The sequence below is a fragment of the Caldicellulosiruptor morganii genome (genome assembly GCF_026810225.1).
Lineage (GTDB): Bacteria > Bacillota > Thermoanaerobacteria > Caldicellulosiruptorales > Caldicellulosiruptoraceae > Caldicellulosiruptor > Caldicellulosiruptor morganii.
The window spans coordinates 1-115,343 of record NZ_CP113865.1; the positions used below are offsets into that span (position 1 = coordinate 1).

At 36.9% G+C, this 115,343-nt stretch carries 107 protein-coding genes, 3 pseudogenes and 6 CRISPR repeat arrays (1 of these 116 running past the window's edge); of the genes and pseudogenes, 75 read left to right on the forward strand and 35 right to left on the reverse strand.

From position 1 onward, the window contains the following. From dnaA to OTK00_RS00045, 9 genes and pseudogenes are all read left to right on the forward strand, one after another. Entirely contained in the window at nucleotides 1-1,365 is a 1,365-nt protein-coding gene (gene dnaA / locus OTK00_RS00005; protein WP_045168622.1) for a chromosomal replication initiator protein DnaA, read from the forward strand. Between the two features lie 216 nt (nucleotides 1,366-1,581). Then, entirely contained in the window at nucleotides 1,582-2,685 is a 1,104-nt protein-coding gene (gene dnaN / locus OTK00_RS00010) for a DNA polymerase III subunit beta (protein WP_045168621.1), read from the forward strand. 30 nt (nucleotides 2,686-2,715) lie between these two features. After that, complete coding sequence (recF, locus tag OTK00_RS00015) at nucleotides 2,716-3,762, forward strand: DNA replication/repair protein RecF (protein WP_045168620.1); 1,047 nt, start codon at nucleotides 2,716-2,718, stop codon at nucleotides 3,760-3,762. Between the two features lie 42 nt (nucleotides 3,763-3,804). Continuing rightward, nucleotides 3,805-4,089: an extracellular matrix regulator RemB gene (gene remB, locus OTK00_RS00020; protein WP_045168619.1), complete on the forward strand. Its 285-nt coding sequence runs from the start codon at nucleotides 3,805-3,807 to the stop codon at nucleotides 4,087-4,089. Between the two features lie 36 nt (nucleotides 4,090-4,125). Then, nucleotides 4,126-6,057, forward strand: a complete 1,932-nt coding sequence (gene gyrB / locus OTK00_RS00025) for a DNA topoisomerase (ATP-hydrolyzing) subunit B (protein WP_045170045.1) — start codon at nucleotides 4,126-4,128, stop codon at nucleotides 6,055-6,057. Between the two features lie 18 nt (nucleotides 6,058-6,075). Next, a complete protein-coding gene (locus OTK00_RS00030) occupies nucleotides 6,076-6,252 on the forward strand; it encodes a hypothetical protein (RefSeq protein WP_198525717.1) in 177 nt (58 codons plus the stop codon). A gap of 33 nt (nucleotides 6,253-6,285) precedes the next feature. Continuing rightward, nucleotides 6,286-8,709, forward strand: coding sequence for a DNA gyrase subunit A (gene gyrA / locus OTK00_RS00035; protein WP_045168618.1), 2,424 nt, complete (start codon nucleotides 6,286-6,288; stop codon nucleotides 8,707-8,709). 310 nt (nucleotides 8,710-9,019) lie between these two features. After that, a complete protein-coding gene (locus OTK00_RS00040; RefSeq protein ID WP_045168617.1) occupies nucleotides 9,020-9,748 on the forward strand; it encodes a rhomboid family intramembrane serine protease in 729 nt (242 codons plus the stop codon). Next, nucleotides 9,733-10,154 (forward strand): annotated as a pseudogene (locus OTK00_RS00045) (SDH family Clp fold serine proteinase); the annotation flags it as partial. The gene OTK00_RS00040 and the pseudogene OTK00_RS00045, both read left to right, overlap by 16 nt. A gap of 230 nt (nucleotides 10,155-10,384) precedes the next feature. Here the strand turns inward: OTK00_RS00045 and OTK00_RS00050 are convergent. Beyond that, nucleotides 10,385-10,525, reverse strand: coding sequence for a hypothetical protein (locus OTK00_RS00050; RefSeq protein ID WP_268760795.1), 141 nt, complete (start codon nucleotides 10,523-10,525; stop codon nucleotides 10,385-10,387). A gap of 584 nt (nucleotides 10,526-11,109) precedes the next feature. Here OTK00_RS00050 and OTK00_RS00055 point away from each other — a divergent pair. From OTK00_RS00055 to OTK00_RS00070, 4 genes are all read left to right on the forward strand, one after another. Beyond that, nucleotides 11,110-11,916, forward strand: a complete 807-nt coding sequence (locus OTK00_RS00055) for a TPM domain-containing protein (RefSeq protein ID WP_045168616.1) — start codon at nucleotides 11,110-11,112, stop codon at nucleotides 11,914-11,916. Nucleotides 11,917-12,015: 99 nt separating this feature from the next. Then, nucleotides 12,016-12,210 carry a YgaP family membrane protein gene (locus tag OTK00_RS00060; protein WP_045168615.1) on the forward strand — a complete coding sequence of 65 codons (195 nt, stop codon included), beginning with the start codon at nucleotides 12,016-12,018 and terminating at the stop codon, nucleotides 12,208-12,210. Between the two features lie 165 nt (nucleotides 12,211-12,375). Then, entirely contained in the window at nucleotides 12,376-13,689 is a 1,314-nt protein-coding gene (locus OTK00_RS00065; protein ID WP_045168614.1) for a helix-turn-helix transcriptional regulator, read from the forward strand. Further along, entirely contained in the window at nucleotides 13,673-14,674 is a 1,002-nt protein-coding gene (locus OTK00_RS00070) for a WYL domain-containing protein (protein ID WP_045168613.1), read from the forward strand. Before OTK00_RS00065 ends, OTK00_RS00070 begins: the two co-directional genes overlap by 17 nt. 88 nt (nucleotides 14,675-14,762) lie before the next feature. On the opposite strand, the gene OTK00_RS00075 is transcribed toward OTK00_RS00070, so the two are convergent. Then, nucleotides 14,763-15,710 (reverse strand): ISNCY family transposase, encoded by a 948-nt coding sequence (locus OTK00_RS00075; protein WP_045168612.1) that lies wholly within the window; start codon nucleotides 15,708-15,710, stop codon nucleotides 14,763-14,765. A gap of 237 nt (nucleotides 15,711-15,947) precedes the next feature. Between OTK00_RS00075 and OTK00_RS00080 the strand changes: the two genes are divergently transcribed. Next, the gene (locus OTK00_RS00080) at nucleotides 15,948-18,995 is read left to right on the forward strand and encodes an EAL domain-containing protein (RefSeq protein WP_045168611.1); all 3,048 of its coding nucleotides are present in this window, start codon (nucleotides 15,948-15,950) and stop codon (nucleotides 18,993-18,995) included. A 188-nt stretch (nucleotides 18,996-19,183) separates the two neighbouring features. Then, nucleotides 19,184-19,579 (forward strand): hypothetical protein, encoded by a 396-nt coding sequence (locus OTK00_RS00085; protein ID WP_045168610.1) that lies wholly within the window; start codon nucleotides 19,184-19,186, stop codon nucleotides 19,577-19,579. A gap of 75 nt (nucleotides 19,580-19,654) precedes the next feature. Here OTK00_RS00085 and OTK00_RS00090 read toward each other — a convergent pair whose 3' ends face one another. Continuing rightward, complete coding sequence (locus OTK00_RS00090; protein ID WP_013404418.1) at nucleotides 19,655-19,915, reverse strand: stage V sporulation protein S; 261 nt, start codon at nucleotides 19,913-19,915, stop codon at nucleotides 19,655-19,657. A gap of 233 nt (nucleotides 19,916-20,148) precedes the next feature. On the opposite strand from OTK00_RS00090, the gene OTK00_RS00095 reads away from it, so the two are divergent. The 3 genes from OTK00_RS00095 to OTK00_RS00105 all read left to right on the forward strand — a co-directional run bounded on the left by OTK00_RS00095 (nucleotide 20,149) and on the right by OTK00_RS00105 (nucleotide 22,189). Then, nucleotides 20,149-20,799, forward strand: a complete 651-nt coding sequence (locus OTK00_RS00095) for a hypothetical protein (RefSeq protein ID WP_268760796.1) — start codon at nucleotides 20,149-20,151, stop codon at nucleotides 20,797-20,799. A gap of 116 nt (nucleotides 20,800-20,915) precedes the next feature. Then, nucleotides 20,916-21,341, forward strand: a complete 426-nt coding sequence (locus tag OTK00_RS00100; RefSeq protein WP_045168609.1) for a hypothetical protein — start codon at nucleotides 20,916-20,918, stop codon at nucleotides 21,339-21,341. Next, nucleotides 21,320-22,189 carry a hypothetical protein gene (locus OTK00_RS00105; RefSeq protein WP_241765425.1) on the forward strand — a complete coding sequence of 290 codons (870 nt, stop codon included), beginning with the start codon at nucleotides 21,320-21,322 and terminating at the stop codon, nucleotides 22,187-22,189. The genes OTK00_RS00100 and OTK00_RS00105 overlap by 22 nt, the downstream gene beginning before the upstream one ends. A gap of 322 nt (nucleotides 22,190-22,511) precedes the next feature. On the opposite strand, the gene OTK00_RS00110 is transcribed toward OTK00_RS00105, so the two are convergent. Further along, nucleotides 22,512-22,892, reverse strand: a complete 381-nt coding sequence (locus OTK00_RS00110; RefSeq protein ID WP_045168608.1) for a hypothetical protein — start codon at nucleotides 22,890-22,892, stop codon at nucleotides 22,512-22,514. A gap of 567 nt (nucleotides 22,893-23,459) precedes the next feature. Here OTK00_RS00110 and OTK00_RS00115 point away from each other — a divergent pair. After that, complete coding sequence (locus OTK00_RS00115) at nucleotides 23,460-23,630, forward strand: hypothetical protein (RefSeq protein ID WP_198525716.1); 171 nt, start codon at nucleotides 23,460-23,462, stop codon at nucleotides 23,628-23,630. A gap of 34 nt (nucleotides 23,631-23,664) precedes the next feature. Here the strand turns inward: OTK00_RS00115 and OTK00_RS00120 are convergent, their stop codons facing one another. Continuing rightward, entirely contained in the window at nucleotides 23,665-23,853 is a 189-nt protein-coding gene (locus OTK00_RS00120) for a hypothetical protein (RefSeq protein ID WP_045168607.1), read from the reverse strand. Between the two features lie 85 nt (nucleotides 23,854-23,938). Continuing rightward, nucleotides 23,939-24,970: direct repeats of the CRISPR family, unit length 30 nt; unit sequence GTTTCAATCCCCAAAGGGAAGGCTACAAAC. Between the two features lie 413 nt (nucleotides 24,971-25,383). Here OTK00_RS00120 and OTK00_RS00125 point away from each other — a divergent pair. From OTK00_RS00125 to csx1, 5 genes are all read left to right on the forward strand, one after another. Further along, on the forward strand, nucleotides 25,384-25,953 hold the full coding sequence (locus tag OTK00_RS00125; RefSeq protein WP_045168605.1) for a LemA family protein: 570 nt from the start codon (nucleotides 25,384-25,386) through the stop codon (nucleotides 25,951-25,953). A gap of 18 nt (nucleotides 25,954-25,971) precedes the next feature. After that, entirely contained in the window at nucleotides 25,972-26,355 is a 384-nt protein-coding gene (locus OTK00_RS00130; RefSeq protein WP_045168604.1) for a hypothetical protein, read from the forward strand. 142 nt (nucleotides 26,356-26,497) lie between these two features. Then, the gene (locus OTK00_RS00135; protein ID WP_045168603.1) at nucleotides 26,498-27,160 is read left to right on the forward strand and encodes a peroxiredoxin; all 663 of its coding nucleotides are present in this window, start codon (nucleotides 26,498-26,500) and stop codon (nucleotides 27,158-27,160) included. Nucleotides 27,161-27,398: 238 nt separating this feature from the next. Next, nucleotides 27,399-27,806 (forward strand): CRISPR-associated protein Csx20, encoded by a 408-nt coding sequence (csx20, locus tag OTK00_RS00140; RefSeq protein ID WP_045168602.1) that lies wholly within the window; start codon nucleotides 27,399-27,401, stop codon nucleotides 27,804-27,806. Nucleotides 27,807-27,854: 48 nt separating this feature from the next. Beyond that, complete coding sequence (gene csx1 / locus OTK00_RS00145) at nucleotides 27,855-29,276, forward strand: CRISPR-associated CARF protein Csx1 (RefSeq protein WP_045168601.1); 1,422 nt, start codon at nucleotides 27,855-27,857, stop codon at nucleotides 29,274-29,276. Nucleotides 29,277-29,545: 269 nt separating this feature from the next. Here csx1 and OTK00_RS00150 read toward each other — a convergent pair whose 3' ends face one another. Further along, nucleotides 29,546-29,845 carry an RpnC/YadD family protein gene (locus OTK00_RS00150; protein ID WP_045168600.1) on the reverse strand — a complete coding sequence of 100 codons (300 nt, stop codon included), beginning with the start codon at nucleotides 29,843-29,845 and terminating at the stop codon, nucleotides 29,546-29,548. A 122-nt stretch (nucleotides 29,846-29,967) separates the two neighbouring features. Continuing rightward, a CRISPR array of direct repeats spans nucleotides 29,968-31,130; the repeat unit is 30 nt; unit sequence GTTTCAATCCCCAAAGGGAAGGCTACAAAC. A gap of 660 nt (nucleotides 31,131-31,790) precedes the next feature. On the opposite strand from OTK00_RS00150, the gene cas10 reads away from it, so the two are divergent. Genes cas10 through OTK00_RS00180 form a run of 6 tightly spaced genes read left to right on the forward strand, consistent with a single transcriptional unit; the run spans nucleotide 31,791 to nucleotide 38,304 of the window. Further along, a complete protein-coding gene (gene cas10 / locus OTK00_RS00155) occupies nucleotides 31,791-34,241 on the forward strand; it encodes a type III-A CRISPR-associated protein Cas10/Csm1 (RefSeq protein ID WP_045168599.1) in 2,451 nt (816 codons plus the stop codon). A gap of 42 nt (nucleotides 34,242-34,283) precedes the next feature. Continuing rightward, nucleotides 34,284-34,685 carry a type III-A CRISPR-associated protein Csm2 gene (gene csm2, locus OTK00_RS00160; protein WP_045168598.1) on the forward strand — a complete coding sequence of 134 codons (402 nt, stop codon included), beginning with the start codon at nucleotides 34,284-34,286 and terminating at the stop codon, nucleotides 34,683-34,685. Between the two features lie 29 nt (nucleotides 34,686-34,714). Further along, on the forward strand, nucleotides 34,715-35,506 hold the full coding sequence (gene csm3 / locus OTK00_RS00165; protein WP_045168597.1) for a type III-A CRISPR-associated RAMP protein Csm3: 792 nt from the start codon (nucleotides 34,715-34,717) through the stop codon (nucleotides 35,504-35,506). Nucleotides 35,507-35,519: 13 nt separating this feature from the next. Continuing rightward, nucleotides 35,520-36,512, forward strand: a complete 993-nt coding sequence (gene csm4, locus OTK00_RS00170) for a type III-A CRISPR-associated RAMP protein Csm4 (protein ID WP_045168596.1) — start codon at nucleotides 35,520-35,522, stop codon at nucleotides 36,510-36,512. After that, on the forward strand, nucleotides 36,487-37,665 hold the full coding sequence (gene csm5 / locus OTK00_RS00175) for a type III-A CRISPR-associated RAMP protein Csm5 (RefSeq protein WP_045168595.1): 1,179 nt from the start codon (nucleotides 36,487-36,489) through the stop codon (nucleotides 37,663-37,665). Before csm4 ends, csm5 begins: the two co-directional genes overlap by 26 nt. 36 nt (nucleotides 37,666-37,701) lie before the next feature. Next, nucleotides 37,702-38,304: a hypothetical protein gene (locus OTK00_RS00180; protein ID WP_045168594.1), complete on the forward strand. Its 603-nt coding sequence runs from the start codon at nucleotides 37,702-37,704 to the stop codon at nucleotides 38,302-38,304. A gap of 151 nt (nucleotides 38,305-38,455) precedes the next feature. Here the strand turns inward: OTK00_RS00180 and OTK00_RS00185 are convergent, their stop codons facing one another. The 7 genes from OTK00_RS00185 to cas4 all read right to left on the reverse strand — a co-directional run bounded on the left by OTK00_RS00185 (nucleotide 38,456) and on the right by cas4 (nucleotide 46,485). Next, entirely contained in the window at nucleotides 38,456-40,939 is a 2,484-nt protein-coding gene (locus OTK00_RS00185) for a CRISPR-associated helicase/endonuclease Cas3 (RefSeq protein WP_045168593.1), read from the reverse strand. After that, nucleotides 40,914-41,642 (reverse strand): type I-B CRISPR-associated protein Cas5b, encoded by a 729-nt coding sequence (gene cas5b / locus OTK00_RS00190; RefSeq protein ID WP_045168592.1) that lies wholly within the window; start codon nucleotides 41,640-41,642, stop codon nucleotides 40,914-40,916. Before cas5b ends, OTK00_RS00185 begins: the two co-directional genes overlap by 26 nt. A 23-nt stretch (nucleotides 41,643-41,665) precedes the next feature. Next, on the reverse strand, nucleotides 41,666-42,646 hold the full coding sequence (cas7b, locus tag OTK00_RS00195) for a type I-B CRISPR-associated protein Cas7/Csh2 (RefSeq protein ID WP_082054582.1): 981 nt from the start codon (nucleotides 42,644-42,646) through the stop codon (nucleotides 41,666-41,668). Nucleotides 42,647-42,694: 48 nt separating this feature from the next. Further along, entirely contained in the window at nucleotides 42,695-44,629 is a 1,935-nt protein-coding gene (locus tag OTK00_RS00200) for a TIGR02556 family CRISPR-associated protein (RefSeq protein ID WP_045168591.1), read from the reverse strand. An 80-nt stretch (nucleotides 44,630-44,709) separates the two neighbouring features. Continuing rightward, a complete protein-coding gene (gene cas2 / locus OTK00_RS00205) occupies nucleotides 44,710-44,973 on the reverse strand; it encodes a CRISPR-associated endonuclease Cas2 (RefSeq protein ID WP_045168590.1) in 264 nt (87 codons plus the stop codon). Nucleotides 44,974-44,989: 16 nt separating this feature from the next. Continuing rightward, complete coding sequence (gene cas1b / locus OTK00_RS00210) at nucleotides 44,990-45,985, reverse strand: type I-B CRISPR-associated endonuclease Cas1b (protein WP_045168589.1); 996 nt, start codon at nucleotides 45,983-45,985, stop codon at nucleotides 44,990-44,992. Then, nucleotides 45,982-46,485, reverse strand: coding sequence for a CRISPR-associated protein Cas4 (cas4, locus tag OTK00_RS00215; protein WP_045168588.1), 504 nt, complete (start codon nucleotides 46,483-46,485; stop codon nucleotides 45,982-45,984). The genes cas1b and cas4 overlap by 4 nt, the downstream gene beginning before the upstream one ends. A gap of 137 nt (nucleotides 46,486-46,622) precedes the next feature. Beyond that, nucleotides 46,623-47,182: a CRISPR direct-repeat array (repeat unit 30 nt; unit sequence GTTTCAATCCCCAAAGGGGAGGCTACAAAC). 518 nt (nucleotides 47,183-47,700) lie between these two features. Between cas4 and OTK00_RS00220 the strand changes: the two genes are divergently transcribed. Together OTK00_RS00220 and OTK00_RS00225 are read left to right on the forward strand one after the other, a co-directional pair. After that, nucleotides 47,701-47,904, forward strand: a complete 204-nt coding sequence (locus OTK00_RS00220; protein ID WP_045168587.1) for a type II toxin-antitoxin system HicA family toxin — start codon at nucleotides 47,701-47,703, stop codon at nucleotides 47,902-47,904. A gap of 12 nt (nucleotides 47,905-47,916) precedes the next feature. Then, nucleotides 47,917-48,336 (forward strand): type II toxin-antitoxin system HicB family antitoxin, encoded by a 420-nt coding sequence (locus tag OTK00_RS00225; protein ID WP_045168586.1) that lies wholly within the window; start codon nucleotides 47,917-47,919, stop codon nucleotides 48,334-48,336. Nucleotides 48,337-48,465: 129 nt separating this feature from the next. Here OTK00_RS00225 and OTK00_RS00230 read toward each other — a convergent pair whose 3' ends face one another. The 5 genes from OTK00_RS00230 to OTK00_RS00250 form a co-directional block, all read right to left on the reverse strand. Then, nucleotides 48,466-48,591, reverse strand: coding sequence for a hypothetical protein (locus OTK00_RS00230; RefSeq protein ID WP_241765424.1), 126 nt, complete (start codon nucleotides 48,589-48,591; stop codon nucleotides 48,466-48,468). A 717-nt stretch (nucleotides 48,592-49,308) separates the two neighbouring features. Then, on the reverse strand, nucleotides 49,309-50,250 hold the full coding sequence (locus OTK00_RS00235; RefSeq protein ID WP_045168585.1) for an Rpn family recombination-promoting nuclease/putative transposase: 942 nt from the start codon (nucleotides 50,248-50,250) through the stop codon (nucleotides 49,309-49,311). Between the two features lie 125 nt (nucleotides 50,251-50,375). Next, a CRISPR array of direct repeats spans nucleotides 50,376-50,947; the repeat unit is 31 nt; unit sequence GTTTCAATCCCCAAAGGGAAGGCTACAAACC. Between the two features lie 949 nt (nucleotides 50,948-51,896). Further along, nucleotides 51,897-52,292: a PIN domain-containing protein gene (locus tag OTK00_RS00240; RefSeq protein WP_045168584.1), complete on the reverse strand. Its 396-nt coding sequence runs from the start codon at nucleotides 52,290-52,292 to the stop codon at nucleotides 51,897-51,899. Continuing rightward, entirely contained in the window at nucleotides 52,255-52,530 is a 276-nt protein-coding gene (locus tag OTK00_RS00245) for a hypothetical protein (RefSeq protein ID WP_045168583.1), read from the reverse strand. Before OTK00_RS00245 ends, OTK00_RS00240 begins: the two co-directional genes overlap by 38 nt. Nucleotides 52,531-52,673: 143 nt before the next feature. Beyond that, a CRISPR array of direct repeats spans nucleotides 52,674-53,302; the repeat unit is 30 nt; unit sequence GTTTCAATCCCCAAAGGGAAGGCTACAAAC. 40 nt (nucleotides 53,303-53,342) lie between these two features. After that, nucleotides 53,343-53,468, reverse strand: a complete 126-nt coding sequence (locus tag OTK00_RS00250; protein WP_268760797.1) for a hypothetical protein — start codon at nucleotides 53,466-53,468, stop codon at nucleotides 53,343-53,345. A gap of 594 nt (nucleotides 53,469-54,062) precedes the next feature. On the opposite strand from OTK00_RS00250, the gene OTK00_RS00255 reads away from it, so the two are divergent. Both OTK00_RS00255 and OTK00_RS00260 read left to right on the forward strand, forming a co-directional pair. Next, nucleotides 54,063-54,728, forward strand: coding sequence for a hypothetical protein (locus OTK00_RS00255; protein WP_052670784.1), 666 nt, complete (start codon nucleotides 54,063-54,065; stop codon nucleotides 54,726-54,728). A gap of 149 nt (nucleotides 54,729-54,877) precedes the next feature. Beyond that, nucleotides 54,878-55,444 carry a hypothetical protein gene (locus OTK00_RS00260; protein ID WP_045168579.1) on the forward strand — a complete coding sequence of 189 codons (567 nt, stop codon included), beginning with the start codon at nucleotides 54,878-54,880 and terminating at the stop codon, nucleotides 55,442-55,444. Between the two features lie 117 nt (nucleotides 55,445-55,561). On the opposite strand, the gene OTK00_RS00265 is transcribed toward OTK00_RS00260, so the two are convergent. Next, nucleotides 55,562-56,806 carry an IS110 family RNA-guided transposase gene (locus OTK00_RS00265; protein WP_045168518.1) on the reverse strand — a complete coding sequence of 415 codons (1,245 nt, stop codon included), beginning with the start codon at nucleotides 56,804-56,806 and terminating at the stop codon, nucleotides 55,562-55,564. A gap of 512 nt (nucleotides 56,807-57,318) precedes the next feature. Here OTK00_RS00265 and OTK00_RS00270 point away from each other — a divergent pair. The 3 genes from OTK00_RS00270 (at nucleotide 57,319) to OTK00_RS00280 (ending at nucleotide 58,958) form a co-directional block, all read left to right on the forward strand. Then, on the forward strand, nucleotides 57,319-57,717 hold the full coding sequence (locus OTK00_RS00270; RefSeq protein WP_045168578.1) for a hypothetical protein: 399 nt from the start codon (nucleotides 57,319-57,321) through the stop codon (nucleotides 57,715-57,717). Nucleotides 57,718-57,873: 156 nt separating this feature from the next. Then, complete coding sequence (locus tag OTK00_RS00275) at nucleotides 57,874-58,011, forward strand: hypothetical protein (RefSeq protein WP_198525715.1); 138 nt, start codon at nucleotides 57,874-57,876, stop codon at nucleotides 58,009-58,011. A gap of 59 nt (nucleotides 58,012-58,070) precedes the next feature. Next, the gene (locus OTK00_RS00280; protein ID WP_045168577.1) at nucleotides 58,071-58,958 is read left to right on the forward strand and encodes a hypothetical protein; all 888 of its coding nucleotides are present in this window, start codon (nucleotides 58,071-58,073) and stop codon (nucleotides 58,956-58,958) included. 175 nt (nucleotides 58,959-59,133) lie between these two features. On the opposite strand, the gene OTK00_RS00285 is transcribed toward OTK00_RS00280, so the two are convergent. From OTK00_RS00285 to OTK00_RS00295, 3 genes and pseudogenes are all read right to left on the reverse strand, one after another. Further along, a complete protein-coding gene (locus OTK00_RS00285) occupies nucleotides 59,134-60,225 on the reverse strand; it encodes a putative CRISPR-associated protein (RefSeq protein WP_157840996.1) in 1,092 nt (363 codons plus the stop codon). Nucleotides 60,226-60,387: 162 nt separating this feature from the next. Further along, a complete protein-coding gene (locus OTK00_RS00290) occupies nucleotides 60,388-61,866 on the reverse strand; it encodes an IS200/IS605 family accessory protein TnpB-related protein (protein ID WP_045168575.1) in 1,479 nt (492 codons plus the stop codon). Beyond that, nucleotides 61,847-62,437 (reverse strand): annotated as a pseudogene (locus tag OTK00_RS00295) (IS607 family transposase). Before OTK00_RS00295 ends, OTK00_RS00290 begins: the two are co-directional and overlap by 20 nt. A 334-nt stretch (nucleotides 62,438-62,771) precedes the next feature. On the opposite strand from OTK00_RS00295, the gene OTK00_RS00300 reads away from it, so the two are divergent. Together OTK00_RS00300 and OTK00_RS00305 are read left to right on the forward strand one after the other, a co-directional pair. Further along, nucleotides 62,772-63,038 carry a hypothetical protein gene (locus OTK00_RS00300; protein WP_045168574.1) on the forward strand — a complete coding sequence of 89 codons (267 nt, stop codon included), beginning with the start codon at nucleotides 62,772-62,774 and terminating at the stop codon, nucleotides 63,036-63,038. Between the two features lie 85 nt (nucleotides 63,039-63,123). Beyond that, on the forward strand, nucleotides 63,124-64,200 hold the full coding sequence (locus OTK00_RS00305) for a DUF1848 domain-containing protein (protein ID WP_045168573.1): 1,077 nt from the start codon (nucleotides 63,124-63,126) through the stop codon (nucleotides 64,198-64,200). A 318-nt stretch (nucleotides 64,201-64,518) separates the two neighbouring features. On the opposite strand, the gene OTK00_RS00310 is transcribed toward OTK00_RS00305, so the two are convergent. Beyond that, the gene (locus tag OTK00_RS00310; protein ID WP_045168572.1) at nucleotides 64,519-64,893 is read right to left on the reverse strand and encodes a RidA family protein; all 375 of its coding nucleotides are present in this window, start codon (nucleotides 64,891-64,893) and stop codon (nucleotides 64,519-64,521) included. 42 nt (nucleotides 64,894-64,935) lie between these two features. Continuing rightward, a complete protein-coding gene (locus OTK00_RS00315; protein ID WP_045168571.1) occupies nucleotides 64,936-65,337 on the reverse strand; it encodes a zinc ribbon domain-containing protein in 402 nt (133 codons plus the stop codon). A gap of 186 nt (nucleotides 65,338-65,523) precedes the next feature. Here OTK00_RS00315 and OTK00_RS00320 point away from each other — a divergent pair, with 186 nt between their 5' ends. After that, complete coding sequence (locus OTK00_RS00320) at nucleotides 65,524-65,718, forward strand: MoaD/ThiS family protein (protein WP_045168570.1); 195 nt, start codon at nucleotides 65,524-65,526, stop codon at nucleotides 65,716-65,718. A gap of 23 nt (nucleotides 65,719-65,741) precedes the next feature. Beyond that, complete coding sequence (locus tag OTK00_RS00325; protein WP_045168569.1) at nucleotides 65,742-66,650, forward strand: TIGR00269 family protein; 909 nt, start codon at nucleotides 65,742-65,744, stop codon at nucleotides 66,648-66,650. An 88-nt stretch (nucleotides 66,651-66,738) separates the two neighbouring features. Here the strand turns inward: OTK00_RS00325 and queE are convergent, their stop codons facing one another. Beyond that, nucleotides 66,739-67,392, reverse strand: a complete 654-nt coding sequence (queE, locus tag OTK00_RS00330) for a putative 7-carboxy-7-deazaguanine synthase QueE (RefSeq protein ID WP_045168568.1) — start codon at nucleotides 67,390-67,392, stop codon at nucleotides 66,739-66,741. Nucleotides 67,393-67,445: 53 nt separating this feature from the next. After that, a CRISPR array of direct repeats spans nucleotides 67,446-68,679; the repeat unit is 30 nt; unit sequence GTTTCAATCCCCAAAGGGAAGGCTACAAAC. A 483-nt stretch (nucleotides 68,680-69,162) separates the two neighbouring features. Between queE and OTK00_RS00335 the strand changes: the two genes are divergently transcribed. The 13 genes from OTK00_RS00335 (at nucleotide 69,163) to OTK00_RS00395 (ending at nucleotide 79,644) form a co-directional block, all read left to right on the forward strand. Beyond that, nucleotides 69,163-69,603 (forward strand): DUF1284 domain-containing protein, encoded by a 441-nt coding sequence (locus OTK00_RS00335; RefSeq protein ID WP_045168566.1) that lies wholly within the window; start codon nucleotides 69,163-69,165, stop codon nucleotides 69,601-69,603. 24 nt (nucleotides 69,604-69,627) lie between these two features. Continuing rightward, nucleotides 69,628-70,575, forward strand: a complete 948-nt coding sequence (locus OTK00_RS00340) for a biotin--[acetyl-CoA-carboxylase] ligase (protein ID WP_045168564.1) — start codon at nucleotides 69,628-69,630, stop codon at nucleotides 70,573-70,575. Nucleotides 70,576-70,582: 7 nt separating this feature from the next. Then, on the forward strand, nucleotides 70,583-71,710 hold the full coding sequence (gene folP, locus OTK00_RS00345; protein WP_082054581.1) for a dihydropteroate synthase: 1,128 nt from the start codon (nucleotides 70,583-70,585) through the stop codon (nucleotides 71,708-71,710). 17 nt (nucleotides 71,711-71,727) lie between these two features. Further along, on the forward strand, nucleotides 71,728-71,940 hold the full coding sequence (locus tag OTK00_RS00350; RefSeq protein ID WP_268760798.1) for a DUF3006 domain-containing protein: 213 nt from the start codon (nucleotides 71,728-71,730) through the stop codon (nucleotides 71,938-71,940). A 37-nt stretch (nucleotides 71,941-71,977) separates the two neighbouring features. Continuing rightward, a complete protein-coding gene (folK, locus tag OTK00_RS00355; protein ID WP_045168561.1) occupies nucleotides 71,978-72,445 on the forward strand; it encodes a 2-amino-4-hydroxy-6-hydroxymethyldihydropteridine diphosphokinase in 468 nt (155 codons plus the stop codon). A gap of 17 nt (nucleotides 72,446-72,462) precedes the next feature. After that, nucleotides 72,463-73,248 carry an SDR family oxidoreductase gene (locus OTK00_RS00360; RefSeq protein WP_045168559.1) on the forward strand — a complete coding sequence of 262 codons (786 nt, stop codon included), beginning with the start codon at nucleotides 72,463-72,465 and terminating at the stop codon, nucleotides 73,246-73,248. A gap of 140 nt (nucleotides 73,249-73,388) precedes the next feature. Beyond that, nucleotides 73,389-74,738 (forward strand): hypothetical protein, encoded by a 1,350-nt coding sequence (locus OTK00_RS00365; protein ID WP_052670782.1) that lies wholly within the window; start codon nucleotides 73,389-73,391, stop codon nucleotides 74,736-74,738. A 28-nt stretch (nucleotides 74,739-74,766) separates the two neighbouring features. Continuing rightward, nucleotides 74,767-75,435 (forward strand): PspA/IM30 family protein, encoded by a 669-nt coding sequence (locus tag OTK00_RS00370; protein ID WP_045168558.1) that lies wholly within the window; start codon nucleotides 74,767-74,769, stop codon nucleotides 75,433-75,435. A gap of 194 nt (nucleotides 75,436-75,629) precedes the next feature. Then, the gene (locus OTK00_RS00375; protein WP_268760799.1) at nucleotides 75,630-76,856 is read left to right on the forward strand and encodes a SpoIIE family protein phosphatase; all 1,227 of its coding nucleotides are present in this window, start codon (nucleotides 75,630-75,632) and stop codon (nucleotides 76,854-76,856) included. Beyond that, the gene (gene spoIID, locus OTK00_RS00380) at nucleotides 76,825-77,925 is read left to right on the forward strand and encodes a stage II sporulation protein D (RefSeq protein WP_045168557.1); all 1,101 of its coding nucleotides are present in this window, start codon (nucleotides 76,825-76,827) and stop codon (nucleotides 77,923-77,925) included. The genes OTK00_RS00375 and spoIID overlap by 32 nt, the downstream gene beginning before the upstream one ends. Before the next feature lie 29 nt (nucleotides 77,926-77,954). Further along, nucleotides 77,955-78,356, forward strand: a complete 402-nt coding sequence (locus OTK00_RS00385) for a hypothetical protein (RefSeq protein WP_045168556.1) — start codon at nucleotides 77,955-77,957, stop codon at nucleotides 78,354-78,356. Beyond that, nucleotides 78,325-78,510: a hypothetical protein gene (locus OTK00_RS00390; RefSeq protein WP_268760800.1), complete on the forward strand. Its 186-nt coding sequence runs from the start codon at nucleotides 78,325-78,327 to the stop codon at nucleotides 78,508-78,510. Before OTK00_RS00385 ends, OTK00_RS00390 begins: the two co-directional genes overlap by 32 nt. A gap of 198 nt (nucleotides 78,511-78,708) precedes the next feature. Next, nucleotides 78,709-79,644, forward strand: a complete 936-nt coding sequence (locus tag OTK00_RS00395) for a DUF4097 family beta strand repeat-containing protein (RefSeq protein WP_045168554.1) — start codon at nucleotides 78,709-78,711, stop codon at nucleotides 79,642-79,644. A gap of 80 nt (nucleotides 79,645-79,724) precedes the next feature. Here the strand turns inward: OTK00_RS00395 and OTK00_RS00400 are convergent, their stop codons facing one another. From OTK00_RS00400 to mntA, 3 genes are read right to left on the reverse strand one after another with little or no spacing between them, the layout of a single operon-like run. Further along, on the reverse strand, nucleotides 79,725-81,347 hold the full coding sequence (locus OTK00_RS00400; RefSeq protein WP_045168553.1) for an NAD+ synthase: 1,623 nt from the start codon (nucleotides 81,345-81,347) through the stop codon (nucleotides 79,725-79,727). A 19-nt stretch (nucleotides 81,348-81,366) separates the two neighbouring features. Further along, nucleotides 81,367-81,780: a type VII toxin-antitoxin system HepT family RNase toxin gene (gene hepT, locus OTK00_RS00405; protein WP_045168552.1), complete on the reverse strand. Its 414-nt coding sequence runs from the start codon at nucleotides 81,778-81,780 to the stop codon at nucleotides 81,367-81,369. A gap of 6 nt (nucleotides 81,781-81,786) precedes the next feature. Continuing rightward, nucleotides 81,787-82,218 carry a type VII toxin-antitoxin system MntA family adenylyltransferase antitoxin gene (gene mntA, locus OTK00_RS00410; protein WP_045170037.1) on the reverse strand — a complete coding sequence of 144 codons (432 nt, stop codon included), beginning with the start codon at nucleotides 82,216-82,218 and terminating at the stop codon, nucleotides 81,787-81,789. A 487-nt stretch (nucleotides 82,219-82,705) separates the two neighbouring features. Here mntA and OTK00_RS00415 point away from each other — a divergent pair, with 487 nt between their 5' ends. Beyond that, complete coding sequence (locus OTK00_RS00415) at nucleotides 82,706-83,263, forward strand: hypothetical protein (RefSeq protein ID WP_045168551.1); 558 nt, start codon at nucleotides 82,706-82,708, stop codon at nucleotides 83,261-83,263. 169 nt (nucleotides 83,264-83,432) lie between these two features. Here the strand turns inward: OTK00_RS00415 and OTK00_RS00420 are convergent, their stop codons facing one another. Both OTK00_RS00420 and OTK00_RS00425 read right to left on the reverse strand, forming a co-directional pair. Beyond that, the gene (locus OTK00_RS00420) at nucleotides 83,433-84,134 is read right to left on the reverse strand and encodes a SurA N-terminal domain-containing protein (RefSeq protein WP_045168550.1); all 702 of its coding nucleotides are present in this window, start codon (nucleotides 84,132-84,134) and stop codon (nucleotides 83,433-83,435) included. Nucleotides 84,135-84,155: 21 nt separating this feature from the next. Beyond that, nucleotides 84,156-84,686, reverse strand: coding sequence for a hypothetical protein (locus OTK00_RS00425; protein WP_045168549.1), 531 nt, complete (start codon nucleotides 84,684-84,686; stop codon nucleotides 84,156-84,158). A 297-nt stretch (nucleotides 84,687-84,983) separates the two neighbouring features. On the opposite strand from OTK00_RS00425, the gene OTK00_RS00430 reads away from it, so the two are divergent. Both OTK00_RS00430 and OTK00_RS00435 read left to right on the forward strand, forming a co-directional pair. Beyond that, on the forward strand, nucleotides 84,984-87,428 hold the full coding sequence (locus tag OTK00_RS00430; RefSeq protein ID WP_045168548.1) for a beta-mannosidase: 2,445 nt from the start codon (nucleotides 84,984-84,986) through the stop codon (nucleotides 87,426-87,428). A gap of 202 nt (nucleotides 87,429-87,630) precedes the next feature. Then, complete coding sequence (locus OTK00_RS00435) at nucleotides 87,631-89,466, forward strand: glycoside hydrolase family 15 protein (RefSeq protein ID WP_045168547.1); 1,836 nt, start codon at nucleotides 87,631-87,633, stop codon at nucleotides 89,464-89,466. 119 nt (nucleotides 89,467-89,585) lie between these two features. Here OTK00_RS00435 and OTK00_RS00440 read toward each other — a convergent pair whose 3' ends face one another. Continuing rightward, complete coding sequence (locus tag OTK00_RS00440; protein WP_045168546.1) at nucleotides 89,586-90,971, reverse strand: AAA family ATPase; 1,386 nt, start codon at nucleotides 90,969-90,971, stop codon at nucleotides 89,586-89,588. A 479-nt stretch (nucleotides 90,972-91,450) separates the two neighbouring features. Between OTK00_RS00440 and OTK00_RS00445 the strand changes: the two genes are divergently transcribed. From OTK00_RS00445 to OTK00_RS00505, 13 genes and pseudogenes are all read left to right on the forward strand, one after another. Then, complete coding sequence (locus tag OTK00_RS00445; protein ID WP_045168545.1) at nucleotides 91,451-92,653, forward strand: glycosyltransferase family 4 protein; 1,203 nt, start codon at nucleotides 91,451-91,453, stop codon at nucleotides 92,651-92,653. Nucleotides 92,654-92,694: 41 nt separating this feature from the next. Next, entirely contained in the window at nucleotides 92,695-94,827 is a 2,133-nt protein-coding gene (locus OTK00_RS00450) for a sugar phosphate nucleotidyltransferase (RefSeq protein ID WP_045168544.1), read from the forward strand. Nucleotides 94,828-94,916: 89 nt separating this feature from the next. Then, the gene (locus OTK00_RS00455; protein ID WP_082054580.1) at nucleotides 94,917-95,903 is read left to right on the forward strand and encodes a glycoside hydrolase family 5 protein; all 987 of its coding nucleotides are present in this window, start codon (nucleotides 94,917-94,919) and stop codon (nucleotides 95,901-95,903) included. Nucleotides 95,904-96,074: 171 nt separating this feature from the next. Continuing rightward, nucleotides 96,075-96,551 (forward strand): VanZ family protein, encoded by a 477-nt coding sequence (locus OTK00_RS00460; RefSeq protein WP_045170035.1) that lies wholly within the window; start codon nucleotides 96,075-96,077, stop codon nucleotides 96,549-96,551. Between the two features lie 185 nt (nucleotides 96,552-96,736). Continuing rightward, nucleotides 96,737-97,102 (forward strand): GntR family transcriptional regulator, encoded by a 366-nt coding sequence (locus OTK00_RS00465; protein WP_082054579.1) that lies wholly within the window; start codon nucleotides 96,737-96,739, stop codon nucleotides 97,100-97,102. Nucleotides 97,103-97,109: 7 nt separating this feature from the next. Beyond that, nucleotides 97,110-97,817 (forward strand): ATP-binding cassette domain-containing protein, encoded by a 708-nt coding sequence (locus OTK00_RS00470; RefSeq protein ID WP_045168543.1) that lies wholly within the window; start codon nucleotides 97,110-97,112, stop codon nucleotides 97,815-97,817. Between the two features lie 49 nt (nucleotides 97,818-97,866). Further along, nucleotides 97,867-98,556 (forward strand): hypothetical protein, encoded by a 690-nt coding sequence (locus tag OTK00_RS00475; protein ID WP_157840995.1) that lies wholly within the window; start codon nucleotides 97,867-97,869, stop codon nucleotides 98,554-98,556. Nucleotides 98,557-98,573: 17 nt separating this feature from the next. After that, complete coding sequence (locus tag OTK00_RS00480) at nucleotides 98,574-99,320, forward strand: hypothetical protein (protein WP_268760801.1); 747 nt, start codon at nucleotides 98,574-98,576, stop codon at nucleotides 99,318-99,320. 26 nt (nucleotides 99,321-99,346) lie between these two features. Then, complete coding sequence (locus tag OTK00_RS00485; protein WP_045168540.1) at nucleotides 99,347-99,781, forward strand: hypothetical protein; 435 nt, start codon at nucleotides 99,347-99,349, stop codon at nucleotides 99,779-99,781. Between the two features lie 78 nt (nucleotides 99,782-99,859). Then, the gene (locus OTK00_RS00490) at nucleotides 99,860-101,461 is read left to right on the forward strand and encodes an HlyD family efflux transporter periplasmic adaptor subunit (protein ID WP_045168539.1); all 1,602 of its coding nucleotides are present in this window, start codon (nucleotides 99,860-99,862) and stop codon (nucleotides 101,459-101,461) included. 21 nt (nucleotides 101,462-101,482) lie between these two features. Then, nucleotides 101,483-102,679, forward strand: a complete 1,197-nt coding sequence (locus OTK00_RS00495) for an ABC transporter permease (protein WP_045168538.1) — start codon at nucleotides 101,483-101,485, stop codon at nucleotides 102,677-102,679. 30 nt (nucleotides 102,680-102,709) lie between these two features. Further along, nucleotides 102,710-103,387, forward strand: a complete 678-nt coding sequence (locus OTK00_RS00500) for an ABC transporter ATP-binding protein (protein ID WP_045168537.1) — start codon at nucleotides 102,710-102,712, stop codon at nucleotides 103,385-103,387. Nucleotides 103,388-103,428: 41 nt separating this feature from the next. After that, nucleotides 103,429-106,599 (forward strand): annotated as a pseudogene (locus tag OTK00_RS00505) (S-layer homology domain-containing protein). Between the two features lie 55 nt (nucleotides 106,600-106,654). On the opposite strand, the gene OTK00_RS00510 reads toward OTK00_RS00505, so the two are convergent. The 4 genes from OTK00_RS00510 to OTK00_RS00525 all read right to left on the reverse strand — a co-directional run bounded on the left by OTK00_RS00510 (nucleotide 106,655) and on the right by OTK00_RS00525 (nucleotide 110,128). Next, nucleotides 106,655-107,149 carry a hypothetical protein gene (locus OTK00_RS00510; RefSeq protein WP_045168536.1) on the reverse strand — a complete coding sequence of 165 codons (495 nt, stop codon included), beginning with the start codon at nucleotides 107,147-107,149 and terminating at the stop codon, nucleotides 106,655-106,657. 8 nt (nucleotides 107,150-107,157) lie between these two features. Next, the gene (locus tag OTK00_RS00515; protein WP_045168535.1) at nucleotides 107,158-108,669 is read right to left on the reverse strand and encodes a TrkH family potassium uptake protein; all 1,512 of its coding nucleotides are present in this window, start codon (nucleotides 108,667-108,669) and stop codon (nucleotides 107,158-107,160) included. Nucleotides 108,670-108,845: 176 nt separating this feature from the next. Next, nucleotides 108,846-109,511 carry an NAD-binding protein gene (locus tag OTK00_RS00520; RefSeq protein ID WP_045168534.1) on the reverse strand — a complete coding sequence of 222 codons (666 nt, stop codon included), beginning with the start codon at nucleotides 109,509-109,511 and terminating at the stop codon, nucleotides 108,846-108,848. Further along, the gene (locus OTK00_RS00525; RefSeq protein ID WP_045168532.1) at nucleotides 109,508-110,128 is read right to left on the reverse strand and encodes a potassium channel family protein; all 621 of its coding nucleotides are present in this window, start codon (nucleotides 110,126-110,128) and stop codon (nucleotides 109,508-109,510) included. The genes OTK00_RS00520 and OTK00_RS00525 overlap by 4 nt, the downstream gene beginning before the upstream one ends. A gap of 151 nt (nucleotides 110,129-110,279) precedes the next feature. On the opposite strand from OTK00_RS00525, the gene OTK00_RS00530 reads away from it, so the two are divergent. The 5 genes from OTK00_RS00530 to OTK00_RS00550 form a co-directional block, all read left to right on the forward strand. After that, on the forward strand, nucleotides 110,280-112,016 hold the full coding sequence (locus OTK00_RS00530) for a SpoIID/LytB domain-containing protein (protein ID WP_045168530.1): 1,737 nt from the start codon (nucleotides 110,280-110,282) through the stop codon (nucleotides 112,014-112,016). Continuing rightward, nucleotides 112,013-113,053 (forward strand): tRNA preQ1(34) S-adenosylmethionine ribosyltransferase-isomerase QueA, encoded by a 1,041-nt coding sequence (gene queA / locus OTK00_RS00535; RefSeq protein WP_045168529.1) that lies wholly within the window; start codon nucleotides 112,013-112,015, stop codon nucleotides 113,051-113,053. The genes OTK00_RS00530 and queA overlap by 4 nt, the downstream gene beginning before the upstream one ends. 71 nt (nucleotides 113,054-113,124) lie before the next feature. After that, nucleotides 113,125-113,658: a coiled-coil domain-containing protein gene (locus tag OTK00_RS00540; RefSeq protein WP_045168528.1), complete on the forward strand. Its 534-nt coding sequence runs from the start codon at nucleotides 113,125-113,127 to the stop codon at nucleotides 113,656-113,658. A gap of 132 nt (nucleotides 113,659-113,790) precedes the next feature. Continuing rightward, on the forward strand, nucleotides 113,791-115,254 hold the full coding sequence (locus OTK00_RS00545; RefSeq protein WP_045168527.1) for a TIGR02677 family protein: 1,464 nt from the start codon (nucleotides 113,791-113,793) through the stop codon (nucleotides 115,252-115,254). Beyond that, a protein-coding gene (locus OTK00_RS00550; RefSeq protein WP_268760802.1) for a TIGR02678 family protein crosses the window boundary here: on the forward strand, nucleotides 115,235-115,343 show its 5' end (the start). 1,085 nt of this gene lie beyond the right edge of the window; 109 of the gene's 1,194 nt are visible here — the first part of the coding sequence; its start codon is at nucleotides 115,235-115,237; its stop codon lies off the right edge, out of view. The genes OTK00_RS00545 and OTK00_RS00550 overlap by 20 nt, the downstream gene beginning before the upstream one ends.

The following is a 115,343-nucleotide window of genomic DNA, read 5'->3' on the forward strand; positions in this document are numbered from 1 at the left end:
ATGGTAGATTACGATGTCAACAAGGTATGGGAAGATATCAAGGAGGTTATCAAAAAAGAACTGAATCCGAGCCCAACAGACATCTCATACAATACATGGGTTGAGACGCTTGTTCCCATTTGCTTTGACGACAGTGACACTTTAATCTTGAAGTCTTTTGCAGATTTCCACAGGGAGATAGTCATAAACAGATACTCTGTTTTGATACTGAATGCTTTAAAACAGCTTTACTCACCACATTTGAGCTTCAAAGTCATACTGCCAAACGAGGTTGACAAATACAAAAAGTACATAAAACAAAAACAAGAAGAAAAGCCCGAAATTGTAACAACACTCAATCCCAAATACACATTTGAGACATTTGTTGTTGGCAACAATAACAGGCTTGCCCATGCTGCAGCCCTGGCAGTTGCAGAAACCCCGCCCGGCGAAAAGACATACAACCCGCTTTTTATCTATGGTGGAGTTGGGCTTGGAAAGACACACCTTATGCACGCAATAGGCCATCATGTTCTGAAACTTTATCCTGACACAAAGGTTATGTATGTGACATCAGAAGTTTTTACAAACGAGCTGATTGCCGCAATCAGGGATGAGAAAACCGACGAGTTTAGAACAAAGTACAGAAATGTAGATGTACTTTTGATTGACGACATTCAGTTTCTGGGCGGAAAAGAAAGAACACAGGAGGAGTTTTTCCACACATTCAATACCCTGTATGAAGCCAACAAAAAGATAATTCTGTCATCAGACAGGCCACCAAAAGAAATAAACACACTGGAAGACAGGCTAAGGTCCCGCTTTGAATGGGGACTTATCACAGACATACAGCCGCCCGATTATGAAACGCGGATTGCAATCCTTAGCAAGAAATGCCAGCTTGAAGGAACACAGGTGCCGCAACACATTCTGGAGTTCATAGCTTCAAAGATAGAAACAAACATAAGAGAGCTTGAAGGTGCACTCAACAAAATCTTAGCATACTCAAAGCTAATGGCACCCGACAAGGAAATCACTTTAGAACTTGCCGAAAAGGCTCTGAAAGAATTTATAGAAACAAACTCCAGAAAAGAGCTCACAATTGAAGACATCCAGGCAGAGGTTGCAGGCTATTTTAACATAAAGATTGAAGATTTCAAATCATCAAGAAGGTCGCGAAACGTCGCATTCCCGCGCCAGATAGCAATGTACCTGGCAAGAGAGCTAACAAATGTGTCACTGCCCAAAATAGGCGAAGCGTTCGGCGGAAAGGACCATACAACTGTACTTCATGCCTGTGAAAAAATCAAAGAACTTATCAACAAGGATACCAACACAAGAAATACTGTTGAAAGCTTAAAAAAACGACTTATCAACAGAGAATAAACAGCTGTGGATAACTTCCTGTGAATTTGAATTTTCACATGTGAATCTGGTTGAAATCTGCTTTAATTATCCACAGCTTTTTTAACTTTATTTAAATCACATTTTTCAAGGCTTTGAACACTTTTTCAACTTATCCACATGCATTATTAGTACTACTACTGTCAGTTTTACTATAGCTTTCAAATTTGCGCACCCGAAAAAAAGGAGGGAAAAAATTTGAAATTTGTTGTGGACAAAGATATACTCCAGGACAATATTTCCAAGGTAATATTCTCTGCATCTTCAACAAAGGTTACATCAGTTCTGGAATGTGTGCTGATTGAGGCAGAGGACGTCATTGTGCTCACCACAAACAATATGAAGATGCAAATACAAACAGAATTCAATGGTGAAATTTTAGAAAAAGGTGCTGCACTTATCAAAGCAAAACTGCTTGCAGACATTGTAAAAAAGCTCCCATCCGGCGATGTTGAAATAATCAGGGAAGATAATGAAGTGAAGGTAAGGTGCCAGAAGATAGAGTTCAGACTTCCATCCTTAGATCCGCTCGATTTTCCAAAGATGGACAGAAAGCCAACTGACAGCTTCTGCGAATTTACAGCATCAGAGTTTGAAGATGCCATGGAAAAGGTTATATTCGCAACATCCAAAGATGAGACAAGACCGACATTTACAGGTGTGCTTTTTGAAAGAGAAGATGACTTTGTAAACCTTGTGGGAATGGACGGGCACAGACTTGCAATAAACAAGCTAAAACCAATTGATATGGATGGTGAATTTTCAAAGATTGTTCCTGCTGAAAACTTAGATGACATTACAAAGATAATAGACATTGAAGAGGCAGAAAAGGTGAGGGTTTCGTTTTTTGAAAGCCAGGCCTTGTTTGAAATAGGCTCAACAAGTGTAATTGTGACATTGATAGCCGGCAGGTTTTTTGATTACAAAAATGTCATTCCGTCCGAGTATTCAACAAAGGTTTCTATTCTGTCAGATGTTCTGGAAAGCACCCTTGAGAGAGCTTCGATTGTGTCAAAAGATGAAAAGACAAACGTGCAGGCTGTGATATTCGAGGTTTCGGGAATGCTGTTCAGAGCAATATCATACTCAGCAGACGGCAGGTTCGAAGAGGATGTTATGTGCGATGTTGAAGGCAAGGATATCAGAATAGGTTTTAACGTAAAGTACTTTCTGGATGTTTTGAAAGTGCTGGACGGCCAGATTGACCTTTATATAACATCAAGCACAAGTCCGTCAATTGTGCGTGCCCGTGATGACCAGAATTATATCTACCTTGTGCTGCCGGTAAAAATGCCAGAATAACAAAGCTTTATTGTTTTGGGGTTTTGAAAAATGATAATAAAAAGCATATATCTTGAGAACTTCAGAAATCACAGGGAGAGGTTTTTTGAGTTTAAAAATGGAATTAACTTGGTCTTAGGGAAAAACGCCTCAGGAAAGTCAAATCTTCTTGAGGCTATATATTTTTGCTTTTGCGGCAAGTCTTTTAAGGCAAAGGATGTAAATCTTATCAATTTTGAAAGTGAATATTTCAAGCTTGATGCTTCTGTCTTTGATAATGATTTTGAGCACAGGATACTCTGTTATGTGGACAGGTTTTTTCAGAAAAAGATAATGGTAAATGAGAAGAGAATAAGCAGATTATCCGAGCTTTTAGAAAAGTTCAGGTTTGTATATTTTGAACCCGACTCAACCGAGCTTGTAAAGCAGGACCCGAAAGTCAGGCGAAAGTTTCTGGATATGGAGATTTCAAAGATATATCCGTACATGATAAAAACCTATCAGGACTATCAAAAAGCATTGATGAGCAGAAATGCTTTTTTGAAAAGTTATGATAAAAAAGATATAATAGATGTGTACGATGTGGAGCTTGCAAAACTGGGGTATAAGATATATAAAAAGAGGGAAGAGATAGTAAAAAGGCTGTCTGAGTTTACAAAGCAGGTCTGGTACGATGTGTTTGAACACAGAAGCACAATTGATATTGTATACAGAGCATCAATAGAGTCATCAAGTCAGGAGGAGTATTATACAGAGCTCAAAAAGCGGTTTGAAAAGGACATCAAATTTGGCTTTACAACAGGTGGGGTTCACAGGGACGACTTTGATATTCTCATAAACAGTAAAAGTGCAAAGGAATATGCATCGGAAGGGCAGATCAAGCTTGCATGCATTGCAATATACCTTGCATCTGCAAAGCTATTTGAAAGACCAATTTTGCTTTTGGATGACATCTTTTCAGAGCTTGATGATGAGAGAAAAAAGAATGTTCTTGACCTTTGCAGGGATTACCAGGCAATCATAACCTCTGCAGAGGAAAAAGAGAATTTGATTGCCGCAGGCTTGATTGAAGGTGATATAAATGTTGTTCAATTGTAACATTTTTTATTTTCTTAAAAAAACTCACAGGGATGTGAAGATATGTTTGCTCATATAGGTGAGGATTATGTTATCAACAGCTCGGAGCTTCTTTTGATAATGAACTATGATATTTTTATGGGTTCTGAAGACAACCAGATGATTTTTGAGAGGCTGAAAGCCGAAGACAGAGTTGTTGTTATAAACGATGATCTAAAAAAATCTGTGCTTCTTCTTGAAATTGATGGAAGACTCTATGCAATTGTGTCGCCGGTATCTTCAACAACACTTGCAAAAAGATTTATAAATTTCAACTCATATGTGGACAACTACCTTGATGTGTCCTGAAAATTTTTGATTTTTTTGACTTCTCAAAATTTTTCAATGGAAGGTGATACAAAGTTGGACAATACAAAAAACTCCAATCAGGAATACACGGCAAGCGAGATACAGGTTTTAGAAGGGCTTGAGGCTGTCAGAAAGCGCCCGGGAATGTATATAGGCTCAACATCCCAGCGCGGTCTTCATCACCTTGTCTATGAGATTGTCGACAATGCGATTGACGAGGCAATGGCAGGATTCTGCAAAAATATTGATGTTGTCATACACAGTGATAATTCTGTGACTGTAACAGACGATGGACGTGGAATTCCGGTTGATATACATCCAAAGCTTCAAAAAAGCGGGGTTGAGGTGGTTTTTACTGTTCTTCATGCAGGCGGTAAGTTTGGCGAGAGTGTATACAAGGTATCGGGTGGTCTTCACGGTGTTGGTGCATCTGTTGTAAATGCACTTTCAAGATACTTAGAAGTTGAAGTGTACAGAAACGGCAAAATTTACTATCAAAGATATGAAAGAGGAAAGCCTGTATGTGAACTCAAAATCCTGGGTGAGACGGATAGAACAGGCACAAAGGTTACATTTTTGCCCGACGATGAGATATTTGAAACAATTGAATTTGACGCAGATGTGCTTTTGCAGCGTCTTCGAGAGCTTGCATTTTTGAACAAAGGAATCAGAATCACATTTACTGATGAGAGAGAGAAGAATCCAAAAACAGTTGAGCTCAAATACGATGGTGGTATTGCCGAGTTTGTGAAGTATTTGAACCGCAACAAAGAGGTTTTGCATAAAGATCCAATCTATATAGAGGGTGAGAAAAACCAGATTTTGATTGAGGTTGCAATTCAGTACACAGACGAGTTTGGTGAAAACATCTATTCGTTTGCAAACAACATTGCAACAATAGACGGTGGTACACACCTTGTTGGTTTCAAAGCGGCTGTGACAAAGGCGGTTAATGACTATGCAAGAAAATACAATTTTTTGAAGGCAGAAAACCAGCTTCTGGGCGAGGATATCAGGGATGGCATGACAGCTATTGTGTCTGTCAAGATTCATGAGCCTCAGTTTGAAGGGCAGACCAAGACAAAGCTTGGCAACAGCGAAGCACGCTGGGCGGTTGAAAACTTAGTTTCTGAAAAGCTTGCAGCATTTTTGGAAGAAAACCCCGATGTGTCAAAAAGGATAATAGAAAAGGCGCTCCTTGCGGCAAAGGTGCGCGAAGAGGCAAGAAAGGCAAGAGAGCTTGTTGTTAAAAGAAAGTCTGCGCTGGAAAGTTCAAACCTTCCCGGCAAGCTTGCAGACTGCTCAGAAAAGGACCCGGCTAAGTGCGAGATATTCATTGTTGAGGGTGATTCTGCAGGTGGGTCTGCAAAGCAGGGAAGAGACAGGCGCTATCAGGCAATACTTCCACTTTGGGGTAAGATGCTGAATGTTGAAAAGGCAAGTCCGGATAAGATTTATTCAAACGACAAGCTGCTTCCTTTGATTCAGGCGCTCGGGTGTGGTATTGGCAATGACATTGACCTTAAAAAACTCAGATATCACAGGGTAATAATCATGGCAGATGCCGATGTTGACGGGTCACATATAAGAACCCTGCTTTTGACATTCTTTTACAGATACATGAGACCGCTTATTGAAAATGGGCACATTTACATTGCCCAGCCGCCACTTTACAAGGTAACAAAAGGAAAACAGATAAGATATGCATACAACGACAGAGAGCTTCAGAAGATTTTGCAGGAGATGAAAGATGCGCAGGTTCAGCGCTTTAAGGGACTTGGTGAGATGAACGCCGAGGAGCTGTGGGAGACCACAATGGACCCCGCAAGAAGGATTCTTTTGAAGGTTGAACTTGAGGATGCTGTGATGGCAGAGGAGATTTTTACAATCCTTATGGGCGACAAGGTTGAGCCAAGAAGAGAGTTTATTGAGAAGAATGCCAGGTATGTAAGGAATCTGGATATATAAAAAAGAGGTGTTTTTAAAGTGGAAGTTGCAAAAAAGATTTATGAAGAAGTTATAAAACTACCTGAAGAGGCTCAGAAAGAGGTTCTGGATTTTATTGAATTTAAAATAATGAAATTAAAGAAAAATTTGGAGAAAGTAATTGATGAAGTAATTGAAGAAAATTATGATATACTGAAGGAGTTAGCTGATAGATGATAATGCTAAGTATAGAGGAGGCAAAATTAAAGCATGGAAGAGCTGGATTTCAGGATAATCCCTGTTGAGATACAGGAAGAGATGAAAAGAAGCTATATAGACTATGCGATGAGTGTAATTGTATCCCGTGCACTGCCTGATGTAAGAGACGGCTTAAAACCTGTCCACAGAAGAATCCTCTACGCCATGAACGAGATAGGGCTTACGCCCGACAAACCGTACAGAAAGTCAGCAACAGTTGTAGGGCATGTTCTGGCAAAATACCATCCGCACGGTGATGCTGCTGTTTATGAAAGCCTTGTCAGAATGGCGCAGGAGTTTTCCATGCGCCATCCGCTTGTTGACGGGCATGGAAACTTTGGATCTGTTGATGGTGACCCGCCGGCTGCTATGCGTTACACAGAGGCGCGTATGAGCAAAATAGCGGTTGAGATGCTTCGCGATATAGAAAAAGAGACAGTGGAATTTATGCCAAACTTTGATGAGTCTGCAAAAGAGCCAAAGGTTCTGCCATCGCGCTTTCCAAACCTTCTTGTAAACGGCAGCCAGGGCATTGCTGTTGGTATGGCAACAAACATCCCGCCTCACAACCTTGCAGAGGTAATAGATGCAATCGTGTACATGCTTGACCATGAAAATGCTACATTGGATGATATAATGAAGATAATAAAAGGGCCTGACTTTCCAACAGGCGGGTACATCATAGGCAAAAAGGGGATAAGGGATGCGTATTCAACAGGCAAAGGTAAGATAGTTGTCAGGGCAAAAGCTGAGATTGAACACACATCAAAGGGAAGGCAGAGAATTGTTGTTACAGAACTTCCGTACATGGTAAACAAGGCGCGGCTTATTGAAAAGATTGCCGAGCTTGTTCAGGAGAAGAAAATAGAAGGTATTTCGGACATAAGAGATGAATCTGACAAAGAGGGCTTGAGAATTGTAATAGAGGTCAAAAAGGATGCAGATGCAAATGTGGTTTTGAAGCAGCTGTACAAAAACACACAGCTTCAGGACACGTTTGGAATAATCATGCTTGCGCTTGTTGACAACCAGCCAAAGGTGCTCACACTTCTTGACATGCTAAGCTTTTATATTGAGCATCAAAAAGAAATAATTATCAGAAGAACAAGGTATGACCTTAAAAAAGCTGAAGAAAGAGCTCATATTCTGGAAGGGCTCAAAAAAGCCCTTGACCATATAGATGAGATTATTTCAATAATTCGCTCATCCAGAACTGTAAATGAGGCAAAAGAAAGGCTTATAGAAAGATTTTCATTTACTGACATACAGGCACAGGCAATACTTGATATGAGACTGCAAAGACTTACCGGGCTTGAGAGACAGAAGATTGAAGAAGAGCTTGCAGAACTTCTCAGGATGATAGAGTACTACAAAAATGTGCTTGCAAGCGAGGCAATGGTGAAGGAGATTATCAAAAAGGAAATTCTGGAGATAAAAGAAAAGTACAGAGATGAGAGAAGAACAAAGATCATACAGGAAGAACATGAGGATTTTGACGAAGAGGAGCTTATCCAGGAGCAGGATACTGTAATTACACTCACACACTTTGGATACATCAAAAGGCTTCCGCTTGACACATACAGGAGCCAGAAGCGGGGTGGAAAGGGCATAACAGGTATTTCTACCAGGGAAGAGGACTTTGTCGAAGAGGTGTTTGTCACAACAACTCATAACTACATCCTCTTTTTCACAGACAAAGGCAAGGTTTACAGGCTAAGAGCGTATGAAGTCCCCGAGGCATCAAGGCAGGCAAAAGGCATGGCGATAGTCAATCTCATACAGATCGAAAAGGATGAAAAAATCACAGCCTGTATGACAGTAAAGGATTTCAAAGAAGGATTCTTGATGATGTGTACAAAAAACGGAACAATCAAAAAGGTTTTACTTAGCGAATTTGAAAACACAACCAGGGCGGGTAAAAAAGCAATTACGCTTGCCGATGATGACTGCCTGATAGATGTAAAGCTGACATCCGGCAATGATGAAATGGTGCTTGTGTCAAGCAGTGGCTACTGTGTTGTGTTCAATGAAAATGATGTGAGGGTTATGGGAAGGTCTGCTAAAGGTATTAAAGGTATGACGCTTGAGGATGGAGATTTCATTGTGGGTATGGAAAAGGCAAGTGATGGAAAATATCTTCTGTGCGTTACAGAAAACGGATTTGGAAAAAGAAGCGACATAGAAGAATACCGCAGGACAAGACGCGGTGCAAAGGGCGTTTTGACATACAAAGTTACAGACAAGACAGGCAGGATTGTTGACATCAAGATGGTGGACGACCAGGATGAGATAATGCTGTGTTCAAGCAGCGGAATTTTTATAAGGCTTGAGGTGAGTCAGGTACCTGTTCAGGGAAGGTCAACACAGGGTGTTAAGCTCATGAGAATTGACGGGGATAATATAAGGGTTTCATCAATTGCAAGAATTAAAGATTGAAGAATAAGAAAGGAAGCTGACCCTAAAAAAACAGGGTACAGCTTCTTTTTTTGGAATCATTGTGTTACCTCATTAAAATTTTTTAGAATTTAATTGAAAGAAAATTCAGAGCTGGAGATTATGAAGTTTATAAACTGATTGAAAAGATGCAACCAATAGTATATTATCAAATATGAATATAAATTGTATTATAACATGACAACCTTTTATCAAAGTTTGTCAACAATCATCTGCCTAAAAGAGGCATCAAATTCAAAAAGTCACAATTGTTCAACTTCAACCATTGAGAGAACGAAAGGAGAGTAAGTTTATGATACCACTGAAAGATACCATTCCGAGCAGAGAAAAGCCATTCATGACATGGACAATAATAGCGGTTAATGTCTTTGTATTTTTGTATCAGGTTTCACTGCCGCATGAAGCAGCTTTGCAATTTGTTTACAGGTACAGCTTTGTCCCGGCAAGATTTACTTACTACCTTCAGCATGGCTTTTTGACAGCAATCACCGTTTCGATAGGTTCTATTCTCACAAGCATGTTCATGCACGGAAGCTGGATGCATCTTATTTCAAACATGTGGAGCCTGTGGCTTTTTGGCGACAATGTGGAAGACAGGGTGGGGCATTTTAGATTCTTGATATTTTACATCTTAAGCGGAATTTCAGCATCGCTTACACACTGGTTTTTCAATGCAGCATCGGATGTTCCAACAGTTGGAGCATCCGGTGCAATAGCAGGTGTGATGGGTGCATACTTTTTGATGTTTCCTCTGTCAAGGATTGTGACACTGATACCAGTTGGGTTTATTCCACTCTTTGTGGAAATACCGGCTCTTTTCTATCTTGGGATATGGTTTTTATCGCAGGTGTCATCCGGGATACTTGAGCTGTTTGGGCCTGTTTTTGGTGGCGGGATTGCCTGGTGGGCACACATAGGCGGATTTTTGTTTGGTGTGTTTACAATTAATTTGTTCAAAAAAAGATACAGAAGGTATAACAACTTCTTTGATGATGAGATTTTCTTTTACCGCTTAATATAATTCTTCACACACCGGGTGGACTTGTGCTGGCGTCGCTTCAGATTGCAAGGGCCATAAAAAGACACAGGGGCAAAGTGACAGTGCATGTTCCACACCATGCAATGTCCGGTGGGACTTTAATTGCCCTGGCAGCAGACGAGATTGTAATGGCACCGGATGCTGTTTTAGGTCCTGTTGATCCGCAGATTGGGGAGTTCCCGGCAGTGTCAATCTTAGAGGTTGTAAAGCAAAAGCCAATGGCAGAGATAGACGACAGAACTTTAATTTTAGCTGATGTTGCAAAAAAGGCTATAAGACAGACAAAAGACGCTGTTTTGGAGCTTTTGAGTGGAAACTATCCGCCTCTACCCCCCAGCCGGTTGTCAAAAGGTCGTCTGTTGAGTATTTGTGGTATCCAAGAAAATAAAGTGAAAAGATATTCTTCACTTTAAATTTATAAGAAACCTGAAAAGAACAAAAGCTAAAAAGCTTGGCAATGCAGGGCTGAAGAATATCAAGGCGCTTTTTGAAAAACTGCACATAAATACCAGGGTTCAGGGTTTCCCTTGAGAGGAGAGCCTATTCATGCGTTTTGGCTGCAATAAAATTTAAGCCATAGTCTCTTTTAATGTGTGAGGCTATGGCTTTTTTAATTTGCTAAACCTTGAATTTTTCCATTTTTGTTTCTAAGTTCTTTGCAACTTCCATTATCTCCTGTGCAGATGTTTCAATCTCCAAAGGGAAGGGTACAAACTCGGACGTGAAAAGGCAGAAAAGAACGGGCTTTATCAGTTTCAATCCCCAAAGGGAAGGCTACAAACCCTGTAAATCAAACCTAACCTTCATAAGCTCATCATAAGTTTCAATCCCCAAAGGGAAGGCTACAAACCGGTTAAAAAGCTTAATTTTATTATATCAACTTTATGCAAGCATGTCAATGTTTTTTTATCGATACATCTATGAAAAACTTACATAAACTCAGCACTATCAACAATTAAAAGAAGCCAGTCAGAGCCTTCCGTCGACCAGCAAATTACCAGAGATGCAAATAAAACCTTTCAATTTCTAAATGAAACCGAATACAAATTAAGCTCAAAAATTTTGCATGTGAGATCGACAGAAATGACTTTTGGTCAAACAGTATATTTTTGCAGCATAAAAAGAAAGTTTATTAAAAAATGTTTCAAAACAAAATACAGAATTCTTGGTTATAATATTTAGAACTATTCTGTTGTAATTTACATCAAAGAAGGGTATATATTAAATTGTTGCAAAAAATAATAAAAATAACAAGTGCAATGATCACTTTAAGGCACGGAAAAAATTATAGAAGATTTCAGAAGTGGATTATCCCAGAAAAGACCAATCAGGAGTGAGAAAAGATGAAAATATTTGAAAAGAAGCATCTGGCAGCATTTTTGATGCTTGTAATTGCAAGCTTTACTTTTCTTACCTGCATAGGCTTTGCAGATGTTTTGCCAAAGCCGCAGAAAAACATATATGTATTTGACTGTGCCAATTTGATAGATGATTCAGACGAAGAGGAAATGAGAGCTTTAGCAAAGGAGCTTGATCAAAAGACTCAAGCCCAGCTTGTGGCTGTGACGGTTGAAACACTTGGTGGAAAAACAATAGAAGAATATGCGCTTGAGCTTTTCAGAAAGTGGGGTATAGGTGATAAAGAGAAGAACAATGGTGTTTTGATTCTTGTAAACAGGGAAAATCTTTTAGCAGGCAAGAAGGGAAGAATAAGGATAGAAGTGGGATATGGGCTTGAAGGTGCAATAACAGATGGAAAAGCAGGAAGAATACTTGATGATTATGCAATTCCGGCATTTGAAAAAAAGGAGTATTCAAAGGGTATAAAGGACACCTTTTTTGCAGTTGCAGGCGAAATTGCAAAGGAGTACAACATTGAACTGGAAAATCTAAAAGGTTACACCGGGGTTCAGAACCAGCCGGATGAACCGTCATCTGCAGAAGATGATAACATAGAACTTCCAGATATAATTTTTATAATTGTATTTGTACTTGCGTATATATTTATAATATTGCAAAAAAGAGGAAACCGGGGTAGTGGCAGTTCATGGGGCGGCTTTGGCGGTGGTTCTGGTGGTGGCTTTGGCGGAGGCTCTTCTGGTGGCGGATTTGGTGGCGGTTCTTCGGGTGGTGGCGGTGCAAGCAGATAAATAAAGATTTGAGAATGAAAAAATCCACAAACCTTGTGACAGAATAAATATAAATGGGTATAAAAAATACAGTGAAAAAAATTATGAGGAGATGTATAAATGAAAAACGTAGGAAATGCTGACAGAACTATAAGAGTAATTATTGGCATTGTTTTGCTGAGTCTGCTTTTCATAGTAAAGAGCAATGCAAAGTACTGGGGCTTAATAGGACTTGTGCCACTTATAACAGGACTTATAGGATATTGCCCGCTTTACACCATATTTGGTATAAATACACTTAAGAAAAAAAGATAATTCACAGAAATACTTTCTTTTTAAAAAAGCAGGCAGGGGCTACTTTTGCATAAAGCCTTTTGCCTGCTTTAGTTTTTTAGTATAATTTTGTTATAGCAAGCAAAGAAATTTTTTCCTTTATGAAAAATAAGGATAAAAAACAGGTAGAAGGGAAGTTTTGAGAGTATGGCCGAGTTCAATCCTTTTATTAACCACTTTAACAAGCTCAGAAACTTTTCGCGGCTTGTATACCTTTATGGTTGCTATTCAAGAGAAGATGCAAAGCTTTTTCAGATAGGCAAAAGGACATTTGATGAAGAGCTCAGGCGCATGAGAGTGTTTTTAAAAGAAGATGAATACCTTTCGGTTGAAAAAGAGGGAAAAAAGGCTTTGCCCTGCGTTGTTGAGGATTTTTTCAGGGAAGTTGAAAATCCACTTATAAACATATATTTCTCAAAAACTTCCACATCACTTCAGACAACATTATTTTTCATGATTCTTCAGATTTTGAATTCTTCAAAAGACAAAAAAGCAACTACAAATGAAATAATGGATAAGATTTACTTTGCGCTTGATGAAAGAACAAAAGACAGAGCAGTTGATTCAAGCATAAAAAGGACATTGAAACAGATGCAAAGTATGGGTATTATCAGGTTTTTGAAAAAGGAAAAGGTTTATGTGCTGTCAAATACAATTGAAAGGCTTTTTAAAGGATTTTCGAGGGATGAGCTAAAAAATATATATCTATCTGTTTTATTTTTCATAAACACCAATGTGCCGAATGTCCCGGGCTGGTTCTTAAAAGAAAGCTTGGAGAAGTACCTTTTGAAAAACGGTGAAGAGGAATTTATAAAAGAGGCAAACCAGCTGTTCTGGTTTACATACATACCCCATCACTATGTTCTGGACGAAGAGATTGTTTGGAGGTTCTGGTATGCAGCATCTCTGGGGAATAAAGTAAAGATATGGTATTATCCGAGAAGTGGTTCTCAGAAGAAGGAGTATAGCTGCATACCTCTCAGAATCATTTACGATGTAAAGCTTGGCAGGTGGTATTTTATAATACTCGACGAAAAAGAGATTAATACACTTCCTGCTTCAAGGGTTGAAAAGATAGAAATTCTGGATGAGAAATTTGACAGAAGCCTTTTTGAAAAGTTTTGGCCGGTTATAGAAAAGTGCTTTTTTGTGTCAGTTCCACTGAAAGAAGAAGGATTTAAAAAGATAAGATTTAGATTTGTTCTTGATAAAGACACAAACTACAACTTTGTATTAAACAGGGTAAAAAGAGAGCTAAAAGGTGCACACATTGAGATGATAAGCCAGAATGAATTTGTGGTGGACTATGAGCTCAGCAACCTGAAAGAAATAAAACCATGGCTGAGAAGCTTTTCACACAGAGTGGTTGTTGAAGATGATAGCCCAGACTCTCAAAAGCTCAGGCAGGAAATGATGGATGAGTGGAGGGAGATTTTGAAGAACTATGGAGATATTCAATGAGGTTAAAAGCACATTTTATAAAGCCTTAGAGGAGATTATAAATACAGCATATAAAAATGGAAAAATTTCACAGAAAGAAATTCAGGAGATTTTGAAAAAATACAACTGTAATTTTCCAAGCCTTGAGAAGAAAGTTTTAGCCACAGACAATCAGGAAAGCAGGAATTTATATCTCTTAAAAAAGATTGATGATTCAAAGGAATATGCTTTAAGAATCAACGCACCAATTGACCCCTATGCAATTGATATAGAGATTCTGTGGCTTAAATTTATACTTGGTAGCCGTTATGTTCATCTTTTTTTGGAAGATGAGACAATTGAAAAGATTAAAAGAATAAAGGCAGGTGGCAATTTTTCGCTTTTGCCTGAGATTTTGCTACCCAAAAACTACTCAAAAGTGGTAAAAAGAGAGTCTGTAGTTGAGATTGACAAAAAGCTCAGAGTTTTGATTAAAGCAGCCTTAGAGAAAAGGGTTATTAACTACACATACATAGCGCGAAGCGGGCAGAAGTTTGTGGAAAGAGGGATTCCTGTTAAGATTCAGTACTCCTTAAAAGACGATTTGCTGTATGCAATTATTTACTCAATAAATTCTCACAGCTTTGCAAAGTGTGTTGTTCAAAATTTGAATGATATAAGTATAGGTTCTGAACAGGGAAATATCCAACAGATTTTGAAAGAATATGAGGAGTTTTTGAAAAGAAGCAGAGCAAAAGAGCCTATTGTCCTTGAAGTTGTGAACACAAGAAATGCATTGGAAAGAGCATTTTGCATTTTTGCACCGTTTGAAAAATCTGCAAGGTTTTTAAGAGATAAAAATAAACACCAGCTCACAATCCACTACTATGAATTTGAAGAAGCAGAGGTTTTGTCAAGGATTCTATATCTGGGGAAGGATGTTGTTGTGATATCGCCCGAGAGAATAAGAAATGAGATAATTTCGAGGGTGAAAAAGGCTCTGGAGATGTATGAGAAGAAAGCATAAAAATTTCACTAATTTTATTGTTTAAACTATATTTTTATTTTTTAAGTTGTTGAATAAATAATTCTACTATTAATGTAACTATATGGGACTATAAATTATTCCATGCATATTTAAAAGAAAATTTACAGTTTTCAATTTTTTGAATATAAAGCTCTATCAAATAAGTAACCATTATCCAGTCAACATGTCTCTTATATGTTCTAAAACCTCTTAGCCGTACTTGTTCTAAATTATATTCTCCTTTCAGCTTCCCAAATAATCTTTCAATTTTTATCCTTTGCTTATATACTCTTTGTCCTTCTTTACTTCTTAAAAATTCTATGTTTTGTGCTCTCAGAATATTTTTGACATTGTTAAAATCCTTAGTATTTCTCTTATTTATACCCGCTACAAACTTTATTCCAAGTCTATCAGCCACATCAAACCACTTTGTACAATCATAACCTGCATCTGCTAATATTACATCAGGTCCAAATATCTTAGCTTCATACAAAAGTTCTACCGCTTTACTATCATGAATATTTGCACATGTCAACCACCATACTATCGGTATGACCTCATCTTCAACTGTTGCTAGCACATGTAATTTATACCCATTGTAAAAACCTAAACTAACACATCTTCCTACTCCTGCTTCTCTATCACCCCTCGAGCTTCTCAAAGGTGTAGAATCTATAGCACAAACTCTTGTCTTGGGATCTATTTCTCTTACTAAAATTCTTGCTATTGCTTCTATATATTCTTCTTCAATCATTTTAGCCCATTTTGAAAAATATGAATGATCGGGGCTCTTTTCTATTCCTATGACCTTTCTAAATTCTTCATCTTCATTTATCTTGTACTCTAATTCCCTAAAGCTGTTTATCCTATTTTTGACTTTATAAACAAAACAAGCTATTATATGGCTCAGCTTAAATTTCTTCGGTCTTCCTCTTTTGTTGTTTTTTATCTTCAATCCTAAATCTTTTATTACTTTTTCAATTGTCATAAATATCTTTAAAAATTTTTGTTTTTGTGCTTTAATAAAATTAGTCATTGCCATCCTCCTTGCTTGGGTTTTTTAGTATTCTCTTCTTAAAATTTTATCTCAAGGAGGATGGTTTTTTCCATTTATAAATTTATTACTTTTATGTCAATATGTTTTATTCAACAAGCTATTTTATTTTTTAAAAGTTAACAAATTTTTATTTGGAATGATTTAAATTGCTTTAAAAAGGGTATAAATTTTGATAGAATATAAGCATATCTTTCTGTCACATAAAGGTTGATGCTTATGAAAAAGAGATTAAAACCTGCTCTGTTTGTTTTAATGTTTGCCGTTTTGCTATGGCAGGTTGCATTTTGCGCTCAAAAAACAATAAAGTTTCAGGTTGATAAAAAATATCCCCCTTTTTCTTATGAAGCAGATGGCAGAGTTTACGGCTTTACTGTTGACCTTGCAAATATGATTTTTGAACAGGATAGATACTTTTTGCAAATAAGCAGTGACACATGGGAAAATGTTTACAGAAGGCTTTTAAGCGGTGAGATTGACATAACAGGACCTGTTGTGATTTTGGAGGAGAGAAAGAAATATATTCTTTTCTCAAATCCTATTTTCACAAGACATGTGGGAATATATACTAAAAAAGGATTTAATAGAAAGATAGCTCTTGATAACTTATCCTCTTTTAAAATAGGTGTTTTAAAAGCAGACTACACAGAGAGCTTGCTTTCGAAAAAACTGGGTGTCAAAAAATATTTTGCATATCCGACAGTGGAAGATGTTTTAAAGGCGCTTCTGGCAGGAAAGATAGATGCAGCCTTTACAACACAGGAGGTTGCAAATTACTTCATAACAAGAAACAATTACACCGATGCACTGGAGCTGAAAGTCAAGGATATTTTTGAAGTCAAAAGTGCATTTGGCATTAGCAAAAAGCACCCTGAACTTGTAAGTTATGTAAATAGCAGGCTGAAACTTCTTATTAAAAATGGCACATTTGATCAGCTTTATAACAATTACTTTTCTGTCTATTCGCCCTATTACTATGAAAGACAGAAAAATCAAATTGTTCTTTCAATCCTGTATGTTTTAATTATGGTCTTTTTTGCCTCTTCTCTAACAGTGCTTGTAATGATAAGGCTAAACAGACGCCTTAGAACAGACAAAGAAGCTTTTGAAAAGTATGCACAGCTTCTGGCATCCAATGCAAATGTGATTGTTCTTACGCTGAACCTCAAAGGTGAGATAATATATTTCAATAAATTTGCAGAAGAGATAACAGGGTATAAAGCAGAGGAGGTTACAGGGAAGAGATGGGTTGATATATTCATACCAGAATACAAAAGAGAGTATATTCAAAAGTTGTTTTCTAAGATAGCAGCCGAAAAGGTTGTAAATGGTCATGAAAATGAGATAATAACAAAAAATGGAGATATTCGCTGGATACTCTGGAACAACACAGTGGTTGAACATTCATACCTGAATGAACCACTTATAATCTCAACAGGGCTTGACATAACTCAGCAAAAAAAGACACAGAGCCTTTTAGAAGAAAGCTACGAAGAGATAGAGCAGACAAATCAGGAGCTTGTAAATGCTCTTGAGATTTTGAACAGACAAACAGAGATTTTGAATGCCCAGCAGCAAAGATATAAATTCATAGTTGACAATATATCAGACAGCATAATGGAACTTGATTTTAAATCAAGAGAAATCAATTTCTATGGAAGGCAAAAAGATGAATTTGATGTTGAAAGCATCAATCTTAAGGAGGATCACATCTCCTGGCTCAATTTATATCATCCGGAAGACAGAGGCAAAGTGCTTGATAGAATTCAAAAAGCTCTGGAGCTGAAGGAAGAAAATGTGGAGTATGAAGCAAGAGTAAAAGACAGAAGCGGAAATTTCAGGTGGATATACACACGTCTTAAGATCTTTTACGATGCAAATGGAAAGCCCGAAAAGATAATTGGTGTTAATATAGACTATACGAACAAAAAGCTTTATGAGCAAAGGATGGAGCAGCTTGCATATTATGATTCGCTCACAGGGCTTGCCAACAGGAAACTTTTTGAGCAAAAACTTGATGATTTTATTGAAGAAGCTTTAAAAGCGGACAAAATGGGTGCTGTTATTTTAATTGACATAGACAACTTCAAAGACATAAATGACCTTTATGGACATGAAATGGGCGATGAGTACCTTGTCTCAATTTGCAAAAAGATAGATGAATATTTAAAAACCCTTTCGCAAAAGAGCTTTTTTGCAAGGGTGGGCGGCGATGAGTTTGCCATAATACTTGATGATCTGACAAGAAAAGATGATGTATTCATGGTGTGTTCTGATCTTAAGAAAATTTTTGAGCAGGAGATTTACCTTGAAAAGGCTGAAAGAGAGTTTTTCACAACCTGTAGCATGGGTATATCATTCTATCCCGAAGATGGGACAAGTACAAAAGAGATTTTGAGAAATGTGGACATGGCGCTGAGCCAGGCAAAGGAAAATGGGAAAAATGATTTTCAGATTTTTATGCCATATATGCTGACAAGGAATCTCAAAAAGATAGAGATAGAAAAGAGCCTGAGAAAAGCTATAGAAGATGACCAGTTTGTTTTGTACTACCAGCCGGTTGTTGACCTTGACACATTGCAGATCACAGGTGTTGAAGCGCTTTTGAGATGGATATCCCCTCAAAAAGGCATGATAAGTCCGCTTGACTTTATACCCGTTGCAGAAGAAAGTGGACTTATTGTGAAAATTGGTGAGCTTGTGATAGAAAAGGCACTAAAAGACATAAAAGTTTGGGAGCAAAAAGGTGCAGGTAATATAAGCGTTTCGATAAATCTTTCTGCACGTCAGCTTAGGGCAAAACATTTTGAGAGCAAAGTCTTAAGGCTTTTTGAAAAATACAGAATTGACCCTGGCAAAGTTATCTTTGAGATTACAGAAAGCGGTGCTGTTGAAAATTTTGATATTTCACTAAGAATTCTGAGCTTTTTGTGCCAGATGGGTATAAAATTTTTGATAGATGACTTTGGGACAGGCTATTCTTCTTTGATTTACCTGCGTAGACTTCCAATTGGTGGTGTTAAAATAGATAGAAGCTTTATATCTGACATAGCATATTCAAAAGAGAGCAGAAGCATAGTAGAGGGGATTATTCTGATGGCGCACAAGCTTGATTTAAAGGTTGTTGCAGAAGGAATTGAAACAAAAGAGGAGCTTGATGTGCTAAGGCAAATGGGCTGCGACTCTGGGCAGGGGTATTTGTTCAGCAAACCTGTTCCAAAGGATGAGATTGAAAAACTGATTCTACAGGGAAGGATTTTAATTTAAAAGCTCTACAAGACTTTTTTGATTATAAAGGCTGCAAAATCTTACTTTTTTGCATTTTTGCAGCTTTTTGTTTTTTTATATACCTTCTGGTTCGCAAAAAAATTGATTTTTAAGTGGCAGAAATGGGGTATAAAATTATATGTGTTTTGATTTAAATGCAAAAGAAAAACAAAAAGAAGGGAAAGTAGATGGGGCATGTAATTACAAGCATTCAGGAGATTTATGAGGCGGTTATAAAAAACATTACAATTCCTGATGCAGTAAAGAGTACAAAAATAGAGGGCAGCAGGGTAATACTAAAAGTTAAGCCGGTTTCTCTTTTTCCTGAAATTGAACTGAAGTTTGAAATAAAATCTGAGGGCAGCAGAATAATAGGATATTTTGATAAGCAAAAAAGAGTGTTGATTTATGGTTTTCTATCAGGTGCTATCAAAAGATATAACTTTGAAGGAATTGAGGTTTTCAAAGACAGAGTGGAGGCTGATCTGCAAAAGGTTATATTTAATAATGTAAAGGGAATAAAGGTAGAAAGTATCATGGTTGACGCAGAAGGAAACGTCAGAGTGGATTTCTGTGTAAGATAAAATTTTGATTCAAATTTAAAGCAAAATAGGCTGTTTGCAAATATTATCTTTGCAAACAGCCCCTTCCAATGTTTTTTATCTTGACTTTACAATAAACTTGATGGCTGTTTTCTTTTCGCCATCTATTACAATGTCTGCAAATGCAGGAATGACATAAAGGTCAATTCCGTTTGGAGCAACCTTTCCGCGAGCAATTGCAATGGCTTTAACCGCCTGGTTTACAGCTGATGCACCAACCGCCTGAAGTTCTGCTTCACCCTGCTCTTTTACAATAGCAGCAAGCGCATTTGCAACCTTCTGAGGCATTGATGTAGCAGCAACTTTTAAAACTTCCATACAACCACCCCTTTTGGATTCTTTTTTTTTTTGATAAAAGCAAAGATGATATTTAAAATATACTCCATTACAATATAAATTTTAATGGAAAAAGGTATATTTTTGCAAGAGCCAGATTTGAAAAATCATTTTTGGTTTGTATTTTTGAAAAAGATAATATAAAATAGAATTCAAAAGAATATTAAATATGAACCTTGCAGGGAGTGGGGAAGATTTTAACCTTTTCGGGATTTTTGAATACTTTAGTTCAGACAAACAGCTGGATATACACACAGGAATTTCTGGAAAAACTTAAAATACCCGTGCCTTCTGAAAAAGAGCTCAAAAGCTTTGATATAGCAAATGCATTCTACACGGAGTTTTTATATATAGCATATTCACAGGATTTGCTCTCAATGCTGAATTCACTTAAAATCTGGGCAGCCAATAACAATCTTGACATATTTGCAGATTTGACCCTTGACATGATACCTATTGTCTGGCTTGGAGAAGGGTATTATGGAATTGTGCAAAAGCAAAGCGATAGAATAATAATGCCATGTGCACTTTATCAGCACTTTGACGATTTGTATATAAACTTTCCCGTTTCGAATTATTCTGCGCTTGAGATTTGTGAAGCGTACAGGAAGCTTTTTGAAAACGAAGAAAATGTTGCAATGAATATAACATATGCAAAAACTCTTGATCAGCTGAAAAAAGAATTTGGCAAAAACTTTAGAGATTTTGACATAATCTTTAAAGGACCTGACTATTATGATCTTTATTTTAACCCTGTTTCAAAAAGGCATGTTGTGGCGCCAGTCGGTGAAATTTTAAAGACTATATTTGAGCAGCAGCTGATTTATTTTCATAAGCTTATTAGTATTCATGAGAAGCTTAAATAAAGGTGAAAAAAGAATTACAAAGGAGCTGAAAAGTTATTAGAAAGGTTACAATTACATTTTTCAGTCAGAGTGTTTTAGAAGCTTTCAAAGCCATCTTTGGTGATGTTGAAATTGGTATGTTTTCTGAAATATCCCCTGCAGTTGAGATTTTTATAGAAAATCTTGTGGAAGCTTTGAAATCAATCAATTTGAACATAAAAAAAGAGATGATTGATGAAGTAATAATAGAAATAAAACAGGTTCGGGCAAGATATATAGGTTCTGCAAAAGATGTAACAGAGATTTTGAAAGTACTTTCCTATCTTTCCCAGAGAGATTTTTTGGAATGCACAGTAAAGTGCAATGTATCTTTAAAAAGCAGATACAGCACAGCATTTTCTGTCAAAAACCTTGAGGTGAGATTTTCTCCGCGGCAGATGTATAACCCGAATGTAAAAAAACTGATAGAGGAAATTTCGCAGTATCTTCCGCTCAAAAGTATGCTGGAAAAGGATTTTGACTTCACAAAACAGGCGCTTGAGTGGATAGGAGAAGAGAATTGAGAAAAGAGGATGGTATTTTTATGAGAAAACAGAAAAACAAAGATAACAGCTTCATAAATTTTCCAAACAAAGAGAGCATTCTTGATTTTATTGAAAGAAAGCTCTCTGACAGTGCCAGCATAAGAGAGCTTATGAAAGATGATTTTATAAGGTTTTCAAGTCCGAGGGATTTTTTATATTTTAAATTCTGCCCGGGCTATTTTGGCATGTGCCCGAACGGAAAAAAGAATAAAGACAGCATGTGCAATGCAGCAAACTGCTGGGAAAAGAAGCTATCAACTTATTTCCCGGATGGCTTTAACAACGATTATATTTTCTTTTACAATCTTGTGAAGGACACAATAACTCCGGGTATCTGCTATAGCTGTGGTAGCAATGAACTTGTGCTTGAGTGGCAGGATGAAGGATACCTTGCCAAAATAGGGCTTATAAATTTTGCCGACATAGCATATGTGAAATGCAGCAAGTGCAAAAAGAGGTATATGTCACATGCAGATAATTTTGCGATAGAGTTTATTTTAAAACTTTACTTAGCAAAACCGGGCAAACGCCTGCCGGTAAAGCCGGGGCAGACGGTTGTGCTTGCAAAAGACAAGGTTGGGCTTGAGATATTTATAAGGCATCTTAACAAGCTTGAGGACATCAAAGAGGTTTTTGAAAAGCTTGACCCATTTTCGGTGGCAAAGGAGTTTGGAGAGCTTGATTTAAACCTTGCAGTTTCAGATTTTTTGGGTGACTATTATAATATCGACTACCTATCTGAAGAGGATTCTTTGCCTGATGAGGATTTCAAACAGAACTTTGAAGACATTGATATAAAAGATTTGTTTGATGACTTTGAAGATTAAGTAAAACAGGCGGCAAAAACTGTGCCGCCTGTTTTTTACAGGAAATGTTACATATTATTTAAAAATCTTGCTAAGACAGCAAAAAATGCTTTAATGGCAAGATTTGAAAAATAAACACTTTAAAAAGATAAGAAGCAAACTTTTAGAAAAACTAAAACTAAAAAACACTGTTCTTTTTTATGAGAGGCTGAGTCCTCTCTTTTTTTATGCTTTTCAATCCCCAAATGGAAGGCTACAAACCTTGTGGATGGAGGTTTTGTCCTGTCTGTTCTGTCAAAGTTTCAATACCCAAAAATTTCTCTTTTTATCAAAAATATTTGTTTTAATCATTCCATTCATAGTCAAATGCATCCCAAAAATCCGAGTCATTTACAATGTCATCCATTTCACTTGACATGTCATATTCGTCATAATAAAAATCTTCTACCCAATCCTCTGATTCTGTTTCATCTATAAACTCATCATGATAATCACCAGAATCAATAAGATCAGTTTGTGGATTTTTGTTATTGGTTGAACTATCTTTGTTTGCGAGTTCACTTCTTTCATTAAAATTAGACATGCAATACAGATAAAGAATTTCTTCAGGCTCTGTTGGAGCTGAAGTTTTTTGCTTTATATAAGCTTTAAACTGATTATATAACTCATATTCACGAACTATATCGTCGTAAATCTTTTTTGCAATTTTCTGAAGATAATCCATTTTATATTTTCACCCCTGCTAAGCTTTTGCTTTCAGTGTTTGTTCTAAGTTTTATTTTAAGGCTATGGAAAAAAAATTAAATTTCAAATTTTCTGCGAAGTTTTCGGGGGAAGCTTTAAGTTGTTGTTGATCCACAATATAAATTAAAACTACAAAACCTTAAAAACTGGGATTTTGGTTTTATGTGTGGTATAATAAAATTGTAAAATTCAAGCTGAACATGGAGAGGAGATTTGCACAGAATTGAAAAGATTGAAGATTTATCTTGACACATCTGTTATTAGCCATTTAGATCAGCAGGATAATCCTGAATATATGCATATAACAAAAAGCTTTGAGAAGAACTAAAAGAGGGTAAATACGAGATATTCATTCGAAGTTTTTCGACGACGCACTTCATATAGCAGCAGCCAGTGTTAACGAATATAATATTTTAGTGTCCTGGAATTTCAAGCATATAGTTAGATATAAAACTATAGAGGGCGTAAACGCAATTAACAGATTAATGGGTTATAGAGAAATTCAATTAGTGTCGCCTCTTATGATTTTGGAGGAGGAGTGATGAAGATGGTTGAAACAAATACGATGAGAGAAATACACAAAATACAGGAAGAGATTTATGAAGAAACAAAAAATATGACTGCAACAGAATTAATTAGATATTTTGAAGAAACTGCTAAAGAAATGGAAAACAAGTTGGAAGAGCTGAAGAAAATGAAAAAAGAGATTGTTCAATAAAAGATAACAGGATGCTTCTCACGAATATTGTGCATTATTTTCCTTCTAATTTTCCCTCATTGAATTTTTTCATTTGCACTTCATCAAGAAGCCTTGAGATGTTTGACATATACTTACCCATCTTGCCTGTACCTGCTTGTTTTACTTTCTCTATCAGCCTGTCAAACTCTTCTTTGTCTTCCTTTGTAAGCCTTGGCTTTATTACATTGCCCGCCCATATCAAAAATATTTATTCCATTCTTTTCCAATTCAATTTTATGTAAGGCTATAAACTGGATGGCTACGTTTGCCCCGAGACTGGATGGGGCGTTTCAATCCCCAAAGGGAAGGCTACAAACGCTTACAGAACATTTAAACTTGCTGCTCAAGCCCCGTTTCAATCCCCAAAGGGAAGGCTACAAACTATAAGTTGAAGTATATTTGCGTGCCTGAATTTCAGAAGTTTCAATCCCCAAAGGGAAGGCTACAAACAATAAAAAATCGGAATTACCTAAAAAAGTTGTATATTTGTTTCAATCCCCAAAGGGAAGGCTACAAACTATGATACAGTTTGGAGGTGGAGAAATGAAAAAGAAAAGTTTCAATCCCCAAAGGGAAGGCTACAAACAATAAAAAATGCAAAATTTGTGGAAGAACAATAAACGTTTCAATCCCCAAAGGGAAGGCTACAAACTTTGCCTTTGTGCCTAAGATGTCTTCAAAACGCTTTTGTTTCAATCCCCAAAGGGAAGGCTACAAACATGTTTTATGCCGGCGGAAACGATAAAGCAACGCAGGTTTCAATCCCCAAAGGGAAGGCTACAAACCGTGAATAGTTTTGTAAGCACCACTACGAATTGCAAGCGTTTCAATCCCCAAAGGGAAGGCTACAAACCGACACGCTAAAAGCACTTTAACATCTCACTATTTCGGTTTCAATCCCCAAAGGGAAGGCTACAAACAGAAAGCAGTTATTTTGGCATTGCAGAATTGTTAGGGTTTCAATCCCCAAAGGGAAGGCTACAAACAGAGATCTGGACAAGCTTTGATGTGATAGCAGAGGAGTTTCAATCCCCAAAGGGAAGGCTACAAACGGAGAAGACATAGTAGGTTTACCCGGAGTTCACGTGTTTCAATCCCCAAAGGGAAGGCTACAAACCTGGTGCATATGCTTTGTCACAGCTAGACCCGTCAAATGTTTCAATCCCCAAAGGGAAGGCTACAAACCAGTTGGGAGTTTGTCAGACATTTTCACACAAGACTTGTTTCAATCCCCAAAGGGAAGGCTACAAACCATATGCACCCACTTTGAAAAATATTAAAAATATTGCGTTTCAATCCCCAAAGGGAAGGCTACAAACCGGTAAAAAAGCTTGATTTTATTATATCAACTTTATTCAGCCATGTCAATGTTTTTTTATCGATACATCTATGGAAAACTTGCAGAAACTCAGCACTATCAACAATTAAAAGCCAGTCAGAACCTTCCGTCGACCAGCAAATTACCAGCAACGTGCAAAAAATCAAGCTAGGACTTAATGGAACCGAATACAAATCAAGCTCCAAAATTTTTGCACCGGACATCGACGGAAATGACTTTTGGTCAAACAGTATATCTTTGCAAAGCAAAAAGAATGTTTATTAACAAAGACATTTCAAAACAAAATACCAGCTTTTCCGTTATAATATTTGGAACTTTGCTGTTGTAATTTGCATCAAAACAGGGTATATATTAAATTGTTGCAAGAAAATAAAAAATAAGAGGTGAAATCAAATGAAGAAAAGGAGTCAGGTTTTGATAATAACAGGTGCTGTTATTGTGATATTTTTAATGTATCTTTTTTCTTTATACAACGGCCTTGTGAAAGCCGAGGAGAATGTGAGCAGCAAGTGGAGTCAGGTTGAAAATCAGCTTCAAAGAAGAGCAGATTTGATTCCCAATCTGGTAAACACAGTGAAAGGATACGCAAAGCATGAGAAAGAGATTTTAGAAAAGTTAGCAGAAGCAAGGTCAAAGCTTATAAACTCAAAAACTGTTGAAGACAAGGCAAAGGCAGATGAGGAGCTGTCAGGCTTACTGTCAAGGCTTCTTGTTATAGTTGAAAATTATCCAGATTTGAAAGCAGACAGAACTTTTACAATGCTTATGGATGAGCTGAGCGGTACAGAAAACCGAATAGCTGTTGCACGAAAAGACTACAACGATGCAGTTATGTCATACAACACCAGAATAAAAGTATTCCCAACTGTCGTAATTGCACGCTTGTTTGGCTTTGAACCAAAGCCATACTTCAGAGCACAGGAGAGCGCAAATCAGGTGCCCAAAGTGGACTTTTCCCAATAAAAATTGGAGGGGAAAGATATGAAAGACTTTAGAAAGGAGCTTTTTGCTGATTGCTTGATTCCTGTAATGATAGTTATTGCTATTTTTGTGCTAAGAAGATTTGCATATTTTTTTGATCTTTCCTCGCCTTTTTCAATAATATTATTTTTCATATTTTTCTTTACATTTTTCTTTGGGATTGTTGCTTTTGTTAAAAGAAGACTCGGCGGACATGATGGAGTTGAGATTGTTTGGACAAGAAAAAGTGGAAAATGGGAAAAAAGAGTATATACTTATGATAAAACAAAAGATTATAACATAAAATTTTCAATTGGATTTGGTGATAGCGACATGTTTGACAGCAATGACAGCTTCACAGGCTTTGGCGGCGGTTCTTCTGGCGGTGGAGGTGCAAGCAGGTAAAAATTGGCACTCCACCGTTTTTGTTTTTTTTCATGAGTGTAATTATTGCAAAATTAAAATAATTATAATTTTGTGTTTCAAAAAAATTTTTTAGGGGTAAATAATATAATGTAAAAAAATAAATTCGGAGGTTGAGTTGAATATGGAAAATACAGGCAGAATACCGCTTCTTGGCGAGAAGTTTCCGCAGATGACAGTGAAAACTACACATGGAGTAAAAACTCTTCCTGATGACTATGCAGGCAAATGGTTTGTGCTGTTTTCTCACCCGGGTGATTTCACACCTGTGTGCACAACAGAATTTGTTGCATTTTCCAAAAGGGCAGATGAGTTTAAAAAGCTCAATGCAGAGCTGATAGGGCTTTCGGTTGACCAGGTGTTTGCTCACATAAAATGGATTGAGTGGATAGAAGAAAAGCTTGGTGTGAAGGTTCCTTTCCCTGTAATTGCCGATGAGCTTGGCAATGTTGCAAAGACTCTTGGCATGATACATGACGCAAAAGGCACAAACACTGTAAGAGCAGTGTTTATAGTTGATGACAGGGGGATTGTAAGACTTATTATGTACTACCCTCAGGAAGTTGGCAGAAGCATTGATGAGATTTTAAGAGCACTGAAAGCTTTGCAGACAGCCGATGCAAACGGAGTAGCAACACCCGAAAACTGGCCAAACAATGGCTTGATTGGTGATAAAGTCATTGTGCCACCGGCATCAACACAGGCACTTGCACAGGAAAGGCTTGAGAAGGCAAAAGCGGGCGAAATAGAGTGCTTTGACTGGTGGTTCTGCTACAAAAAGCTGTAAAATCTCAAAAACTTTTAAAGTCACAGGGCACATAAGCAAACTGTGCGCCTGTGACTTTTTTATTTTTTGTCCTGTATCTTCGCAAGGTTTTTGACCTTAAAAATTCTTTTCTACAAAATGTATAATTAATCTGCTTAGTATAAAGACTATCAATGTTTTTTGAACCTGTTAGAAAATATTCTGTATTTAAATTTTCCATGATTTGTATTATAATCATAGATGAAGGAGTTGAAAGAGCTTGAGCAGACTATTTTTGATATTCAACCACACTTTAACAAAGGAGCAGGAACAAGAGGCAAGGGATGTGCTAAAGGTAGATGAGATAATTTCTTTGCCGGAGAACCTCCAGAATTTCTGGAGCAATATTCCGCCAGAGGTTGATCTTACAAAAGAGATGTTTGAGCCAATTCTGACATTTTTAAAAGATAATAAGTGCGATGGAGAAAATTACTGTCTTGTGCAGGGTGATTTTGGAGCAACTGTGTATATGGTGAGCTGGTGCTTTGAAAATAGCTTTATTCCGATTTATGCAACAACCAGAAGGGTTGCACAGGAAGTTACAAAGCCTGATGGTTCTGTTGAGCTGATAAAAGTATTCAAGCATGAGAGGTTCAGAAGGTATATTCTTTTTAACCAAAAAAGCTGATAAAGCTGGCAGATTTAATATTTTGCAAGGATGGTGTTTTTTAGGAAAATGAAAGTTATCTATCAGATAGGCAGATTGGATGACCCGAAGAAGACCACAAAGAAGTTTTTCATAGAAAGTTACAAAGACCAATCTGTGAATTTTTCAAAAGAGGCAGAGCTTTCAAGCTTTGTTTTGAAAGATTTTCTTCAGTCTCAAAACCTCAGTGTTCAGAGTGTTGTGATTTATCCTGTGAGTATTCTTCTGAACAAAAATCTTTTGAATATTATTTTGGATGAAGATTTAAAATCAGAGCTTGAAAAAGTTCTTTCAAACCCGGAGGAATATCTTGAAAAGCCTTTTGATTTAATAAACAGAATTGAACTTGAAAAGCAAAGGGATGATAGCCTTGTTATACATTCGATGGGAACATATCTTGGTTCTGTCAGGCTTGATGCAACCTATGATGACATTGTGCTTGAGATATTGTTTGACATGATAGAAAGGTATTTAAATCATGATGTGGATGAGTTTTACATTGACATCTCAAGCGGGCACAATATTTATATCTCAGCAATGATGGAAGCATCAAGGTATTTTGCAATTTTTGCAAATCTTATGAACTGGCTACATCAAGAAAAACAGCCCGGGATATATTTTACATTTTCCGATCCCATAATTGGCAGCAGTGCAGATGCTTTTGAGATACACATTCAGCCCCAGAAGCATAAAGCATTTTTCTCATCGCCCATAAAAAAGGAAGAAGCAAGTGACCACAACTTTTCATTTTTAAGAAGAATATACCAGGAGCCCAATGAAAACAGCAAAGGCAGTGACATGGTTTTGCAAAAACAGAGTATTCGACAAAAGCGAAAAGCTTTGAAAGAAAAGATTGAGATGTTTGTTTTGCTGTTTTCAGCAATCAAGAACAATGCTCCGCTTTATCTTTACTGTCATTCATATCACAGCCAGGATGAGATAAAGCAGGAGCTCAAAAACCTGATAGAACATGCTAAAAGTCAGCTTGTTGCCACATTCAAATCATCACCCGGGCTTGACAGAAAAGCATACCTTGATGCAATTTTAAGCCTTGGATTTTACATGGGAATTGTGGAGGTGCTTGAAAGTCAAAACATAACAATGTTTTGTCCTTATACAGGGCTTGATTTAGAAGAACTTGGCAGAACATTTGCATATATTTACTCAATCTTTGGAATCCCAATGAACTATACAATGCTTGGCAATGAAATCTCAAACAACCTTGATAAGATCCAGCAATTTGGTGAAATACCTGAGTGGATGCGTTTAAGACGCATTGTGGACCCATCAAAGCCGGTTGAAAACAGGGCTGACGAGAGAAACTTCTTTGCCCACTCCGGGCTTGAGGGGAACATAACTGAAGTTAGGTATGACGGTGAAAAGGTTTATGTGAGATACATAGATGGGCTTGCCATGGGTGATATAGATGACTGGCTAAAGAAGCGTTTGTGAGATGGCAGATATTGACGGCGGAGAAGGTGGCAGGTGGGAGATTATAGAAGACGACGAGAAAGGAACTTTGAAAAAGGCAATATATGGATAAAAAGCACTCTCAAAAATGGAGAGTGCTTTTTTTATTTCTGACGGGATTTTGCTTTTTCAAAAACCAGATCCTGTAAACCCCTAAAGAAAAGGCTACAAACAAAATTAAAAAAACAAACAGACAAAGCCTATAGCCCTGCCTGCTTAAAAACGTAATCTTTTGATGACGCTTTGATGTTTTAATTTATCAACTCTTTTCTAAGCTTTTTTATTCTTTCTATATCAAAATCTGTAAGCTCTGCAATATCTTCATCGCTAAATCCTCTATTTATCAGTTTCCTTGCTACCTCTTCTTTTCCTTCAATTTTCCCTTCGTTAAATTTTTTCATTTGTACTTCATCAAGAAGCCTTGAAACATTTGACACAAACTCACCCATCTTGCCTGCACCCCCTTGTTTTACTCTCTCTACCAGCCTGTCAAACTCTTCTTTGTCTTCCTTTGTAAGCCTTGGTCTTATTACATTGCCCGCCCATATCAAAAATATTTATTCCATTCTTTTTCAAACCCATTGTATGTAACAATAGGAATAATTGCAGGAAGCTTTTCTGATCCTTTTTTGCAAAAAACAAAACCACAGCCTTTTGGCTGTGGCACCAGGCTGCTCCAATCCCCAAAGGGAAGGCTACAAACACAAAATGTTGGCGACGTACCAATTCCATATGTGACGCTCCAATCCCCAAAGGGAAGGCTACAAACGCTGTTCAGGAAGGACTAATTAAAATAATAACAGAAGTTTCAATCCCCAAAGGGAAGGCTACAAACACTAAAAAAAGGAACATACAGAATTCATTTTACAAAGTTTCAATCCCCAAAGGGAAGGCTACAAACCAGCGTTGAAAAGGCCCTTGAGACAGCAGGTTTATCAGCGTTTCAATCCCCAAAGGGAAGGCTACAAACTAATGCAGAATGATACAGATTGGACAGCGTATCTGTGGTTTCAATCCCCAAAGGGAAGGCTACAAACGTATAGAGTTGTTTGTATTATTTGAGAAATTTAGGTTTCAATCCCCAAAGGGAAGGCTACAAACATTTACTGTTGCATCAGTTACATTCAAAAGTTTTGCGTTTCAATCCCCAAAGGGAAGGCTACAAACGCTCACTTATCATTAATTATGATATAGCTGAAAACAGTTTCAATCCCCAAAGGGAAGGCTACAAACTATCAGCCCAACCGCAACAAGCAAAAACAAAATTTGTGTTTCAATCCCCAAAGGGAAGGCTACAAACACAGGTGATTTAATACAGGTAGAGGACAAAGGTCGGCGGTTTCAATCCCCAAAGGGAAGGCTACAAACGAATCGTCGTTGTTATTGAACCAGAAGGACTAACGCAGTTTCAATCCCCAAAGGGAAGGCTACAAACTAAGATGTTTACAGAGAAGGATTACTCGTCTGATCGAGTTTCAATCCCCAAAGGGAAGGCTACAAACGTGGTTAGCGAGTATAAACCCTGCAAAAGTAAAGCCGTTTCAATCCCCAAAGGGAAGGCTACAAACTTTGCGGACGCTGTGAAGGGCTTACACCTGTATGGTGGTTTCAATCCCCAAAGGGAAGGCTACAAACGGATTAAAAGTTTCAAACGTGCGGTTTTTGAAACGTGTTTCAATCCCCAAAGGGAAGGCTACAAACATCTCACAGTTTGGTGACTATATCCAGCCTTACACAGTGTTTCAATCCCCAAAGGGAAGGCTACAAACTTGAAGATGGCACTAATCAAAGTAACATTGGATAGAAGTTTCAATCCCCAAAGGGAAGGCTACAAACCGGTAAAAAAGCTTGATTTTATTATATCAACTTTATTCAGCCATGTCAATGTTTTTTTATCGATACATCTATGAAAAACTCGCAGAAACTCAGCACTATCAACAATTAAAAGCCAGTCAGAACCTTCCGTCGACCAGCAATTTACCAGTAGCACAAAAAAAGCCAATCAAAATCTTAATGAAACCGAATACAAATAAAGCTCCAAAATTTTTGCACCGGACATCGACGGATATGACTTTTAGTCAAAATGAATTAATTATCCTTTAACAATTTAAAAATATTCATGCCGTTAAAGTCAAATGTCAGAACCTGCAGAAAATTAATTTAAATTATCAACCCGGAGACTTGAAAAATCCAAAAATTCACAGGTTAGTGATCAACTTCGCAAAATTTTTGCTCTTCAAAAACTGATCATTCTGATTTATAAATAGTAAATGCTAAAAAGATTTACTGAATTCTCAAGGGAGTGTATCTTGTTTGTTAAACTGCACAATTTTGTAAAGAAAAAATTGGTGTTTACTCTTAATATATGTTAATGGTATAATGAGGTAAAGAGCAAATATTTTTAGCCAAATTTTAAAAAACTTCTTAATTTTCAAATCCAGCATTGTCAAACGTCCACTTTAGCTTTAAAAACCTCAAGAGAAGGTGATTTGCAAGATGGTATTTTACAACACCGGTTTATCAAAGGCGGACAGGGAATCTGACTATCAGCTTTTTTTGGGCTCAATTTTGCACGATATAGGAAAATTTTACATGAGAACAGCAAACAAAGATGCTAAAGAGACAATAAAGAAGGAATACGAGACTTTGTACAAAGAAGAGGGTGCAGATTTACCGCGGCATCAGGAATGGGGTGCTTTTTTTGCTGAAAATACTGTTCCATCATTCTTCCAGGTAACATCACATATTCGCAACCATCACAGACCATCAAATTATAAAGAGCTTTTAATTGCTGTTGCAGACAGAATTTCATCGGCAACTGATAGAGAAGAAATTGAAGAAGAAAGTCCAAAAGTCAAGCAAATGATTTCAATTTTTTCAAATATCAGTCTCAGCTCTAATGAAAGTGCTGCAGAAGCTCAAAACATTACATACAAGCATCTGACAAAGAAGTATAAAATAACATTTCCAGAAGATATGCCCAAAAGTGATGTCTCAAATGATTATGGGAAGCTTTGGCAGGAATTTGCTGAAAAGATGAAAAAGCTAAAGGATGATTTTGAAAAAGGCTTGATTGATGTCGAAGAGTATCTCACAGCTGTTTACAATCTTATGCAGCAGTATACATACAACATCCCCTCGGCTTTTTACTACAGTAAGCCTGATATTTCTCTTTGGGCGCATAGCAAATCAACCGCTGCAATTGCATTTTGTCTTGACAGAGAGTTAAAAGCAAGGTTTAACGGCGATCAGGGCAGGATAACAAGAGAGCTTGAATCTTTGCTCACAAAAATAAAGAATAAAAGCTCGATTAAAAAAGGTGATGGTGAGCTTTTCTGCCTTGTAAAAGGTGATGTTTCAGGCATTCAGGATTTTGTTTTTGACACCAAAATAGATGGTGCGCTCAAAGCTCTAAAAGGGAAGTCATTTTATATATCTTTTCTGCTTGACACAATTGCAAAATTTATCTTAAAAGAAGAAAATATGCCAGTTTGCAATCTCATCTACAATGGTGGTGGACATTTTTACCTTCTTTTACCCAGATCTTTTGAAGAAAGGCTATCTCATTATCAAAGTTTGATTGACAGCATCATGTTCAAAGCACACAAAGGCGCACTTAATGTTTTTATTGAAAGCAGCAGCATAGACCTTTTTACTTTTATGAATGACAGGATTGGTGAAAAATTTGATGAGGTTGCAAGAAAAATTCAGGTAAAAAAGACAAAGAAGTTTAAAGATATTCTAAAAAACAATCAAATGAAGTTCTTTGAACCATATGACGATTACAATGAAAAATGTCCGCACTGCGGGAATCAGGTTAGTATAAATTCAGAAGGAAAAGAGGTTTGCTCTTTTTGTGAAAGCTTTGTTGAACTTGGTGAAAGACTTATAAAAAGCTTATATGTAATTGAGAAATGGGACATAAAACCGGCAAAAGAGAATCTCAATAACATATACAACATATTGAATGCATTTGGAAGAGAAATTAAATTTTCTCAGCAGCATGGAAGGATTTCAGATACAATAATAATTGATATGTTAAAGATTGAGGAGATGAATAAGGAAGGCAATTTTGATCCAGAATTTTACGAAGCGCTTGATATATCAACCTATGCTCCAATTGAAGAAGAAAAAGACGGGCAGGAGCATATAAAGCTTTTGGATGATATAGTAAATGAATCTAAAGGGATTAAGACATGGGGAATAGTCAGAGGAGATGTTGATAATCTCGGGAGAATATTTAAAGAGGGTTTAAAAGGCAAAATCTCACTTTCAAGAGTCATGACACTGTCGCAGGAGTTTTCACTGTTTTTTGGCTACTTTTTCAACAGGCTGACAAAAGCCAAGAGTTTAAATTCAATAGTTATATATGCCGGCGGGGACGATTTCTGCGTGCTTGGACCATGGACAGATATGCCATATTTAGCACATGAGGTTTATAAAGCATTCAGAAGCTATGTTGGTGGAAATGAATATGTTACAGTTTCAATGGGGTTTGAGATATCCCCTGATAAGAAGTATCCAATTTACAGGGTTGCAACAGTATGTGGCGAGCACCTTGATGAAGCCAAGAAATTTGAACGCAAGAATGGCAAAAAGAAAGATTGCTTTGCATTCGGAGGGCATTTTGTTGGCTGGGAAGACTTTGAAAATTTAAAGGACATAAAAGAGCAGATTGTTGATCTTGTTGAGAACAAAAATGTTTCAAAAGCAATAATAAATGCTATATACACGGTTGACAAGCTGGGAAGAACTTCAAAGGAGAACAAAGAGATTTTCAAATCATGGCGATTTGTATATTACATTGCAAAGCTAAAAGACAGATACAAAAAGCTAAAAGATCAGCTGGACGCAATTTTATTCACCATAATAAACCAGAAGACAAACACGCTTTATGACCATGCCTACTTAGCAGCCCGATGGGCTGAGCTTGAGTTGAGAAAATAAGTTTGCTTTTGAGGATTTAAATTAAGGGAGGGAATTTTTGATATGCCAAATGTTGATGTCAGAACATTAAAAAGTGAGATATTGAACAAGATTGAGACTGCCGTCAATCCCGAAAAAGATAAAGATGGCAAGGTGTTTTCTGAGGTTGCAGAGAAAACAGGGCAGCTTTTAAAAGAGTCCAAAGTTACAGTTACACAGCTGCGAAAAATTTTTACAGAGGTTAAAAAGCTGTCTTCTGAAGATGAAAACTACAAATACAAATTGAAAATTTTGAGAGCAAAAATGGCATACATTTCTGGAAGATTTAAAAATTTAAAAGATTTTCAGGAAATAATCAACAAAGCACTGCCAGTTGCGGAGCAGAATGAAAAAAATCTTGAAAGATTTAAAGACTTTTTTGAGGCAGTTGTTGCATATAATAGATTTTTTGCTGAAAAAGAATAATAAATAAATTTCGGGAGGCTGAATTTGAGATGGATGTTATTTTGAAAGGTAAATATATAATTAGTTGCAAAATAAAAGCTGTAACCGGTCTTCACATAGGAGAGGGCAATAATAGCCTTGAGATTGGCGGGATTGACAATTCTGTTGTAAAAGATGCAGAAGGAAAGCCATATATCCCAGGTTCTTCGCTCAAAGGCAAGATGAGATCGCTTATGGAGTTTGCTGAGGGTAAGGTAAAAGAGAATTTGCTGGTTGAGACTAAAAAAGAAAAAGATGGTGGTATATATATTCACATGTGTGGAGACAAAAGCTGCATTGTTTGCGGGCTTTTTGGCAGAAACCACGGTAAACATACTTTAAAAAATGGTTCTGAATCAGACTTTACAGACTCTGTTGTTCCAACCAGGTTAATTGTTCGCGATGCAAAGCTTATCGAAGATTCAATAACAGAAGAGATGAAAGAAAACCTTGATCTTGAGTGGACAGAAGTCAAGTTTGAAAACAATATAGACAGAATAACCTCACAAGCACACCCAAGACAGAGCGAGAGAGTGCCTGCAGGTGCAGAGTTTGAGGCAGAGTTTGTTGTAAACAGGCTTGAGGTTGATGGCAAAGACGATGGTGATACTTTTGTTAAAAAGTTTGTTCAGGCAATGAGACTTCTTGAAGATGATTACCTTGGTGGGCAGGGCACAAGAGGAAATGGCAAAGTTCAGTTTGTTGATATAAAGATACTTTATAAGGACAGAGAAGCCTATTTGAATGCTGCGCAGCCAAAGGTTGTGGCACAGGCAAAAGATCTTAAAAATCTACAGTTTTAAAGGATGATTGAACATGAGCACAACAAAGCTTTTTAGAGTAAAATTGAAATTCAAAACACCGGTTCATTTTGGTGACAGAGAAAAAACATACAACACAACCCAAACAATGGCACACTCTGACACCATTATGAGCGCAATAATTAATGCATATTCTCTGCTTTTTGGCAAAGAGAAAGCTGATGGGCTTGTAAAAAGCTTTTTGGAAGGCAAGCCGGTATTCAAAGTATCCTCAACCATGCCATATGTGAACAGCAGATACTTTGTATTCAAGCCCATGGGGCTTGATTTGAGCAGATATGTGAGCGTCGATGATATAAAGAAAATAAAAAAGGTGAAGTTTGTATGTGAAGAGGATTTGAAAAATCTTTTTAAAGGTGATTATGAGCCGGTTGGTGAATTTCTGGTAAGATCAGATGAAAAGGATATGTTTTCATCCTCATTTGTGAGCGTAAAAGAAAGACCGAGAGTGGCTATGGATAGAATAACAAGTTCTCCAAATATATACTATTTTTCGCACTGCCAGTTCAAAGAAGATGCAGGGCTGTGGTTTTACCTTGAGATTCTGGATTTAGCTCAGGAAAAAGAGATAAAAGCAGCTGTAAGGCTTTTGGGAGATGAAGGAATAGGTGGCGAGAGAACAGCCGGCCTGGGATTATTTGAGCCTGAGTTTTTGGAAGTGTCAGATAAAGATAAGAAACAAGCTTCGCATTACATGCTTTTGTCTCTTGCAAATCCAAAGGATAGCAGCGAAATAGAGAAATTTGAATACTATGATATAATTACAAGATCAGGTTATATATACTCAAAGGGTGATTGGGGAGCGAAGAAGAAGATTGTCCGGATGTTTTCTGAAGGCAGTGTTGTAAAAGGCGAAGTTTTTGGCAGGGTGGTTGATGTGACGCCAGCAAACTACAATTTGCATCCAGTTTTAAGGTATGGTCTGGCGTTTTTGATTCCCCTGCCGGAGGGGGTGAGCTTTGTTGACTGCCAGAACATATCAGCTTGAAGTTTTAACTCCTGTAATAATAGGCGGGCAGGATAAGATTCAGAATTTTGAATTTATTAGAGAAGGAGATAATTTAAGAGTTGTAAATTTTGACAAACTGTTTGAGCTGAGCATTTCCAAACAGGGTTTACTTGACACAGTTGTTCGTGCACTTGAGACAAATCCAAGAACATTTAGACTCAACGAGGTTTTAGAGAAATATGCAATTGATGCAAACAGGGTTACAAGATACAGAATAAAACTGGATGGAGTAAAAGGAAATGCAAATGAAATTGTGGCATTTATAAAAAGTGCCGGGCGTGCATACATTCCCGGCTCCTCTTTAAAAGGAGCTATGCGTTCATTTATTACAAAGGCTTTGAAAGATGATTTTATAAAAAAGTATGAAGAGGCGCTTGAAAAAGCCGGTGATAAAAAGTTTAACACACAAGATAAGAAAGATAAAGTGAATCCCCAAGAAGTTGACAATTATCCAGAGAATAGTATTTTCCAGCAACCTCACTTTTCACCTTTTAAATTCCTTCAGGTAAGCGACAGTGAATTTGTGCCATACGACAGGATGTGTATTTATGAGATAAAGGTGATGAACATCTGCAATGGCAATGTGAAGTGGTACAATTCATTTAACAAAGGAGAAAACTTTGACAATCCACAGCAGGGACTTTCTATTCTGGCAGAGGGTATAAGCCCGGGAACACATATAAGTGGAAAAATAAAGGTTGATGATGGATTTGTAACAGGCAGGCAACCTGTTGCGGGGTTGAAAGATAAATTAAGCGTTGCTGGAGAAAACAGAGGTGTGGAATTTCTGGCAAAAGCAATCAACCTGGCAAGCGAGAGATATATAATAAAAGAGCTGGAGTTTTATCAGAAGTACAAAGTGACGCAGATAGTGGCAGAGTATACAAAGCTGCTGAAACTTTTGAAAAGCCTTGCCCCAAACCAGTTTTTGATACAGCTTGGATTTTCAACAGGGTATTTGTCAAAAACTGTGGGGATGTATTTTAAAAAGGATAGCTTTGAGAAGTTAAAGATTATAATGGGCGAAAAATCAAAAATTCATAAAGAACTTTTCCCAAAGACAAGAAGAGTTATCTTCAAAAACGGCGCAGTTTCGACAATTCCCGGCTGGGTAAAGGTAACTATTGTCTGAAAGATGTTTTAAAACTGCAGCAGAGGTTGTGTTAAAATGGCACATTACTTTGTTTTGAATTTTTACGCAAAAGAGGATGGTGTTTTTCTGCCATCCTCTTATTATAATGAAATTTTTAATACAATAAAAAACATTGTTAAATCAGATCTTTTTACAATAAGCCCGGTAAAAACCAGAAACAAAAAAGAAGTAGAAGATGGTGTTTGGGTGTTCAAAGATTTTCGAATTTACATTGCAACACCCTTTATTGAACTTTTTACAGAAAATTTATTCAAAATATATGAGTATTTATTTAATCCTTTTAATGGGATTTATTTGCAAAAGATTACCTTTAAAAAGGTTGGTGTCAAAAAAAGTGGCAGTCTTTTGAGTGGTGTTTTTGCAGGGCAAGGAAAAGTTAGGATTGATTATCAAAAATCCCCCGAGCAATTTTCAGAGAGCCTCAGGGAATTTTTGATAGATATATACAGGCGAAAATTTGGCAGTGTTCCCCAGGATACAAGATTCTTTTTTATTATAAAAGATAAGCTGAAAAAACAGTGGGTGATTGCAGACAGGCTTGAATTTTTTGGCGACTATGAAATTTTTTCGTCAGATGAGCTTGCAGAGATCTTTTGCCAGATGTTCTGTGTAAAATAGGCTTTTTGGGATGATAGGTTTTGTTCAAGTTTTAGGTTTTTGGCTCTGGCATAATGAAAGGTTATTTGACTCTGCTTTGAAACTGTTTGAAAAGATGCTTGAGAGAAGAAACCAGATTTAAATAAAATTAAGGGGAGAAAGCTAAAAAGCATCAAAAACTATAATAGCTTTCTCCCTTTGTTTTGAAACCTGTCTTGATATCATAAAAGTCGTGCAGCTGAGAATTTGGCACATATAATATCATATTTTCGAAATTAACAGGGATGTTGTCTTTTTTGGGGACAGAGATGACATAGTCATAAAAGTTTTTGCGAATCTCCAAAAACCTCTTTTTTCTTTCAAAAATGTCTTTAATATTGCAAATTTCAACAAATCTCTGCCAGATGATTTTTGCTTCCTCATCTGCTTCAACAAACACATCCACTTTGTATGGCTCATCTTTGATTAGTCTGAAGCTTCCAATTGCAACTTGTTCTGAGTCAGGCGATGTGTAAAAAAGCTGGCAGATGGCCTCAATGAATTTCTGTGAAGTCCCTCTTTCATGGCTGCTTGTCTCAAAAACGCCACGTTTTGCAAGCTGTTTGTAGTATTCTTCAACCAGGTTTGCAAATTCACTTTCGCTTATTTTTCTGTTGTATTGTTCTAAGATGTTTTTTGTAACATCAATCAAAATGCTGTCATAAACCTCTGTTGCAAAAAGTCTTCCTTTTTCAGAAACAAGCTTAACAACTGTAACCTTGCTTTTTCCTTTTTTGCCTTCTCTGTTTGCCCGTCCTGCTGCCTGGATGATTGAGTCAAGAGGTGCTATGTCTCTTATAACATTATCGAAGTCAATATCAACCCCGGCTTCCACCAGCTGGGTTGAGATGACTATTTTGTAGTTTTTATTTTTAATAGCCTCAATCCTTTTTAACCTCTCTTTTGGTATTATATGAGTTGTAAGGATGGTTATTTTTTCTTCTAAATAGGGGTATTTTTGCAAAATGAGTTCATATAACATTTTTGCGCTTTCAACTGTATTCAGCACAAAAAGATAGGTTTTGTCCTCTTCAAAGGTGAATTTTTCGGCAAACTCTTCAATCCTCAAGTCTGAAAAGTTTTTATCAAAAAAAAGATCTGTTCTACACGTTTTGCCAAAATAATACTCTTTCTTTACAATCTCAACCGCTTTTTCCTTTTCAACAATAAATGGCATGGTGGCGGTTGAAAGAATTATGTAGCAGTTAAGATGGCAGCACATTTTCTGTAAAAGATTTCTGCACAAAAACCAGTATTCTGAGCTTATAGCCTGCACCTCATCAAGTATTATCACAGAGTTAGCAATGCGGTGAAATTTTCTGAGGTTTAAATTTCTATTTGTAAGTATACTTTCCAAAAACTGCACAAACGTTGTGACAATTATATTTGAGTTCCATCCCTCTATTAAAAGCTTTGCAATGTCTGTGTTAAATGCCTCCTCATCATTGGTTTGTTCTTCTTTTTCGCTTTTTCTGAACTGTTTAGTTTTGTATTCAACCTCGCTCAAATGATGATGCTTCAAGATTGTATCTGAGGATGTGGCAATATTCAGAAAGCTCAGAATCTGCAATAGTACATTGTAATTTTGCTCAATAATAGACAGAAAAGGCAGAGAATAAATTATTCTAAAATCTGTTTTAAACTTTTCTTGAGCAAGGTTTTTGATTTTGAGTGCAAATGCAAAGGAAATTATGGTTTTACCAAGCCCTGTTGGAAGGCAAAGTGTGTAAATTCGCTTTTCTGGGTAAATATCGGTTGATAGAGCTTCTTCAAAAGCCCTGTCTCTTAATGCTTTTATTGAATTTTCAAAGTTTTCTTTTTTAAAAATGCTTTTTCTGAATCTGTCAACATCAAGATGAGAGATATTCAGCTTGGGAATATCAACACATGTGCCAAAGATTGCTTCTGTTTTGTCAGCATCTATCAAAATGGAGAATAGCAGGTTCAAGAAAAAGAAAAATTTCATATCAGAGTCATTTAGCTTCCTGAATGCCCTTCTGAAACAGTTAATAGAATCTTTTGCTTTGTCTATGAATTCTCTGAGCATTGCAACATTTAAAAATTCAACTTCTTCTGCAAAAGTGGAAAGGTTGGAAACAAGCACATCAAACCTGCTTTTATCAATGTGTTCTATCTGTTCATAACACAGGTCAATGTCATCTTCACCGATAAATGCCATATCATAGGCTGCTTCTAAATCACCATGATGCTTTAAAACGGCAAAAAATGCAAGGATTGCAGAATAGTTTTCAAACCCTTTATCTTCTCTGATTTTTCCTTCCCTTATGAGCCTTGATAGCACTCCCCATACACAAATTGCAGACAGAAGAGAGTGCCTTGATAGTCTGGATTTGGATTTTTTCTTATCAAAAAGATAGCTCTGAAAAAAAGAAGTTGCCTTGCCGATGTCATGCAGCAAGGCTGTGAATTTTGAAATCTGCACAAGAAAGTCTGTTGTGCAAAGAGGCAAATTCTTTTCAGAGGCAAATTTCTGAGCCAAAAAGCTTGTGTTTACAAGGTGTTCTTCCAGAAGCTTTGCACCCATTTGAGTTTTGTCTTTTGCGGGGTGAGAATAAAGCCCGGATGGCTTTTCAAAAAAGAACAATGTTTTCTCCATTTTCAACCTCCAGGAACTTCAGGGGTTTTGCAAGTATTTCTTTCCCGCTTGGCTCAAATATAAAATCTTCATACTCTATAACCTCTCTTGAACTGTTCATGATAAGGGGCATTCTTTCTTTAAAGTAACTTTTTCCCTCTTCAATCTTTATTGGTGCATCAGTTTCTTGCAGGTTTTTTGGCGAAATGGGTGTGCAAATGTTTACATAATCAGCTGGCATGTGCTTTTCGAAAGCTTCATATACGCCTGTAAATTCAAAGTCTGCGATAAATTCAGAAAGTCCCATTGAGAGTGTAAAAAAGCTTTTATGCTGCTGCAAAAAGTCCACAAGTTTTGAGAACATGCCTTGCTGCTCAAATGTCACATATATTCTGAAGCAAGGATCTTTTAAAAGCTCAAACCTCATCTGTGTTCGAGGCTGACGATCCTTTGTTTTTATTGGCTGCCATCTATTGTATTTTGTGTCTATGTGGTTTATTCCCATCCTGATTTTTTTCACAGGGTTTAAAATTCTAATCCCAGCAGCAAACTTGCCATGCTCTAAAGCTTCAAGGTATTCCTTTTTATCAAGCCCCAGAATAGCTCCCACCATTCCCTGAATGGTTGGGAATGGCGGGAAGGGGTATGTTATTGGGGATGATGTTGAGTAGAACTTTCCAAAAAAACCAAAGTCGGCTTTGATATCAAACACAGCTACTTTCATATTGCATCACCTTAAAAACTTTGTCACTCAAACTGAATGATTTTTAACCTATCACCCAGGAAGGAAAAAGCTCTGCTAATATCCAAAGGAACACCTTCACATATAAAGCTGATTGAGTCATCAAAGGCAACCTCAAGCTTCTGAATTCTGTCCTGATACTTTTTTAACTTTTCAACAAGCTTTGTTATGTCAAGCTGATAATCCTCAGGTGAGCGTATAGCAACGTCGGACTTTTGGGAAATGAGCTTTACAAGCCTGTCAAGCTCCCCGATGTAAAAGCTGCTCTGGTTGTATTCAACCCTTAAAAGAAGCCTTGGCATCTGACCAAACTTTGAACGTGAAATCAGATTTTTTGTTCCGCACCAGAGAGATTCCAAAAGAAGCTGAACATCCTCTTCGGTTAAAGGAATGTTCTGGCACAGGGCTGCATTTTCGTTTATAACTCCATAAAAGGCAATCAGTGCGTATGGCAGAATATAGCATTCTGTGAATGTTCCCTGGTCCTTCCCTTCGCCTGATGGCATGACTGTTGTGCCTTTCAGGAGCATGTACTCAACTTTATGCAAAGACCTTCCGAACTTGAACTGAACAGGACCGGTGAAGGTGATAGCACCTGTATTTTCTGAACCGTCTTCTTCTGAGCTGCCTTTTTTCTTCTTATCCTTGCTTTTCAGTGTAATTGTGCCGCCAAAGAGCCTTATGTCAATGAATTCTTTCAGTTTTTCTTCATCAAGGTTGTGCTTTTCCCATTTTTCAGCTTTTGTCATAAGCTTTCCATCCTGTGTAATTTCTCTTAAGATGAACACAGGCAGGTTTTTATACTCTGCAAGGTAATCTCTGCATGTTCTTTTAAGGCGCACATCTGTCACTATGCATGTGTCTGTTTCAGGGTCAATTCGTGGCTTGTTCTCATCAAGCGGATCGCCGTTTGGATTTGCATCTGTAACATCGTAAATGAACAAAATCTCAGACCTGTTTTTAATAATGTTATCCAAATTTCCCATACACAGATTCCCCCTTTTAATTGTTTTAACTTATAAACCAAAAGTGTTTTACTCTTCAGTTTCTTGCTCTTCAGAATCGTTTGTCAGCTTCTTTGCAAGCTCTTTGATTTTCTGCCCAAGATTCATCCCGCAGGCAAAGTAAAAGCTCACCTCATCCGAAGACAGTTTCCAGTCTTCAGGTGCTCTTAGCAAAAGTTCTGAGGCTGTGGCAGCCACAAGTTTTTTTGCCTTGCCAAAAGCCGAGTATTCCATAAGCTTGTTTTGAATCTTTGGCAGCAAAGCTATTATGTCAGATTGTTTTAGCCTCAGCCCTTTTAAATTTTTGGCAAATGGAGGCATTTTGCCCGGAGCTTTATTGAGCCCTGCCGCCTGGATTCTCAAAAGCATGTCACAGAGCGCACCTGTGAGTATAATTCCTTTCACAGCACTTTTTTCAGAGGCAACAGGGAATTCATTTAAGATTTCATCAAACGGCGTTCCAACAGACATACCACACTCATCTCCTTTTAGCTTTAAAATTTCAAGGTTATTCAAAAACTCCAAAACCTGCATTGCATAGTTGCAGGACCTGTAAAGTTCAGAGAAATTGTCTGTTGCAAAGCTGTCCTGCAATTTTCTGCAAAAATGATGAAGCAAAAAGTGAAAGTCTATGGGCTTTTTCTTGAAGATGCTCTCGGTTATCTCAAGAAAATAGCTGTCAAGGTCAGTTCCTTTTTTCAGCCTGTTGCTTTTTGAGAAAAAGTATCTGATCTTATCAAATGTAAATGTCTCATCTTCACCAGAAAGCTTTCTGTGCTTTTTTTCTGTCTGCCTTTTGGCATTAAATATTTTTTTCAGGTGCGATGGGAAAACATCTTCAATCATCAGAACAATTCTCTCTGCACCCTGCTGTGGGACCATGAACAGGAATGTAACAGAGATAAAGTCTTCCTGCTCACTTAAAATCTCCAGAATTTCTTTCTCATCATTGGTAAGTCTTTCTAATTTTTTGCCTGAGTCAATTTCCTTCTGGGTTTTTGTTAAAATATCAAGTAGCTCTTCGTAAGCTTCTTTTCTTCCGAATAAAGGTTTGGGGACAAGAAGATATGTTATTTTGTTTTGACCATAGTTGTAAAAATTAAATTTAAGATTTTTTTCTAGATATTTTCTGCCCTCAAGAAGGTTTTGCTGACAGCTTGAGCATACAGGGAAGTTCTTCCATGCGTTTTGAGGAGAAAATCCACCTTTTATGAACCCGGGCTTGTCGATTGTATAGAATTTGAAAACATTGACTGTGCCAGACACATTTTCTCTTTTCTGCTTGCAAATGCTGCAGGTTTTGTTCTGTGAGCTTGACTTCCCGGCTTTTTCTTTTACAAGTTCCAGTAAAAATCTTTTGAATATTTCGTATTCACCAATGTATTTGCCGTCAAATGAAAATGTCAAAAGAATATTGCTTTTTAGTTTTTCAAATTCTGAGAAGATGTGCTCAGTGACATGGTTGATTATCTTTTCTCTGTTATTCTCAATAGCCCGGGATATACTCTGAATAAAAAGTGCATCTTTATCTGATATATCACCCTGCTTTGAAAGCTTTTTTGCAAGAGGCAGCGCTTTATTTGAAAACCAGTTTTCCACTTTTTTTTCAAACACATTTTCAACATTTTCTCTTATAGCTTGTTTTATCTCTTCTGGTGTCATGTCTCTTTTTGTTTTGGGCTTGGGCAAGATGCACGCAGGCGAAAGATTTGTGCCACCACCCTTTGCTCCCTCACTAAAGAGATAAAACTGAGCTTTTGATTCAAGGGGATTTTGAGGTTCAACACCACAGTATTCAAACACCAAATGCTTTTGTTCAAGGCAAATCAAAAGTACCCTGTCGCTTTCTACAGGTGTTAAAAAAGATGAAATGGTGTTTGTAAAGTTATCGTCACAAGTTTTGGATGATGTCTTTGACTTTCCCTCAACAACAAATTTTCCAAGCTCAGCAACAGCCTCAATCATTTTTAAAAGCACCTCTTTAATTTTGCTAAAATTTAGATTATCACATTTGATTTAGAAGTTCAACCATAAATAATAGTTCATTATATAAATCTATCTAAATTGTTTTTCTCTACACCAAGAATTTCACGACTTGAATACAATCTTGTTTGAAAGTTGTAAATTATCACAGAGTCTTCTTCGAGATTGAGCTTTTGCTTAAGTTCAAGTTTTAGCTTTTTTAGCTTTGCTTCTGAGATTTCTCCTTCAAACACAGAGTTTTGAACCCAGTTGAGGTATTTCCGGCACACCTTTAATGCTTTTGCAACACGCTTTTGGTTGACATCATACACAAGGATTGTGTACAAATCTCCTTCACCTCAGTTACCATTGAGTTACATAGGGTTCATATTCTTTTTCGCCCATAATATGCTTTTCAATTTTGTAGAGCTCAATTCTTATGAGCTGTCTGTATGAAACATGGCTGCCAATATTTTTAACAGTTATTGTGGTTGACAGCCTTTGCTCAAGCTCGTTTATAAACAGTTTTTTTGCATCATCTTTCAAAAGCATTCCTTCGAAATCTTCTTCAAAATGTTCAGGCTTTAGTATGTTCTTTGATATTATCGAAAAGATGAGCCTGTCGATTATTACTGGCTTGAATATCTCGGCAACATCCAGGTTGAGTGTAAACCTTCTGAAGTTGGTTGAATGCAGGTATCCAATCCGCGGATCAAGATGAGTTCTGTATATCTCTGAAAGCACAATTGTATACATCATAGAGTTTCCAAAGCTGATGAGAGTATTTATGGCATTTTTGGGTGGACGCTTTGTTCTCTTTTCAAACCTGAAATTATCGTCGTCTATGATAAGGTCAAAGCTGCCATAGTATGTTTGCCTGATATTTCCTTCGATTGCCATTAAAGTTGCAATACTATCAATGTCAGGGATGTTTTCAAATTGATTGTCCATTTGCTGGATGTAGCGGTCAAGTGAGTCAATTCCCCGGCTCTGGTAGTATTTTAAAACCTGTTTCATGTTTTTGTAAGCGCCTTTTACAAATGCTTTTGCCAGAGCAAGTCTTTTTTGCAAATCAAGATAGTGTTCAGCTTGTTTTAATATCATATAGCCGGAGTTTAAATACTCACGCGGGTAAAAGCTTCCAACGTAGTAGCCAAACCTGTTGAAAAAATGCATTATTATTTCGCTCTGGGTCAAAAATTCCAAAAACCTTTTGTTCAAATCAACCTCACCGAAGATGTAAATCTCAGATGTGTTTTCAACAGGTATGAACTTTTGCACACCTTCACTTTCAAAAAACAGGGTGTTGTTTTTTCTTTTCAAAACGCCATCTGAAAAGATATAAACAGGTTTTTTCATGCCCAGCAAAACTCCTTGTATGAGCATTTTGAACAAGCTTTTATTTTCTGTGGCTCGGGTGGTAAAGATCTTGAAAGAAATTGCGAAATCTCTTCAATGAGATTTTCAATATCTCTTATGTCATCAAACGAGAGCACAACATCAAAAGTCTTCTTCTCTTCTGGTATCAAAAGCTTTCCACGGGCATTTATGTTGCTTTTGAAAAGCTTGTAGAGGTAAAATTTGAGCTGTGTCATTGCAGCATTTTTTGACTTTGAAGACTTTTTTATTTCTCCAACCAGCAAAACCTCATTCTCGTTGCGGATCAGGTCCAGAACAACACCGTCAAAGAACACCTCTTTTTTGTCATGCTTATAATACTCCTGCGATATTAACTTGCCTATCTCCAGAAAAGGGTTGTCACCGGCAGGGCTGATGTTTCGTGACAGAAGCCATGCCTGCCTTTTGCATACAATATACGCCTGAATGGTTGAACCTTTGACATCAAAAAAATTTTCCACGTTTTTTAAGCCTTCTTTCGATTGCCAGAGTTTTAAATTTTACAATATCAATTTTATCTGTTTGAAAAATAAAAGAAAGGTCAAATTTTATGCGAAGTTCTGAAAAGGCAAAAAAAGAGGGGCAAAATAAAAAAAGTAGCTCAATCCCCAAAGGGGAGGCTACAAACGAAGATGACGGAAAATGGGGCACATTGGATGCCTCACGGTTTCAATCCCCAAAGGGGAGGCTACAAACTACGCAGGAAGAGGCTGGATGACAGATGTAAATCAGTTTCAATCCCCAAAGGGGAGGCTACAAACTTCCCGAACTGTGTTATAAGCGTTGTATTTAAAGAGTTTCAATCCCCAAAGGGAAGGCTACAAACCATATTAACGGATTAACAGCGATAGACATCATAGGCGTTTCAATCCCCAAAGGGGAGGCTACAAACAAGAATTAAAAGGTATTTCATTGTAGAGGCGGTGGAGTGTTTCAATCCCCAAAGGGGAGGCTACAAACCTTAATTTTTGTTAAGGTTTGCTGGACTGCTTGTAAGTTTCAATCCCCAAAGGGGAGGCTACAAACTATGGAGAACGAGTAGGGAAAACATTGATCCCATATCGTTTCAATCCCCAAAGGGGAGGCTACAAAATTATTGCATACACTGTTTTTTTAAGGTACCACGACGTTTCAATCCCCAAAGGGGAGGCTACAAACGGTTAAAAAGCTTGATTTTATTATATCAACTTTATGCAACCATGTCAATGTTTTTTTATCGATACATATGTTGAAAATACCAATAAGCTCAGCAGTATAAATAAAAATAAGCCAGTCAAAGCCTTCCGTCGACCAGCGATTTACCAGTAGCACAAACAAAGCCAATCAAAATCATAATGAAATCGAATACAAATAAAGCTCCAAAATTTTTGCACCTGACATCGACAGATATGACTTTTGGTCAAAATGCAAATTATCTATTCTTTCTTTGTATATTTTCTCAGAAAATGTTTATATGACTGAGTCTAAAAAAGTCTTGAAATGTATGGCGCAGACTTACACATTTTACTTGTAGTTCTTTTTTAAAACTTCCAGCAGAAAAATGAAAGTCTGATAACTTCTACCTTTATTTAATTTATGCTAAGATAGAAATAAAAACAATTATATCTTAACAGATCAATTAGAATATTGACACGTATTAAAATACGTGCTAAGATGTTATAAAAAGGATGAGTTGAATGAAAGCTTATTCCTCGCGAGAGATTATAAAAATATTGATGGCCGACGGATGGTATTTAGAGGCAGTCAGAGGTGATCTCTACCAATTTAAACATCCTATAAAAAAAGGAAAAGTAACTGTTCCTCATCCCAAGAAAAATCTACCCAAGAGAACAATTAAAAGTATTTTTATTCAGGCTGGAATTGAAATAGAAGATATTTAAGGAGTGGAAAAAATGAAAAAAGAAAGCTATGTATTTCCTGCTATTTTTACTTTTAATAAGGATGGAATAACAATTGAATTTCCTGATCTGCCCGGTTGTATTTCATGTGCTGATACCTTAGATGAAGCAGTAAAAAACGCAAAAGAAGTATTAGGACTTTATCTTTGGAGCATGGAAAAGGACGATGAGCCTATTCCTGAACCAACACCAGTAAACAAGTTAAAGCTTGAGAATAATCAAATACCAATGCTAATTGAAATTTGGATGCCACTTGTCAGGCATGAAATGGACAATAAGGCTGTAAAAAAGACATTAACAATTCCTCAGTGGCTTAATATTTTAGCAGAAAAGAACAATATAAACTTTTCACAAGTTCTCCAAGAGGCATTGAAGGAAAAATTGGGAATAGACAACTACAAAACACAAGCATGATCATATTTTCTGCAAAACTTTGGTTTTGCTCATCTCTTCGATCATTTAGCTTCTGGCTTTTCTTTTTGTAAAGCTCTTTCTGTCTTCTTATTAATTTTTCTTTTAGCTTCCTTTTTTCTTATCCTGAACCTAAATCTGCAAGGCTTTGTCTATCTCATTTCGAGGTAGATAATACTGCTGGTCATACGGTGAGGGACCTTTAACAGCTTTTAGCCTGCCGTTTTTTATAATCCTGCAAATCGTTTTCTCACTCACTCCTAACACCTGAGCGTTTCTCTTTCACACCAAGTTTATATGATTTTTCCTGTGCAAAGACAATTTCAGCAACTACCTCATTCAAAATTAGAACTTCATTGTTTTCAATAATATCCCTGGCAACTTGATTAAGTTCAGCGATATCATTTAAGTAAAAGACAAAGAATCACGTTAGCATCAATTAGTTTTAGAATTCTTTTCTTGTTCTTTTTCATAAATTTCCCTCACATTGTTCTTCCAGGCTTCTTCTTCTCTGGGAATAAAAATTGGATTTTTATATTTAGCAAATACTCCGGATAGTTCGTCTATAAAGTCATCTCTTTTTTTTTACTTATGTCAACCAGCAAATTACCAGAGATGCAAATTTAACCTTGCAAGCTCTAATTGAAACCGAATGCAATACAAGTTCAAAAATTTTTGCATGTGACATCGACAGAAACGACTTTTGGTCAAAATGCAAATTATCTATTCTTTCTTTGTATATTTTCTCATAAAAAAGTTCATGAGACTGCATCTAAAAGTGCAAATGGCTCAAATTTTAAATAAGCAAGAGGTTAAAAAGTGAAAAGAAGCCTGTATAGAAAATTTTTCGAAAAGTTCTTCTAAAATAATATTGGCTACAAAACTTAAATTTGTTTTTAAAATTAAAAAAACAAACAGACAGAGCCTATAGCCCTGCCTGTTTAAAAACTTAATCTTTTGATAGTGCTTTGCTTTTTAATTTATCAGCTCTTTTCTAAGCTTTCTTATTCTTTCTATATCAAGCTCTGTAAGCTCTGCAATATCTTCATCGCTAAATCCTTTCTTTATTAGCTTCTTTGCTACTTCCTCTTTCCCTTCAATTTTTCCTTCTAATTTTCCTTCATTGAATTTTTTCATTTGCACTTCATCAAGAAGCCTTGAGATGTTTGACACAAACTCACCCATCTTGCCTGCACCTCCTTGTTTTACTCTCTCTACCAGCCTGTCAAACTCTTCTTTGTCTTCCTTTGTAAGCCTTGGTCTTATTACATTGCCCGCCCATATCAAAAATCTTTCTATATTTGAGCTGCTAAATTTTCTCAGCTGCGCTTCCACTTCTTTTAGCCTTCTTGCAAGCTCCTGTGTATCATCCCTTACCTGCTCCAAGTAAAACACCACTGGGCTCAACACATCGTCCTCTTCACACAAGAAAGCTTTCGCATCTAACTTTGAGATGTTTACAAGTGCATACCTGAATATATCATTTTTGAAAACATCAAATTCGCTGATTATCTCCTGTTCCACATCCCATTCTTTTTCAAGCCCGTTGTATGTCACAATAGGAATAATCGCAGGAAGCTTCTCTGCTCCTTCTCTTATCTTCTTTGCCCACAGTAGTATCATGTATCGCAGAAGTCTTTCTGGCATGTCTTTTGCAACTGTTGACTGGTTCTCAATGATAATGTAAAAGTATACTTCCCTGTCTTTCAGCTTTGCTTTTGCTACAACATCTGCTCTTCTTTGAAGAAAATCTTCACCAACAAGCTCTTTGTCCGCAAGCTCAATTGAATCTTCCTGGATGTCTTTTGCCCAGCTGTAGCCTATAACATCTTTGATAAGAAAAAGTATATCTCTGGGGTTTTCAAACAAAAACTTAAAGGTTGAATCATGTTCATGTGGAGGAAGGCTATTTTGCATATGGTTTTCTCCTTTTTTATTACAAACTTATGTTATACAAAAAGTTTTCAGTTTTGACTTTACACTATTAATTATACCACTCTGGCAAAAACAAAACCACAGCCTTTTGGCTGTGGCAGCAACCTTTTTCAATCCCCAAAGGGAAGGCTACAAACGTATGACGACGAAGTGGAAATGTGGTGGGTTTGGCAGTTTCAATCCCCAAAGGGGAGGCTACAAACATTTTAAGTTATGATCCAATGGTGAAAGTTGTGTTTGAGTTTCAATCCCCAAAGGGAAGGCTACAAACCCTTGAATCGCTTGCTTATAATCGCAAAACATTTACAAGGTTTCAATCCCCAAAGGGAAGGCTACAAACCTTTCAACTTATCCCCATCCAAAACACCACTCGCTGGAATTTCAATCCCCAAAGGGAAGGCTACAAACCCTTGTGCTAATTGCATTTTTAACTGCTTGCCCTATCGCGTTTCAATCCCCAAAGGGAAGGCTACAAACCAAGAGTTTAAGGAAGAAGACCTTGAAGATTGGCAGAAGTTTCAATCCCCAAAGGGAAGGCTACAAACCTTATTACCATCCAAACCAAATTGTAAATTATATAAGTTTCAATCCCCAAAGGGAAGGCTACAAACCTTTTAAGCAAAAGATACTTTAAGTATTACGATACTAGTTTCAATCCCCAAAGGGAAGGCTACAAACCTGGTTAAAAAGCTTGATTTTATTATATCAACTTTATGCAACCATGTCAATGTTTTTTTATCGATACATCTGTAGAAAACCTCAAAAAACACAGCAGTGTCAATAAAAATAAGCCAGTCAAAGCCTTCCGTCGACCAGCGATTTACCAGTAGCACAAACAAAGCCAATCAAAATCTTAATGAAATCGAATACAAATTATACTGCAAAATTTTTGCACCGGACATCGACGGAAATGACTTTTAGTCAAAATAAATATATATTTGAACAATTGATGATTCTGTAGCATATTTATGCAACAATTATTTTGATACAGGTATTTGTGGTTCAGGCTTAAAGAAGATAGGAAAAAATAGTTTGGAAGTTTAACATTATAATCACAAATATAAAGAGCAAAAAAGTTTTTGACATACAGGTTTTGCTTAAAAATTCTTAATATGTATGAATGAACAGAAGCAATAAACTGTGATGCTGTGAAAAGATACTTTTCAGAGAAAAAGTCTACAAACTTATCAAAAACCTTTCGATAGCATTATTCGCATTTTCAGTTATTAAAGGCTTTCTAAAAATAAAAAATAAATAGTATAAACAACGACTTATTTCTTTAAAAAAGCAGAGATCAACAAGCAAAAAATTGTATATTAAAAAAATATGGCTCAAGCACAGGAGTGAAAGATGATTTTTATAACAAGATAAAAAGAGCTGAAACAAAAATATAATTAAATAATAGCAGGTTGATTGAATTGGTAAAATAAACAGGTCTAATACAGATAAGAGGTAAAAATTTCTAAATTATAGGTTTCACAAACAAACTCAAAAGTACCTTTGGCTCTTTTATTGAGTTCCGAAAAAAGGTTACAAACCTGACAGGAGAAAATTACAAACAGAGTTTCAAAATAGTTTCAAACTTAAAGGGAAGGTCATGAGCTTTTTATCACCTTAGCAATAGTGTTTTACTCTAATTGCAAAAGCTTTTCCAATTTTTTATCAAATGTATACACTGTATAACCATTGCATTTGCTTTGCGCAACTAATACAGCATCAACAAAATCAACGCCTTTATCTGCATAAATTTTAAGCGCCCCGGTTATTACTGCTAAATCTTGAACAAAAATATTTGGATGAGCAAATAATTTTATTAAAGTATTGCTAATTTCTTTTCTTTCAACTTTATATAATTTTTCCAAAACATAAATAATTTCAGCAACTACCTCATTCAAAATTAGAACTTCATTGTTTTTAATAATATCCCTGGTAACTTGATTAAGTTCAGCAATATCATTTAGTAAAAGACGAAGAATCACATTGGCATCAATTAGTTTTAGAATTCTCTTCTTGTTCTTTTTCATAAATTTCCCTCACATTGTTCTTCCAGGCTTCTTCTTCTTCTCTGGGAATAAAAATTGGATTTTTATATTTAGCAAATACCCCGGATAGTTCGTCTATAATATCATCACTTTTTTTACTTTTTTTTCTTTTGTTAAAAGGTATTCTTACTATCACTTCAACAGGTACATTTTTTGCTGATTCAGGGATTTCTACTATTTTTTCAAGTTGGTAACCATTCACTATTTTTCTAATTATCATACTATTCACCTTTATAATACAAACTATTTCTAACAATAAATTGTAACACATCGAAAAGAGATATGCAATCAGGCAGAAAACAAAACTATAATTGTTACAATAAAAATAAGAAGAGTATTACAAAAGCTATCACCCTTAGTAACGTTTCAATCCCCAAAGGGAAGGCTACAAACGAAAACGGCAAAAAATATGCAGAGACTGTTTTGGTATAGTTTCAATCCCCAAAGGGAAGGCTACAAACTATGTAGCATTCGATAACGATTATGATGAAAAAATGTTTCAATCCCCAAAGGGAAGGCTACAAACTGAGAATATAAATGTATCGGGTAATCTTTTTTCTTTGTTTCAATCCCCAAAGGGAAGGCTACAAATAGCGATTTTCTTGAGTATGAGGTGCTTGATTATTTAGGTTTCAATCCCCAAAGGGAAGGCTACAAACATGGAACGTTAATGTCTTTATCTCTTGTAAGAATTACTGTTTCAATCCCCAAAGGGAAGGCTACAAACGTGGGTTTTGGATTCTTTAGAGTTGTCTGCTACACGTGTTTCAATCCCCAAAGGGAAGGCTACAAACTGAGAATATAAATGTATCGGGTAATCTTTTTTCTTTGTTTCAATCCCCAAAGGGAAGGCTACAAAAGTTTACAATCTTTGAAAATCAAGATGATTCTAATTTGTTTCAATCCCCAAAGGGAAGGCTACAAAAATAGCCACGTGGCGTGCAGGTGTCAAGGGTCGCCGCGTTTCAATCCCCAAAGGGAAGGCTACAAAACGGTTAAAAAGCTTGATTTTATTATATCAACTTTATTCAGCTATGTCAATGTTTTTTTATCGATACATCTGTAGAAAACCTCAAGAAACTCAGCAGTGTCAATTAAAAGAAGCCAGTCAGAGTTTTCTGTCGACCAGCAGATTACCAGAAGAGCAGACAAAGCCAATCAAAATATTAATGAAACCGAATACAAATTATACTGCAAAATTTTGCACCGGACATCGACGGAAACGACTTTTAGTCAAAATGCAAACTTTTCACTGCTTATTTGCATATTTTCTCAGGATACATTTTACAGTTTGCCTGCAGGGTGATGTCTTTTGAGTTGTAGGGGGAAAGTCACATGTTTTGGTTATCAAGTTTGCTCCTTGCGGATGTTTTTATCTGCAGTTTTAGAAAAAGTTTAAATTTTAAGCCTGGTTGTGCTTGAAGAGTGAAAGTATAAGGCAAGATTATTTTCAGTAACATTTCAACATCGCATATTTTTTGAATTTTTTTTGCCAGGAATAGGTGCTATAATCTGAATACACAAGATAACCTCCGGAGGTGATAAAAAGAAGAAAAAAGCAAAAAAAAACAAAAAGCGGAAAGGGAAATAAGGGGAAAAACTAAATAAATTTTTAATCAACAATGGCATGCGAAAGGGTAAAACTACAAAATCCTTTGACTTTATAGATTTTGTGGCATTTTTAGCGGGTAAAAATCTATTAAAAGCAAATGTGTATTTATGTTAAAAAGAGTAAGGGGGTGCATTTCAGGTATGAAATTATCTTTGATAATAGACATGCTTGTTAGAGAAAACAGGTGGATATACACAAAAGAGAAATTGATAAATGAATATAATATAAAGACATTACCGACTGATGACATGCTGAAAAGCTTTGATAGTGCGCTTATAGACTATGATAAATTTAAATTTGTTGTATATGCAGAATCTATACATAGCTTAATACAAAGTGCGAAGTTGTGGGCAAAGAAGAATGATTATGAGATATTTGCAAAGTTGTCAATGGACAGTATCCCTGTTGTGTGGCTTGGCGAAGGATATTATGGGATTTACAGTTCTGATGGCAAAGCAGTAATAATGCCTGTTGCATTTTTGATGATTGGCAAAAGCTTAACATACGAACAGGAAAAAAGAATAGGACCCAATGAAGTTGACATTTACAAAAAGATATTTGAAGATGAACCAAATGTGGCAATGGAAGTTGTCTATGCGACATCTGAAAAGCAGCTTAAGAAAGTATTCAGCCAAACATTTGATAAATTTGAAGTTTTGTTTATGGGACCAGGCTATTATGACCTGATGTTCAATCCAGTCACAAAGCAAAGGGTGGTAATGCCAATTGTTAATATAATGAAAACAATGATGGAAAACTATGTAATCTTCTTTCACAAACTGCTTGCACGGGATGCTGACAGTTGAAGGCTGCAAAGTGAAAAAGGTAAATTGACAAAAGCAGTAAACAGGCACAGCACTGCAAAAAGCCTGAAATAATCCAAAGCCAATCATTGACGGAAATAAGATGATTGATGGAACTGCAAAAAGCAATGAGGGGGGTGAGCCTTTAGAAGATGACACAGTCAAATAGCCTTCAAAAACCTAAAATTAAGTCTGCCAAAATTGAAATCTATGACAAACTTGCAAACACAATTTTTACAACAATTTTAAACACAAATGATAAGCATGTTAATTTTTACAACAGAGTAATAGATGAATTAAAACGTAAAGGATACAATCTTCCAACCTATTTTGAATATGATTTGTTCAAAATCAAGGTGCTTGGTGTTAAAGTGTTACTAAATGATGAGATAGATGTAACAGATATAATATTTGAGGTAATTAAACTTGGATTTGGTCCTGCTTTGAAGATTGAATTTATGTGCAGTCTTGACTGTGTTGGTATGGATTATTCTGAAAAGAAGAAAGGTGATGTTGTGGAGTTTTCGATAAATAACATCAACATTGTACTGCAAGAAGAATATCCTCAGCATATATTTGAAAAGTTTGTAAAGCCAGTATTAGAGTTATCCTCTGTAATAGATATGCTTAAAACAGATAGAAAATTTGCAATAAAGGCTATTAAGAGTATTGTTGATTCAAGTAAAGACAAACGGTATAATGTCAAGGGGGTTTTTTAAAAAAATTTTTTAGATAATTAGGGCAAAAAAGGCAATAGAATACCGAGCCGCTCAGCCTGGAAAAATTTAACTGGCAGCTTGTTTTGAGAAGATTATTAAATTAAGAAATGGGATTAACTAAGTATTGTAAACATCACCTCTTTCTTGATATATTTGACCTTTGCTGAGCATTGCAAAGATCAGAGGAATTAATCGTCTTGCGGTGAGGACGAGGGCACGTTTATGCTGATGTTTGGTAACCTCTGAGAACTTCTTGTTGTAGAAGGCTTTATAACGGACTGTGTGCACCCTAACACAGTTAGCAGCCTCAACAAGATAGTATCTCAGGTATTGGTTACCACACTTAGCCAATGAGGTTTCCTGGGCATTGAAATTGCCTGATTGGTATTGAGTCCAAACAAGGCCGGAGTATTTAGCTAAAGCAGCTTCATTTTTGAAGCGCTTGATATCACCGATTTCAGCGATGATGCCGGCTGCAAGAACATCTCCTATGCCAGGGATGGTGGTCAAGGTTTGGGAGAAAGCTTTAAGAAGTTTTGAGATTTCTTTGTCGAGTTTTTTAAGTTGTTCTTGCATAAATCTAATGTTTTCAAGAGTCATAGACAAAGCTAAGTCATTTGCCTCAGCCAACAGAGGATGTAATCTGTATGAACGATTAGCAGCGGTTTTAAGTATTTCAGCGATTTTATTGACATCTGATAATCTGTTGTTGCCGTTGTCAGATACAAATTTAATTAAATCTTCTAAAGGCATGGAAGCAATATCATCTGGGGTGAAGTTTTCGATGATAGCGCAAGATGCCTTACCGAAGATATCAGAAAATGGGCAGTCTTGAGAATAAGTGGAGAATTTAAGGTATATGAGATTGAGAGCTCTGTTTTTTTCGCGAGTTAGATTATGAACAAGGTGATAGCGCATTCTGGTAAGGCGTTGTAGTGCAGCATATTTGAAGTCAGGCAAAGGTGTTGGATTTAGCTTACTGAACCTGACGCATTCAGCAATAACGACAGCGTCGATGTTATCTGTTTTAGGCAAGAAAGTGTAGATCTTTTTAAATCCTTTGACGATGCTTGGGTTGAGCACGTAAAAGGTTGGTTTGTAAGGTAGTAATTCAGAAGAGGAAGCAAGATACAAATGCAGATGCCAACCGTAATGTGAAGTTGCTTCCATGCCGAATTTAACGTAGGACAGATTATACTGGCTGAGGCAGTCAATGACTCTTTTGATTAATTCATTAGCACCTTCTTGATCGTTAGGCAAGGAAAAGGGTTTTTTAATCAAGTGATTTCCGGCATCATCGATGAAGAAGATAGAATTTGACTGACTACTGATATCAATGCCCACGATTAAAGTATTTGGCAATTTAAAGGCCTCCTTTCTAAAGTGTGTGGTGTTAGAAAAAAGTTTTGCCCTTTATCCCTGGGGATTACATGTAATGCAGCCTCGCCGATATTAGAGCTACGGAGCAGTTTACAGGGTGCACACATCTGACATGCTCAAATCAGATGTGGTAAACTGACCGTGCACAGCAAACGAGTAAACATTACTCATGTAATCCTTTGGGGTTCAGTCTTTCTCAAGCTGTGGCGTGCAGATATCAAAGCACGTCCAGCAGGAGGTGGCAAAAAATATCCAAATAAACTAAATCAGGCTTAAACTTTTTCTGATATTAGTTTACCAGAGATAAAGGGCAAATTTAAACTGTAGCAGTCAATTTTAATATTCAATTTTTTAAGAAGTGAATGTGTTAAGAAAAGCTTTGTTATCAAGGTCAGTTTCCAGTAATCAATTGGTACTAATAATTTAATGTACCAATTGAGATATGAAGTTTTAAGTGATTTGATAATCATATTATACGAGGAGGTTGATTTGATATGTTTAATGATAAGAATCAATTTTATATCAAAACTGTAAAGGCTAAATTAGAAGGTAATCCTGATACTCTTACTGTAACGTGTGATTGGATTCTTGATAAGGAACATTATCCAAGGTATTGTAAATACAGAAGTCCAGAATGTGAAGATAGATGTGAAGATTGTGATATTGAAATAGTGCTTGAAGATTTATGTTTTGATGTAAAGCTTACAGAGGAGTATATGAAAGAACTCAAGGAAGCAAGAACTCATTTTCTAAATACAAATGATGATAGTTTATATGAAAGTGTTATTGATAAAATTCTTCATGCAATAGATTATGATGAGAATTTAGAATTAACGTTAAATTTAGAATATGCAAAAGTTACTTATAGAAATAAAAAGGAGATGATAAACTAAGTATGGGTTTTACGTTGTTATGGGTATTCTATATTTGATAGCTGTTATGATTCATATTTTTCTTGTAAAACTTATTCGTGGTGATGAGGCAGCAGAGAGATTAGCTGATGCTTATAAAAATAGATGGAAGAAAAAATAAAAAAGAGGGTGTGATTGATGGGTGTTATCTTTGGAATTATAATTCTGATTATTCTCTCTCCCATCTTAATTCCACTTCTTGGCATTGCTTTGTTTATTCTGTATTTTTTCTTTAGTATTATTGTTGGGATTATAAAAGCAATTCTGAGGGCATAGAAAACTCAACTATATTTTAAGATTATAAAAGATAATATAAAGAAGGAGATTGTTTGGAAATGAGCTATAAGAAAAAAGAAATTGAATGCTGGACTCCTGAAATGATGTATGAAGGAAAGAGTGTATTGTATGTCACAGAGCTTCATGTTGAACCAAATGCAAGTTTTATGCTTTTGAAAAATGATGATCCTGAAGTAAGAGCAAAACGTGTTAAAGATTATCTTGCAATCAAATACTGTCCTGCATATTTTGGAATGTGTTTAAAAGGCAAAACAAAAAAAGATGAAACATGTGATTCTTCTGTTTGCTGGGCTAAATCGTATAATGAATATTACATGAAAGAATGCAAAGGAGATTTGAAGTCCTATGATAATCTTATAAAGGATACCATAACACCAGCAATGTGTTATGAATGTGGATATGATGATTTAGAGCTTATCTGGTCAGATGAAGTTGTTAAGACAAGAAAGTATGGTCAGATTATATTTGACAATGTTGCCTATGTTGTATGTCCAAGATGCGGTGCAAAATATATGTCTCATCAGGATAAGATCACTATTGAAATTATCAAAAGAGCTCTTGATACTGAGTGGGTTGTAAATGAGCTACGAAGAGAATATAAGATAGTACAAATAGATAAAATTGATTTATCAAAGAAAGATAAAGTAGGACAGCAACTGTTTTTTGAAACAGTGATTGGTAATTTAGAAAAAAATAATTTTGATCTTATACAGGGATTAGCAGACACAATCCTTATGGATGCTGATACAGCTATGCATTTATTTATACTCTCATATTTCAGGCTTGATGAAAAGTATATGGCAGATATAGAAGAAGAGTTTTCTGAAGAGTTTGAAGAGAATGAAGAACTTGATTTAAGTGGAGATCCTAATGATAACGAAAATAATTACAATGGGTGGGTACCAGAAGATGACTTGCCAGTATGAGATTGATAATAAAAAGGTTTCTACCTTTCTTTTTGTGTTTGCACAAGAAGGGTAGAAACCTTTTTTGTTCTGGGTTATAACATCAAAATGGACTTTTTAATACATACGCTATATAAATTTCAATTTCAAAAAAGAGCAAACAAGTGGTTAAAAACACGTAAAGGACTATAATAAACTATTTAAGATGCTTATCAATTTTATCCAGAATATATATACCATCTTCATCTTCTCTAATATATAGTCTTCTGCTATCGTCACCATCGAAAGGATAAAACTCATACTTATAAATTTTGGAGATTTTACCTTCTAATTCGTGAAATCTAAGAGAAGAAGGATTATAGCCAAAGTTTGTAGCAACTGCTTTTTCAAAATCATCAATTTTTTTATTCAGTTGCAAGCGTTCAAAAGGATTTAAATCTTCAAATTGTTTTTTCAAATAATCAGATATTCTGATTTTATCAGAAATTGGATTGTTTAGCCTTTCTTTATAAGTGTTTTCTTTTACTTCCTGCCAGACAAGGGTTCCCCATGCTGAGATAATAAAATCGCCATCTATTTCTAAATATAGAATTTCAGGTAACTTGTATATTTCCTTTTTAATCCTTTCATTGTATATTCCAAGATCTAACATCCTAAATAAGTCAAAATGTTCTATAAAGATAGTATCATCTACCTTTACGGGGAGCTTTGGAATTCTCAATAAACTATTGCTTGTTTCAAAGATATATATGCTTTCATCGGCATACAAAGATGCGACAGTTTGAAGAAAGCTGTTTATACTTTTAAAACCGCCTGTGAGGTTAAAAATTATTTTATAACCATTTGATTTATATTCTTTCAACGTTTCTGCCAATTTTTTAGCCAGCTCGGATAAGGAGAAAGAAAATTTTTCAAAGTCAGATGTTCTAAGATAAGAGGAAGTTTCTATAAAAACATTACCAATTCCATTTTTTTTAAAAACATTCTCTAAAATCTTAGCAATGTTTTTTCCCAGATATGTATCTGTATGCAAAAAACAATACATATCAGTTTTAGGCAAATCTTTTAAACTGTTTATTTTATAAAATTCCATCAAGGCATTCAGTTCTGCACTTACCTTTTTTATTTTTGTTATATCTGACTTTAAAAGTTGCTCCTCAACAGCATTCAAAAACTCATCAAATATCTTCTTCTTTTCGACAGAAAACTCATTTTCAGTATAGTTAGAATAACTATAAATATCCTCGATAAAATTCAAATCCTTTTTAAGATTTGTTAGTATACTCAAACCGCAGCTTGTTAAAACAAAATTGTTGAACCCCATGGAAAAGATAACCTGGTCATCTAAACTGTGCAAAACTGCACAAGCTTAGACGGCTGGGGTATTTGTAGTCCGCCATTTAAAGACTTTCCCAGCCCCAGCAGGCGGTTTTTGGGAAAGTCATAGCCCCTACCCCAAGAAGCAGGAACTTGCGCCGATTTTCGGTCCCCCCACTTGCCCTGAAACCAATATCCGTTTCAGGACAGACATGTCACGCAATACCCTGTCAGGGGAGAGTGGTGTCACCACCGCTACCCTGAAAACTCGCCAGAGATTGTAGCTCTCGCTACAGCTAATCGCACTTGTTCCATCCAGAGGTGCAAATAGCCTCCCTGGCTCACTCCCAGAGCTTTGTATCTTACGCATTACATATTCAATCTCTTTGATTTGCCTTTTTCTCAAGTTGGCATTTTTAACTTCTTTTCTTACATACTCTTTCAGCTCTTCTAAACTGCTGGCATCAAGACTATTTAAAAGCTTCATGTAGTTAGCAGGTATTCTCTCTTTTTTTCCAAGTCCTCTTCTTGCTATCACATATGCACTTGCAACATCTTTGCTTATCATAAACTGCGGTGCGAACTTTAGCATCCCTATCACCGATGTGTATGCAGGATTTGCTTCTATAACCTCTATCCCTTCTCGTTTTGCTAAAATCCTGATTTTGTCAAGAAGCGACCTGTAGCTGAAAAAATGTCTTATCCGTCTTGATTTTCTACCAGAAAAATCTCCTCTTCTTCCTTTGTCTTTTACATCCAGCCTCTCTATCACAATAGCTTTTCTTTTCTCTCTTGCAATCTTTACAATCTCATGTGCATACTGCCATCTGTAATACTCTCTTTTTTCAAAACTTCCACTTTCAAGCTCTGGCATTGGAATCGTGCCATATCTCATAAACTGCCCGCTCCTGTCCACCTCTACCCATGCCATGTGATTTGGATATGCATTTGTATCTATCCCTATAGCACCATTTTCCCTGGTGATTTCTATCGCCGGAAAGAGTTCTTCTGCTGAAAAGTAAGCATACACATTCTTATTTTTGAGTTTTAGCTCTACCGAATAAGGCACTCCAAGGGCAGCAATCTCCTGTAAAATTTGTCTTCTGTCTTTGCCTTTCTTATAACCGGCTGATAATCTTGCAAATACATATTTTCTATCTCCTACATTTATCCTCAAAAATGTGCCACTTTTATTTACCACAATCCTCGTGTTCAAGTTTCCTTTCTTGCTTCTGTCTCCTCTTGAATAAAGATTTCCTTTCCTTTTTTCCTGCCACTCAATCTTAAGTTTTCTGTAAGGCTTGCCGTTTATGTGTCGCTTTTTGAGTTTTTCGAAAAGCTCTCTGCCACCAAAGATAGCCTTCCTTGGGTCTTCCCCTCTTTGCTTGCAGGACTCTAAAACAGCTTTTGCTTTCATTATTGCATCATCTACATACCTTGAGTTCAAATCAAAAATCCCTTGCAGTTCTCTTTTGAGGCTATTTCTATTATAGCCTTCTAAAAGTCTTTTGTATGCAAATCTCATGCATGAAGACCATCTTCTCATAAGCTCCAGTACCTTTTGCCTGTCTTCAAAACTTTCAAAAATCAGCTTAGCCTGAACTGTTACCACGTCTTTTTGCACCTCTTTGCCCATATATCCTTGCTGCAAAGGACGTGACTATTGCTATTAAATCTTCTGCCAATCTTTTATTTACTTCTTCTTCATTTTCCTTTCCGTTCAAAACTATAAGCTCTACTCCAAAGCTTTCCATAAAAAATTTAAGGTACTCAAACCCAAATCTCGCAAGCCTGTCAGGATACTCCACTACCACTTTCTCAACTTCTCCCCTCCTAATCTTGTTCAAAAGTTTTAACAGTCCCCTTCTGTTTTCGTTTATCACTTGCTATCTCAGATATTGTCTCATGCTGCCACCCATGAAGCTTAGCATACTCTTCAAGTCTTCTAATTTGGTTTTTAAGGTACTCTTCTTGCTTTTTTGTTGATACCCTTGCATACAAAATGGCGTTTGGCTTTGGTTTCTCCTCTACCATACCCAGTAGTTTTTCTATGTCTTCTTTTTTATACCTTCTTCTTCCCTTTGGTGTCCCAAGTAGAGTTATTAGCCCTTCTTTTTCCCAGTTTATTAGCGTTCTCCTGCTGATACCATATATTTCCTTAACCTTTGCACACTTAGTAACATTTAATATCACCCAGTCAAAATCATACCTTTTTGCATTGTTATTTTCAACTGTTGCACACCTCCTTGAATTTGTATTATTATTGAATTTTACAAATTTGTATTTTATTATACTACACTTATGTGTTATTTTCAATTAATATTGTATTTTTGTAAGTAAAACTTTTCAAAACCAAATTTCTACAAATCAAGTTCAAATGTTTATTTCAATTCACAAAAAAGGAATCAAAAAAGAAATCTTTTCACTTCAACTTCGCAAAAGTTTTGAACTGATTTGCATCCAGAAAAGCTTTATAATATAGCCTGCAAGTCAGTTTTAATCAGGGAGTGATAGAAAATGTACTCCAATCTTATGATGGAAGTTATAAAAGAGGCAAAAAAGAGGCATTCTTTGAAGTGCCTAAAAGCAGAACCTCTCAGTAAGGCAGCTTCAAATCTGAACAGTCAATATCTTGTTCAAAAAAGTAGCTGCCAGTTTTGTCTCAGCAGGGTTCATTTCCCAAGAAAAAATGGTGGCAAGGCAATAACTTATAACTGCCAGAATATGGCACAGAACTACAACACCGCTTGTCAAAATCCCCGAGGATATGGATATGTACTTTGACAGGGTTTGGGACAGGCTTATGAGTGTTCAGATGGTTTTTATAAAAAAATGAAAATTTGCAATTTTAAAGGGAGTGTTTTAGGATATGATAGTTAGCGCAAGCAGAAGAACCGATATTCCTGCCTTTTTTGGCGACTGGTTTGTAAACAGAATTAAAGAAGGCTTTGTGATGTACAGAAATCCAATGAGACCATCGCAGATATTTGCCATTTCGCTTGCTCCGGATGATGTGGATGCTTTTGTATTCTGGACAAAAAACCCTGCTCCTTTTATTGACAGTATAAAGTACCTTGATGATTATGTGTACTATTTTCAGTTCACTTTAAATCCATATGATAAATCATTTGAGCCCGGACTTCCCGAAAAGGATGTGCTAATTGAGACATTTGCAAATCTCTCATCCATGATTGGAAAAGATGCTGTCATCTGGCGCTATGATCCTGTAATTATAACCGATAAAATGGATATTTCATACCACAGGGAGAACTTTGAAAGGCTGGCAGAAAAACTCTCTGCCTACACAAAAAAGTGCGTTGTGAGCTATGTGGATTTTTATGGCAAAGCAGTGCCGGCGCTGAATAAAATCGGTGCAAAAGATTTAAGCCATGATGAGATTTTAGAGGTTTTATATGATCTATCAAAAATAGCAAAAAAATATAATCTTGAAGTGGAAAGCTGTGCAGAAGAAGCTGATGTCTCTCAGATAGGAATTAAAAAAGCTCACTGTATTGATGGAGAGCTTATAAAGCTTTTGCGGATGAAAAAGGGGCTTGAGACTTCAAAAGAGTTTTTGAAAGATAAAAACCAGCGTGAGGCGTGCGGCTGTGTCCAGAGCATTGATATTGGGATTTTCAACACCTGCAGGCATTTTTGCATATACTGCTATGCAAACCACCATAAAGGACACATTTTGAATAACTTGAAGGCATATGATGTAAACTCTCCTGCTCTGTGCAGCAGAGTCGACTGGGAGAATGACGAGGTAAGAATAAGACTTGAAAAAAGTTCATTCAAAGTGGAAAAGGAAGATCTTTTTTCAGAAGATAGCTTTGAAAAACCGCAGGAGCTTTGCTTCTGGCAAGATCAGGATGCAGAAGATGAGAGGAAGAAAAAACTTCTTTCAAAGCTAAAAAAGGCTGCAATGGCTGCAAAGAGGGCTTGAGAAAAAGCCCTCTTTTTTCTATCTTATAAAATTTGTAAGCTTCCTTTCGGAGTTAGGTGCTCATCGCCAATGTTAGGCAGGCTTGTTATGCACAGACTACTTATCCCTACCCCTCAGGACTGTTTAAGCCTGTGCGACAGAGCCTGGAGCTTGAGCAGCACCCCAGTGTGTCATGACCTGCCTAACGTAGCCCGCTTAAAATTTCTCCCCTGACTGAGGCTAGTCAACTAAGACTTAGGCTCTCCCCAAGCCTCCACCTCTTTAGGTGGTGGGTAGTTGACCTTTGAAAAGCAGCACTTCCTTTCTTTTTTGTCCTTTTTACTTTGCGGCAATTACATCAACCTCAAGCAGTGCACCCGGCAAAAGCTTTGCCTCAATGGTTGTCCTTGCCGGATAGTTTTGAGTAAAAATGGTGGCATACACTTCATTGAACTTTGCAAAGTCAGACAGGTTTGCAAGATACACATTTACTTTTACAACATCATCAAAACAAAATCCAGCTTCTTTTAGAATGGAGTCAATGTTTTTAAAAACAAGCTCTGTCTGAGCTTTTATATCATCGCCTTCTATTTTTCCTGTTTGTGGATTTATGGCAAGCTGACCGGATACAAATAGCATATTACCGGCCAAAACAGCATGTGAATAAGGTCCAACCGGCTTTGGAGCGTCATTTGCCACTATACACTTTTTCATTTTTCATCAGTCTCCTTTCAAAAGGTTTTTATAAAAAAGCCTTCATTCCAATTTCCTGCCACAGTAAGGGCAGTACAGAAAGTGTTTTGAAACCCTGTTTCCACAGTCCGGACAAAAATCAGAATTGATATTGCTGTAATCTGCTGCTGTGCGAAGGTCTCTAAAAAGCTCAACATCGGCAAGTGAAATAATCTCATTTGCACCGTGCTCTAAATTGCGAGCAAGCTCCGGGTTTGTAATGATATATATCTTTGAGCAACAGCCTGTCTGGATAAAGTACCGGGTATTCCATCTGAAAACTGGTATAAAAAAGAAATGAAGATAATTGTACACTTTCAAAAGTGTATGTGTGCCTTTTCTTCCGCAAAAGGGGCAAGCCTCAACATCCATTTGCCTGATAGCCTTTGCCTTTTCCTCTATTCCAAAGATTCCTATGAAGAACATTGCCTTTTAATTCAACCCCACCAGTGATAATTCTTTTTATATTTTATCATTTTGTTTTTTATTTTCAACTTTGATAATGAAATCACGTTTAAAAATTTGTATAAAGTTGTATTGAATGCTGCTATAATTTATATTGAGCTAAGTTTATTTGGTATTCAAAATAATCAAAGAGGAAGGAGTGGCAGGATGAAAATAATATTTGCTGGTTCAAATAAACAGTTTGAGATAAAAGGACCAAAGCTTGCTGAAAAGGTGGCAAAAGAGCTTGGAATAAGCTTAGAGTCGCATATTTTTATCAAAGATGGGGAGATTGTTGCTCCGGATGAGATTCTGCAGGATGAGGACACAGTAGAGGTCATCTCGGCAATTTCAGGCGGTTAAAATATAAAAGGAGATGGTAGCGTTTGAAGTGTGTAAGATGCAAAAAGAAAGCCAAAATTCTTTTAAAAAGGCACAATGCAGCTTTCTGCAATGATTGCTTTTTGTACTACTATGCAAACCAGGTAAACAGAAACATCCGCAGACACAAAATGTTTGACAGAAATGATAAAATTCTTGTGGTTGTTTCAGGTGGCAAAGACAGCATGGCGCTCTGGGATGTGCTGGCAAAAGAGGGTTACAATGTGGTTGCTATGTATATAAATCTTGGGATAGGTGAGTATTCAAACCGATCGCAGGAGGTTGTTGAAAGGTTTGCACAGCAAAAAGGTCTTGAGCTGATTGTAAAAGACATAAAAAAAGAGTACGGACTTGATATTTATGTGCTTGCAAAAACCCTCAAAAGAAGCACATGCTCTGTTTGCGGTTCTATAAAAAGATACCTTTTCAACAAAGTGGCGTATGATGGTGGTTTTTCTGTGGTTGCAACAGGGCACAATCTGGACGATGAGGCGGCAACACTTCTGGGTAATCTTTTAAGCTGGGAGGAAGGTTATCTGGCAAGGCAATCTCCTGTGCTTGAAAAAACTCACCCCAAACTTGTCAAAAAGGTAAAGCCGCTTTATACACTAACCGAAAGAGAAAATCTGTATTATGTGCTTTTGAACAGGATTGAATTTTTGCATGAGGAGTGCCCGCATGCAACAGGTGCACGCTCCATTTTGTACAAAGAGGTCTTGAACAGGCTTGAAGAAGAAAGCCCCGGCACAAAGCACAGGTTTATATCAGGCTTTCTTGAAAAGGGCAGAAAGCATTTCCAGGATGTAGCTGAAAAGCTTGAGCTGAAGGAGTGCAAAACCTGCGGTCAGGTTACAACAACAGAAGAGTGTTCATTCTGCAGATTTATAAAAGTTTGCAACCAGCAGGAAAGGTAGGAGCATTTAAAGTAAACATGGGTTGGCAGTTTGCTGTTTTGCTTCCAAATTGCTGCCAGCCCTTTTGTTTTTTTCAACAGCAATTTTTTTAGATGCCTCTTTCTCTATCCGGCCAGATTATTTTGTGAAGCTGAAGCTGAAGCCTGCAGTTTTGAAGCTTATTTTTTATCATAAACTCCACAATTTCCGCCGGTTCAATTTTCCCCCAGACAGGGCTGAAGTAAATACTGCACTGCGGTTTGAATGCCTGAATAATTTCAAAAGCTTTCTGCATGTCCTGATGTGTCCCGACAACAAACTTCAAAACATCCTGTTTTCCAAGCAGCTTTATATTTTCAGGTAGCATTCTGTCTTCCATACCACTTGACGGACATTTATAGTCCATTGTTATAATGGCATTTCTGTTAACACCTCTTATGTCAACAGATCCATTTGTTTCAATGTTAACTTCAAACCCCTCTTTGATTAATATATCTATAAGACAGTGGATATCTGGCTGTATCAGTGGCTCTCCACCTGTTAAGGTTACTTTGCTAAACCCTGTTGATTTTGCATACTCTACTATTTGCTGAGCTGTCATCTCTTCATACACGGGGTTATGTGTTGCATATTTTGTGTCACAAAATGAACAGCTCAAGTTGCATCCAGCAAATCTGAAAAAGATTGCAGGATAGCCACTTCTGATCCCTTCACCTTCAATGCTTACAAACTTTTCGACAACTTTAAAAAGGCTTTGGTCCATCTTTCCACCCTGTACAATTTGATTTTTGTTACTCGGCTTTAAAAGTTCTGAAATTTTCAATCCCCAGAGGGAAGGCTACAAAACCTTTAGCAGGGTTACTTGGAGAAGTGAAAAAAACTTAGTTTCAATCCCCAAAGGGAAGGCAACAAAACACAAAAATTTAACAAATGTAACAAATAAAAATAATAAGGGTTTCAATCCCCAAAGGGAAGGCTACAAACATATTGAAGAGAAAGGAGAGGTTGAAAATGCAAATAATGTTTCAATCCCCAAAGGGAAGGCTACAAACCATCCCACCCACTGATGGCATATATCTTGCCATTACTAGTTTCAATCCCCAAAGGGAAGGCTACAAACAGGGTGCTTGAGCGTAATTTTGATGCGATTGATGAAGAGTTTCAATCCCCAAAGGGAAGGCTACAAACGTCAACATCAGGAGGATTTATCCTGTCGCTGGGATAGTTTCAATCCCCAAAGGGAAGGCTACAAACCCTTTTGAAGGTGTAAAGGCACGAAAAGGCGAAGAAGTGTTTCAATCCCCAAAGGGAAGGCTACAAACTGGTATTATTGCAACAACTGAACCACAACATGAATTGTTTCAATCCCCAAAGGGAAGGCTACAAACATGGGGAGAAAATGAAATTAACGACTGATTTTTTTGGTTTCAATCCCCAAAGGGAAGGCTACAAACTTTTTAAGAGTTTGGTATATATCTTTGTACATACGTGTTTCAATCCCCAAAGGGAAGGCTACAAACCTCAGGAACTCAAAAAGCAGATTGAAGACATTGTAAGTTTCAATCCCCAAAGGGAAGGCTACAAACCGCATTTTCCCTTTTAATTTGCTGCCAGTTAGGATCGTTTCAATCCCCAAAGGGAAGGCTACAAACCAAGAAGTTTTAGACAGTGCAGAAACGTCTAACGAGGGTTTCAATCCCCAAAGGGAAGGCTACAAACGTTTGAATGGCTGGTAAGTGCGTTAAATAAAATATTGTTTCAATCCCCAAAGGGAAGGCTACAAACGATGAAGCACAGCTGGTTTTAGGTAATAGATATATGCGTTTCAATCCCCAAAGGGAAGGCTACAAACTTAAACAGAAAAGACGTTTTAACTAATATTGAACTGTTTCAATCCCCAAAGGGAAGGCTACAAACCTTGTATTTTCTAACAGTAAAAGCCTGTGGACTTATGTTTCAATCCCCAAAGGGAAGGCTACAAACCATTAAGCTTGATGAAGCAAACATACCCAGAACAAATGTTTCAATCCCCAAAGGGAAGGCTACAAACCGGTTGAAAAGCTTGATTTTATTATATCAACTTTATTCAGCCATGTCAATGTTTTTTTATCGATACATCTGTAGAAAAACTGAAAAAACTCAGCAGTGTCAATCAAGAGAATCCAGTTATAGCCTTCTGTCGACCAGCAGATTACCAGCAAAACAGATAAAGCTTGGCAAAATCTTAACGAAACCGAATACAAATCAAACCCGAAAATTTTTGCATGTGAGATCGACGGAAACGACTTTTGGTCAAAATGCATATTTATATCTGAATTGCCCTATCAAAATGCATGTTTATAAATTGCATGGCTGCACAGTCTGGATGCACAAAAAAAGCAAGAAAGAAAAATATTATATAAAAAATGAAGTTTAAAATATCAGCTACTCTCTAAAATATCACAAACTTTTTAGGCTGAATTGTAATTTTGTTGCTTTAAGCAAAGAGTGGTATAATTAAATTATCATAATCACATAAAAGCCGGGTTTTATAATGGAGTTGAGATTTCACCACCTTTTGTGTTTTCTTGGCTTCAGAGGGCTTGGATACAGTGAAGAATTTATAGAAAACTTTAAGAAAGTGTATCAAAAGGTTTTTGTTGAAAATCATAGAATTTGCCTTGTTATTAGGCCTGATGTTATCTGCATGGCATGTCCTGAGCTTATTGAGGGCAGATGCAAATCAGAGGAAAAAGTAAAAAGAATTGATGAAAAGCTGATGAATTTTCTTTTAAAAAACGGTATTCACAGCTTTGAAAATGTGTTGCCGGGCGATGTTTACAAAGTGATACAAAACCTTTCGGTTGAAGAGTTTGAAGCCATCTGCAAAGACTGTGAGTGGTTCAAGTTGGGATTTTGTACAGAAGGCTTTTTAAAGCTAAAAGATAGGCAGAATTTAAAACAAAAGCTTAAAATGGAGAATAGATCAAGCTAAAAAAGGAAGGGATTTTTAAAAGCCATGGATGAAAAATCGATATACATATTGAAAAAGCTCTATGAAGATGAGTTTGTCTCGGGCGAGAGCCTTGCAAATGAGCTTAAAATAAGCCGCATGGCAGTGAACAAGAGGATTAAAAGCTTGCAGCAGATGGGCTTTTCTGTTGCATCTTATAAGAAAAAGGGCTATCAGCTTGTTGACAGAGATATAATAAGGCTGTGGCAGGTGAAAGATTTCATCTCAAGTTCCAACCTGTTTTCTGACTTTTTATATTTTCCTCAGATAGACTCAACCAACAGCTATATAAAAGAAAACCAGCAAAAGCTGGTATCTGGCACGGTTGTGTATGCAGAAAGGCAAAGCGCAGGCAGGGGGCGGCTTGGGCGAAGCTGGGTTGATCTTGAAAAGGGGATAAAAATGTCAATTTTTTTGAAGCTTGGTCTGCTTGACATAGAAAAGGTTGTGCCTTTAACACTTTTTACAGGGCTTGTTGTTAACAGGGTTTTGAGAAGATACAATGTTCATAGTTTTATCAAATGGTCAAATGATATTATCTTAAACAACAAGAAGGTGTGCGGGATTTTGACAGAGCTTTCGGGTGAGCTTGAAGGAAGTGCCAGTATAATCATAGGAATGGGGCTCAATGTAAATTGTGAAAAAATACCCGATGAGATTGCCGAAATTGCAACCAGTTTGAAAAAAGAAACCGGAAGCCATTTTGACAGAACAGATCTTTTGATTGAAATCTTAAAGGAGTTTGAATCTGAATTTGAAAACTTTAAAAATCATGGTTTTTTGCATTTCAGAGATGAGTACAAAAGCTTTTGCATAAACCTCGGTAAAGAGATTGTCATAAATGGCACGCAGAGAGCCTTTTGCAAAGACATAGGTCAAAATGGTGAACTTATTGTTGAAATGGATGGCAGAATCCAAAAAATACAGAGCGGAGAAGTTACTATAAGGTGGTGAAGAGGCTTTGAGACTTATTTCGAAAGATGCAAATCTAAAAAAGATTATGTACCAGAAGGGGTTTGACGAAAAGGATATACTTGAGTTTGAAAAGAAGGCTGATAGTGTAATTTTGAGAATTGACGGTGTTCGTGATGTGCCAGAGGTTATTACTTTTCTTTCCAACCTTGGATATTTTGTGGTTGCAAAAGACAGCATGATTTTTGCAACAACATCAAGGGCAAATTTTGAGAGGACAAAGTGCTATCTTGCAGAAGAAGGTTTTGATTGCAATTTTGAGCCAGACTTTAACATAGCCCAGAGAATGCTTCTGGCAGGTGGAAAATCAATCAATCTTTTGCAAACAAACGTGATGGGGATTATAAATGTCACACCAGATTCTTTTTATGAGGCTTCAAGGGTTGATGTGGAAGCTGTTTCAAAGAAGGCTCTTGAGATGATAAAAGACGGTGCTGATGTGATTGATGTTGGCGGTGAGTCCACAAGACCATTTTCAGACCCCGTCCCTGAGGATGAGGAGATAAAGAGGGTTGTCCCTGCAATAAAGGCTGTAAGAGAGGTGGCAAAAGACATACCCGTTTCCATAGACACTTATAAAGCTCGGGTTGCAATGCGCGCAATTGAAGCGGGGGCTGATATTATAAACGACATCAGCGGTGGCAGTTTTGACAGGGAGATGTTCAGGGTTGCCGCACACTACAATGTTCCCATTGTGATCATGCACATAAAAGGCACACCAAAGGATATGCAGCAAAACCCGTATTATGAAGATGTGATTGAGGAGATTTTGCAGTATTTTGAAAGGAAAATAGATGAGGCGCTCAAAGCGGGTGTTGAATTTGAAAACATAATCCTTGACCCTGGAATCGGATTTGGCAAAAGACCGGAAGATAACCTTGAGATAATAAAGCGCTGTGAAGAGTTCAAGGTGCTTGGAAGACCAGTTTTGATTGGAGCTTCGCGAAAGTCCACAATAGGTGCTGTTCTGGGCGGGGTTGGACCGGAGGAAAGGCTTGAGGGGACGCTTGCAATCTCAACAATCTGTGCTCTTAAAAGGATTGAATTTGTCAGGGTGCATGATGTGAAAGAAAACAAAAGGGCGATTCTGATAACAAGGGCTATAATGAACGCTTGAATGTTAAAAACAGGGAGATGATGGATTTTATGAGAGCTGTGATTGACAGGTTTGAAAATGGCTTTGCCATTCTTGAGCTTGAAAATGGCAAGATGGTGAATGTGCCGGCTGAACTAATTCCGCAGGGTGCCAGAGAAGGAGATGTCATTTTGATTGAGATTGACAGGGAAGAAACCAAAAAAAGACAGAAGAGGATAAATGATTTATTTGAAAAGCTGAAAGAAAGTTAAAAGCTGATTGTTTTAAAAGGAAGGAAAGAAGCCAAAAATGCAAAAAGCAAAGATTTTTTTATCACTTGGTAGCAACCTTGGTGACAGGCAAAAGAATATACAAACCGCCATAGAGTATCTGAAAGAAAATGTGGAGATTGAAAAGGTCTCAACAATCATTGAAACAAAGCCATACGGGTATACACAGCAGCCGCACTTTTTAAACTGCTGCTTGATGGGCAAGACCAGTCTTTTGCCATTTGAGCTTTTGGACTTTGTCCTTGGCATTGAAAAGAAGATGGGCAGAGAGAGAATTTTCAAATGGGGACCAAGAAACATTGACATTGATATTCTTTTTTATGATTCACTTGTGATTGATGATAAGAAGCTAAAAATACCGCATCCAGAGTTGCAAAAGCGAGATTTTGTGTTGATTCCGCTAAATGAGATAGCACCTGATTTTGTCCATCCAGTGTTGAAAAAGACAGTTTCTCAGCTTTATAGAGAGCTTGTCAATACAAAATAAAAGGTGAGGGATTTGCTATGGAATTTTTAAACATGCCCGAGTTCAAAGACAAAATAGCTGTGGTTACAGGTGCAGCCCAGGGTATTGGGGTTTTCATAGCGCTTTCTTTTTTAAAAAACGGTGCGAGGGTTGCAGCAATTGATGTTGACAGAGAAGCAATTGCCGATGCAATGGAGGACTTTTTCAGGGGGTATGAAGACAGGATAGAGTTTTTTGAGTGCGATTTGCAAAGTGCCAATCAGATTGAAAGCACCTGTCTTGAGATTGGCAAAAAATATGGGTATGTTGATGTGCTTGTAAACAATGCAGCAGCTTTTTCGACAAAGAGCATTGAAGAAAGAACTGTTGAAGAGTGGGACTATGTAATAAGCGTGAACTTAAGAGCGCCGTACCTTATGGTGAAATATCTTTTGCCATTTATGAGAGAAGGAAGCTGCATTGTTAACATTGCATCCACAAGGGCTTTGATGTCTGAAAAAGACACAGAGCCATATTCAGCTTCAAAAGGCGGGCTTCTGGCACTTACACATTCGCTTGCCATTTCACTTTCACACAGGAAAATCAGAGTGAATGCTATAAGTCCGGGCTGGATAGAAGTGTCGCAATACAAGAAGAGAAAAAACAGGCAGGTTCCCAACCTGCGCGAGATAGACTTGCTTCAGCACCCTGCGGGAAGGGTGGGCAGAGGCGAGGATATAGCAAATGCGGTGCTGTTTTTATCATCTGAAAAGAGCGGATTTATCACCGGCACAAACCTTGTTGTGGACGGCGGGATGACAGTGAAAATGATATATGAGGAGTGAAAAATTTAAAGTTTTTTGCATAACAAACTGCCTTGCAATTTCGTTTTTGTTATATGGAGCCTGAGCTTAAAAATGGACATCTATAAAGCCTGAAAGTTTGGGATATTTCTCAGTTTGCGAAAAAGAGAGGATTTGAAAATATGTGGGGTGGTTTTTACTTTGAATTTTCAAAAGGCTTTGCAGAGGCAATTTCTGCATACCTTTTTAGAGCCTTTCTGATACTTGTTCTGGCTGTTTTTGTGGTTGCTATTACTATTTTTGTTGTTAGAAGGATGAAAAATAAAAAGGCTGAAAAGCTGAATATTGAAAAAAATCTGCATCTTGTTGATGAGTATTTTAAGAATATCTCAGACAGGATTTTACAGGCAGAAGAGAAGCTGCCGTATCTTAAGCTTACTGATAATTACAAAGAGGTTGAGGAGAGGTTTAACAATGTTACCCTGAACTTTTCCTATCTTCGTGATTATTATCAGGGCATAAAAAGTAGCTATACAGATAGTGAGTTTGAAACTTTTATGAACATTTACAGTATACTGAAAAGTGACCTTGAGTTTATTGAAAAGGTTTTGAGAGAATCAGAGGAGATTTTGAAAAAGGAGATAGAAAAGAAAGAGAGGATTGACAGAGTCCTTGAGTCTGTCAAAAACAAAAAAGAACTGAAGGATAGAATAAAAAAGGTTTATGAAAATGTGTATTCGGATGCTGTTTTGGAAGAGAAATTGGAGGGTATAAAAAGACTTGATGAGAAGATAGAGTATTACAAAAGCCTTGATAGCAAAAAAGAAGAGTACATTGCAAATTTGATTAATATTGTGAACAAAGAGTTTGAAGAGAAGTATCCGCTTATTCTTTCAAAGGATGCTTTTGAGGCGGAAGCATTGAAAAGAGAGTATGACGAGCTTCTGGCAAGGCTGAAAATTGCAAATGGTGCAGACAGAATAGTGCTTATAGAGGATTTTTTAGAAAATCTTTCTAAAAAGTTTGCTGCTCTTTACACAGCAAAAGATGACCGCAGCGCTGTGGATGATATTCTTGAAACATTTTCTGCACTGAAAAGCAAGTATGACAGTATAGGCATGAGGTTTTACAGGATTGACTTGAAAATAGGCGAGATTGAAGAACTTATTCAGAGAAAAGAGAAAAAAGAGGTGATTGAAAAAGAGCTTGAGATTTTGAAGATGCTGATAACAAATTTTGAAAAGGATGTTTATGAGTGCAAAAGGATGTATGACAGTTTGGCAAATTTTGTGCAAAATATCGCCAAAAGCAGCCATTTTGCCTCCGAGTTTGTGGTATTAAATAGCTATATGGATGAATTGGGGAGGCTTTTGTATGAATGCGAATTTGAAAAATTCAAAAAACTGTACCTTGAGGCAGAACAGAAGGCAAAGAGCATAGTTTTCAAAAAGTTCCCCTGGAGAAAGGGTGATTTTCTGACAGGGTCTTTTAAGGATTTCTTTGATAATCTATTTAACCTTCTTGGAAAATAAAAATTTGGTTTGCAGGAGGTAGGTAAAAATGGGTGTTTTTCAGAAGATAGCACAGCTTCTAAAGGCCAATATAAACGACCTTATTGAGAAGGCTGCTGATCCCGAAAAGATGCTGAACCAGTTGATTGAGGACATGGAGGACCAGCTGCAAAAGGCAAGGGTTGAGGTTGCAAACGCTCTGGCAGACGAGAAGCTTCTGGAAAAGAAAGTGGAAGAGAACAAAAAGCTTGCCGATGAGTGGCAGAAAAAGGCTGAATTTGCTGTGGCAAAAGGTGAGGATGAGCTTGCTGTTGAAGCTCTCAAAAGAAAGAGGGAATATGAGAGGCTTGCACAGGAATATCAAAAACAGTATGAAGCACAGCATGAAGCAGTTGAGAAGCTCAAAAGCGGGCTTAGGATGCTTGAGGACAAGATTGAAGAGGCAAAGAGAAGAAGAGACTTGCTCATTGCCAGATCAAAAAGAGCCGATGCTCAGATGACCATCACACAGACCATGAGCAAGCTGACGGATACATCTGCCTTCGAGTCGTTTGAAAGGTATGCCCAGAAGATAGAGCAAAAAGAGGCAAGGGCACAGGCGCAAGAGGAGCTTCTAAGCGCATCAAAAACCTTAGAGGATAGGTTCAAAGAGCTTGAAAACAGCGACTCTGATATTCTGGATGAGCTTCAGAAACTAAAGGAAAAGATGGGCAAGTAAGATTCAAGATAAATATATTCTTGAGAGGCATGGGACAAATTTGAACCCGTGCCTTTTTGTTTTTTTGGGGCATATTTTTAAATTTTGTCGGAAAAAATTTTTAGTAAACTCTGCTATTGCAACATAAAATACCACCGACTGTGGTGTAAATTTTATGTTGCACAAAAGCAAAAACAAAAAAGAGAGGAGATGGGTTGGCTTTGGAAAGAATTGAAGTTTTGCAGTTTAAAAGGCAGGGTTACAAAAGATCATTTAAAGAGGATTCAAAAGGACTTTATTTATTCGGGTTTGAAGAGTATCTCATTTTGATTCTGGCATTTTTGATGGGAAGGTGTGAGCTTTTTTCGACAGGCTTTTTTTCGAGCTCCTACATAGGCAGCTTTAAGAAAAAGGATTATATGTATTATTTGGCAGCAATGTTTTCCATCTTTGGGATTATATCAAGCCTGAACAGGTCTCTGATACTAAAATATGCTGCAAAAATGCTTGAAAGAGATTTAAAGCAGGACAGAGGTGCTGCAAGGGAAATAGAGCTTGAACTTTGCAAGTTTGGATATAATGTGAAAAATGTTGAGTTTGTGCAGCTTGAGGAATATTTCCGGGTGGAGATTGAACTGGAGGATGGTTTTAAAACACCCCGTAAAAAGGAGATAGAGGACATTGTTGAAAGAATAGCAGGGTGTGAGGTTGAGGTTGTCTCGGAGATTCCAAAACAGACAGGCGGGTATCAGCTCTGCCTTTTGAAAAAACCACATATAAATGTGGACTATGCAATATTTTCAAAGAGCAGAGATAACATAAACGGTGACAGGGTGTGCTTTTTGCAGCTCAAGGATGGCAAGTTTTTAGCCTGCATCTCGGATGGTATGGGTACCGGTAAGTCTGCTGCTGAAAACAGTTTTATTGTAATAGATGCGTTAAAAAAGTTTACTGATTTGGGGTTTGACAGAAAGGTTGCCATAAAATTTATAAACTCTCTTCTTTCTATGAAAAGCATTGAAGGGTTTGCCTCGGTTGATATTGTTTGTATAGACAGGTTCAGGAGCACATGCGAATTTTTAAAGGCAGGTGCAATGCCTGCATTTATAAAACGAGGAAGCAATGTCTTTGAGATTTCTTCCAGCTCACTGCCGGTTGGGGTTGAAGCAACATCCCAGTTTGATTATACTGTTCAAAAACTTCAAAAAGGTGATATGATATTTATGTGTTCGGACGGACTTTTTGACCTGCTGGGGGAAGATGGTCATAGAACTTTTTATGAATATCTCTGTTCTCATGAATTTTTATCAACACAGAGTGCGGGAAAGCAGATCTTTGAATGGGCACTCTCCAGTGCTTATGCAATCCGGGACGATGTGACCATAATTGTTTTGAAAGTCGGGGGTGCAGGTGAAAGGAGAAGTGATGAGAAGACAGCTTAAGAAGGCTTTTTTGATTGACACAATTTTTATGGCGGCTGCAGTGTTGCTTTTGCTGATTGCAAACATTGCTATGGCTTTAAAAAACACTGCCGCTCAAGATGACAGCAGCGCTTTTGGGTTTCAAACATCGGGTAAAGAAAATACAGAAAAAAGCTTTTTGATAAACTCTGAAAATGCTGAAAAAGCGGGAGTTGCAAAGGCAGAGATTTATATAAACCTGCTGAGAAAAGACACAAAAAAGGTTGAGAGGATGTCGCTTGAGGAGTATGTTGTGGGTGCTGTGGCTGCCGAGATGCCGGCTGAGTTTCCCATCGAAGCGCTGAAAGCTCAGGCTGTTGCGTGCAGAACCTATGCCATGCGTAAGGTTGCCAGAAAGCTTTTACATTCTGGATATGAAAGGCAGAAAGTTTATCTGTGTGATGATTTTGCACACTGCCAGGCATATATTGATAAAAATCAGATGAAACAGAAATGGGGTAAAAACTTTACAAAATATTACCAGAAACTCTGCTCTGCTGTGATGGCAACAAAAGGTGAGGTTCTTGTATACAATGGAGAGATTATAGATTGTCTTTTCCATGCAGCCTCTGGCGGCAGAACAGAGGATGCCAGAGAGGTGTTCGGACAGAGTATTCCATATTTAAAAAGTGTTGTTAGCCGCGGTGAAGAGGCTTGTCCAAAATTCAGTGGAGAGTTTTACTTTTCCTGTGATGAGTTTGTAAAAAGGCTAAAGAGTTTTTATCCCAACTTAAAATTGAGCGCAAAGGATATTGCATCGCAGGTTAAAGTTTTACAGAGGACAAACACGCAGAGGGTGAAGATGGTAAAAGTAGGAAATATTAAAATAAGCGGTGAAAAATTCAGACAAATTTTTGGACTTTATTCGACAGAGTTCTGGATATATCCGCAGCAAAGCAGGATTGAGATAAGGACAAGAGGTTACGGGCATGGTTTGGGTATGAGCCAGTGGGGAGCGGGTTACCTTGCAAGGCAGGGCAAGAGCTATAAAGAGATTCTATTTTATTACTATAAAAATGTGAAAATTTATAGGGTAAAATTAAAAGTATAAGATTTTTGAAAAAGGGAGCAGGATACAAATTGAGATGTTATTTAACTTCCAGTGATGTCAGAACACTGAAAGAGTGCATAGAAAGGATAGGTCCGGACAGGTATGCAAAAGAATATCTTCTCAAAAAGATGATTTACCTGCACATATACATAGAAGACCTGACACCAACCCAGGCAAATATAATAAAACAGACAATGCTTTCCATTGGTTCTGATGCTGTTGTAAACAGGGGCTCAATAGACCACTCGGCAGATAGGTCAGACTGTCTTGTGTTTGGGAGCATTTTGCAGATAAAAAGGCTATGCGAAAAATTGAAAAGACAGCCGTTTAAACTCAAAGATCTGTCAGAGCAGATACAAAAGATTGTGGAGGGATTTGAAAATGATTGCCTTTATTCCGGTGGATCCAAAGAAGAAAAAGGTGATAGTTGAAAATGGTATCAACATAGAGAATGACTACAACAAGAAAATTGGGCTCCGGGGGGTCAATGTGAAGTGCATCTCGGGGTTTTTGAGCCCTGATCTGGTTTTAACAGACTTTGTTGCAATCCGTGTAAATACAGAAAATTCATATATAGCAAATTAAATATTCATCCAGGAAAACAGGTATACATGGACTGTTGAAATTTGACATTAAAATACCCCGGGAATTAGATAAGTATTAGATAAGTATAACAAAACTGCTTGGCATGGAGTATACATTTTGGATTATTTGTTATACAATATTGGTATAGACTTTGCACCTTTTTGTTTCCTTTCGCAAACTGAAGGGGGATTTTTCTTTATGAAACTTAGAATTCTCTTTGCACTTATTTTGGTTTTGTCTTTTCTAAGTGGCTGCAGAGACCAAAAAGCTTCTGTGAGGGAATATTCGAAAGAAGGAAGGTGGGAGATTCTAAATTTTGATGGCAGGGCATTTGTGCTTGACAGTGACAATGCAAATGTTATTATCAGAGGTAAAAAGGGGACAAAAGAAGCTACTATCAGATACATCAAAAAAGTAGTATGGAACGCTGATGACAAAACAGATCTTAAAAAAGAATTTTCAAAATCAGATCTTGAAAAGACCTTTGATGATATGGAGATAAAGCTTGAAAATGACCTTGACAGAGTATATATAAAAGCAAGAGCTTACAGCAGAGAGGCAATTTTGGAAAATACACTTTCAAACCCCAAAAAAAGCTTTGAGTTTGAGATCTACCTTCCCGAGAATAGCAAAATATTTGTCCAGAACAGCAATGGCAATGTGAGCATTTCTAAGATTCAGAGGGGTTCAATATACATAGTAAACGGAAAAGGCAACGTCACTGTGACCGATGCGAAAGCATCAATAGAGGTGAAAAATGGAGAGGGTAATGTGGCTCTTGACTATATATCTGGAAATTTTTCCATTAACAACGGCAATGGCAATATCAATCTTAAGGTAGAAAAAACAGGGACTTTCACTGTTACAGGCACAAAGGGGAACATAACTGCTAAAGTGGATGCGCTTGAAAGCTCCACAATGTCTTCTCTTATAACCTTGGGTGAAGGAGATATAAATTTCTTTGTAGGCAAAGATGTGAAAGCGCGCATAAAAGTCAATGCCAAGGGAAGACTTAAGTCAGATTTTAAAATGATAAGGGTTTCAGACTATCATTATATCAATATTGATTCGGGCATAAATTCAATTGAAATAGTAAATTACAAAGGTAATATAAGAGTTGCAAAGGATTATTAAAAAAGCCCCCGGCTCTCTGGAGAAAAACAATTTTAAGATAAGCTCACCCAAAGAGAGAGGGGCTTTTTTATTTTTAAACTTTATACCCATCTCTGGGCAATTGGCATGCGTCGACCTGTACCAAATGCTTTTGATGTCACCTTCAAACCCGGTGCAGCTTGTCTTCGCTTGTACTCTGATCTTTCTACCATCCTGATAATCTTTAAAACAAGCTCTCTTGGATAGCCCATCTGCACTATTTCATCAACGCTTTTCAGATCTTCAATATATGCAACCAAAATCGGGTCCAGAACCTCATAGGGCGGGAGGCTATCTGTGTCTTTCTGGTTTGGTCGAAGCTCTGCAGACGGTGGTTTTACCAGAACGCTGTGTGGTATTATTTCCCTTTCCCTGTTTATATACTTTGCAAGCTCATACACAAGCATTTTTGGCAAATCTGATATAACCGCAAGCCCGCCTGCCATATCACCGTAAAGTGTGCAGTATCCAACCGCAAGCTCGGACTTGTTGCCTGTTGTAAGAACAAGCCTGTTTTCCCTGTTTGATATAAACATGAGGATGTTTCCGCGAATTCGTGCCTGTATATTTTCCTCTGCAAGGTCCTGCAGGGGCGTTTCGCTTAGGTTGAACATCCTGAGGTATGCCCTGAAGACATCTTCAATTGGGTATACCCTGAACTCAATTCCAAGGTTCTCTGCCAGGATTTTTGCATCTTTTATACTGTGCTCTGAAGAGTAGCGCGAGGGCATAGAAACGCCCAGGACGTTTTCTCTTCCCAGCGCTTCAACAGCTAAGCAGCACACAACCGATGAGTCAATCCCGCCGGAAAGTCCCACCACTGCCTTTTTAGCAGCGCCTGTCTTTTCAAAGTAATCTTTTATACCAAGCACCAGAGCTTTTTTTATCCATGAAATATCTTCATGTATTTCAATCTCAGGCATTTTGTCAATATTTTCAAGTTCAACCTCTACTATGTCCTCTTCAAACTCATTTGCTTTTGCTTTAATCTTTCCGCTTGAGCTTACCACTGTACTGTTTCCATCGAATATCAGCTCATCGTTTCCACCAACCTGGTTCACATATATAACAGGAACTCCAAATTTTATAGCAGCATCCTTCAAAACTTTCAGTCTCTGGGTTTCAAGTTTTGTGTAGTGGTAGGGTGATGCAGAAAGGTTTATAAACACCCTTGCACCTTTTGAGTACAGCTCATCCAGAACATTTATATCATACATTGCATTTTCATCGTTGTTTATATTCCAGATATCCTCGCATATGCTTATGCCAAAGTTTATTCCTTCAATTGTTACAACCTCTCTTGCTGGGCTTGGGACAAAATACCTGTTTTCATCAAATACATCGTAGGAGGGCAGTAGTGTTTTGTGTATGATCTTTTCTATTTTGCCCTGATGAAAAATAATGGCGCTGTTGAAAAGCTTTGAAACATGATGGCTCTTTGTAGGTGCGCCAACAATTACAAAGCTATCCTCCACTTCCTTTGCAATTTTATCTATTGCCCTGTCAATTGCAGCTATAAAATCCTTTTGAAACAGAAGGTCTTTTGGCGGGTATCCGCAGATTGCAAGCTCGGGGAATATTAGAACTTTTGCCTCTCTGTGTGATTTTACAATTTCAATTATCTTTTTTGTGTTGCCTTCAATATCGCCAACAATGGGGTTTATCTGACAGAGCAAAATCTTCATATTTTCCACCTTCTTTTGTTTAAATATACTCTGAAATTGTATCAACAAGATCTTCAAAATCACTTAAATTATTGACTATGATTTCATAAACAATTTCTCTGTTTATTTTTGCATAATCATGCACAAGAATATTTCTGAAACCAGCCATTTTTGAAAATTTTTCAAACTGCGTTCTGGTAATAATGTTGTTTTCAAAAAGTACCTTAAAAATGTCTTTATAGTTTTCCGGTTTTCGCAGACGCAAATCGGAAATTATATGATTACAAATGTCAAAAATAGCTTCCATTGCAAGATGTAAAAATCTTTCTGCAGAACCGTATACAAATTTATTTGTAATATATTCTTCTTTTGGGATTTTCCGAATTTCTTTCAAAAAGTCAATATACTCTTTGAGCTGTGATATTTTAGATAAAATTACATCTCTTTTCACCATAAAAAGTCACCTTCTGAAAAATTCTTTATTTTTTATACTTTCAAGTATTTTCTGATTATAAATCTCAGAATAATAGCTAAAATCAAAATACTCCCTGAGGACACTTGCTTCAAATGAAATTCTTTCTTCATGGTCTTTTAGAATTATCCCATCCTTGATTATGCTGTACTTTAAAAAAATACTGGCATTTTTTAAATTGACAATGTCAACATCTCTTTTAAACAAAGCTTTTCCCTCTTCCATCAAAAATCCTCTCAATACTGCATCCTCGAGCTCAGGGATGTCTTTTTCAAACATAACTGCGATGTCAATATCGCTCATGTTGTTAAATGTCCCTTTTGCAAATGAACCAAACAAATATGCAAACTTTATCGCATATTCTTTGTTTATTTTTTCAACAAACTCTTTTGCCAGGTTTATCACTTTTTCTTGCTCCATTGCTACCATTCACACAGCTTTTTTCAAACTCTTTCATAAAATTATATCACAAAAAAGAAAAAAGAGCTTTTGTTTTTGATGTTCTTTCATTCAGCAATTTTAAGCCATATTAACTGATTTTGTTTGCAATTAAAAAAAGCACCTGTTTTTATGTCTTCAAAGTTTTAGGAGGTTGGGTGCTTGCGTAAATTAAAGATGATTTAACATGCTTTTAATGAAGAAAAAATAGTAAAAAGCATATTTATCTGGCTACTGGTAGCATGTTTTTGTAGCGTTGTTACATTGATTTAATTTTTTCATTTTGGTATAATTTTTGTCAAAGTAAAAAAATATTTATATTGATATGTCAAATATGATGGATTACACCTATGGTGGGACAAAATCTATACTTCATCTTTGGAATACACATGCAAATAATTTCTGATTTGATACATTGCAAATTTTGTTTTTACAGATTTAATTAAGGATAAGGGTGGTTAGATTTAAAATGAAAAAAAGTATTATATTAACAGCATTGTTATTACTTTTTTGCATTTTGTTGCTTCTATCTTTTAATCAGTACAGGATGGCAGCCAGCAAGATTAATAATTATTTTTCTTTTTCTACCAGAAACTATTATTCAGAATTGGAAAAGTCATTTGCCTTGATAACAAACCTTATGCAGGTTATTGATTCTTCAGATACTCAGGGAATAGCAACATATCTTGAAAGCTTAAATAATAGCATGATTAGATTGTCCCTGATTATGGAAAGTCTTTCTTGTTATTTTGATTGTGAGAATGCTGGTGGTCTTATTACTGGTGATTTTCCGGCATCTTTATTATTTGAAAAATATGCAGAAAAGGTATACGAAATGGAGAGATTTGTTCTTAGCCAGCCCAAACTTAGTAAAGAACAAATCAATGAATTAAAAAACAAATTGACATTATTGAAAAATGACATTGTTATTTTTAAGAGTTTGAATGTTAACAAAAATATGTCAGCCAAGAAGATTAACTCAATTTTAAGTTTATTGGCAGAAAAGTTAAAATTTTTGAATGAATAATTTGGAAAGATATAATAATAAATATATAGCAAACAAAAAGGGTTGGGGAAAATTTAAGATCCAACCCTTTTTTAAATTGTAAGCAATTTTGTGCAGAAGACAAACAAAGATTTACTGAAGGAATTATAAACTTGTTTGGATTTTTCATGTAATTTTTATAGATAGATTCTTAACTCAGAACTTCAATTTTAGAATTTGCTTTAAGCCTGTTTTTAAAATCATTTAAATATTGATTTATTTCTTCAGCTGTAGCGTTTGGATGCTCCTTTATATATTCATCAGTTTTTGCTTTTAAATATTTACTTATGGTTAAAATTTCCTGATAAGCACCTATTACTTTTTCATTAAATTCATTTGCTGGGAATTGAGTTTTGTACGTATCCAGCAATTCCCTTGCTTGTTTAGCACTTTCAATATCGCCTTTTATTTTTCCATTTAAAATATCATCTATTGTGTTTTTTACGCTATTAAAGTAAGCTTCAGCTTCTTCCTTTGATACAAGAAAACCCTCTTTTTTTGCAGACTCCATTAAAACTTTCCTTTCTATGAGTTCATCGAGAAGTTCTTTTTTAGTTTTTTGGTGAGGTGTAACAAAAGCATTTTGTTTGTTTACTGAACCCAATTTTAATTGATTCTCGAATCGAATCTTTTCATATAATTCAGCAATGTCAAGGTCCTTTTTGTAAATGGGAATACCATCAACTTTAGCGATTATGTCTTTGTTGTTGCTTTTTTCTATCTCCAATGTCTTTTTAACTGTGTAAGACAGGCTGTCCTCGCCTGACGTAACCATGTTTTTAAGCCAGAATCCAGAGACAACCGCTATTAACAAGGTCAATGTTAAGAATATATAGATTTTTTTCTTTTTCATAAATATCACCTCCTAATTGTATCAGTAATAAATACTAAATGTTATCCAACTATTAATGGCTGCATCAAAATACAAATAGGTAGTTCCTTGTACATTCCAAGAATCAGTAATAGGATTATATAAGTAATTGCATTTTCTATAACCATATTTGTATAGATCTGAGCTTGGAACAATTGCAGGACCATATGTCAACTGTGAACCAGAAAAACTATTAATAAGACTTCCATTGCGATAGCAGCTTAAATTAGTTAGGCCAAGAACCTGCCAGCAACCAGTTAGATAGAATAAATCTCTTCCATTGTGTGCAATAATGCAAAGATCCAATTGTGTTACATAACGTTGTGTCGACGAAGTTTGATTATAGCGAAAACCAACACTGTTTGTCACTGCCTGAGTTACTGGAGCTGCTAAATTACCTCCTCTTAGTAGCCAGACAACTATTTTGGTCTCATCTTTGAACACAGGTACATCATAAGCTTTTGCTTGGCTTGAGGTAAGTAATAAAGAGATGCTTGTCAGGAAGGCAATCAAGTAAAAATGATACTTTTTCATTTTCTTCACCCCCAAATAGTTGTATTTATGTTTCAACTCCTATTATATGATGTAATGAAAATTATGTCAATATTTAAATAAAAAATCCTATAATTTATCAAATATCTTCCCTATCCTGCCTCTATCAAAAAAGTCATAAAGAATTTGTTGCTGATGCCAGAGGCTTATCATCTTTCACATTGACCATTTTCAAAAATTATGAGATAAAAAGCAAAATTAAGAGAAGATAAACAATAGTATTCATAGTATAATAAACAGAAGATGATAACTTATTGACGCAAACAGGGGGAGTTTTTGATGAAAATAAGCCTTGATGGAAAGTGGAAATTTAGAGAGGTAGGCAGCCTTGAATACCTGGATGGCACAGTTCCGGGGTGTGTTCAGCTTGATTTGATCAACCTTGGAAGGCTTCCTGACCCGTTTTACTCTTCAAATGAGGTTTTGTTCTACTCTTTGGAAGAAAAAGATTTTGAATATGTAAAGGAGTTTTATGTTGAAAATCTTGATAGGTATCAGGTTAGAAAACTTGTGTTTGAAGGGATTGACACAGTTGCCGATATCTATTTAAACCAGTATTACCTTGGAAGAGCAGAAAATATGTTTTTGAAGTATGAATTTGATGTGTCAACTGCTTTGAAAGAAGGTAAAAACACTTTAAAGGTGATTCTTTACTCTCCAATCAAAGAGGCGGAAAGGCTGAAAAAAGTTTATCAGTCAAAATATGACTATCCGCAAAGAAGCTGGATAAGAAAAGCTCAATACTCCTATGGCTGGGACTGGGGACCGCGGATTTTGCAGATGGGAATCTGGCGAAGTATATATTTGGAGCTTCACAATGGGCTTGAGATAGTGGATGAGTTTATCAAAACAGAGCACCTATCAGAAGACCTGGCAGTTGTTAAAGTTTTTGCAAGGATAAACTCATTTGAAAAGCCAGAAAGTGGTGAAATAGAAATCTCAGACGGGGCAGAAATCAAAAGACTTGAACCGCAAGTTTACAAGTCAAAAGAAGGGTACTTTATTGAAGAGAGGATTGAGATAGAAAATCCAAAGCTGTGGTTTCCAAATGGCTATGGTGAGGCGCACCTGTATACTTTTAAAATTGCGGTGAAAACCTCAAACGAAGTGGCAACAAAAGAGGTCACAACGGGTCTGAGGACTGTCAGGATTATAAAAGAAAAGGATGAATATGGCGAAAGCTTCATCTTTGAAATAAATGGCATTAAGGTGTTTGCAAAGGGTGCAAACTGGATACCTGCTGATTCTATCCTGCCAAGACTTACTGAAAATGACTACAAAGCTTTAATTAATATGGCAAAAGATGCAAACATGAACATGCTCAGGGTCTGGGGCGGCGGGATTTATGAGTATGACTGGTTTTATAATGAGTGTGACAGAAATGGTATAATGGTCTGGCAGGATTTCATGTTTGCTTGCAGCATATACCCTGATGAGTTTGACTTTTTTGTTGAGAATTTCAAAAAAGAGGCTGAGTACCAGATAAAACGCTTGAGGAACCACCCGTGCATAGTGCTGTGGTGTGGGAATAACGAAAACAACTGGGGTTTTAGAGACTGGTGGAACATAGGCGACCCGGAATTTCTGGGAAACAGAATTTACAAAAAGGTTTTACCGCAGATTCTATTAGAGCTTGATCCAACAAGACCATACCATATCTCAAGCCCGTACGGCGGTGAGCATCCAAACAGCGAAAAAGCTGGTGACAGGCACACATGGGATATCTGGTCTGGCTGGAAAGACTTTATTTACTACAAACATGACAATGCAAGATTTGTTTCTGAGTTTGGCTTTCAGGCAGCAGCGCATATTGATACAATGAAAAAGTACATTCCTCTAAAAGACCAGACAATCTTTTCAAAGGTGCTGAGAATGCACGAAAAACAGGATGAAGGTATAGAGAGGCTTATAAGGTACATGGCAGGCTGGGTAGGTCTTCCAAAAGACTTTGACTCATTTGTGTATATTTCACAGTTTGTTCAAAAAGAGGCTATAAAGCTTGCGGTTGAGCACTACAGGAAAAATAAATTCAGGACAGCAGGTGCACTTTACTGGCAGCTGAATGATTGCTGGCCGGTTATCTCATGGTCGTCAATAGACTATCTGAAAAGAAGAAAAGCACTTTACTATGAGTCAAAAAGAGTATTTTCAAAGTTTTTGCCGGCTATTGAGTATGAAAACGGCAGGCTAAAGGTAAAGGTTGTAAGTGACGATATTACTTCCAGAACAGGTGAGCTTTTGATTACCATCTGGGACTTTGATGGCAGAAAACATTTTGAGAGGGCTTTAAAGGTGAATATACCTGCAAATGATGTGACTCTGGCATTTGATGAAAAAATAGAAAATCTCAATGTTTTAAAAGGTGAGTATATATACATTCCGAAACAATTTGAAGCTACAATGATAGGGCACAGGGTTGACAGAGGGCTTTTGGAATCAATAGTATTTGTCAGCCTTATTGTGGATGGCAGGGAATATGAAAACTACTTTGTGTTTGATAAATTTATAAATCTTGAGCTAAAACCCTGCCAGTTTGAATACGAAATAAAGGATGATATGCTAATTTTAAGACCCAGAACACCGGCAGTTTGCCTGATAATTGAAGCAGACGGGGATGTTGAAAACAACTTCATATTTGCAAGACCTGAAAAGGAATACAAAATAGCTTTAAATGGCGCAAATGTCACAGAGGTTTGTGATTTGCTTGAGTGTTTGATAAGGTAAAAAAATCCTGATTCTGAAGTTTTACCCTTTGATGTTCCTTTGAAATATGCAGAAAATCAAAGGCGCATTAAAGGGTTTTTTTATTTACAAAATGCCAAATAAAATTGAGCAATTTGCTAATATTAAAGTTAGAAATGATTTGTTATAATAAAAATCTGAGCAAATGTTTGCATGAATTTTTTGAATAGAAAGAGGGATAACAGTGAGAAAACCGCACGTAGTAGAAGCCATAATAGGAAACACAAAGGTTTTGGGGCAGCTTGACTCAAACGGAATATTGCAAAGGTTTTATTATCCCGCTGTTGATTACTATCAGCAGATAAAGTTGTTTTTAGCAGCAGTTTTTTTGGATGGTCTTATCTTTTTCCAGAGAGAAGATTTTAAAAAAGCAAGCGGCTATAAGGATGATTTTGCATATTGCTTTGAATATGAAATTGGGAGCAGAAGGATATTTCAGCTTGATTTTGTTGACTTTCAGACAGACAGTCTTATAAGAAAATGGGACTGCAATTTTGAGGATTTTTATGTCTTTTTTGAACCTATGATAAACGAATATACTAACTTCAATGCGGCATTTGTAGACAGAGAAAATCAAATAATATACACTTATTACAGAGGCAGTTTTATTGCTCTTGGCTTTGAAAACAGGATTGTGAGTTTCACCGTTTCAAACGGAATTGATGATGCAAAGGACAATTTATTGGAGGGTGTTGAGAGAATAGCCAATCCGCAGATTGCTGTGAAGCTTGAAAATAAAGGTTCTGTTGTTGTATTTGTTGCATTTGGTGGCTCAAAAGAAGAGGTAAAAAACAAAATACTATTGCTGAAAAATAAGGGATTTTCAGAGATTTATGAACAGAACAAAGTTTTCTGGCAGAGAAAATTTGCCAGACTTGAATTTATAACCACCCAAGATGAAAGAGATTTGGAACTTCAAAAAAGAAGTGCACAGGTATTCTATCTTTTGCAGAACTCAAAAACAGGCGGGATTCTTGCTGCACCTGAAGTTGATGAGAGGTTTTACCACTGCGGTGGCTATGGTTTTGTATGGGGAAGGGATGCTGCATTCATCACAAGAGCCATGGATGGACTTGGTATGAAAGAAGAGGTGGAAAAGTTCTTTGAGTTTAAATTTGGCTGTCAGGAGGAAGGTGGATACTGGGACCAGAGGTATTACACAGATGGAAATTTGGCGCCGAGCTGGGGAGTTCAGATTGATGAGACAGCCTCTGTTGTATGGGGATTTTTGGAACATTGCGAGAAGCAGAATTCTCTTCATTTGGTTGATTTGTACAGAGATAAGCTGCAAAAAGCTCTGAGGTTTTTGCTGAATGCAACCGATGACAGGTTGGGGGTTGTGCTAAAAAGCTTTGACCTTTGGGAAGAAAGAGAGGGAATTCATCTTTACTCAAATGCAAGCATTTATGCCGCGCTGAAGAAAGCCAGCAAGTATTTTCCTGAACTTGAAAGTGAAATTGAAAAGAAGCTAAAGGCAATAAAAAATCAGACAGCCACAACATTTTACAGTCCCAGGCTTTTACGCTATGTAAGGTCAGCAGATGTTAGAATTTCAAAAAAAGAGTTTTTAAAACTTCCTGAAGAGAACAGGTATATTCAAAAGGATGAAAAATATGAGGTAACATACTATTTCAAAAAACAGGACGAGGTTGCTGATATATCAATACTTGGAGTATACTATCCGTTTGAAATGATAGATAGCAGCGATGAGGCTTTAAAAGGGGCTATTTTTGCTATTGAAAGAGAGTGCGAGAATAGAATTGTGGGTGGGTACAAGAGATATTCTGATGACAGATACATTGATGGGAATCCATGGATACTCACAACACTCTGGCTTGCAATTTACTACAAAAAGACAGGGAAGGTCGGCAAAGCAGAAGAGCTTTTTGAATGGGCAAAGGCGCACAGTTTGCCAAACGGGCTTTTTCCAGAGCAGGTTGATAAAGTAACCGGTCAGCCTGCCTGGGTTGTACCTCTGGCATGGTCTCATGCGATGTATGTGCTGTATCTTTACGAGTAAAATAAGCTGATAAAAACAAAGACCAGCTTGGTTGTTCTTTAAAGCAGCTGGTCTTTTTATATATTACACTTGATTGAAAGGTAGATATTTTTCAATTTGAGGTTGTTTTTAGCTGCAATTTATTCTTCAAAACTTTCAATCAAAATAATTCTGTCCTGGTGTTTGGCAAAATTTTTTAAATCATCGGTAAAGCCACTTTTTGAAAATAAAACATAGTACTTATTTTTCCATTCAAACATCATGCCTTTTTCAATTAAATCATTTAAAACTCTCATATCCACTTTCTGGTTCTGCCACTTGCACTCAGAGAATATGATGTTGTCCCTGTCATATGCAACAATGTCAATTTCCTCTTCGCGCTTTCTGTAAGGATTGTTTCCCCACCATTTGCCTATCCTCTCAAAAGTAAAAGGTAGTTTTTTTCTTTTATTCAATATTTTTAAATAATCCATGCAAATTTCTTCATATACCTCTCCAAGAAAATGATTCATAAAAGGCTTGATTTTGTTTTCTATGACCTCATCAAACATTCCTTGTTCTATCAGCATCTTGTTGGTAAAAACAAATCTATACCAGAATCTAAAAAAATTGTCCTTTAGTTTGTATATGCTTTTTCTGCTCTTTTCTTTTAGATCTAAAGGAGTTATCCTTTCAACTATTTTCAAGTCAATCAAAACTGAGAGATATTTTGCACATTTGTCTGTATCAATTCCTACTTTTGTCGATATTTCATTCAATTTGCTGTTACCTGTTGCTATTGCTTCAATTATTGAGTTGTAAATTGCAGGTTCTCTCAATTCCTGTCTCAAAAGCAGTTTTGGTTCTTCATAAAGATAAGATGATTTGTCCAGAATTTTCAGTTTTACGTTATCATATATATCTTTACTATCATCAAAATAGCTCAGATATTGTGGAATTCCGCCTAAAATTCCATATGCAATTACCTGGTTTTCAAAGTCATAATTAGGAAAAAACTTTCTGCTTTCAAAAAAGTTAAACGGCTCAACTATAAGCTGAGCAGTTCTTCTTCCATAAAGAGGGCTTTTATAGCTTAAAACTTCTTTTTCTATAAAACTTACAGAAGACCCACAAATAATCAGAAAAAGTTTGGTATTTTTTAAGTAATGATCTATCAAATTTTGTAGCAGCGAAGGGATAGCTTTATTTGAAGCAACCAGATAAGGAAACTCATCTATTACCAGCACCACACGGTTTAATTTGCTTTGCTCGGCTAAGAACAAAAAGGCTTTTTCCCAGTTTTCAAATTTACCAATAAAACCATTCATTCCAAAAAACGAAAGAATCTTTTCAGAAAAAGACTCCAAAGCAAGTCTGTCATTGTACTCCTCTGCCACAAAATAAATGGAAGGTTTATCTTTACAAAAATGTGTTAGTAGCGTTGTTTTTCCAACCCTTCTCCTTCCATATACAACAACAAAATGAAACCCATCATCATTATAAAGTCTACTCAGTGTTTCAAGTTCATACTCTCTTCCTACAAACATATTCAAAACACCAACCTTCGTCTGTATTTACTAACTCTAAAGTTAGTAACTCTGGAGTTAGTAAATCATGAGTTGGTTTTGATTTTATCATATTTTTTTATATGTGTAAACACCAGAAAATGAAAACCTTCAAGATTATCAAATTGAGTTAAATAACAAAATATCATTTATCAAAATGAACTTTTGTCAAGAAGATTGACAGACTTACCAGAAAGCCTTTATTGATTGTCTATTTGGCGTGATTTCATGCAATGCCTGTGCTTTGTTTTTTGTAAGTAACATTGAAAATAAACTGTATGCTGTAATGAAGGACTGGCTGCTAACAGCCGGTTTTTATTTTTTTATGTCATTTTGGAGAAGATAAATTTGTACAAAAAATTTAAAATTATCATTAAAATTTTGTTACAACCTTGTATAAAGTGGTATAAATTATATAAACCCCATTTAGAAAAATTTTCTTCAAGAAAGGGGATGGATAGTTGCGGATACTGCAGCTTACATGGGAATATCCGCCGCGTGTTGTTGGTGGCATCTCAAGAGTTGTTCAAAGCATCTCACAGAGGCTTTCAAAAGAAGACACTGTCTATGTAGTCACTTTTTCTGAAGATTACGAAAGATTCGAAGATTATGGAAATCTTAAAGTTGCAAGAGTTCCCCTCTATCCTCTAAATCCACTGAATTTCATTGACTGGGTTATGCTTATGAACATGGCAATGGCTGAAAAGGCAATATATCTGGCAAAAAGATTTGGCAACTTTGACATAGTACATGCACATGATTGGCTCACAGCTTTTGCGGCAAGAATTGTAAAACACTCTTTGAGAGTCCCTATGGTCTGCACAATACATGCAACAGAGCATGGCAGAAACAGTGGAATTCACAATGACCTTCAGAGGTTTATTCACAATGTAGAATGGTGGACGACATTTGAGGGATGGAAGGTTATTGTCAATTCGAACTATATGAAAAATGAATGTGAAAGGATTTTTAACCTCACACCTGACAAATGTACTGTCATACCAAATGGGATTGACTTTGAAGAGTTTGCCGGTGTTGAGTATGACATTGAATTCAGAAGAAGATTTGCACTTGACAGTGAAAAGATAATCTTTTTTATCGGAAGGCATGTGTATGAAAAAGGAGTTCACATCCTGCTTGAAAGCTTCAGGATGGTTCTTGAAAAATATTACAATGCAAAGCTTGTAATTGCCGGAAGCGGACCTATGTATGCTGAGCTTTATTCAAGGGCACTTGGCATGGGAATTTCCCATAAAGTTTTGTTCACAGGCTTTATATCTGATGAGGAGAGGAAAAAACTTTTTAAAGTGGCTGACATTGCAGTTTTTCCAAGCCTTTATGAACCATTTGGCATAGTTGCCCTGGAGGCAATGGCATCAGGCTGTGCAACAATTGTATCGGATGTTGGTGGCTTTGCAGAGATTGTAAAGCATGGTGAAAATGGACTTACCTTTTTCTGCGGGAATGCTAACTCACTTAAAGATATGATTTTGCTTTTGTTAAATGATGAGGACTTGCGAAGAAGAATCGCTGCCAAAGGCTTTGAAGATGCAAAAGAGATTTTCTCATGGGATAAAATTGTACAAAGGCTGAGATTACTGTACAAAGATATAATTGACCGGAGCAAAAGTATAGAGTGGTTCTGTGAAAAAAGTAACTTTTAATCTTTGCGCTTTTGAGTGAAAAGGGGGAGGTCTTAGAAGCTATGAAGGGCATTATAATGGCAGGTGGCTCAGGGACAAGGCTCAGACCTTTGACAGTCTCACTTCCAAAGCCGATGATTCCTTTTTTCGGAAGACCTGTAATGGAATATGCTGTAAAGCTTTTAAAACGACATGGTATTTATGACATGGCAACCACGTTGCAGTATCACCCGGATAAAATAATGAACTACTTTGAAGATGGAAGCAAGTGGGGTGTGAACATTCAACATTTTGTTGAAGACAGACCGCTTGGCACGGCAGGCTCTGTCAAGAATGCAAAGTCTTTTTTGGATGAGACTTTTGTTGTCCTGAGCGGGGATGGGATTACAAATGCCGATTTGTCTCAGGCAATTGAGTTTCACAGATCAAAAAAGAGCAAGGTTACAATTGTTCTGAAAGAGGTTGAGATACCAATAGAATACGGAATTGTTCTGACCGATGAAGAGGGCAGAATCAGAAGGTTTTTTGAAAAACCATCGTGGAGTGAGGTTTTTTCAAACCTTGCTAATACAGGAATATATATTATTGAGCCTGAAATTCTGGATTATATCGAAGATGGCAAACCGTTTGATTTTAGCAAAGATTTATTCCCAAAGCTGTTGAAAGAAAACATTCCCATGTATGGTTATAAAATGGATGGATACTGGTGTGACATTGGTGATGTTGGGAGCTACATCAGAGCACACACAGACGTATTCAAGCTTGGCGGGATTTTGGACCTTGACCTTACAGAATCACATGTTGGGAAGGATAGCAAAATTTCTGAGTCTTCGAAGATGGCTCAAAATGTTTTTATAGGCAACGAGTGTGAGATTGAAGATGATGTTGAGATAGGACAGTTCAGTGTAATAGGTGATGGAGTCAGGATAGAAAAAGGTACAAAGCTTGAAAGGGCAATTGTCTGGAATGGGAGCTATATAGGCAAAAACTGTGAACTCAAAGGATGTGTAATTTGCAGCAAATCTGTCTTGAAAGACTATGTAAGAGTAAATGAAAAGGCGGTTGTTGGTGAGAAGAATCTTTTAAAGGATTTTGTGGAAGTCAAGTCCGAAGCAAAGATCTGGCCTGAAAAGGTTGTGGAATCAAACACTATTATAGACGAGAACATCTACTGGGGTACAGAGGTTATAAAAAGTGTATTCTGGGTAAGGGGTATCACAGGCGATTTTAATTTAGAGATAACCCCGCAGTTTGCCATAAAGTTGGGGAATTCTATTGGTTCTGTATTTGACAAAAACGCCCGGATACTCATTGGCGATGACTATACAGAAAAAAGCAGTGTTATAAGAAAGGCAATTGAAACAGGCTGTCAGGTAACAGGTGCAAGGCTTTATAGAACAAGGGGGATAATTCTTCCGATATTCAGATATATTGTTCAGGATTACTACGATGCGGGAATTTATGTGCGCTGTCGTGGCAACAGCATTCGAATAGAGATCTTTGACCAGAATGGAATAAACATTGACAAAGGGCTTGAAAGAAAGATAGAGAATCTTTTTGTTACATGCGATTTTAGAACATCTTCTGATATTCACTTTGTAAATGAACTTGTTTCATCTCCTTTAGAGATGTATTTTAACAGGCTTGAGACAACTTTTGATGTGCCAAAGCTCAAAAACAAAAAGGTGTGTGTGGTATCAGAGGACAAAGAGATAATATCCCTGTTTGATAAAATTTCTTCACGCTATCAGATAAAGACTACGCTTATTTCCGGTGGGACAAGGCACTGTGTTGAAAATCTGAAAGGACTGTGTGTTCAGGATGAATTTGATGCTGGTTTTTTGGTTGACAGGCAGGGTGAGCATTTTATAATGATTTTAAACGACTGCACGGTTTATGGAGAAAAGTTGAAAATGCTTCTTGCATGGCTTGAGATGAAAAAGTTTAGAAATGATGCCATTGTATTGCCTGAGTTTTTCAAGTCATTCATGAGTGACGTTGAAAAGCTCATAGAATTTCCTGTAAAATTCACAGGCAATGAAATAAGAGATTATATGAAGGCGGTTCTGGGAAGTGGTGTAAGTTACTTCTTCTATTATGACGCCATTTCATCAATTCTTCTCATACTGGAGAAGCTGAAAGAAGTCAAAGAAATGATAGATAAAGTAAAGAAATTGGAGGCAGCAGTTGTGTGAAGTGATATAAAATCAAAAGCAGGGGGAAGAAGCTAAGCCTTCCCTTTGCTTTTTTATGGTTATGCAAAAGAATTGAGGGGGTATTTGAATTGAACAGACTTCCAAGATACAAGGGTTTTAACCTGCTCGGGCTTTTTGTCCCAAACATGAGCTATGGTTTTTTTGAAGATGATTTTAAGTGGATGGAAGAATGGGAGTTTAACTTTGCCAGAATTCCAATGAACTATAAAAACTGGTATGTTGAGGGCTCACCTGATATTAAGGAAGAAATTTTAGAGATGATAGACAAAGTGATTGTCTGGGGGCAAAAGTATGGTATTCATATCTGTCTTAATATACATGGTGCGCCGGGCTATTGTGTGAACGAGAAGACAAAACAGGGGTACAACCTCTGGAAGGATGAAGAGCCACTTGAGCTTTTTGTATCATACTGGCAGACATTTGCTAAAAGGTATAAAGGGGTGTCTTCCAAACACCTGAGCTTTAATCTTATCAATGAGCCAAGGCAGTTTTCTCAAGAAGAGATGACAAAAGAAAATTTTGTCAGAGTCATGACATACACAGTTGAAAAGATAAGAGAGATTGACAAAGACAGGCTGATTATTATTGACGGTGTTGACTATGGCAATGAGCCTGTTTTTGAGCTTGCTAAGCTGGGTGTGGCACAGTCTTGCAGGGCATACATTCCGTTTGAGCTGACACACTACAGGGCAGAGTGGGTTGAGGGAAGTGATAGGTTTGCTGAACCTTCATGGCCACTTGTTCGCGAAAATGGTGAGGTTGTTGACAGAGAGTATCTAAAAAGACATTATGAAAAGTGGGCAAAGCTTATCTCACTCGGGGTTGGTGTTATCTGCGGTGAAGGCGGAGCTTACAAGTACACATCTCATGATGTTGTCTTGAGATGGCTATCCGATGTGCTGGATGTTTTAAGGGAATTTGATATTGGCATTGCACTTTGGAATCTGAGAGGACCATTTGGAATAATTGACTCTGAAAGAAAAGATGTGGAGTATGAAGACTTTTATGGGCACAGGCTTGACAGGAAGCTTCTTGAGCTTCTGATGAGATTTTAGCAGATACTAATAACATCTGTCTTTTACACTGTTTATAAGGCACTTTGTCAGAAAAATTCTTGTGCAGTTTTGTGGTATTGCATAATGGTAAGATTGAAGAATTGGTAATATAATTGAGGATATAGTAACTGTTTTTATCAGGAAGGAAGGAAGAAAGGAATAGTTGCTTTGGTGAAAAGAAAAATATACATAAGATGGGCACTTGTATTTGTTTGGATGGCTGTAATTTTTTACTTTTCATCGCAGGAAGGTGCTATTTCGCACCAGAAGAGCTTTTCAATTGCAATATTTGCCGAAAGAATAATAGAATTTATAGCCGGTAGAGATTTTATAACCTCTGCTAACAGAAAAGGTTTTGAGTTTTTAATAAGAAAGATTGCACATGTGACAGAGTATTTTATCTTAAGCATGTTGTTTTATAAAGCCTTTTTTGAAAGCGGCAAAAGCACCAGGCAATGCTTTGTTTTGACAGCCATTTTTTCTGTGCTGTATGCTATTTCGGATGAAATTCATCAAATATTTGTCTCTGGCAGAGGTCCAAGCCCTGTTGATGTGATGATTGATTCAATAGGAATATTTGGATATATGGGAGTAAAAGCTGTGAAAGGAAGGTTTAAAAGGAGTAAACAAGGAAATTTGCAAAGTTAAATAAAGATAAATATTGCTTAAAAAAGATTTCGAAAATAAAATTTGTGCGCCTCTGATTTTATGTAAAGTTTTGAGTCAGAGGCGATTTTTATTTTTGTGGCAGATTTTCTTTTTAAAAACCTATTGACAATATTACAATATTAGTGTATTATTTAATTAACACACTAAAACACGGAGGAATTATCTTGCTGAAGTTTGATCCCAATATTCCGGTATATCTGCAGATAATGGAGTTTTTAAAAAAGAAGATTGCCAGTGGCAAATTACAGCCCGGTGAAAAGCTTCCTTCTGTTCGGGAGATGGCGCAGATGTTCGGTGTCAATCCCAACACAGTTCAAAGGGTGATCCAGGAACTGGAAAGAGAAAATCTTATTTTCACAGAAAGAGGTATTGGAAACTTTGTGACAAAAAATGAGAAGGTTATATCCAAGATGAGAGAAGAGATGGCAGCAAAAATGATAGAGGATTTTATAAGCTCCATGAATGAAATTGGCTTTTCAAATGGGGAGATTATGCAGCTTATTAAAAAGAAAATTGAGGAAGAGAGGTAGATAAAGAGTGCTTCTTGAGGTCAGAAACGTAACAAAATGGTACGGTTCAAAAAAGAAAATAGCACTGGATAATATCAGTTTTTCATTGGACAGAGGTAAAATTGTTGGTCTGGTGGGCGAAAATGGAGCGGGCAAGACAACCCTTTTAAAACTCATTGCGGGGTTTGTTCAGCCAAGCACTGGAGAAATTTTAATTGAGGGAAGGAAAGCTGGGCTTTTGACAAGGAAATTTGTTGCTTTTCTGCCTGATACTATCATGTTTGAAAAGTGGATGAGGGTATCTGATGCCATTGAGTTTTTCAAAGATTTCTATGATGATTTTGATGTTTCTAAGGCACATGATCTTGTAGGGAAGTTAAAAATCAATCCTAAGGAAAAAATTCATCAGCTGTCAAGAGGGAATATAGAAAAGTTATCTATTTCTTTGCTTTTCTCAAGGGACACAAAGCTGTATCTTTTAGATGAACCGCTGGCATATGTTGATCCTGTTTCAAGAGATTTTATCTTTGAGATGATATTGCAGAACATATCCGAAGAGAAAAGCATCATAATCTCAACCAACATAATCTCTGAAATTGAACACATATTTGATGAAGTTATATTCTTAAATCATGGAAAAATACTTTATTACGGTTCAACAGAGAAAATAAGAGAGCAAGAAGGGCTTTCAGTAAACCAGTTTTTAAAAGAGGTGCTCAAAAATGAAAATGCTTAAATTGATAAAATACCAGATAAAAGGTCAAAAATCTTTTTACTTTGTATTTTTGATTGTTTTAAGCATAATTATATTTTACTTTTATCGCTATGGAGACAAGATCAGTCCGAAAAATGGTTCAGGTGTTGAAGGTTTTCTTATGGGAGTTATGCTTTCTTATCTTCTTGCAACACTATCACTGCTTATACTTCACATAGTCATGCATTTTAAGCTTCTCTCAAGCGGAAAAAAGTATCTGATTTTTGGCTCTTCTCATGCAGGTGCAGAAAATATCTTTTTTGCAAGGGTAATTAATTTTGTTTTTGACCTGATTTTCACCAAAGCCTATCTGATATTGCTTTTATTTGCAATAAGTTTTGTGGATAAAAGACTTTGCTCTAAATATTGGTTGTGGATTTTATTATTTAACAAATATTCAAATATTAGAACTAATTTTGGAGTTGTTCTGATTGATTTAGAGTATATTGTTTTGCTAATTGCTTTGATGAATGTTTTTGTGAGTTTTTTCTGCTGGAGCAATAGACACCGTGTTAGTGGTTTGGATGCGGCAATCAATATACTTGCATTTTGTTTTGTCATTATAGCTTTTTTTGCTGGCGATGCTCCTTCAAATATTATTAAAAAATATATACATTCTACCTTATTACAAAATATAACAACTATATCATCAACGCTTATTTTAGGTGTTCTTTTTGCTAAGGCTGCCATATCAAACATGAAACACAGAATGGATTTGTAAAAGAAAGGGTGATGTAAGTGTTTTTGAGATATCTGAGATATGAACTTTTAAAACGAACAAGAGATATCATTTACTGGATAGTTCTGGGTTCTGTTACTGGATTTTTTGCAATTAATTATTTCAAAAACAAAAGTGCTGAAATGGCATTGGCAGCAATACTCTCGATTTTGACAGCATTTATATACACCCTGGTTGAATATTCTTCAATTTTTAATTCAAATAAGAAATATTTGATTTTCGGCTCATCTAAACTTCAGGGAATTCAAATAATTCTGGGAAGAATGGTTCTGGTTTTGCTGGATATGCTGGTATACTTTACTTTATTTGTGATTATGGAGATTTTGCTGAACATATTTTTCAGACACCAAGTTCAGAGCTTTGTTTTGCCGGGTGCTGCAAGGTTATTGATAAAAGTGTTTTTTTCATTTAAATATTTTCAAACCTTTTTGCTTTTTGCAACATCATTCTTTCTGGCATACTCATTTATTTTAATGGTAATAACCATGTTTAATACAATCTTAAAGAACCTCAATATCTGGCTTGGACAATTGATTGGTGCTATTTTGGTAATATCTGCCGCTGGAGTTTTGCTGTATTCAATGACAAACCTATTTGTCGATACATTCATTATTCCTGTGCTGAAGAAGCTAAATGTTTTAAATGGTGATTTGATGCTTTGCATTACCCTGATTTTACACATTTTGTTAACTGCGGTTATTATTCTGGCATGTGCCAGACTTGTTGATGAGAAATTGAATTTGTAATTAAAAGAAAGGAGAGTTGGCAAAATATGAAAAAGACTGTATATGTGTTTGCTTTTTTAGCAATTGTATATGAAGTCTTTGTTGGGATGTTTTTGATGATGAGAAAGGAAAATATTTCACTAAATGAATACTGGGGGTTTGTATTGTCAGTTTTGTTTGTTGTTTCTGCTTTGGGTTTGTTAAGTGGTATATTTGGTGGAGAAAGAATAGTAAGTATCCTGGCAGTCAATATTTTTACAGTAATAATAATTAATATAATTTCTGCTATGTATGCACCTGTAATTTTAACCGAAGATGTTAAACAGAGATTGCTAAAAGAAGCAATGCAAAAAAACATAGAACTCAGTCTTGGTAACAATTTGGGCAACACAATATCTGGTATCATGCTTTATTCTGTAATAATTGGGATTATGACGTTTTTGGGCTTTAAGATAAAAAATTTTTTTAGAAAAAGGACGTAAAGTAAAATTACTCTATTGACTTTTTCTTTGTATCAGTGTATTATTAAATTAGAACACTAATATGGTGGTGAAGATCTAATGAGGCTTAAAAATAGTGTATTTTTAATTGGATTTATTACTGTTTGTATAATTGTATTAATAGCAGTAAATTTATTTACAAAAAACATTAGCAAACAGCATGCTGAAAAGATAGAAGACAAAAATGTTGTAAAGGTTGAAAGAAAAAATCTTTTTGAAGAAATAACGTTGAGAGGTGTTGTTAATGCCAAAGAAAGACCAATATTTTCGCCTACCTCTGCAAAGGTTAAAAGTGTCTTAATAAAAGAGGGTGGCTATGTGAAAAAGGATGACTTAATTGCAGTTTTAGATGATGAAAAACTAAGGATTGAAATTAAAAAAAAGGAGCGAGAAAGACAAATTTTATACCATGATTTAGAAAACTTATACACAAAACTAAAAAAATGTTCGGTATATTCGCCATATGATGGTCAGGTTAAAGAGATATATGTTAAAGAAAGCGATGTGGTTTCAAAAGGAAGTCCAATATGTAAAGTTGTAAGGACTAATGAAGTATACTTTACTGTGTCATTCCCTGCATGGCTTTTTGAAAGTATAGATAAAGGGCAGCAAATTAAAATAATCTTACCTGAACTTGAACAGGAAGCAATGGGATATGTTAGAGGGAAAAGTTCTGTCTTTTATACAAATGAAAATGGTTTTTTGGTATTTGATGTTGAAATAGCCTTAAAAGGTAACAACTTACCAGTAAAGACAAAGGCATACTGTATATTTGAGCATAAAGGGCAAAAGATAAGAAGTTTAAATGAGGGAGTAGTTACACTGGAAGAGAATATTATAAAATCAACAGCTGATGGTACTGTGAAAAGCGTAAAAATTTCACAATTTTCTAATATAAAAAGAAATCAATTGGTAGTTGAACTGCTGAATGATGAAATCTTAGAACAAATTGAAAACAAAAAAGAACAGATAGAACAGATTTCAGAAGAAATAAGTGAATTGAAAAATGAGCTTAGTAAATTTTTAATAAGGTCTCCATTAGAAGGTATTATAAGTAATATAAATATTGCTGAAGGTCAACTTATAAATGAAGGCGAGAAAATTGCGGTTATCTGGAATCCTCAAAATTTAGTATTTGAATCAAAAATTTCAGAACTTGAACTAAACAGAGTTAAAAAAGGGCAAAAGGTGATTTTGCAATTTGAAATACCCGGTAGAATTGGTACCAAAGAGACAGTAAACGGCACAGTTGAATATATAGGTTTACAACCACTTGAAAAGGTTGAAGATGCCAGCATAAGCTTTTATCCTATTAAGATTGGTTTCAAAAGTAGCAAATTTAAAAGAGGAATACATGGTACAGCTAAAATTATGGCTTTGGTAAAGCAAAACGCGGTTTGTATTCCTGTAGAAGCGTTAAGAGAGGAAAATGGTAAATACTACGTATGGGTGAAAAAGCTTAATAATAAAAATTCTTCAGAAGTCCTAAAAGAAGATAGGATTGTTGATGAATACGGTTCAAAAGCAAGCTACTACAGGAATGCAGAAAAAAGAGATGTTGTTGTAGGAGAAAACAACAAGCAATATGTAGAGATTTTAAATGGGCTAAAAGAAGGTGAAGAAGTGGTTCTGCCTCAGGCATATGAAAATATTCAAAAGTAAAGGTTGCGAAGGTGATCTTAAATGGGGTATGTTAAGTTTCTGGAAGCATTTAAAATTGCGGCAAAGTCTTTGGTCTACAATAAGACAAGAACATTTCTGAGTGTACTTGGGGTAATAATTGGAATATGTTCTATAATAGTTTCGGTTGGTCTTGTTCAGTCTGTCAGTATCAGTGTATCAAAACAATTAGAAGAAAGCGGACTTGACAGTTTGATTTTAATATTACAACGCGATGTGGATATAAATGAAATGTTCAGGTATCTCAATGATGGTCAAAATTTATTAGTTGGAATAACTCCAAAAAAAACTTATTACACCGAGGTATTGTCGTCTGATGGGAAGAAGTATAAATGTGAGGTTCTTTTATTAAAATCTTCTTCTTATGTTCTTGAAAATTTGAAGCTGGTAAAAGGTAGATTCTTAAGTAGTTTGGATGAAGAAAAGCTTAACAATGTCGCAGTTGTTTTCGAAAATCAAGTTGATAAATTATTCAATAGCAAAGATAATGTGCTTTTTAAAAAGTTATTTATAGGTGGAGAAGAATTTGAGGTTATTGGAACTGTTGCAAAACAAAAACGCATGACAGATTTTTCAATAGGTACATCCTACTACGATATCAATATTATTATTCCATACAAAGTTGGCGAGAGTCTATTCAATCTTGAAAAAAGTTCGAAAATATTTTTTATAAAAAGCATAAATTCAAAATACAACTCTCGAATAAAAGCATTATTAGAGAAGTATCTACAGAGCAAAGGCTTGAACAAAGAAGATTATGGCATAATGGATGGTAGGGAACTTGTTCAGTCTGTGGCAACAATTTCGTATTTGTTAAGTGGACTTTTGGGTGGGGTTGCAGCAGTTTCTCTAATTGTTAGCGGTATCGGCATAATGAATATCATTTTGGTTTCGGTAACAGAAAGAACAAAAGAAATAGGAATTAGAAAAGCTGTTGGTGCCAAAAGCAGTGATATATGGCTCCAGTTTTTAATAGAATCTTTGTTAATATCTTCTTTTGGATGTTTTATAGGAATTTTATTAGGACTTTCAATTGTATACGGAATTTTGCCAACTGTTTTGAACACCGAGGCTCATATTTCACCAATGTGGATAATAATTTCAATGGGGATATGCTATCTTATAGGATTATTTGCTAGCTGGACGCCGGCAGAAAGAGCATCACGTCTTGATCCTATTGTTGCTCTCAGATATGAGTAAAGGTTAAACAATAGGTGGTGATTTTATAGTATGATTGAACTTTACGAGATTTACAAAGTTTACAAAATGGGCAACGAAGATGTGTATGCTTTAAATAATGTGACACTGAAAATACTAAAAAATGAGTTTGTGGCAATTCTTGGACCGTCTGGTTCAGGAAAATCAACACTCATGAATATTATTGGCTGTCTTGACACACCAACATCTGGCACGTATCTCTTAGAGGGGAAAGAGGTTAATAAGCTTTCGGACAACCAGCTTGCTGAGATTCGAAACAGTAAAATAGGGTTTATATTTCAGCAGTTTAATCTAATCCCTCAGCTTACTGCATTAGAAAATGTAGAGCTTCCTCTGATTTACAAAGGAGTTAAAAAATCAGAAAGGCATAAGCTTGCGAAAGAAGCGCTTGAAAAAGTTGGACTTTCAAACAGACTCAATCATAGACCAAAGCAGCTTTCAGGTGGGCAGCAGCAGAGGGTTGCAATTGCAAGAGCACTTGTTACAAACCCGTCGGTAATTCTTGCCGACGAGCCAACAGGAAACTTGGATTCTAAGTCAGGCAGTGAGATTATGCAAATTTTTAAACAACTTTATAACCAGGGCTGTACTATTGTGTTGATTACACATGACATCTCCATTGCCTCCTATGCAAAAAGAATTGTAAAAATACATGATGGAAAAATTGTTGAAGATTGTAAAATTGCATAAATTTTTGCCTTTATTTTTAATTTAGAGAGGAGTGAAGAAAAATGAAATATAGAAATAGATTCGGATTTATATTTTTGGTTATCTTTATTTTGCTTCAAATTTTTACAATGCAAAGTATATATGCTCAGACAAAAGAATTATTATCCGTAGATATATATAAACTTGCAGTAGAAAAACTGTCAAAATTAGGTATTATATCATCAAAGGATTATCTCAAACCAAGTAGTTATGTGACACGGCAGGAGTTTGTTAGAACTATTGCAAAAATTTCAAATGTGAAAGAGAAAATATTGAATCTGAGGGAATTTTCATACTGCATTGATGTAAGACCCAGTACTGAACTTTGTGGTTATGTAAATTGGGCAATTAGTAATAAGTATTTAACCATTTCAGCAAATGGGAAATTTAGACCATCTGAAGCAATTACATTTTCTCAGGCAATAACTGCATTGATTAGAATGCTAAATTATAATGATTTGGACTTATAGGGAATATGGCCCCAAAACTATATCCAAAAGGCTTCTGAACTTGGGCTTTTGAAAGGTTTTGATGTCATGCCTGAGCAAAAGGTTACAAAATATAGCCTGGCTCTTATGTTATGTAAACTGCTTGAAACAAATGTGAAAGATACAAGCATAAAATTTTCCGAGTATGTTGGGCTTTACAGATCGTATGTTGTGCTTGATACTGGCAAAACATCATCCAAGCTTTTTTCAAATGAGGTTCTGACAGATGGCGGTGTGCTTGTGAACACAACAAAAGCCCAGCTGGAAGCTGGAAAAAGGTATATGCTTCAGGTTGATGGCAGCAAAATTACAAAGGTGTTTGGAGTTGAAACCGACTCTTTCCAAATTGTGAGCACAAAGGTTGATGGGAAAACTGTATATTACAAAGAAAGTGGAAAGACAAAGTCAATAACTTTGCCATCTTCAGCAACATACTATTACAATGGCTCAAAACAAAGCTACGATGCAATAGAAAATGTTCTAAAACCAAACCAGAAGATAAGCTTTATATATTCTGAGGATAGAAGCAAAGTGGACTGTATTGTGATCAAAGACATATATTCACCAGAAGTTTATGGAAACTATGATGAGCTGCTGGTTCTGGCAACTTACAAAACATCATCGGCACAGGCTCCAAATCAAGTTCAGACAGACAGGGGAATATATTATATTGCACCTTCTATAAAACCTGATAGCCTTGAAATAGGCACAAAGTATGGAGTGTATATAAAGGATGAAACAATCACAGCAGTTTCTCAGAAAGTGTGGACAGCTGATAAGTTTACCATCAAAAATATAGATAATTATACACTTAATGCTGTCCAAAACGACAAAACACAGAAGATTCAGCCAAGCAGTAAGCCTTTGTATTACTATCAGGGGACGAAGCAGAGCTATGAGAATCTACCAAACATTTTAAAAGAAGGTCAGATACTCTATGTATCAAAAGACATAGACACAGGCAGGGTTATGGCATATGTTATTCAGGACCCATACGGCAGTGAGTACGGAAACTACATTGAGGCAATAGTTTTGCAAAATGCACTTTTAAATTCAAGCCTTGAGAACAACCAGGTTTTTACCGACAAGGGCATATACTACCTTCCATCTGAAGATACAAAGCTTGAGATAGGTGCAAAGTACGGGCTTTATGTTAAAGATGATAAAATAACGCTTGTTGTAAAGAAATTGAATGCTACTTTGCAGTATGAGGTAACAGATGTCATAAGCGATACTAACGTCAAGCTAAAGGGTGCTCAGGGTCAGGAGAATTTGATTTTGCCCCAAAAGCCAGCTTACTATTACAATGGAGCAAAGATGAACTATACAGAACTCAAAAATGTGCTAAAAGCAGGGCAGAAAATCTACTTTGGCTATGCAAAGGATGGCAGGACATGCGAATATGTTGTAATCCAGGACCCATATTCTTTTGAGTATGGCACATATGCAGAAGTGATAGTGATGGCTGATAGCATTTCGTCAAGCAAGCTTGCAACAGGTGAGGTTCTGACAGACAGGGGCATATATGTTGTGGGAAGATCTGCAGGAAAGCTTTCTGTTGGTTCAAAGTATGGTGTGTATATCAAAAATGATACAATCACAAAGGTTGTGAAAAAGCTCAATAATAGCGAACAAGCAGAGATCACGGCGGTTGTAAGCGATACAAATGTAAAAATCAAAAAAGGCAGCACTGAGAACACCATGTTTCTTCCACAAAAGCCCACGTATTACTATAATGGAAACAAAGTAAATTATGACCAGCTAAAGAGCATTCTCAAGATGGGGCAGAAGATATATTTTGGTTACAACCAGTCAGGGAGTTCTTATGAGTATGCAATCATCCAGGACCCATACTATGATGAATACGGAACATACATGGAAGTTATTGTAATGGGCACAAGCAAGGTAACAAAAGGTCTTGCAGAAGATGAAGTTCTGACAGACAGGGGTATTTTGAGCTTGCCATCGAGCCAGAACACAAGCTTGGAGCTTGGCGCAAAGTATGGGCTTTATGTTGACTCAAGTAACAATATAACATATGTGTACAAAAAGTTTAACTCAACCGATGGCATGACAGTTGTATACGCACTTGGGAGCAAAGTAACAGTTGATAAGGGCGGGACACAGGTTGATATGACTTTGCCACAGAACATAGCCTACTATTACAATGGTGCAAAGATAGATTATCAGACGGCGCTGCAAAAGATTGTAAGGAACACATCGTTTGTGTTTGGAATGTCAGCACAAAAGCAGGGCAGATATGACTACTGTGTGATATTTGACCCGGTATACAGCAAACCATACCTTGCAAACGAAAAAACCTACCTGACTTTGAAAGCAGGTGATCTGGATTTAAGTGGCAGTAATTTGGTTATAAAAAATGGAGATAGTGTAAGTTACAGTTCTATTCAGAAAAATGATGTTGTGTATGCTGTGACAGACATCTGGGGTGGCAACAAGTTCATACTTGTTGTAGATGATAAGGTTGAAGGTTATATCAAAAGCTACCAGCCAGCAAGGTTTACACCAAAGTCTATTGTTGTGAGCGTATATGACCAGGCATCAGGAAAGCTTGTAGACAGGACGTATGAGGTGAGCGAGGATTTTGACCCAGCAGTTCTTTTAGCAGACACATTCAAAGTTGGTCAGAGAGTGTATCTCATCCTGGGGTATGATGGCAGGGTGGTAAGTATGGTAAAACCGTAAAAAATCTTATACAGGAATAAATAGTGGCTGGCAATATTTGATTTAAGCCAGCCTTTTACCATTTATTCCTGAACACAACCCACATGAGAAAGCTGCCGAGCAAAAAAATTCCTATCCCCAAAACTGCTCTTTTCCTGTCAACTTTCTCATCCATTTTGTACCCTCTTTTTACAATCTCAACCTTTTGTGCGTGTATGTCCAGATCTCCGCCGTGCTGTTTGCAAGCCCTGTTAAATGTGCCTTTTACAAAGACAATGTCGCCTTTTACTCTATGCCTTCCCAGGAATTTTATTTTTCTTGCATCTTCATATCTCATAAAAATTCCGATGGCATTCTGCCCATCGTGGATGTTGACCCACGCAAAATCTCCTCTTTTCATTATCTCGCCTATTGCTTCGCCCTGAAATTCAACTATTTTCCCATCGTATTTGAAAGCGTTGTTGATAAGAGTATTGCTGTCAATGGGCTTTGCAAGAGCAATTTCTGAGGAAAGCTTTGCCGCAAAGCCGATTAGAATTACAGTTATAAAAATCAAAAGTTTTCTCATCATCTTCTTTTCTATCCTTCCTTTGCCTCTTTAAATAAAAATGCAAAAAGCGCAATCACGGACATAAACTCAAGCCTTCCAACCCACATCATAAAGATGTAAATCACTTTAAGCCCGTTTGGCATGGAAGGCTGGGTAATTCCGCTTGAAAGTCCAACATTTCCAAGCGCTGAAGCTGACTCAAACATAGCCTGTTTTAGTGGATACCCATAAAAAGTTCCTGCTAAGGTTCCAATTGCAAATGTTGCAATGTACAAAAGCACAATAATGGATGCATTTCTCACATGCCTGTCCTGCAAAGTAACCTCTTTTAGATGATGAAATTTTTCGACAACAACAGCAGAGTCCGGTCGAATCATTTTTTTAATGTCATTTACAAGTGCATTTGCCAGAATTGCAATTCTGAGTGCTTTGATACCACCTGCTGTTGAGCAAACAGAACCGCCTGCAAGCATTGCTATTACAATGAGTATTATGGCAGCATCTGACCACTCATAGAAAAACTGCTGCGAATAGAGTGTTGCAAACCCTGTGCCTGTGTGGGCAGACAGAAAGTGATAAAATACCTTTCTGAAAGACACAAGCGGTGTGCTGTAGATTGCTCTCAGCGAAACAAACCCCAGTATGCTCAGGGATGTTACTGTTACAAACAGGCTTTTTATCTCGGCATTTCTGATTCCTTCCCTGTAATTTCCGCTCAAAATAAAATAATGCAGGGCAAAGTTTATTGTTCCAAGAATCATTATTACCATGCATATAATTTCAAAAGAAGCGCTGTGGAAATACATTGCATTCTGGGATTGCGGCGCAAAGCCCGCTGTGTCCCAGCCGCCCAGAAACATCCAGAAGCCTCTGAAAAATGCCATATCAAAAGGAAGACCAATAAAAACCCCGGTTATTGTAAGTGCTGCAGTGCCAAGGACCAGATACAGAAGGCTCACAAACCAGATTATCCTTGCAGTGTGAATAACATTCGGAAAGATTTGCTCATCTCTTGCCTCACCCATGTAGACCTTTAAAAGTCCTTTCATACCTGAGGCTAAAAAACTCAGCGTCATCAGCACCATGCCCTGTCCGCCAATGTATGTGATAAGGTGCCGCCACATGTTGAGCCCCATTGGTGCATGGTCAAGGTCCTGAATCAGAACAAGCCCTGTTGTTGTGTACCCGCTCATCACCTCAAAAAATGCATCCAGATAGGATGCAAAGTGTCCTGATAGATAGCATGGCACAGCAGAGATCAAAGACCCAAGTCCCCATGTGAGTGCCACCATGCTCATGCCTGCACCCCATGAAAACCGCTGGTCTTTGGTGTCCCTGCCAATGAAGATAAAAATAAAACTCACCACAAAGAACAGCCCCGTGCCAATCATAAGGTCAAACGCCATGTTCCATTCTCTGTACAAAAGCGATGTTACAATAGCAATTAGTTCAACAAGCCCAATGGCGCTCAGAGTTTTACCTGTCATATAGAGTATATGCCTGAGTTCAATGTGACCCGGTTTGAAAAAAGACTTCTCCATCTTTATTCCTGTCTCCTTCTTGAGCATTTATTGCTAAATTAAAACAGAATGCTGATTAGAACTGCCGCTAAAAATCCTGCCGCTATAAAGCTAAGGGCAATACCAAGCTCAACCAGAACACCAACTGCTGTTTGGGCAATGTTTCTTTTTCTCTTCAAACTGATCTCACCTCGCAACTATTTTGAGGAAATGAGCTTTTTGAACTCTGCCCTGTCTTTTTCATTTATGATGACAAGAAGAGTGTCGCCGGGCAGGATTATACTGTCACCCGATGGCACAAACGTCTCGTTTTCCCTTATAACTGCACCTATAATACTCTCTTTTGGAAAAGGGATTTCTGCTATCTTTTTGTTTGCAGCAGGTGAGTTTTTCTGAACAACTGTCTGAAACACGATTATCTCACCGTTTTTGAGTGTTGCAAGAACGCTCAAAGGTTCTATTTCAACCTCATGCTCTATGATCTTTGCAATTATATCTGTTGAGGATATGACATTGTCAACCCCGAGGCGCTTCATCACATTGATATTTTTGGGATTGTTGGCTCTTGCAATGGTTCTTTTGACTTCAAACACCTTTTTGGCAAGCTGGCACGATATCAGGTTGTCCTCATCTTTTCCTGTGACAGCGATGAAAAAGTCGCACCTGTACACCTTTGCATCCGAAAGTGTGTCAAGCGAAGTACCATCACCTTCTATCACAGTTACATTTGAAAACTCTTCAGCAACCTTTCTGCAAAGCTCTGGCTGCTCTTCGATCACTGTTATGTGATATTTGCCTCTTTCTGCTAAAAGCTTTGTCAAAAAATACCCCACTTTGCCACCGCCCACAATTACAACTCTCATGCATTCACCTTCTTCTCAGCAACTACCATAATATCGTTTTCCTGAAGTTTTATGTGCTTGCTTTTAAAATAAAAATGTTGGTTTCTGATTATTCCGAAAAGATAACAGTTATCAGAAAGAACAATCTTATCCAGTCCTTTGCCTATATCATCCCTTTTTGGTGTGATGTATTTGAAAAACACATTGTCTTTGCCAAATCTGTGCTTGTGGCGAATCTCGCGCGAAAGCAGTATTGACTTTATATACTCAACAGCCAAGGTGGTAGGGCAGATTGTCTCAAGCCCGAGTGAATGGAAGATGTCCTCGCGCAGTGGGTCGTATATCCTTGCAATAACTTTTGGAACCTGATAGATCTCCTCTGCTATCTGTGCTATCATAATGTTTGTGCTATCATCAGGTGTCACTGCTGCTAAGGCGTCTGCCCTTTCTATTCCCGCTTGCTTTAGCACATCCTCATCAATCACAACACCCTGGATTTTCATGCCATTGAAATCAGGACCCAGCCGTTCAAAGTTTTTGGCGTCAGAGTCTATCACAACAACGTCATGTCCTTCGTCGGCAAGCGACTTTGCCAGATTAGACCCTACCTTCCCGCATCCCACCACTATGATATACAATTTCTTTTGCCCCTCCACAAAAATATAATTTCTAAAATTCATAGATAAAATTATATTCCTTTTGCAATAGACTAACAAGAGGGGTTTTTGATACAATAGAATAATAAGGTAGAAACTTAAAGGAAAGCATTGTCGGGGGAGAGAGTCAGAATTGAGAAAAAAAGGTTTTTGCGGGGCAGTCTTTGCACTTGTATTTATTGTTCTTTCAATTAATATATTGTCCGCATTTTCTCAAACACAAATTCCTGAGTGGATAAGAATAGGAATATACTACGCCGACAGGTATGGTAAGTCAAAACCGGTTGATGAAACGAAAATCTATGCAAAAGGCGGACTTTACATAGGAATCTCTGATGACAGGAGCTTTGTCACGGTTGCCAGCACACAAAAAGACACGCTGACTGTGTCAAAAGATGTTTACAAAAAGGATGGGAAACAGGGTCCAAATATACATGTTGCAGTGGGAAGATATATATCATACAGGACAGCAAGCGATGCTTTGAAGAACTTTGCTGGCTTTTCCAAAGATGCTTTTGTGGGCTATATCAACAATGGATATTCCATCCTGATGGGATGTTTTGACAATCTTCAGGATGCCAAAAAGCTTCAGTCAAAGCTTGAGGGTGCGACTTTATATTCATCTGATACAATGGTGCTTGTAAAGGACCAGGCGGGTAAAATACTGTTTGGGTTTGACGGACAGGATAGCAGATTTTTGATGCTGATTCCACAGAGTCAGAATGGGATTGAAAGAATAAAGGTTGACGGCAGATGGTACAGGGGCAGGGTTGAGTTTAAGCGCATAAAGGGAAGTGACATGACAGTTATAAACCTTTCAAAGTTAGAAGAGTACCTGTACGGTGTTATAAGGATGGAGATAGATCCGCTCTGGAACATAGAAGCTGTTAAAGCCTTTGCAGTGATTGCAAGAACATATGCTGTAAAAAATCTTGGCAAACACAGTGCACAGGGGTTTGACCTGTGCCCGACAGACCACTGCCAGGTTTACGGTGGAGCGGTTGATGGCACATATGGCGAAAAACGGGCTATACTGGCAGTTGACTCAACAAGAGGTGAGGTAATAACATACAAAGGATCATTGATTGATGCTGTTTACTTTTCATCAACAGGCGGAATTCCAACCGAGGATTCTGAGAACGTCTGGCTGTATCCTGTTGAATACTTAAGGTCTGTTGACAATTCAAAAGAAGCGCAAAATTCAAAGTCCTCATGGACCTTCCAGTTCACAAAAGATGAGATAAGGAATATGTTGAAAAAGAAGAATATTGATGTTGGGGATATACTGGATATAAAGGTTCTGGAGTATACAAAGGCTGGAAGGGTTTTGAGACTCAGAATTGTCGGAACAGATGGTGTATATGAATGTCAAAAGGAAGCAACAAGGTCATTATTTGGCCTTTACAGCCAGGCATATACAATCTCAACAGATGCTGATGTCAGGGTTGTAGATGAAAATGGGAATGTAAGAAGGACAAGGATTGGCAGCAGCAAAATCTTTGCCGGTGATAACGACGGTGGGCTTGAAAGCAAAGAATATGAGAAGACAGTTTTTAGCAGCACTTATTCTCCTTTCGGAGATGACGTTTTTTCATCTGTGTACAATGATGTTTATTCGCAAAATCAAGATTTTGCAGGCTCTGGGGAAAGTGCTACTAAAAAAACACCCCCCACAGTAAAGATTGTGAAGGAGGATGGAACTTTGGAAGAGATTTGTTCAGTCCCCACAACATACACGTTCAATGGCAAAGGCTGGGGACACGGTGTTGGGATGAGCCAGTGGGGTGCAAAGGGACTTGCAGAAAGAGGGTACAATTATAAACAGATTATAAAACACTATTACACAGGAGTTGAGATTGAAAAAAGATGAGAAAGTGGAAACTCAGCGACTTTCACTATGACCTGCCGGATGAGCTGATAGCGCAAAAACCGGTTGAACCGCGCGACTCATCAAGGCTAATGGTACTTCTGCCGGATGGGAAAATAGAGCACAGAATTTTCCGTGATATTGTGGAGTATTTAAATGAGGGTGACTGCCTTGTTCTTAACAACTCAAGGGTGATTCCAGCACGTCTGATTGGTCAGCGTGAGGACACGGGCAGCTTTATTGAGTTTTTGCTTGTAAAAAGACTCAGCATAGATACATGGGAGGTTATGACACGCCCGGGCAAAAAGGCACGAAAAGGAAGAAGATTTGTGTTTGGAGACGGAAGACTGAAGGCCGAGGTTCTACATGTTAACCGGGATGAGGGCACAAGGATTGTAAGGTTCTACTATGAAGGTGTATTTGAAGAGGTTTTGGAGAGCCTGGGCGAGATTCCACTTCCACCTTATATAAAAGAAAAGCTTGAAGATGTGGAAAGGTATCAGACGGTATACAGTAAAATTCCGGGGTCTGCTGCAGCACCGACTGCAGGACTTCACTTTACAGAGGAGCTGCTTGATAGAATTTCAAAAAAAGGTGTTTGGATTTTGTATGTGACTTTGCACGTTGGGCTTGGCACATTCAAGCCTGTGAAGGTTGAGAATATTGAAGAGCACAAAATGCATGAGGAGTATTATGAGATATCAGAAGATGTGGCAGAGAGAATAAATGAGGCAAAAAGGCTTGGCAAAAGGGTAATTGCGGTTGGCACAACATCATGCAGGGTTTTAGAGTCAGCAGCGGATGAAAAGGGCCTGGTAAAAGCTCAAAAAGGCTGGACAGACATCTTTATCTATCCGGGTTATGAGTTTAAGATTCTCGATGGGCTTGTCACAAACTTTCATCTTCCGGATACAACCTTGATGATGCTTGTGTGTGCGTTTGGTGGATATGAGAGGATAATGAATGCATACAAAGTAGCAGTTGAAGAACGCTACAGGTTTTTCAGTTTTGGCGATGCCATGTTGATACTTAATAGATAATATTTTCAAATTTACAATTGAAAGTGGTTGGGATATAATAAATTTAAACTCAAGCTGGAGGATGTAGAAAGATGGATGAGGTTAAGCAAATGTTAGGTCTTGTGTTGGAAAAGGTTAATACCATAAATGAAGGCTTAAATGAGGTAAAACAGCGACTTGACAGAGTGGAAGAACGGCTTGACAGAGTAGAACAGAGGCTTGATGCACTTGAAAAGAGACTTGATGTGCTTGAGAAGAAGGTTGAGGCTTTTGAGAGGCGAGTTGACGGTCTTGAAAGACGAATTGACAGGCTCGAGGCTGAGACAACCAGAAACTCTGTTATGCTTGAGGACCTCAAAAGAAAGCTTGAGCTTATGGCTGAGATACAGGAGTCTTACATGCAGCAAAATGCGCGCGAGCACGAAGAGCTTAAAAAATACATAGATGACAGAATTTCAATTGTTGAGCTTGCGGTGAGAAGACTTTCAGATGATATCAGAACCTTAAAAGAGGATGTAAGGGAGTTAAAAGAAAACAGGGTCAATGTTGAGGTGTTCTACGAGATTCTGGGAAGACACGAGGTTGAAATAAGCAGGCTTAAAAAGGCACTTCAAACAGCAAGCTGAAAATGATGACATGCCAGCTCTCATTGGCAGAAATTGCGCTGTTTTGTTTAAACCTGCCAAAGAGAGCTTTTTTATTTTTTGTGGTATAATAAAATAAACTAAAAATCTACTTTCAGGGATGAGATAATTGTCATGACGCAATTTACAATACCTCTTTTCTCACAGATGAAACAATTTAAATATCTCACAGAGCCAAATGCTGAAAGGTACAGAACCATTATGAGGTTTTGCTTTTTGAGCCATATGCAGTACAAAAACAGGCTCACAAAGGATGAGATATACAGCTTTTTAAAGACACTTCCAAATTTTTCTGACTATACAGAGGATATGTGCGAGCAGGACCTCAAAAGCCTTGTTGACTGGGGAAATCTCAAGTCCACCCAGGATACATCAAAAACAGCCACTTTGCAGGAGTTCAAAAACAAGAGGTTTTTGTACGAGCTTACCTCAATTGGGCTCAGGATAGAAAGGTTTTTGTTCGAGCTTGAAAATTCACAGGAGACAAAAGCAGAGCTAAACCCAAAACATATAGAAAAGATATACAGGCTTTTGCTCAGCGTTGATCTGGTTTTAAAAGATCCGCAAAAACAGGCAGTTGATTGGTGGGATGAGCTAACAGGTGCGTTTGAGGAAATAGAAAATAGTTATACTGAGTATATTTCTATGCTGACATCCTCTGAGTATGAAAGCCTGATGATAAAAGAAAAGTTTTTGGAATACAAGTCAAAGCTTTTGCATTACCTTTACAATTTTCATGATATATTTCAAAATTATCTGCCAGGAATAAGATCTCTTTTTTTGAACCTGCCACAGTACAGGGTGGATGAGCTTTTGATGTACATAATTCAGGCAGAAAAAGAACATCCGAAAAATATATTCAGAGATAGCAGCACAATAGAAGGGTACATCAAAGGCAGATGGCAGAATATAAAAGATTGGTTTGTCAGCCCAAACGGGCAGGCAGAAAGGCTTCTTGAGCAGATTCAGCAGATAATTAGAAAGGTTTCAAGTTATGCAGCAAGGCTTTCAGAGTCCTCAACACTTAAAGTAAACAGAACAGAGGAGTATAAGCATTTGGCAAGACTGTTTTCAAATCTTGACATATCAGAGTGTCATAAGTTATCTTCTGTTGTATTTGGCGTGATGTGTCCCAAATATATCACAGGTGACTTTCCAAGAGCCACCGAGTCAACAGCTATTGGCATTCTTGACCTTCCAGGATTTAAAGTGCCTTTGAAGTCACGGGGAAGATTAATAAGAGAAAAGAGCAAGGTGGTTCCCGCAAGCGAGTTTTCTGAAGAAAAGAAGAAGAGGTTTGAAGAGTACAAAAAGAAGATTGAAGAAGAAAATGAACTTTTGCAAAGTCTCCTTAAAGGCAACAAAATAGAGTTTGAAAAGCTTCCTGTGATTACACCAGAGGTCAGAAAAAGGCTTTTTGTGTGGCTGTCACGAGGGCTTGGCAGCAAAGTGGCAAACACTGACTCTGGCAAAAAGTTTAAAGTCTTAATACCTCAGGATGACAGAAGATGTATCTTGGAGTGCACTGATGGCAAAATGGACATGCCAGCGTATGTCATTGAGTTTGTTGATAAATAACAAAAACCTTTGCGAAAGAAGGAAGAGCGAAAATATGAGCAATCTTTTGAAGCTTCTTGAGAATTTTTGGATATTGAAAGAAGAGGATA

What these genes read in the sequence shown, in the direction of transcription:
- dnaA (WP_045168622.1), top strand. Translation starts at nt 1, where the DNA reads ATGGTAGATTACGATGTCAACAAGGTATGGGAAGATATCAAGGAGGTT.
- recF (WP_045168620.1), top strand. Translation starts at nt 2,716, where the DNA reads ATGATAATAAAAAGCATATATCTTGAGAACTTCAGAAATCACAGGGAG.
- remB (WP_045168619.1), top strand. Translation starts at nt 3,805, where the DNA reads ATGTTTGCTCATATAGGTGAGGATTATGTTATCAACAGCTCGGAGCTT.
- gyrB (WP_045170045.1), top strand. Translation starts at nt 4,126, where the DNA reads ATGGAAGGTGATACAAAGTTGGACAATACAAAAAACTCCAATCAGGAA.
- gyrA (WP_045168618.1), top strand. Translation starts at nt 6,286, where the DNA reads ATGGAAGAGCTGGATTTCAGGATAATCCCTGTTGAGATACAGGAAGAG.
- OTK00_RS00040 (WP_045168617.1), top strand. Translation starts at nt 9,020, where the DNA reads ATGATACCACTGAAAGATACCATTCCGAGCAGAGAAAAGCCATTCATG.
- OTK00_RS00055 (WP_045168616.1), top strand. Translation starts at nt 11,110, where the DNA reads ATGAAAATATTTGAAAAGAAGCATCTGGCAGCATTTTTGATGCTTGTA.
- OTK00_RS00060 (WP_045168615.1), top strand. Translation starts at nt 12,016, where the DNA reads ATGAAAAACGTAGGAAATGCTGACAGAACTATAAGAGTAATTATTGGC.
- OTK00_RS00065 (WP_045168614.1), top strand. Translation starts at nt 12,376, where the DNA reads ATGGCCGAGTTCAATCCTTTTATTAACCACTTTAACAAGCTCAGAAAC.
- OTK00_RS00070 (WP_045168613.1), top strand. Translation starts at nt 13,673, where the DNA reads ATGGAGATATTCAATGAGGTTAAAAGCACATTTTATAAAGCCTTAGAG.
- OTK00_RS00075 (WP_045168612.1), bottom strand. Translation starts at nt 15,710, where the DNA reads ATGACTAATTTTATTAAAGCACAAAAACAAAAATTTTTAAAGATATTT.
- OTK00_RS00080 (WP_045168611.1), top strand. Translation starts at nt 15,948, where the DNA reads ATGAAAAAGAGATTAAAACCTGCTCTGTTTGTTTTAATGTTTGCCGTT.
- OTK00_RS00085 (WP_045168610.1), top strand. Translation starts at nt 19,184, where the DNA reads ATGGGGCATGTAATTACAAGCATTCAGGAGATTTATGAGGCGGTTATA.
- OTK00_RS00090 (WP_013404418.1), bottom strand. Translation starts at nt 19,915, where the DNA reads ATGGAAGTTTTAAAAGTTGCTGCTACATCAATGCCTCAGAAGGTTGCA.
- OTK00_RS00100 (WP_045168609.1), top strand. Translation starts at nt 20,916, where the DNA reads ATGTTTTCTGAAATATCCCCTGCAGTTGAGATTTTTATAGAAAATCTT.
- OTK00_RS00110 (WP_045168608.1), bottom strand. Translation starts at nt 22,892, where the DNA reads ATGGATTATCTTCAGAAAATTGCAAAAAAGATTTACGACGATATAGTT.
- OTK00_RS00115 (WP_198525716.1), top strand. Translation starts at nt 23,460, where the DNA reads ATGGTTGAAACAAATACGATGAGAGAAATACACAAAATACAGGAAGAG.
- OTK00_RS00125 (WP_045168605.1), top strand. Translation starts at nt 25,384, where the DNA reads ATGAAGAAAAGGAGTCAGGTTTTGATAATAACAGGTGCTGTTATTGTG.
- OTK00_RS00130 (WP_045168604.1), top strand. Translation starts at nt 25,972, where the DNA reads ATGAAAGACTTTAGAAAGGAGCTTTTTGCTGATTGCTTGATTCCTGTA.
- OTK00_RS00135 (WP_045168603.1), top strand. Translation starts at nt 26,498, where the DNA reads ATGGAAAATACAGGCAGAATACCGCTTCTTGGCGAGAAGTTTCCGCAG.
- csx1 (WP_045168601.1), top strand. Translation starts at nt 27,855, where the DNA reads ATGAAAGTTATCTATCAGATAGGCAGATTGGATGACCCGAAGAAGACC.
- cas10 (WP_045168599.1), top strand. Translation starts at nt 31,791, where the DNA reads ATGGTATTTTACAACACCGGTTTATCAAAGGCGGACAGGGAATCTGAC.
- csm2 (WP_045168598.1), top strand. Translation starts at nt 34,284, where the DNA reads ATGCCAAATGTTGATGTCAGAACATTAAAAAGTGAGATATTGAACAAG.
- csm3 (WP_045168597.1), top strand. Translation starts at nt 34,715, where the DNA reads ATGGATGTTATTTTGAAAGGTAAATATATAATTAGTTGCAAAATAAAA.
- csm4 (WP_045168596.1), top strand. Translation starts at nt 35,520, where the DNA reads ATGAGCACAACAAAGCTTTTTAGAGTAAAATTGAAATTCAAAACACCG.
- OTK00_RS00180 (WP_045168594.1), top strand. Translation starts at nt 37,702, where the DNA reads ATGGCACATTACTTTGTTTTGAATTTTTACGCAAAAGAGGATGGTGTT.
- OTK00_RS00185 (WP_045168593.1), bottom strand. Translation starts at nt 40,939, where the DNA reads ATGGAGAAAACATTGTTCTTTTTTGAAAAGCCATCCGGGCTTTATTCT.
- cas5b (WP_045168592.1), bottom strand. Translation starts at nt 41,642, where the DNA reads ATGAAAGTAGCTGTGTTTGATATCAAAGCCGACTTTGGTTTTTTTGGA.
- cas7b (WP_082054582.1), bottom strand. Translation starts at nt 42,646, where the DNA reads ATGGGAAATTTGGATAACATTATTAAAAACAGGTCTGAGATTTTGTTC.
- OTK00_RS00200 (WP_045168591.1), bottom strand. Translation starts at nt 44,629, where the DNA reads ATGATTGAGGCTGTTGCTGAGCTTGGAAAATTTGTTGTTGAGGGAAAG.
- cas1b (WP_045168589.1), bottom strand. Translation starts at nt 45,985, where the DNA reads ATGAAAAAACCTGTTTATATCTTTTCAGATGGCGTTTTGAAAAGAAAA.
- OTK00_RS00220 (WP_045168587.1), top strand. Translation starts at nt 47,701, where the DNA reads ATGAAAGCTTATTCCTCGCGAGAGATTATAAAAATATTGATGGCCGAC.
- OTK00_RS00225 (WP_045168586.1), top strand. Translation starts at nt 47,917, where the DNA reads ATGAAAAAAGAAAGCTATGTATTTCCTGCTATTTTTACTTTTAATAAG.
- OTK00_RS00235 (WP_045168585.1), bottom strand. Translation starts at nt 50,250, where the DNA reads ATGCAAAATAGCCTTCCTCCACATGAACATGATTCAACCTTTAAGTTT.
- OTK00_RS00240 (WP_045168584.1), bottom strand. Translation starts at nt 52,292, where the DNA reads ATGAAAAAGAACAAGAAGAGAATTCTAAAACTAATTGATGCCAATGTG.
- OTK00_RS00245 (WP_045168583.1), bottom strand. Translation starts at nt 52,530, where the DNA reads ATGATAATTAGAAAAATAGTGAATGGTTACCAACTTGAAAAAATAGTA.
- OTK00_RS00255 (WP_052670784.1), top strand. Translation starts at nt 54,063, where the DNA reads ATGAAATTATCTTTGATAATAGACATGCTTGTTAGAGAAAACAGGTGG.
- OTK00_RS00260 (WP_045168579.1), top strand. Translation starts at nt 54,878, where the DNA reads ATGACACAGTCAAATAGCCTTCAAAAACCTAAAATTAAGTCTGCCAAA.
- OTK00_RS00270 (WP_045168578.1), top strand. Translation starts at nt 57,319, where the DNA reads ATGTTTAATGATAAGAATCAATTTTATATCAAAACTGTAAAGGCTAAA.
- OTK00_RS00275 (WP_198525715.1), top strand. Translation starts at nt 57,874, where the DNA reads ATGGGTGTTATCTTTGGAATTATAATTCTGATTATTCTCTCTCCCATC.
- OTK00_RS00280 (WP_045168577.1), top strand. Translation starts at nt 58,071, where the DNA reads ATGAGCTATAAGAAAAAAGAAATTGAATGCTGGACTCCTGAAATGATG.
- OTK00_RS00300 (WP_045168574.1), top strand. Translation starts at nt 62,772, where the DNA reads ATGTACTCCAATCTTATGATGGAAGTTATAAAAGAGGCAAAAAAGAGG.
- OTK00_RS00305 (WP_045168573.1), top strand. Translation starts at nt 63,124, where the DNA reads ATGATAGTTAGCGCAAGCAGAAGAACCGATATTCCTGCCTTTTTTGGC.
- OTK00_RS00310 (WP_045168572.1), bottom strand. Translation starts at nt 64,893, where the DNA reads ATGAAAAAGTGTATAGTGGCAAATGACGCTCCAAAGCCGGTTGGACCT.
- OTK00_RS00315 (WP_045168571.1), bottom strand. Translation starts at nt 65,337, where the DNA reads ATGTTCTTCATAGGAATCTTTGGAATAGAGGAAAAGGCAAAGGCTATC.
- OTK00_RS00320 (WP_045168570.1), top strand. Translation starts at nt 65,524, where the DNA reads ATGAAAATAATATTTGCTGGTTCAAATAAACAGTTTGAGATAAAAGGA.
- queE (WP_045168568.1), bottom strand. Translation starts at nt 67,392, where the DNA reads ATGGACCAAAGCCTTTTTAAAGTTGTCGAAAAGTTTGTAAGCATTGAA.
- OTK00_RS00335 (WP_045168566.1), top strand. Translation starts at nt 69,163, where the DNA reads ATGGAGTTGAGATTTCACCACCTTTTGTGTTTTCTTGGCTTCAGAGGG.
- OTK00_RS00340 (WP_045168564.1), top strand. Translation starts at nt 69,628, where the DNA reads ATGGATGAAAAATCGATATACATATTGAAAAAGCTCTATGAAGATGAG.
- OTK00_RS00350 (WP_268760798.1), top strand. Translation starts at nt 71,728, where the DNA reads ATGATGGATTTTATGAGAGCTGTGATTGACAGGTTTGAAAATGGCTTT.
- folK (WP_045168561.1), top strand. Translation starts at nt 71,978, where the DNA reads ATGCAAAAAGCAAAGATTTTTTTATCACTTGGTAGCAACCTTGGTGAC.
- OTK00_RS00360 (WP_045168559.1), top strand. Translation starts at nt 72,463, where the DNA reads ATGGAATTTTTAAACATGCCCGAGTTCAAAGACAAAATAGCTGTGGTT.
- OTK00_RS00365 (WP_052670782.1), top strand. Translation starts at nt 73,389, where the DNA reads ATGTGGGGTGGTTTTTACTTTGAATTTTCAAAAGGCTTTGCAGAGGCA.
- OTK00_RS00370 (WP_045168558.1), top strand. Translation starts at nt 74,767, where the DNA reads ATGGGTGTTTTTCAGAAGATAGCACAGCTTCTAAAGGCCAATATAAAC.
- OTK00_RS00395 (WP_045168554.1), top strand. Translation starts at nt 78,709, where the DNA reads ATGAAACTTAGAATTCTCTTTGCACTTATTTTGGTTTTGTCTTTTCTA.
- OTK00_RS00400 (WP_045168553.1), bottom strand. Translation starts at nt 81,347, where the DNA reads ATGAAGATTTTGCTCTGTCAGATAAACCCCATTGTTGGCGATATTGAA.
- hepT (WP_045168552.1), bottom strand. Translation starts at nt 81,780, where the DNA reads ATGGTGAAAAGAGATGTAATTTTATCTAAAATATCACAGCTCAAAGAG.
- mntA (WP_045170037.1), bottom strand. Translation starts at nt 82,218, where the DNA reads ATGGAGCAAGAAAAAGTGATAAACCTGGCAAAAGAGTTTGTTGAAAAA.
- OTK00_RS00415 (WP_045168551.1), top strand. Translation starts at nt 82,706, where the DNA reads ATGAAAAAAAGTATTATATTAACAGCATTGTTATTACTTTTTTGCATT.
- OTK00_RS00420 (WP_045168550.1), bottom strand. Translation starts at nt 84,134, where the DNA reads ATGAAAAAGAAAAAAATCTATATATTCTTAACATTGACCTTGTTAATA.
- OTK00_RS00425 (WP_045168549.1), bottom strand. Translation starts at nt 84,686, where the DNA reads ATGAAAAAGTATCATTTTTACTTGATTGCCTTCCTGACAAGCATCTCT.
- OTK00_RS00430 (WP_045168548.1), top strand. Translation starts at nt 84,984, where the DNA reads ATGAAAATAAGCCTTGATGGAAAGTGGAAATTTAGAGAGGTAGGCAGC.
- OTK00_RS00440 (WP_045168546.1), bottom strand. Translation starts at nt 90,971, where the DNA reads ATGTTTGTAGGAAGAGAGTATGAACTTGAAACACTGAGTAGACTTTAT.
- OTK00_RS00450 (WP_045168544.1), top strand. Translation starts at nt 92,695, where the DNA reads ATGAAGGGCATTATAATGGCAGGTGGCTCAGGGACAAGGCTCAGACCT.
- OTK00_RS00485 (WP_045168540.1), top strand. Translation starts at nt 99,347, where the DNA reads ATGAAAAAGACTGTATATGTGTTTGCTTTTTTAGCAATTGTATATGAA.
- OTK00_RS00490 (WP_045168539.1), top strand. Translation starts at nt 99,860, where the DNA reads ATGAGGCTTAAAAATAGTGTATTTTTAATTGGATTTATTACTGTTTGT.
- OTK00_RS00495 (WP_045168538.1), top strand. Translation starts at nt 101,483, where the DNA reads ATGGGGTATGTTAAGTTTCTGGAAGCATTTAAAATTGCGGCAAAGTCT.
- OTK00_RS00500 (WP_045168537.1), top strand. Translation starts at nt 102,710, where the DNA reads ATGATTGAACTTTACGAGATTTACAAAGTTTACAAAATGGGCAACGAA.
- OTK00_RS00510 (WP_045168536.1), bottom strand. Translation starts at nt 107,149, where the DNA reads ATGATGAGAAAACTTTTGATTTTTATAACTGTAATTCTAATCGGCTTT.
- OTK00_RS00515 (WP_045168535.1), bottom strand. Translation starts at nt 108,669, where the DNA reads ATGGAGAAGTCTTTTTTCAAACCGGGTCACATTGAACTCAGGCATATA.
- OTK00_RS00520 (WP_045168534.1), bottom strand. Translation starts at nt 109,511, where the DNA reads ATGAGAGTTGTAATTGTGGGCGGTGGCAAAGTGGGGTATTTTTTGACA.
- queA (WP_045168529.1), top strand. Translation starts at nt 112,013, where the DNA reads ATGAGAAAGTGGAAACTCAGCGACTTTCACTATGACCTGCCGGATGAG.
- OTK00_RS00540 (WP_045168528.1), top strand. Translation starts at nt 113,125, where the DNA reads ATGGATGAGGTTAAGCAAATGTTAGGTCTTGTGTTGGAAAAGGTTAAT.
- OTK00_RS00545 (WP_045168527.1), top strand. Translation starts at nt 113,791, where the DNA reads ATGACGCAATTTACAATACCTCTTTTCTCACAGATGAAACAATTTAAA.